108 protein-coding genes and 1 pseudogene (1 of these 109 running past the window's edge) are annotated in these 111,128 nt (G+C 63.2%); 62 read left to right on the forward strand and 47 right to left on the reverse strand.

All coding sequences use genetic code 11. The features are described from left to right. Positions 1-7,650: hemagglutinin repeat-containing protein (locus BLR94_RS21730; RefSeq protein ID WP_090423755.1), on the forward strand; the 7,650-nt coding region annotated here is incomplete at its 5' end. Beyond that, a complete protein-coding gene (locus BLR94_RS21735; RefSeq protein WP_084308002.1) occupies positions 7,650-8,087 on the forward strand; it encodes a WapI family immunity protein in 438 nt (145 codons plus the stop codon). The genes BLR94_RS21730 and BLR94_RS21735, both read left to right, overlap by 1 nt. Positions 8,088-8,502: 415 nt before the next feature. Here the strand turns inward: BLR94_RS21735 and BLR94_RS21740 are convergent, their stop codons facing one another. Next, positions 8,503-8,739, reverse strand: a complete 237-nt coding sequence (locus BLR94_RS21740) for a SymE family type I addiction module toxin (RefSeq protein WP_084308003.1) — start codon at positions 8,737-8,739, stop codon at positions 8,503-8,505. A 199-nt stretch (positions 8,740-8,938) separates the two neighbouring features. Between BLR94_RS21740 and BLR94_RS21745 the strand changes: the two genes are divergently transcribed. Genes BLR94_RS21745 through BLR94_RS27310 form a run of 5 tightly spaced genes read left to right on the forward strand, consistent with a single transcriptional unit; the run spans position 8,939 to position 12,588 of the window. Further along, a complete protein-coding gene (locus BLR94_RS21745) occupies positions 8,939-11,467 on the forward strand; it encodes a DUF637 domain-containing protein (RefSeq protein ID WP_420492704.1) in 2,529 nt (842 codons plus the stop codon). Positions 11,468-11,478: 11 nt separating this feature from the next. Then, positions 11,479-11,721: a CPCC family cysteine-rich protein gene (locus BLR94_RS21750; RefSeq protein WP_084308004.1), complete on the forward strand. Its 243-nt coding sequence runs from the start codon at positions 11,479-11,481 to the stop codon at positions 11,719-11,721. A gap of 49 nt (positions 11,722-11,770) precedes the next feature. Beyond that, complete coding sequence (locus BLR94_RS28240) at positions 11,771-12,001, forward strand: deaminase domain-containing protein (RefSeq protein WP_208601360.1); 231 nt, start codon at positions 11,771-11,773, stop codon at positions 11,999-12,001. 25 nt (positions 12,002-12,026) lie between these two features. Beyond that, positions 12,027-12,215: a deaminase domain-containing protein gene (locus tag BLR94_RS28340; protein ID WP_369690900.1), complete on the forward strand. Its 189-nt coding sequence runs from the start codon at positions 12,027-12,029 to the stop codon at positions 12,213-12,215. Between the two features lies 1 nt (position 12,216). Next, positions 12,217-12,588 carry a hypothetical protein gene (locus BLR94_RS27310; RefSeq protein WP_139207489.1) on the forward strand — a complete coding sequence of 124 codons (372 nt, stop codon included), beginning with the start codon at positions 12,217-12,219 and terminating at the stop codon, positions 12,586-12,588. Between the two features lie 36 nt (positions 12,589-12,624). Here the strand turns inward: BLR94_RS27310 and BLR94_RS21760 are convergent, their stop codons facing one another. Beyond that, positions 12,625-12,846 (reverse strand): SymE family type I addiction module toxin, encoded by a 222-nt coding sequence (locus BLR94_RS21760; RefSeq protein WP_084308005.1) that lies wholly within the window; start codon positions 12,844-12,846, stop codon positions 12,625-12,627. Positions 12,847-13,110: 264 nt separating this feature from the next. Here BLR94_RS21760 and BLR94_RS21765 point away from each other — a divergent pair, with 264 nt between their 5' ends. From BLR94_RS21765 to BLR94_RS28060, 3 genes and pseudogenes are all read left to right on the forward strand, one after another. Further along, complete coding sequence (locus tag BLR94_RS21765; protein WP_244158246.1) at positions 13,111-13,308, forward strand: hypothetical protein; 198 nt, start codon at positions 13,111-13,113, stop codon at positions 13,306-13,308. Between the two features lie 282 nt (positions 13,309-13,590). Beyond that, complete coding sequence (locus BLR94_RS21770) at positions 13,591-14,046, forward strand: DUF7919 family protein (RefSeq protein ID WP_084308007.1); 456 nt, start codon at positions 13,591-13,593, stop codon at positions 14,044-14,046. Positions 14,047-14,284: 238 nt separating this feature from the next. Then, positions 14,285-14,715 (forward strand): annotated as a pseudogene (locus BLR94_RS28060) (transposase); the annotation flags it as partial. A gap of 100 nt (positions 14,716-14,815) precedes the next feature. On the opposite strand, the gene BLR94_RS21775 reads toward BLR94_RS28060, so the two are convergent. The 4 genes from BLR94_RS21775 to BLR94_RS21800 form a co-directional block, all read right to left on the reverse strand. After that, positions 14,816-15,271: a GNAT family N-acetyltransferase gene (locus BLR94_RS21775; protein WP_084308008.1), complete on the reverse strand. Its 456-nt coding sequence runs from the start codon at positions 15,269-15,271 to the stop codon at positions 14,816-14,818. Positions 15,272-15,463: 192 nt separating this feature from the next. Continuing rightward, positions 15,464-16,087 carry a hypothetical protein gene (locus BLR94_RS21780; protein ID WP_084308009.1) on the reverse strand — a complete coding sequence of 208 codons (624 nt, stop codon included), beginning with the start codon at positions 16,085-16,087 and terminating at the stop codon, positions 15,464-15,466. Between the two features lie 189 nt (positions 16,088-16,276). Further along, complete coding sequence (locus tag BLR94_RS21785; RefSeq protein WP_084308010.1) at positions 16,277-16,885, reverse strand: DUF1963 domain-containing protein; 609 nt, start codon at positions 16,883-16,885, stop codon at positions 16,277-16,279. A gap of 993 nt (positions 16,886-17,878) precedes the next feature. Continuing rightward, positions 17,879-18,196: a hypothetical protein gene (locus BLR94_RS21800; RefSeq protein ID WP_084308012.1), complete on the reverse strand. Its 318-nt coding sequence runs from the start codon at positions 18,194-18,196 to the stop codon at positions 17,879-17,881. 138 nt (positions 18,197-18,334) lie between these two features. On the opposite strand from BLR94_RS21800, the gene BLR94_RS21805 reads away from it, so the two are divergent. Both BLR94_RS21805 and BLR94_RS21810 read left to right on the forward strand, forming a co-directional pair. Beyond that, complete coding sequence (locus tag BLR94_RS21805) at positions 18,335-19,462, forward strand: saccharopine dehydrogenase NADP-binding domain-containing protein (protein WP_084308013.1); 1,128 nt, start codon at positions 18,335-18,337, stop codon at positions 19,460-19,462. Positions 19,463-19,464: 2 nt separating this feature from the next. Beyond that, on the forward strand, positions 19,465-19,965 hold the full coding sequence (locus BLR94_RS21810) for a DUF2269 family protein (RefSeq protein ID WP_084308014.1): 501 nt from the start codon (positions 19,465-19,467) through the stop codon (positions 19,963-19,965). On the opposite strand, the gene BLR94_RS21815 is transcribed toward BLR94_RS21810, so the two are convergent. Then, on the reverse strand, positions 19,962-20,318 hold the full coding sequence (locus tag BLR94_RS21815; protein ID WP_139207490.1) for a hypothetical protein: 357 nt from the start codon (positions 20,316-20,318) through the stop codon (positions 19,962-19,964). The genes BLR94_RS21810 and BLR94_RS21815 overlap by 4 nt on opposite strands. Positions 20,319-20,510: 192 nt before the next feature. Further along, on the reverse strand, positions 20,511-21,413 hold the full coding sequence (locus BLR94_RS21820) for an alpha/beta hydrolase (RefSeq protein WP_084308016.1): 903 nt from the start codon (positions 21,411-21,413) through the stop codon (positions 20,511-20,513). A 212-nt stretch (positions 21,414-21,625) separates the two neighbouring features. Here BLR94_RS21820 and BLR94_RS21825 point away from each other — a divergent pair, with 212 nt between their 5' ends. Continuing rightward, complete coding sequence (locus BLR94_RS21825; RefSeq protein WP_084308017.1) at positions 21,626-22,876, forward strand: MFS transporter; 1,251 nt, start codon at positions 21,626-21,628, stop codon at positions 22,874-22,876. Positions 22,877-22,934: 58 nt separating this feature from the next. Here the strand turns inward: BLR94_RS21825 and BLR94_RS21830 are convergent, their stop codons facing one another. The 3 genes from BLR94_RS21830 to betC form a co-directional block, all read right to left on the reverse strand. Next, a complete protein-coding gene (locus BLR94_RS21830; protein ID WP_084308018.1) occupies positions 22,935-24,500 on the reverse strand; it encodes a SulP family inorganic anion transporter in 1,566 nt (521 codons plus the stop codon). Between the two features lie 266 nt (positions 24,501-24,766). After that, positions 24,767-25,657 (reverse strand): choline ABC transporter substrate-binding protein, encoded by an 891-nt coding sequence (choX, locus tag BLR94_RS21835; RefSeq protein ID WP_244158248.1) that lies wholly within the window; start codon positions 25,655-25,657, stop codon positions 24,767-24,769. Between the two features lie 126 nt (positions 25,658-25,783). After that, positions 25,784-27,292, reverse strand: a complete 1,509-nt coding sequence (gene betC / locus BLR94_RS21840) for a choline-sulfatase (RefSeq protein ID WP_084308105.1) — start codon at positions 27,290-27,292, stop codon at positions 25,784-25,786. 113 nt (positions 27,293-27,405) lie between these two features. Here betC and BLR94_RS21845 point away from each other — a divergent pair, with 113 nt between their 5' ends. From BLR94_RS21845 to pbpG, 4 genes are all read left to right on the forward strand, one after another. Then, on the forward strand, positions 27,406-28,359 hold the full coding sequence (locus BLR94_RS21845; protein WP_084308020.1) for a choline sulfate utilization transcriptional regulator: 954 nt from the start codon (positions 27,406-27,408) through the stop codon (positions 28,357-28,359). Further along, the gene (locus BLR94_RS21850; RefSeq protein ID WP_084308021.1) at positions 28,356-28,718 is read left to right on the forward strand and encodes a DOPA 4,5-dioxygenase family protein; all 363 of its coding nucleotides are present in this window, start codon (positions 28,356-28,358) and stop codon (positions 28,716-28,718) included. Before BLR94_RS21845 ends, BLR94_RS21850 begins: the two co-directional genes overlap by 4 nt. 54 nt (positions 28,719-28,772) lie before the next feature. Then, a complete protein-coding gene (locus BLR94_RS21855; RefSeq protein WP_084308022.1) occupies positions 28,773-29,636 on the forward strand; it encodes a carboxylate/amino acid/amine transporter in 864 nt (287 codons plus the stop codon). A 174-nt stretch (positions 29,637-29,810) separates the two neighbouring features. Then, positions 29,811-30,713, forward strand: coding sequence for a D-alanyl-D-alanine endopeptidase (pbpG, locus tag BLR94_RS21860; RefSeq protein WP_084308106.1), 903 nt, complete (start codon positions 29,811-29,813; stop codon positions 30,711-30,713). 320 nt (positions 30,714-31,033) lie between these two features. Here the strand turns inward: pbpG and BLR94_RS21865 are convergent, their stop codons facing one another. The 3 genes from BLR94_RS21865 to BLR94_RS21875 all read right to left on the reverse strand — a co-directional run bounded on the left by BLR94_RS21865 (position 31,034) and on the right by BLR94_RS21875 (position 34,120). Next, entirely contained in the window at positions 31,034-31,537 is a 504-nt protein-coding gene (locus BLR94_RS21865) for an anti-virulence regulator CigR family protein (protein WP_084308023.1), read from the reverse strand. A 108-nt stretch (positions 31,538-31,645) separates the two neighbouring features. Further along, positions 31,646-33,124 carry a DASS family sodium-coupled anion symporter gene (locus BLR94_RS21870; protein WP_084308024.1) on the reverse strand — a complete coding sequence of 493 codons (1,479 nt, stop codon included), beginning with the start codon at positions 33,122-33,124 and terminating at the stop codon, positions 31,646-31,648. 93 nt (positions 33,125-33,217) lie between these two features. After that, positions 33,218-34,120, reverse strand: a complete 903-nt coding sequence (locus BLR94_RS21875) for a LysR family transcriptional regulator (protein WP_084308025.1) — start codon at positions 34,118-34,120, stop codon at positions 33,218-33,220. A 188-nt stretch (positions 34,121-34,308) separates the two neighbouring features. Here BLR94_RS21875 and BLR94_RS21880 point away from each other — a divergent pair, with 188 nt between their 5' ends. After that, on the forward strand, positions 34,309-34,920 hold the full coding sequence (locus BLR94_RS21880) for an NAD(P)-dependent oxidoreductase (protein WP_084308026.1): 612 nt from the start codon (positions 34,309-34,311) through the stop codon (positions 34,918-34,920). 131 nt (positions 34,921-35,051) lie between these two features. Here BLR94_RS21880 and BLR94_RS21885 read toward each other — a convergent pair whose 3' ends face one another. Beyond that, positions 35,052-36,350, reverse strand: a complete 1,299-nt coding sequence (locus BLR94_RS21885; protein ID WP_084308027.1) for an Nramp family divalent metal transporter — start codon at positions 36,348-36,350, stop codon at positions 35,052-35,054. 346 nt (positions 36,351-36,696) lie between these two features. On the opposite strand from BLR94_RS21885, the gene BLR94_RS21890 reads away from it, so the two are divergent. From BLR94_RS21890 to xopAW, 4 genes are all read left to right on the forward strand, one after another. Beyond that, the gene (locus BLR94_RS21890) at positions 36,697-37,647 is read left to right on the forward strand and encodes a 2-hydroxyacid dehydrogenase (protein ID WP_084308028.1); all 951 of its coding nucleotides are present in this window, start codon (positions 36,697-36,699) and stop codon (positions 37,645-37,647) included. A gap of 124 nt (positions 37,648-37,771) precedes the next feature. Further along, complete coding sequence (locus BLR94_RS21895; RefSeq protein WP_084308107.1) at positions 37,772-38,527, forward strand: response regulator; 756 nt, start codon at positions 37,772-37,774, stop codon at positions 38,525-38,527. After that, positions 38,524-39,555, forward strand: a complete 1,032-nt coding sequence (locus BLR94_RS21900; protein WP_090423758.1) for a sensor histidine kinase — start codon at positions 38,524-38,526, stop codon at positions 39,553-39,555. The genes BLR94_RS21895 and BLR94_RS21900 overlap by 4 nt, the downstream gene beginning before the upstream one ends. A 101-nt stretch (positions 39,556-39,656) precedes the next feature. After that, positions 39,657-40,400 (forward strand): XopAW family type III secretion system calcium-binding effector, encoded by a 744-nt coding sequence (gene xopAW, locus BLR94_RS21905; RefSeq protein ID WP_084308030.1) that lies wholly within the window; start codon positions 39,657-39,659, stop codon positions 40,398-40,400. A gap of 93 nt (positions 40,401-40,493) precedes the next feature. On the opposite strand, the gene trpA is transcribed toward xopAW, so the two are convergent. Both trpA and trpB read right to left on the reverse strand, forming a co-directional pair. Then, on the reverse strand, positions 40,494-41,315 hold the full coding sequence (trpA, locus tag BLR94_RS21910) for a tryptophan synthase subunit alpha (protein ID WP_084308031.1): 822 nt from the start codon (positions 41,313-41,315) through the stop codon (positions 40,494-40,496). After that, the gene (trpB, locus tag BLR94_RS21915) at positions 41,312-42,523 is read right to left on the reverse strand and encodes a tryptophan synthase subunit beta (RefSeq protein WP_084308032.1); all 1,212 of its coding nucleotides are present in this window, start codon (positions 42,521-42,523) and stop codon (positions 41,312-41,314) included. The genes trpA and trpB overlap by 4 nt, the downstream gene beginning before the upstream one ends. 365 nt (positions 42,524-42,888) lie before the next feature. Here trpB and BLR94_RS21920 point away from each other — a divergent pair, with 365 nt between their 5' ends. The 10 genes from BLR94_RS21920 to BLR94_RS21965 all read left to right on the forward strand — a co-directional run bounded on the left by BLR94_RS21920 (position 42,889) and on the right by BLR94_RS21965 (position 50,827). After that, positions 42,889-43,734: a transporter substrate-binding domain-containing protein gene (locus tag BLR94_RS21920; protein ID WP_084308033.1), complete on the forward strand. Its 846-nt coding sequence runs from the start codon at positions 42,889-42,891 to the stop codon at positions 43,732-43,734. Positions 43,735-43,744: 10 nt separating this feature from the next. Continuing rightward, the gene (locus BLR94_RS21925; protein WP_084308034.1) at positions 43,745-44,401 is read left to right on the forward strand and encodes an amino acid ABC transporter permease; all 657 of its coding nucleotides are present in this window, start codon (positions 43,745-43,747) and stop codon (positions 44,399-44,401) included. 11 nt (positions 44,402-44,412) lie between these two features. After that, a complete protein-coding gene (locus BLR94_RS21930) occupies positions 44,413-45,048 on the forward strand; it encodes an amino acid ABC transporter permease (protein ID WP_244158247.1) in 636 nt (211 codons plus the stop codon). Positions 45,049-45,052: 4 nt separating this feature from the next. Then, positions 45,053-45,859, forward strand: coding sequence for an amino acid ABC transporter ATP-binding protein (locus BLR94_RS21935; RefSeq protein WP_084308036.1), 807 nt, complete (start codon positions 45,053-45,055; stop codon positions 45,857-45,859). Continuing rightward, on the forward strand, positions 45,856-47,088 hold the full coding sequence (locus BLR94_RS21940; RefSeq protein ID WP_084308037.1) for a M20 family metallo-hydrolase: 1,233 nt from the start codon (positions 45,856-45,858) through the stop codon (positions 47,086-47,088). Before BLR94_RS21935 ends, BLR94_RS21940 begins: the two co-directional genes overlap by 4 nt. 27 nt (positions 47,089-47,115) lie before the next feature. Next, entirely contained in the window at positions 47,116-47,826 is a 711-nt protein-coding gene (locus tag BLR94_RS21945) for a DUF1989 domain-containing protein (RefSeq protein ID WP_084308038.1), read from the forward strand. A gap of 142 nt (positions 47,827-47,968) precedes the next feature. Beyond that, entirely contained in the window at positions 47,969-48,577 is a 609-nt protein-coding gene (locus BLR94_RS21950) for a cupin domain-containing protein (RefSeq protein ID WP_084308039.1), read from the forward strand. Positions 48,578-48,675: 98 nt separating this feature from the next. Next, the gene (locus BLR94_RS21955) at positions 48,676-49,344 is read left to right on the forward strand and encodes a DUF3592 domain-containing protein (RefSeq protein ID WP_084308040.1); all 669 of its coding nucleotides are present in this window, start codon (positions 48,676-48,678) and stop codon (positions 49,342-49,344) included. Between the two features lies 1 nt (position 49,345). Continuing rightward, positions 49,346-50,236, forward strand: coding sequence for a LysR family transcriptional regulator (locus BLR94_RS21960; RefSeq protein ID WP_084308041.1), 891 nt, complete (start codon positions 49,346-49,348; stop codon positions 50,234-50,236). Between the two features lie 96 nt (positions 50,237-50,332). After that, positions 50,333-50,827, forward strand: a complete 495-nt coding sequence (locus BLR94_RS21965) for a DUF3060 domain-containing protein (protein WP_084308042.1) — start codon at positions 50,333-50,335, stop codon at positions 50,825-50,827. Between the two features lie 44 nt (positions 50,828-50,871). Here BLR94_RS21965 and gloA read toward each other — a convergent pair whose 3' ends face one another. The 5 genes from gloA to BLR94_RS21990 form a co-directional block, all read right to left on the reverse strand. After that, on the reverse strand, positions 50,872-51,399 hold the full coding sequence (gene gloA / locus BLR94_RS21970; RefSeq protein ID WP_084308043.1) for a lactoylglutathione lyase: 528 nt from the start codon (positions 51,397-51,399) through the stop codon (positions 50,872-50,874). Positions 51,400-51,618: 219 nt separating this feature from the next. Continuing rightward, entirely contained in the window at positions 51,619-52,077 is a 459-nt protein-coding gene (locus BLR94_RS21975; RefSeq protein WP_084308044.1) for a metallophosphoesterase family protein, read from the reverse strand. 176 nt (positions 52,078-52,253) lie between these two features. Further along, positions 52,254-54,092: a dihydroxy-acid dehydratase gene (ilvD, locus tag BLR94_RS21980; RefSeq protein WP_084308045.1), complete on the reverse strand. Its 1,839-nt coding sequence runs from the start codon at positions 54,090-54,092 to the stop codon at positions 52,254-52,256. A 242-nt stretch (positions 54,093-54,334) separates the two neighbouring features. Next, a complete protein-coding gene (locus BLR94_RS21985; protein ID WP_084308046.1) occupies positions 54,335-55,531 on the reverse strand; it encodes a class I SAM-dependent rRNA methyltransferase in 1,197 nt (398 codons plus the stop codon). Between the two features lie 165 nt (positions 55,532-55,696). Beyond that, positions 55,697-56,236 (reverse strand): type 1 glutamine amidotransferase domain-containing protein, encoded by a 540-nt coding sequence (locus BLR94_RS21990; protein ID WP_084308047.1) that lies wholly within the window; start codon positions 56,234-56,236, stop codon positions 55,697-55,699. 164 nt (positions 56,237-56,400) lie between these two features. Between BLR94_RS21990 and BLR94_RS21995 the strand changes: the two genes are divergently transcribed. The 4 genes from BLR94_RS21995 to BLR94_RS22010 all read left to right on the forward strand — a co-directional run bounded on the left by BLR94_RS21995 (position 56,401) and on the right by BLR94_RS22010 (position 60,515). After that, on the forward strand, positions 56,401-57,267 hold the full coding sequence (locus BLR94_RS21995; protein WP_084308048.1) for an HDOD domain-containing protein: 867 nt from the start codon (positions 56,401-56,403) through the stop codon (positions 57,265-57,267). A 79-nt stretch (positions 57,268-57,346) separates the two neighbouring features. Then, complete coding sequence (gene mutM / locus BLR94_RS22000) at positions 57,347-58,159, forward strand: bifunctional DNA-formamidopyrimidine glycosylase/DNA-(apurinic or apyrimidinic site) lyase (protein ID WP_084308049.1); 813 nt, start codon at positions 57,347-57,349, stop codon at positions 58,157-58,159. A 105-nt stretch (positions 58,160-58,264) separates the two neighbouring features. Then, on the forward strand, positions 58,265-58,606 hold the full coding sequence (locus tag BLR94_RS22005; protein ID WP_084308050.1) for a multidrug transporter: 342 nt from the start codon (positions 58,265-58,267) through the stop codon (positions 58,604-58,606). Positions 58,607-58,700: 94 nt separating this feature from the next. Continuing rightward, complete coding sequence (locus BLR94_RS22010) at positions 58,701-60,515, forward strand: Na/Pi cotransporter family protein (RefSeq protein WP_084308051.1); 1,815 nt, start codon at positions 58,701-58,703, stop codon at positions 60,513-60,515. A 20-nt stretch (positions 60,516-60,535) separates the two neighbouring features. Here BLR94_RS22010 and BLR94_RS22015 read toward each other — a convergent pair whose 3' ends face one another. The 7 genes from BLR94_RS22015 to oxdA form a co-directional block, all read right to left on the reverse strand. Further along, positions 60,536-61,825: a methyl-accepting chemotaxis protein gene (locus BLR94_RS22015; RefSeq protein ID WP_084308052.1), complete on the reverse strand. Its 1,290-nt coding sequence runs from the start codon at positions 61,823-61,825 to the stop codon at positions 60,536-60,538. 67 nt (positions 61,826-61,892) lie between these two features. Next, positions 61,893-63,116: a GTP-binding protein gene (locus BLR94_RS22020; RefSeq protein WP_084308053.1), complete on the reverse strand. Its 1,224-nt coding sequence runs from the start codon at positions 63,114-63,116 to the stop codon at positions 61,893-61,895. Then, positions 63,113-63,811: a nitrile hydratase subunit beta gene (gene nthB, locus BLR94_RS22025; RefSeq protein WP_084308054.1), complete on the reverse strand. Its 699-nt coding sequence runs from the start codon at positions 63,809-63,811 to the stop codon at positions 63,113-63,115. Before nthB ends, BLR94_RS22020 begins: the two co-directional genes overlap by 4 nt. Before the next feature lie 42 nt (positions 63,812-63,853). Next, positions 63,854-64,453 (reverse strand): nitrile hydratase subunit alpha, encoded by a 600-nt coding sequence (nthA, locus tag BLR94_RS22030; RefSeq protein WP_084308055.1) that lies wholly within the window; start codon positions 64,451-64,453, stop codon positions 63,854-63,856. A 52-nt stretch (positions 64,454-64,505) separates the two neighbouring features. Beyond that, the gene (locus BLR94_RS22035) at positions 64,506-66,020 is read right to left on the reverse strand and encodes an amidase (protein WP_084308056.1); all 1,515 of its coding nucleotides are present in this window, start codon (positions 66,018-66,020) and stop codon (positions 64,506-64,508) included. Between the two features lie 217 nt (positions 66,021-66,237). Then, entirely contained in the window at positions 66,238-67,104 is an 867-nt protein-coding gene (locus BLR94_RS22040; RefSeq protein ID WP_084308057.1) for a transporter, read from the reverse strand. Positions 67,105-67,187: 83 nt separating this feature from the next. Continuing rightward, complete coding sequence (oxdA, locus tag BLR94_RS22045) at positions 67,188-68,243, reverse strand: aliphatic aldoxime dehydratase (protein ID WP_084308058.1); 1,056 nt, start codon at positions 68,241-68,243, stop codon at positions 67,188-67,190. A 547-nt stretch (positions 68,244-68,790) separates the two neighbouring features. Between oxdA and BLR94_RS22050 the strand changes: the two genes are divergently transcribed. Beyond that, entirely contained in the window at positions 68,791-69,717 is a 927-nt protein-coding gene (locus BLR94_RS22050) for a helix-turn-helix domain-containing protein (protein WP_084308108.1), read from the forward strand. Between the two features lie 15 nt (positions 69,718-69,732). On the opposite strand, the gene ggt is transcribed toward BLR94_RS22050, so the two are convergent. From ggt to BLR94_RS22095, 9 genes are all read right to left on the reverse strand, one after another. After that, positions 69,733-71,427, reverse strand: coding sequence for a gamma-glutamyltransferase (ggt, locus tag BLR94_RS22055; protein ID WP_084308059.1), 1,695 nt, complete (start codon positions 71,425-71,427; stop codon positions 69,733-69,735). Next, positions 71,428-71,679: a YfhL family 4Fe-4S dicluster ferredoxin gene (locus BLR94_RS22060; RefSeq protein WP_084308060.1), complete on the reverse strand. Its 252-nt coding sequence runs from the start codon at positions 71,677-71,679 to the stop codon at positions 71,428-71,430. Between the two features lie 152 nt (positions 71,680-71,831). Continuing rightward, on the reverse strand, positions 71,832-72,314 hold the full coding sequence (gene coaD / locus BLR94_RS22065; RefSeq protein WP_084308061.1) for a pantetheine-phosphate adenylyltransferase: 483 nt from the start codon (positions 72,312-72,314) through the stop codon (positions 71,832-71,834). Between the two features lie 121 nt (positions 72,315-72,435). Next, complete coding sequence (locus tag BLR94_RS22070; protein WP_084308062.1) at positions 72,436-73,863, reverse strand: coniferyl aldehyde dehydrogenase; 1,428 nt, start codon at positions 73,861-73,863, stop codon at positions 72,436-72,438. Between the two features lie 11 nt (positions 73,864-73,874). Next, entirely contained in the window at positions 73,875-74,903 is a 1,029-nt protein-coding gene (locus BLR94_RS22075; protein ID WP_084308063.1) for a hydrolase, read from the reverse strand. A gap of 22 nt (positions 74,904-74,925) precedes the next feature. Beyond that, positions 74,926-75,492 (reverse strand): hypothetical protein, encoded by a 567-nt coding sequence (locus BLR94_RS22080; RefSeq protein WP_084308064.1) that lies wholly within the window; start codon positions 75,490-75,492, stop codon positions 74,926-74,928. Beyond that, complete coding sequence (rsmD, locus tag BLR94_RS22085; RefSeq protein ID WP_084308065.1) at positions 75,485-76,090, reverse strand: 16S rRNA (guanine(966)-N(2))-methyltransferase RsmD; 606 nt, start codon at positions 76,088-76,090, stop codon at positions 75,485-75,487. The genes BLR94_RS22080 and rsmD overlap by 8 nt, the downstream gene beginning before the upstream one ends. Next, positions 76,090-77,580 (reverse strand): M16 family metallopeptidase, encoded by a 1,491-nt coding sequence (locus BLR94_RS22090; RefSeq protein ID WP_084308066.1) that lies wholly within the window; start codon positions 77,578-77,580, stop codon positions 76,090-76,092. Before BLR94_RS22090 ends, rsmD begins: the two co-directional genes overlap by 1 nt. Further along, positions 77,573-78,928 (reverse strand): M16 family metallopeptidase, encoded by a 1,356-nt coding sequence (locus tag BLR94_RS22095; RefSeq protein ID WP_084308067.1) that lies wholly within the window; start codon positions 78,926-78,928, stop codon positions 77,573-77,575. The genes BLR94_RS22090 and BLR94_RS22095 overlap by 8 nt, the downstream gene beginning before the upstream one ends. A gap of 265 nt (positions 78,929-79,193) precedes the next feature. Here BLR94_RS22095 and ftsY point away from each other — a divergent pair, with 265 nt between their 5' ends. From ftsY to rpoH, 4 genes are all read left to right on the forward strand, one after another. Then, positions 79,194-80,573 carry a signal recognition particle-docking protein FtsY gene (ftsY, locus tag BLR94_RS22100; RefSeq protein ID WP_084308068.1) on the forward strand — a complete coding sequence of 460 codons (1,380 nt, stop codon included), beginning with the start codon at positions 79,194-79,196 and terminating at the stop codon, positions 80,571-80,573. Beyond that, positions 80,573-81,244, forward strand: a complete 672-nt coding sequence (ftsE, locus tag BLR94_RS22105; RefSeq protein WP_042555949.1) for a cell division ATP-binding protein FtsE — start codon at positions 80,573-80,575, stop codon at positions 81,242-81,244. The genes ftsY and ftsE overlap by 1 nt, the downstream gene beginning before the upstream one ends. Further along, the gene (ftsX, locus tag BLR94_RS22110; protein ID WP_084308069.1) at positions 81,241-82,257 is read left to right on the forward strand and encodes a permease-like cell division protein FtsX; all 1,017 of its coding nucleotides are present in this window, start codon (positions 81,241-81,243) and stop codon (positions 82,255-82,257) included. Before ftsE ends, ftsX begins: the two co-directional genes overlap by 4 nt. A 132-nt stretch (positions 82,258-82,389) precedes the next feature. Beyond that, positions 82,390-83,244, forward strand: a complete 855-nt coding sequence (gene rpoH, locus BLR94_RS22115) for an RNA polymerase sigma factor RpoH (protein WP_084308070.1) — start codon at positions 82,390-82,392, stop codon at positions 83,242-83,244. Between the two features lie 197 nt (positions 83,245-83,441). Here rpoH and mtgA read toward each other — a convergent pair whose 3' ends face one another. Then, positions 83,442-84,164, reverse strand: a complete 723-nt coding sequence (gene mtgA / locus BLR94_RS22120) for a monofunctional biosynthetic peptidoglycan transglycosylase (RefSeq protein ID WP_084308071.1) — start codon at positions 84,162-84,164, stop codon at positions 83,442-83,444. A 151-nt stretch (positions 84,165-84,315) separates the two neighbouring features. On the opposite strand from mtgA, the gene BLR94_RS22125 reads away from it, so the two are divergent. The 5 genes from BLR94_RS22125 to BLR94_RS22145 all read left to right on the forward strand — a co-directional run bounded on the left by BLR94_RS22125 (position 84,316) and on the right by BLR94_RS22145 (position 87,033). Continuing rightward, positions 84,316-84,687, forward strand: a complete 372-nt coding sequence (locus BLR94_RS22125) for a DUF423 domain-containing protein (protein ID WP_084308072.1) — start codon at positions 84,316-84,318, stop codon at positions 84,685-84,687. 142 nt (positions 84,688-84,829) lie between these two features. Continuing rightward, positions 84,830-85,030, forward strand: coding sequence for a sulfur carrier protein ThiS (gene thiS / locus BLR94_RS22130; RefSeq protein ID WP_084308073.1), 201 nt, complete (start codon positions 84,830-84,832; stop codon positions 85,028-85,030). A 45-nt stretch (positions 85,031-85,075) separates the two neighbouring features. Beyond that, positions 85,076-85,870 carry a thiazole synthase gene (locus BLR94_RS22135; RefSeq protein ID WP_084308074.1) on the forward strand — a complete coding sequence of 265 codons (795 nt, stop codon included), beginning with the start codon at positions 85,076-85,078 and terminating at the stop codon, positions 85,868-85,870. A gap of 99 nt (positions 85,871-85,969) precedes the next feature. Continuing rightward, positions 85,970-86,686: a tRNA (guanosine(46)-N7)-methyltransferase TrmB gene (gene trmB, locus BLR94_RS22140; RefSeq protein WP_084308075.1), complete on the forward strand. Its 717-nt coding sequence runs from the start codon at positions 85,970-85,972 to the stop codon at positions 86,684-86,686. Positions 86,687-86,799: 113 nt separating this feature from the next. Then, positions 86,800-87,033 carry a hypothetical protein gene (locus BLR94_RS22145; protein WP_084308076.1) on the forward strand — a complete coding sequence of 78 codons (234 nt, stop codon included), beginning with the start codon at positions 86,800-86,802 and terminating at the stop codon, positions 87,031-87,033. Here BLR94_RS22145 and BLR94_RS22150 read toward each other — a convergent pair whose 3' ends face one another. Continuing rightward, on the reverse strand, positions 87,034-87,918 hold the full coding sequence (locus tag BLR94_RS22150) for an EamA family transporter (protein ID WP_084308077.1): 885 nt from the start codon (positions 87,916-87,918) through the stop codon (positions 87,034-87,036). A gap of 153 nt (positions 87,919-88,071) precedes the next feature. Next, a complete protein-coding gene (locus BLR94_RS22155; RefSeq protein WP_084308078.1) occupies positions 88,072-88,851 on the reverse strand; it encodes an exodeoxyribonuclease III in 780 nt (259 codons plus the stop codon). A 93-nt stretch (positions 88,852-88,944) separates the two neighbouring features. Between BLR94_RS22155 and pyrE the strand changes: the two genes are divergently transcribed. Continuing rightward, a complete protein-coding gene (gene pyrE / locus BLR94_RS22160; RefSeq protein WP_084308079.1) occupies positions 88,945-89,586 on the forward strand; it encodes an orotate phosphoribosyltransferase in 642 nt (213 codons plus the stop codon). A gap of 27 nt (positions 89,587-89,613) precedes the next feature. Continuing rightward, positions 89,614-90,213, forward strand: coding sequence for a DUF4124 domain-containing protein (locus tag BLR94_RS22165; protein WP_084308080.1), 600 nt, complete (start codon positions 89,614-89,616; stop codon positions 90,211-90,213). Positions 90,214-90,253: 40 nt separating this feature from the next. On the opposite strand, the gene BLR94_RS22170 is transcribed toward BLR94_RS22165, so the two are convergent. Then, positions 90,254-90,655, reverse strand: coding sequence for an acyl-CoA thioesterase (locus BLR94_RS22170; protein ID WP_084308081.1), 402 nt, complete (start codon positions 90,653-90,655; stop codon positions 90,254-90,256). A gap of 464 nt (positions 90,656-91,119) precedes the next feature. Here BLR94_RS22170 and BLR94_RS22175 point away from each other — a divergent pair, with 464 nt between their 5' ends. The 6 genes from BLR94_RS22175 (at position 91,120) to BLR94_RS22200 (ending at position 99,035) form a co-directional block, all read left to right on the forward strand. Then, positions 91,120-92,088: a phosphate ABC transporter substrate-binding protein PstS family protein gene (locus BLR94_RS22175; RefSeq protein ID WP_084308082.1), complete on the forward strand. Its 969-nt coding sequence runs from the start codon at positions 91,120-91,122 to the stop codon at positions 92,086-92,088. Positions 92,089-92,255: 167 nt separating this feature from the next. Further along, the gene (locus BLR94_RS22180; RefSeq protein ID WP_084308083.1) at positions 92,256-94,541 is read left to right on the forward strand and encodes an ABC transporter permease subunit; all 2,286 of its coding nucleotides are present in this window, start codon (positions 92,256-92,258) and stop codon (positions 94,539-94,541) included. A gap of 34 nt (positions 94,542-94,575) precedes the next feature. After that, positions 94,576-96,231 (forward strand): phosphate ABC transporter permease PstA, encoded by a 1,656-nt coding sequence (gene pstA / locus BLR94_RS22185; protein WP_167359796.1) that lies wholly within the window; start codon positions 94,576-94,578, stop codon positions 96,229-96,231. A 103-nt stretch (positions 96,232-96,334) separates the two neighbouring features. Then, positions 96,335-97,168 (forward strand): phosphate ABC transporter ATP-binding protein PstB, encoded by an 834-nt coding sequence (gene pstB / locus BLR94_RS22190; protein ID WP_084308084.1) that lies wholly within the window; start codon positions 96,335-96,337, stop codon positions 97,166-97,168. A gap of 92 nt (positions 97,169-97,260) precedes the next feature. Further along, positions 97,261-97,989, forward strand: coding sequence for a phosphate signaling complex protein PhoU (gene phoU, locus BLR94_RS22195; protein WP_084308085.1), 729 nt, complete (start codon positions 97,261-97,263; stop codon positions 97,987-97,989). A 143-nt stretch (positions 97,990-98,132) separates the two neighbouring features. Beyond that, entirely contained in the window at positions 98,133-99,035 is a 903-nt protein-coding gene (locus BLR94_RS22200) for a response regulator (protein WP_084308086.1), read from the forward strand. A 64-nt stretch (positions 99,036-99,099) separates the two neighbouring features. Here BLR94_RS22200 and BLR94_RS22205 read toward each other — a convergent pair whose 3' ends face one another. Next, the gene (locus BLR94_RS22205; RefSeq protein WP_084308087.1) at positions 99,100-100,518 is read right to left on the reverse strand and encodes a DASH family cryptochrome; all 1,419 of its coding nucleotides are present in this window, start codon (positions 100,516-100,518) and stop codon (positions 99,100-99,102) included. Between the two features lie 170 nt (positions 100,519-100,688). On the opposite strand from BLR94_RS22205, the gene BLR94_RS22210 reads away from it, so the two are divergent. After that, positions 100,689-101,282, forward strand: a complete 594-nt coding sequence (locus BLR94_RS22210; protein WP_084308088.1) for a MarC family protein — start codon at positions 100,689-100,691, stop codon at positions 101,280-101,282. Beyond that, positions 101,279-102,061 carry an N-acetylmuramoyl-L-alanine amidase gene (locus BLR94_RS22215; RefSeq protein ID WP_084308089.1) on the forward strand — a complete coding sequence of 261 codons (783 nt, stop codon included), beginning with the start codon at positions 101,279-101,281 and terminating at the stop codon, positions 102,059-102,061. Before BLR94_RS22210 ends, BLR94_RS22215 begins: the two co-directional genes overlap by 4 nt. Positions 102,062-102,158: 97 nt before the next feature. Here BLR94_RS22215 and BLR94_RS22220 read toward each other — a convergent pair whose 3' ends face one another. Next, entirely contained in the window at positions 102,159-103,943 is a 1,785-nt protein-coding gene (locus BLR94_RS22220) for a KinB sensor domain-containing domain (RefSeq protein ID WP_084308090.1), read from the reverse strand. Continuing rightward, the gene (algB, locus tag BLR94_RS22225) at positions 103,940-105,283 is read right to left on the reverse strand and encodes a sigma-54-dependent response regulator transcription factor AlgB (RefSeq protein ID WP_084308091.1); all 1,344 of its coding nucleotides are present in this window, start codon (positions 105,281-105,283) and stop codon (positions 103,940-103,942) included. The genes BLR94_RS22220 and algB overlap by 4 nt, the downstream gene beginning before the upstream one ends. 227 nt (positions 105,284-105,510) lie before the next feature. Here algB and BLR94_RS22230 point away from each other — a divergent pair, with 227 nt between their 5' ends. From BLR94_RS22230 to BLR94_RS22255, 6 genes are all read left to right on the forward strand, one after another. Then, complete coding sequence (locus BLR94_RS22230; protein ID WP_084308092.1) at positions 105,511-106,362, forward strand: BON domain-containing protein; 852 nt, start codon at positions 105,511-105,513, stop codon at positions 106,360-106,362. A gap of 84 nt (positions 106,363-106,446) precedes the next feature. Beyond that, the gene (locus tag BLR94_RS22235; RefSeq protein WP_084308093.1) at positions 106,447-106,878 is read left to right on the forward strand and encodes a PA2169 family four-helix-bundle protein; all 432 of its coding nucleotides are present in this window, start codon (positions 106,447-106,449) and stop codon (positions 106,876-106,878) included. A gap of 218 nt (positions 106,879-107,096) precedes the next feature. Then, a complete protein-coding gene (locus BLR94_RS22240) occupies positions 107,097-107,360 on the forward strand; it encodes a hypothetical protein (protein ID WP_084308094.1) in 264 nt (87 codons plus the stop codon). A gap of 60 nt (positions 107,361-107,420) precedes the next feature. Further along, positions 107,421-107,585, forward strand: coding sequence for a DUF1328 domain-containing protein (locus tag BLR94_RS22245; protein ID WP_013789335.1), 165 nt, complete (start codon positions 107,421-107,423; stop codon positions 107,583-107,585). 3 nt (positions 107,586-107,588) lie between these two features. Next, on the forward strand, positions 107,589-108,053 hold the full coding sequence (locus BLR94_RS22250) for an inhibitor of vertebrate lysozyme family protein (RefSeq protein ID WP_420492705.1): 465 nt from the start codon (positions 107,589-107,591) through the stop codon (positions 108,051-108,053). Positions 108,054-108,188: 135 nt separating this feature from the next. Next, positions 108,189-109,418, forward strand: a complete 1,230-nt coding sequence (locus BLR94_RS22255; RefSeq protein WP_084308096.1) for a nucleoside recognition domain-containing protein — start codon at positions 108,189-108,191, stop codon at positions 109,416-109,418. Here BLR94_RS22255 and BLR94_RS22260 read toward each other — a convergent pair. Together BLR94_RS22260 and BLR94_RS22270 are read right to left on the reverse strand one after the other, a co-directional pair. Further along, positions 109,400-110,467 carry a DUF5924 family protein gene (locus tag BLR94_RS22260; RefSeq protein ID WP_084308097.1) on the reverse strand — a complete coding sequence of 356 codons (1,068 nt, stop codon included), beginning with the start codon at positions 110,465-110,467 and terminating at the stop codon, positions 109,400-109,402. The genes BLR94_RS22255 and BLR94_RS22260 overlap by 19 nt on opposite strands. Positions 110,468-110,796: 329 nt before the next feature. Continuing rightward, positions 110,797-111,128, reverse strand: the end of a protein-coding gene (locus BLR94_RS22270) for a LysR family transcriptional regulator (RefSeq protein WP_084308099.1). It continues 571 nt past the right edge of the window; 332 of the gene's 903 nt are visible here — the last part of the coding sequence; its start codon lies off the right edge, out of view; it ends in the stop codon at positions 110,797-110,799.

Raw genomic sequence — 111,128 nt, forward strand, 5'->3', positions numbered from 1 at the left:
ATCAACACGCCGCGGGCGACCCTGAGCACCGGTGCGCCGGTGGTCGAGGACGGCCGCCTGAGCGGCTTCGACGTCGACGGCGGCGATATCGTCGTCGAGGGTGCCGGCCTGAACGCCAGCAATGTCGACCAGTTCGAGCTGATCACCCGCAGCGCCCAGATCAATGCCGAGATCCACGCCAATCGCCTGAGCGTGGTGGCCGGGCGCAACGCGGTGGACGCCGAGACGCTGGAGGCCACGGCCAAGGCCGACGACGGCCGCGACAAGCCGCAGGTGGCCATCGACAGTTCGGCGCTGGGCGGCATGTACGCGGGGGCGATTCGCCTGGTGGGGACCGAGGCCGGGGTGGGGGTGAAGCTGGCGGGCGACCTGGCGGCCAGCGCCGGGGACATCCAGATCGACGCCAGCGGGCAACTGAGCATGAACCGCAGCGCCGCTCAGGGCGATACCCAACTGGTGGCCGAGCGTGTCGAGCTGCAGGGCGATACCTACGCCAGCGGCAATGCGCGGGTCGAAGCGAAGCAGGTGGACGTGCGCGAAAGCCTGGCTGCCGGCGGGCAGGTCGCGGTACAGGCCGGGCACCTGAACAACGCCGGCAGCATCGAGGCCGGCGTGCATGCCGACGGCAGCACCAACGGTGCCGGGCACCTGCAACTGTCCGGAGGCAGCGTGCGCAACGCCGGCCGCCTGGCCAGCCACGGCAGCCTGACCACCGACTTACAGACGCTCGACAACCAGGGCGGCCAGGTGGCTGCCGCGGGGAGCGCCACGTTGAAGGCCGGGCAGCTCGACAATCGCAACGGGCAACTGCTCGCCCAGGGCGAGCTGGGCATCACCACCGAGCGACTCGACAACCGCCAGGGCAGTGCCGTGGCGGGCCAGGCGCTGGCGCTCGAGGCCAGGGCCGTGGACAACCATAGCGGTACCCTGGCGGCCGGGGCCACCATCGAAGCGCGGGTGGCCGGTGACCTGAACAACGACGGTGGCCTGGTGGAAACCGGTAGCCGCCTCGACGTCGAAGCCGATAGCCTGAGCAATGCCGGCGGCCGCCTGCGCGCCCTGGGCAGCACGGGCGACAGCCGCTTCGTCATCGGCAGCCGCCTGAACAACGACGACGGTGTGCTGGAAGTGGGCAACGCCAGCCTCAGCCTCGACACCGCGGCCCTGAGCAACCAGCGTGGCGTGGTGCGCCACCTCGGCACGGGTGGGCTGGGGATCGACATGCAGCTGCTCGGCCAGGCGGGTGGTGAATTCATCACCCGCAGCGCGGTCAGCCTCAGTGCCGAGGAGTGGGTCAACACCAGCCTGCTGCAGGCGGCCTCGCTGAGCCTGAACATCGAGCGCCTGACCCAGACCGTCGGCGCTGGCCTGCTGGCCGCCGGCAGCCTCACGGGCCGCGGTGGCGACTGGCTCAACGCCGGCCGGATCGAAAGCGACGGTGACCTCGACCTGCACCTGAGCGGTGGCTACCACGGCGATGGCAGCCTGCTGACCCTCGGCAACCTCGAGTTGCAGGCCGGCAACCTCAGGCTTGGCCAGGACGCGCAACTGCGCAGTGGCGGTTCCAGCCGCCTGACGGTGCTGGGCGAGCTGGTCAACCAGGGCCGCATGACTGCCAGCAGTTGGCTGAGCCTGGCCGCGCAGACCCTCGACAACCGCGGCACCCTCGGCGCGGGCGGCGACCTGCTGCTGCAGGCCCCCGACGTGCGCAATGACGCTGGGCTGGTGTTCAGCGGTGGCGACCTGTACCTGCTCGCCGATCGCTTCGTCAACCGCCACGCCGCGCTCTACAGCCTGGGCGACCTGAGCATTGCCGGCGACGCCCAGGGCAGCCTCGCCAGCCTGATCGAGAACCGCTCCGGCACCTTCGACAGCGCCGGCGACATGAGCTTGCGCGCGGCGGTCATCGCCAACGTGCGCGACGAGCTGGAAACCGAACAGGGCAAATACGACGCGGTGTTCACCGAGCTGGCCTGCCGCGGCCCCTACAACCCCGCTGGCGACTGCGACCTGGGCAGCAACGGGCGCAAGGTCGGGGTCTGGCAGCTCGAGGAGTTCGATCGCCTGGTCGTCACCGCCGACAGCGGTGCCTCGCACATCACCGCGGGCGGCGCGCTGAACGTGCAGGGTGACAGCCTGACCAACAGCAGCAGCACCATCGCCTCGGCTGGCGACCTGCAGATGGAACTGGGCAGCCTGGACAACATCGGCCTGGAAACCGGCGAAGTGCGCACCACCCGGGTACTGGTCTCGGGGCGCAAACCGACCTATTACCACTACCGCAGCCTGGTCGAGAACTTCAACGCCAAGCATGCCGGTTCGCGCGAGCTCGACAGCCTGGAGGCCGACCTCAACGCCGTGATCGGCAGCATGGAACGCGAGTACCTGCCAGGCAACCGCGTCGAGTACGTGGATTACGACGCTCAGACCTACGCTGCGGTGATCCAGAGCGGCGGCGACGTGCGCGTCAGTACTGCAGACGACTTCGACAGCCGCGTGATCCGCCCCAGCTACGCCTACCTGGGCGGCGGCACGCGGGTCGACACCAGCACCCCGGGCAGCGATATCGCCACGGCCATCACCCTCAACCCGCAACGCCCGGCCGACCTGGCCCAGCAGGCTGTCGACCCCCTCGGCTTGCCAAGTTTCAGCCTGCCCACCGGCGACAACGGCCTGTTCCGCCTCAACGTCAATCCCGATCACCGCTACCTGATCGAGACCAACTCGGCGCTCACCGAGCTGGGCAACTTCCTCAGCTCAGGCTACCTGCTCGATCAGCTCGGTTACGACCCCGACAAGGCGCAGAAACTGCTCGGCGACGGCCTCGTCGAGCAGCGCCTGGTGCGCGACGCGGTGCTGGCGCGCACCGGCCAGCGCTTCATCGCCGGCCTGGACAGCGACGAGGCCCAGTTCCGCTACCTGATGGACAACGCCATCGCCAGCCAGCAAGCCCTGGACCTGAGCGTGGGCGTGGGCTTGTCCGCCGAACAGGTGGCGGCGCTGACCCATGACATCGTGTGGATGGAAGAACGCGAGGTGAATGGGCACAAGGTGCTGGCCCCGGTGCTCTACCTGGCCCAGGCGCAGGGTCGCCTGGCCGCCAACGGCGCCCTGGTGCAGGGCCGCGACCTGCTGCTGGTCAGCGGCGCCGAACTGAACAACGCCGGCACCCTGCGCGCCACCGCCAACCTCGGTATCCAGGCCGAATCCATCGGCAACAGCGGCCTGCTGCTGGCCAGCCAGCGCCTGCAACTGCTGGCCACCGATAGCATCCGCAACGCCCAGGGCGGCATCATCAAAGGCCAGGACGTCAGCCTGCAGGCCGGCAACGACATCCTCAACGAACGCAGCGTGGCCACTCACCAGTCCGGCAGTGGCGCGGCCTACCAACACCAGCGGCAGATGGCCGACAGCGCCGCGCGCATCGAAGCCGAACGCGACCTGAGCCTGGTCGCCGGGCGTGACCTGCTCAACGTCGGCGGCGCCCTGTCCGCCGGCGGCGATGCCGCCCTGCAAACCGGCCAGGACCTGCTGCTCGCCAGCCAGCAGACCGACAACAGCACCTCGCGCTATCACGATGCGCGCAACTACAGCAACCGCCAGCAGATCGACCAGTACGGCAGTGATGTTCAAGCAGGCGGCGATCTGCACATTCAGGCAGGTCAGGATCTATCGGTCGTTGCCAGCCGGCTCAATGCGAGTGACAGCCTGCAAGCGCAGGCGGCACGTGATCTGCGGATCACCAGTGCGGCCAATGAAAGCCATTCTTTCTCACAAGGCAAGAACGCCACCCAGAGTCGCGATCAGGTCACCCAGCAATCTAGCGTGTTGCAAGCCGGTCAGGACGTCCGTCTGGCTGCCGGCAACGACTTGGGGCTGATTGCCAGCCGCGTACAGGCCGGCGAAAACGTTGACATCGATGCCGGGCAGGACATGCAGGTTCTGTCGGCCATGGACGAAAACGCCTCCTACTCCTTCAAGAAGAAAAAAGGCTCCTTCGGCCGCAGCAGCAGTAAACAGCAGGAAAGCTACGACAGCACCAATATCGCCTCGGTGATCGCGGCGGGCAACGACCTGACCCTGAATACCAGCAAGGCGGCTGACGGCGGCCTGAGTCTCGATGGGGGGCGTGATGTCACCGTCATCGGCAGCCAACTCACTGCAGGTAATGACCTATTGGTTGGCGGCACCGGCGATATTGCCGTGCTGTCCGGCGTCGAGGAACACGGCTCCTACTCGAAGAAAAGCAAATCCGGTTTCCTCGGCCTCTCCAAGAGCGGCAAGAGCCAGCTCAAGACCAGTGCAACCCAGGTCGCCAGTGAACTGGAAGCGGGTAACGACGTGGTCATCGCGGCAGGCAACGACATTCGCCTGCGTGCCAGTGGCACCGATGCAGGCAATGACGTCGAACTGCGCTCTGGCTTGCTGAATGAAACAGGCGACATCAACCTGGTGGCGGCCAACGACGAGGCGTACAGCCGCAGCGAGTCGTACAGGAAAAAGTTCGGCCTGTCGGCCAGCGATGCATTCGGATTGGCCATCGGCACGCCGAGCTGGGGCGGTGATATCGCCATTTCCAGCGCGAAGAAGAGCGGCCAGGAAAGCATCCGTTCCACCAACGTCGGCAGCCAGGTCAATGCCGAGCGCGATGCCTCGCTGATCGCCGAACGCGATATCAACGTGGTGGGCAGTGGCGTCAGCGCGGGCCGCAACGTGCTGCTCGATGCCGGGCGTGACGTGAATGTCGTCGCCGGCAGTGGCAGCGAGCAGGTCACGTCGTGGAAGAACACCAAGACCGTGGGCTTGCAGCAAAGCGCGGACGGCAATGGCTTCACCACCTTTGTCGGTGCCGAGTCGCTCAAGGACAAGATCAGCACGGCCGAGCAGACCGCCGCGGCCAGCCAGGTCGAGGCGGGCCTGGACCTGGACGTGCGTGCCGGGCGCGACATCCTGCAGCAGGGCTCGGACCTGCAAGCAGGCTATGACCTGAACCTGCAGGCGGTGCGCGATATTCGCATCGATGCGGCCAGCGAGCAGTCGACCTACGCCAGGGAGCAGAGCCAAAAGCGTACGGGCAGCAGCACCACCGTCAATCACAACTTCCAGCGCACCAAGGATGCCGTCAGCGGCGCGGGCAAGGGTGACAACACGGTCAGCCAGGCCTCGAGCACGCTCAAGGCGGTCGACAGCGTCAGCCAGTTCCTGGCGGGCCCCACATTCGATGCGCACCTGGGCAGTACCAGCCAGAGCCAGAGCGTCAGCCAGACGGTGGTCGGCAACCGGGCTTCGACGCTGCAGGCGGGCAACGAGGTCAATCTGCAGGCAGGCAACGACGTTCAGGTGCAGGGAGGCCAATTCCTGGCGGGCCGTGACATCAGCCTGTCTGGCCGGGACATCGCTATCGATGTGGCGCGTGGCGAACACAGCTACGAGAGCCAGCAGAGCCAGGGCAAAGGCGGGTTCGTCGGGGGAACCAGCGGTGGCTTCAAGGTCGGTATCGGGGGGAGCAAGGGCGTCGCGAGCGAGGAGGCACGCCAGGGCACGGCCAGTGTTGCCGCGCTGGATGCCGGGCGTGACGTCAAGCTCACGGCCAGCAACGACCTGCAACTGATCGGCACACAGGTGCAGGCCGGACGAGATATCGGCCTGGTGGCCGGTAACGACCTCAGCATCCTCGCCGCCCAGAACGCCAGCGACAGTGAGAGCAACCGTCGCAATGGGGGCGGCGAGGTGGGCCTGACTTTCGGCTCCGAAGGCGTCGGCGTGTACGTCAGCGTCAACGTGGGCAAGGGTGACCTGGAGCGCGAAGGCCAGCGTCAGCAGGAAGCCTACCTGTATGCCGGTGACCGCCTGGACTTCAGCAGCGGTCGAGACACCGCCATCACCGGCGCACAGCTCGAAGGTGAAGCGATAACCGGGCGTGTGGGCCGCGACTTGACCGTGGCATCGCTGACGGACACGGGCGAGGTGAAAGGCCGGGAGTTCGATGTCAGCGCCACTGCCACCTTCGGGCCGGGAGCGGGTTTCAGCGGTTCAGTCGGCTATGGAGAAACCACGGGATCGACCGACTGGGTGGAGAACCAGACACGTATCGTTGCACGCGACCGACTGGATATCCGCACCGAAGAACACACGCAGATCGATGGCGCGTTGCTTGCCTCGAACACCGGCAACCTGAAACTGGACTCCGGCACCCTGGGCTTCAGCGATATCGCTGGTCATGACAAGGAGCGCAGCTACTACCTGAACGTCGGCGGCTCGTACGGCAAGAACGACGCGAAAGATACCCAGCAGGACAAGAGCCAGGAAGGCAAGGGCGAAAAAGGCAAGACCGGCTGGAGCGTCGAGGGTTACGAGTACGAGAAGGATCGCCAGCAGATCGTGCGCGCCACGGTGGGCGAGGGCGAACTGATCGTCCGTGGCGATGCGCAGACCGGGCAGGACTCCACGCAAGGCCTTAACCGCGATGTGAGCAAGGCATACGAGATCACACGGGACGATGAAGAGCGTACGGATCTGTATGTGACCAAGTCGTCGGTGGAGGCGGTGGCGAATCCGAGGAAAACGTTGGAAGCGTGGAAGCAAAATGCCGCGGCCTACGGAGAGAGCAGCGAGGAAGCACTAAACGAACTCGCGAAGCTTTTCATTGCGACCAGTGTTATCGCGCAGGGGAACAGTCTTTCCGAGGTGGAGCAGAAGCTTGTTAAGCATGATGTTCTCAGATTCTTAGGCAACCGTAATTCGGAAAAACGGAGGGATGCTGCACGTACATTCGTAGATCAAATACCGGGCCAAGCGACTGATGCCCAAAGGCAGGCAGTCGTTGATTATGTAGCTGCAATGGCTGCACACGATCCTGAGGGTGCTTATACATTCATTTATAACCTCAACAGCGCAGCGCAAGGAAACCCGCTGCAGAGTAATTTTGCTCAAGCAGCCGGCTTAGCACTGGCAGGAGTGGGTGCTGTTCTTCTGGTAGCGGCGACAAACCCTGAGTCGATGGAAAATATGACCCAGTTGGGGAATACCATCATGGATTCTGTGGGGCAGGCGGGGGTGGCTGCGAGCGATCAAGTACGGGTTTCGGCTGAGATATGGAGTCTATTGATCGGCAAAGGAACGGTATTTCCAATACATGAGCTTGATCCCAAATACGGTACATTGATCAACCCGGCTGTTGACCCAGCCACCACTGGAGATGCCTCAAGTGGTGGCTATAATGCCGGTGGTTCTGTGGTCACTGCCCCGCATACAGGCGGGAACCAGCTAGAAGGACAACAGGGTAGTGGTAGCTATACTACGCCGGTGCATCAGTTGAATCCGGGGAATATGTATAGTGAAAGAATAAGTCTTATTGGGTTAGCACAAAATAGGCCTTTACAAGATCTCACTCACCAAGAAATTTTGGATGTGTTTAATGGGTCGGGCTTCGTGTTATCTAATCATGCTGTGGGGCGACTAAAGGACTCTCGTACCAAGAATATTGGCTTTAGTACTCCTAATGATATTGTTAAGATATTTAACGATGGAGTCCGATTTGATGCTGGAAATGGTGAGGTTGGCTATGGGTATAAAGGTTTAGAGGCGATTGTCGATCCTGGAACAAATAGGATTATTACTTTTAGGCCTGAAAGAAATAGGAATAATTGATGATTAAGCTTTTGTGTGAGGAGAGGTCTTTTCTGCTCAGGGTTCTTGCTTATGAATTTCCCGAAGCAAAAGAGTCAGATGATGCCAGTTGGTTAGTCATTGAAATAGAGGTTGAGGATAACGGTGCGTATTGGTGTTCAAGGGGAGCATTTATGCGTGCCCACGAGCTTGTTGCTATTCATCAGTGGCTGGGGGCTATTGTAAGTGGTAATAAGGCTGTCTCGGAGATTTCCTTTACTGAGGGGGAGTTAGCATTTCGTTTTGAGCCAAACAATGGGCTGATTATTTTTCTAGATTTTGCACTTCACCCAAAAGGATGCAGGTACGATTATGCTAATGACGTAGCATTTTCGATGCGTTTTCGGGTTTCTGATATAGAAATTTCCTTGCTAATGAAAAATATTGAGGAGGACATAAAAAAATTCCCGATACGATGACGATTGCAACGAGGTGATGATTTCTTTACATTGCAGCCGACTAACCTCGACAAAAAATTAGGAGCAAAAATTGGTGAGGGTCGCCTACCCTATGAGGCAAGTAGAGCGGGTGTAGAGCAGGCTAAAGCGACGTTTAAAGAAACCTTAAATCGATGGGGTCAGAGTCATTGATTTGGTATGTCAGAAGAATTATTTTGTTCTTGCCTTTAGCTCGCTAAAACGGAATGGCGATCAGAGTACGGCTTAGCGAAGGGTAATCCGTTTCGAGCTAAATTGAACTATCTACTCCAAGGATATCGGGCGACACCTGATCTTTAAAAAGATGCAGAAATAGGCCCATGACGTGCTGACGTCATGGGCCACGTTTTACAGGATGACAGCTCATACTGGTCGGTAGTCGAAGAGCGGGGAGGTGTTAGGCGGGTCTGTCTCTAATGCCATTCGCATCTGCCACCGTAATGATCAAGCGATTTTCCTGGACGCACACATCGAGCGGTGTATCGATCAGGAAGTTGGCGCGCTCCAGCCAATACCCTTTGAGCAGGATAAAGGGCACTTTGGGGTTTGAAATATACGTGGCAGACCGAGCGCGTTCGGTCGTGGCGGGGAGGTCGTAATAACCGAGGCGGACTTTGAGTTTGCGGTTTTTCATGGTTTCACCTGTAGCAATTTTGAAGTTGCGTTTGGAAACAACGGTATGGCGGCCGGGAGGTTCAAAACAGCTACAGGAACTGCCTCGAGCTTTCCCCTTGCGGGTATTTTATGACTCAAGCCTCCCGACCATACGTATCCGGATTTCGAGTGAACCAAGGCTGCAATCCGGTTTGTAGCCTTACCCGCCTGTAGGAGTTTTGAAGCTCCACGGCGAAGGATACGTACAGGGCTTAGGCTGTCAAGGCGGCTATCTGGCCATCGTCGGCAGCCAGGTGGCGGCCCAAGGGGATATGGCCCTGCAGGCTGCTGGCAACCTGACCATCGCCTCGGCCGCCGACGAGTACCACTTCGACGCCAAGCGCCGGGGCGGCGGCAAGAAGGTCGAGGCCGTCGAAGATCGCGTCACCCAGGTGGCCAGCGAACTGAGCGCCGGTGGCGATTTGCGTGTGGTGTCCGGCGCAGACATGAACTTGAGCGCCAGCCGCCTCGACGCGGGTGGTTCTGCCTACCTCTACAGCGGCGGGCAACTGAACCTGCTGGCGGCGCAGAACAGCGACTACTCGCTGTACGACAAGCAGTCGAAGGGCTCCTTCGGCGCCAAGGCCACCCGCCGTGACGAAGTCACCACCATTCGCCACATTGGCACCGAGATCACCACGGGCAACGACCTGACCCTGGCCAGCGCAGGCGACCAGCTGTACCAGCGGGCGCGCCTGGACAGCGGTGCGGGCCTGAGCCTGGACAGCGGCGGTGGCATCACCTTCGAAGCGGTCAAGGACCTGGACCAGGAGAGCCACGAGAAGAGCAAGAGCAGCTCGATGTGGACGTCTGCCAAAGGCAAAGGCAGCACGGATGAGACGCTGCTGCAGAGCCAGATGATCGCCCAGGGGGACATCGTCATCAGCGCGGTCGAAGGGCTGAACATCGACGTCAAGCAGGTCAACCAGCAGACGGTCAGCCAGACCATCGATGCGATGGTGCAGGCCGACCCGAACCTGGCGTGGATCAAGCAGGCCGAGCTGCGTGGCGATGTGGACTGGCGCCAGGTCAAGGAGATCCACGACCGCTTCAAGTACAGCCATTCGGGGTTGGGTGGGGCGGCGATGATCATCATTGCGATCATCGTGACGTACCTGACTGCTGGGGCTGCAAGCGGTTTGATTGGTGGTGCAGCAGGTGCTACGGCTGGTTCAGGCACGGCAATGGCTGCCGGAACGGCAGCGACAGCCACTACCGCAGCGACCTCAGCTGGATGGGCGAACATTGCGCTGACAGCTGTGGCAACTTCAGCGACAAGCAATGCAGCTGTCAGCACCATCAACAATCGTGGCGATCTTGGGGCAGTTGTAAAAGATGTGACCTCGGAAGGAGCAGTTCGTGGTTACGTCACTTCTGGTGTGACCGCCGGTATTACTGCAGGAGTTTATGACGGCTGGATGAAGACCGAAACCGGCGCTGCGGGGGCGATTCCTAATGGCGGGAAAGTTGTCGTAGAGGGTGGCCTGTCAAGTTTTGAGGGGGTCGGCCGCTTTGCCGGTAATCAATTGCTGCAGAATGGTACTTCGACTGTCCTTGATCGTGCGCTAGGCGGTGAGGGCTCACTCAGCGATGCGTTGCGTAGCAGCCTAGCCAATACCTTCGCGGCCGCAGGTTTTAACCTGATTGGCGATAAAACATCGGTAGAACATTGGGATATCAAAGACGGTAGCCCTGCCAAGATCGGTCTGCACGCCGTGATGGGCGGGCTGGCTGCAGAGGCTGCTGGCGGCGACTTCAGAACAGGCGCACTGGCTGCTGGTGTCAACGAAGCCCTGGTCGGTAGCCTGGCGGGCTGGTACGAGGGAATGGAGCCGGACGCCAAGAAAAGCCTCTTGGTCATGAACTCGCAGGTCATCGGTGTGTTGACGGCGGCGGCGCAGGGCGGTGATGAGAAATCGCTGCAAATCGGGGCGCAGGTGGCTGGAACGGCTACGCAGTACAACCATTTAACCGACCATGAGATGCAGAGCCTGACGAAAGAGTTGAGTCAGTGCGAAGCAGCAGGTACTTGTGATCAGATCGCTCAAGCATATTTTGATCGGCACGAGCTCAATGAGCAGGCATTAAATGCTGCATGCAGCGGTAGTACTCCAGCAGCATGTCAGGCTAAGGCGGCGGAAATACATGATGCTGTACTGAAATGGCAAGAAATTGGCTACTACGTTGACCTCGATGGTCAACCCGCTAAGATTTTGCAAGCGTTCCATCAGCTCAACTTGGCGGCTACGGCTGACGTGACCGCGGCAAACGCTTTACCGGCTGGTAAGGCGTTTGTGGAAGCGCTTGGTGTCAACCCGGATAGCGAGGTTGGTGCTGCTCTTGGGGTGACCTTTGCTTCGTTTATTGCAGGCAAGGCTGCAGGAAAAAATTCTGCATCTGGCGGATCCACATCAAATGGGGCAATTTGGTCGTCGACCAAGAATAAATCAGCGGTTGAGAATGCCTATGGTCATTGGAGTAAACATAAAAGTGAGTTCCCTGAGCTCCAGAGTGCGAAGCAGTATGCGGAACAAGCTAAAGCGTTCTTGACTAATCCTCCTCAAGGGACTCTAACGAAAATTAACAGTAGAGGCGATACTCTCAGATATGATCCCAGTACCAATACTTTCGGTGTGCTGGGGCAGGATGGAGCGCCTAGGACTATGTTTCGCCCTACAGATGGAATTAATTACTGGAATCGACAATAGGAAAATTAATAATGAGTTTTGAATGTCCTTGTTGTCAGTATTTGACATTCGGTGAGGAACCACCTGGTACTTTTGAGATTTGTCCCGTTTGTGGGTGGGAGGACGACGAGGTGCAGTTTCGTGATCCAACTTGTGAGGGAGGGGCGAATCCACTCAGTCTTGAGCAAGCTAGAAGAAATTTCAATTCTATCGGTGCCATTAATGAAAATAGCCTGGGGGCCGTGAGGCAGCCATTGCCTGAGGAAATGCGATGATCAAACAATAGGGGCAAAAGGAACTGGGGCTGTAATTGATACGGCCCCGATGGCTCAGAAGATTTCTGATATCCGGGCCACGTTACCTTCTAAGTTGAAAAGTGACGGAAATATGGCTGTGGCCGATGTCAAAATTGACGGCTTGCCTTCTCAGATAGCTGCGCATAGCAGGATTAACAACCCAACGGCGGCACAACAATCTCAAGGCATTGTTGGTGAGGGAGCAGGAATATTCCAGACACAAATTGTTCCCAATAAGTCTGGAGTTCTAATACCGTGAGCCGGCGATTCCAGAAGCTAAAATCCTGGATAATCTTGCCCAGAAGCTTGGCAATAACACTACAGCCAAAGGCTCTGTCACGATATTTACAGAGCGGGTTGCGTGCAGTAGTTGCCTGGGGGTCGTTGAGCAATTTAAAGCCAAGTACCCAAATATTCAGGTTAATGTCTTGGATAATAATGGTGTGATTATGCGGCCGCCTAAAGGTAATTAATATGAATCAAGATCGAGCCTCTTATTTTCAAATTAAGGACTGGGTTCTAGAAAATTATTGGGATGGTTGCCGGGATCATGGGCCATTGCCTTCTAACAAAGGCAAGGAAAGGTGGACTCTAGAGCAGATCGCATCTGATGTTTACGATGGATATGCGGGAGGGGAAGGTAGTTTTAATTCTCCTTTGGAGTACTTGATGCTTGAGGTTGTTAGTTTTGTTTTGTCGTGCTGGTATCCGGCACAAGCCGAGCAACATAAGGATAGAATCTACAGCCTGCTTTCAGAGAATAATCTAGAGAAGATGCTTGAAGAAGTTCCTAATGATGAGCTTGATGAGTTCAGGCATGACCTAAGCATTTTAGGTTTTCTATGAATAAAAATATCCCCGGCTCTCGCCGGGTACTCGTTTTCACTCCGCCGTAATCACCAAGCAGCCCTGCATGACACGAATCCGTATCTTCTCGTTGACCTCGAACCCGGCCTGTTGCAGCCAGAGCCCTCGCAGCTTGATGCCCGGGACGATGCGGTCGTGAGTGTAAGCGGGTTCGCCGAGCGGCGGATAGTAATCGGCGGCGACGGTGGCGAAGCGTTCAGTTCTGGGCGTGACTGCCCTATGATTGGTTTTAGCCATGTTCAGCTCCTGTATAGCTGGTTGTGGTCAGCAGGCCCTGGGTGTTGGTAGCACCTGGGGGCCTGCGTCTTTTGGGTTACTACAAAACCTCCTGACCTTCGCCGCCCGTCCGGGCGGCTTGAGCGATCAGTGCATCAAGCATCTGCACGACCAGGCGCTGCTGCGACTTGGGCAACTGATCAATAGCCTCCAGTTGCTGCTGCCATTTATAGACATTTGTTGGCGCAAATACTGGACGGAAAGTCGCCAATCTTTGTGTTGAACATGATGATGAAGGTCGTTCCTGATTTAGATAAATATGCTTTGGCGGATATTTTTTTGGAAGAATTTGATCGTTTGGATAGCAAAATCCTTCCTGTAATATGGAAATGGAAAAGTGCCAAGTCGATTAGAGGTATATCTGATCATCAATTTGATGAGGCGGTTCTTACACAGATGAGATCTGTGGGTTACTTGGTATAAATAGACCGAAAGGGGGTAGAAGGAGCTGGCTGCTGAGGCGCCAGCTCCTTCTGCAATGAATCAATGGGGTCAGAGTCATTGATTTGGTATGTCCGTAAAAGGGGAAAGATTTATTTTTCGGCTGATGGTGTAAGGCAATAAATAGATCTGTCCCCTTTTTTACTAAATATTCTCCAAAACTCTACTGACGTAAAGTCTGCAACATATTTAGATTTGCTGTTAAAGCGTGATATGGGGTGTGTGCAGTGGGCGGCATGTACATTTTATAAGAGGAGATAGGTAGTGATTTATCCAGACCTGACTAGCTATGGGCATTTTCTTCAAAGGCCACTGAGCAGCGTGAGCAATGTGGGCTGGCTAGGTGCTGAATATGACTTTAGTCAGGGAGAGGTCAACCAGTTTTTTTTGCAAAAATTGCGTGACGCTATTATTGGGAATGATTTCTTCAATGCCCAAGTGAATCGGACGCGCTCTACATCACCTTGTCCGCTCTGCGGGTGTAGTGAAATTGAAGTTAATAATGATCACGGTCGGGAGTTTTTGGGCGCTGCCGAGTTATGGATTCCAGCGATTAAAGAGGGATTCTATTACGCAGCACCAACCCTCATTATGCATTATGTTTCTAAACACCTCTACTTGCCTCCGTTGGAGTTTATTGAGGCCTTGGTAGGATTGGACATGTCCACGCCTTATATCGCCCAGGAACACTATTTGAAGGAAATTGAGGGCTGTTTTTAAAAGTCGATGGGTCAGAGTCATTGATTTCGACGAGGAAGTCGCTCAGCAGACTTTAAATCGAAAATCCTTTTCCAGTCATCGACATGCCGTATAGAACGCAGCTAGATCAATGACTCTGACCCCATTGATTTCCTCTGTAGGAGCGGAAAAGGGGACAGATTTATTTTTCGTCTGATGGCGTGAGTCAATAAATAAATCTGTCCCTTTTCCGTTTTCCGGTCCCCTTTTCCGGCCCAGCAAGCTCAGTCGACAGAACGCTCGCCGTGAACAAGAGCCGTGGTTGCTCGCCAGCAACCTGCCAAAAACCAACTACGGCGCGTCAGATCGTAGGTATCTACCGCAAGCGGATGTAGATCCAGGAAGGGTTCAGGGATTTGAAAAGCCTGCGTTTCGGCTTTGCCTTCGACCTGCACCGGATGCGCTGCCCACGGCGTATCGAGATCCTGCTGCTGATCGCGGCCTTGGCTTGTTAGGCGCTTTACTTGGTCGGCCTTCAGGCCCGGATGACAGGCAGGGCATAACGCTTTCAGAGCAACCGTGCTGTCGCTCTGGCGGGTCGGCCTCGAATACCTGAGGCACTCGCCCAGCGATTTATCGTGCTCGACACTCGTGAAGATGGAGTTATTGCTACGTGATCAGGTACACCGGCAAGCTCAGGTCGTGGAGTAGAGTTGTGGGGGTTCCTCAAAATCTGTCCCCTTTTTCGTTGAACGCAGCGGGCGAGTGAAATCACTGAATGGCTGCAGCATAAGTAGGTGAAGAGCCGGGACTACCCCTCAAGCCGTTTTTCCATAACGATGGTGCGCTCAGCCCCATGAAACTCGTCGCGAATTTTCTGATAACCCAACGCAGCGTAGAACTTCTCCGCCGTAATCGACGACGGCACCCGCAACGCTCCAACACCAGCGCTGGCAGCAATAGCATGAATGACATCCATCAACTGCCGACCGATACCGCCACCTTGGTACGCAGGATCAACGAAAACGCTTCTTACAACATCACGGTCGAGGCTTGCGGTGCCGATAATGATTTCGCCTAGCAAGGCTACGAAAACCTTGCGCTTATCGAGCAGTGCGCTGACGGCTTCAGGAGCAAAGCTCCTTTCCACCTGAGCGATAACGTCAGGTGAGTAATCCTGTGAATTTGACTCATGCAGAGCAGCGGTCACTACACGGCTAATCGCTGCTGCATCTGCGCCTGTTGCGGCGCGAACCTGACATTCCATACTGGGAGCCTCAATCTTCAACGAGCACAGCGTTGCCCATCGCAACGTTCTTTCACCGGACGCTTGCCGGCGTACCCGGAGTGGGCGAAAGTCATCTGCTCAATCGGGATACTTGGCAACAGGCCGTCTGGAGATTTTTGCCAAATCAGGCAGTTTTTTCAGCGTTTCGCTAGCACTCCTGCAGGAATCAACTCATCCCTTTAGCTGGCAGCTATTCAAAAGTGCAAGATCGAAGGTCTTGTTTTTGATGATATATTTATTGGCTCTTATTTTTTCCAGCATGCCGTCTTTCAATATCGACGGGTTGTACGCCAGGGCACAATGAATGAACACGGCGGGATAGGCGTAGTCCGTCGGTGAGTGGACGACATCATCCACGGTTCGCTCGCCAGGTAGTATGCAGCCGATGAGCAATGGGATGTAGTAGTCCTCAAGCACGTGCCGGATATGTCTGCAAATGTCGCTGGCTTTTTCGGGTTGGGGGATGTCTACCCTCCCATCGATGCGGGGGCCGAGTTTCTTGTCCTGCCTGCCGGATGTCGTGAACGAGAAACATGACTCACTGCCCAGGTTGCTTTGGTAGGGTATGTCCATCTTGGACACACCGTCGAAAATGGGCCCGCCAGAAACAAATCCAATCAATGTGAATGCGTGCGATTTTACGAGGTACTGGAAGTGTAGTTCCGCTACCACTTTCTTGTCGAGGCGAAACTTCAATCCCCGTTTGACCGCCCTAACTTCCAGCGCTGCGCACTTGATGTCATTGAGCTCTTTTTGTAACGTCGCTTCGAAATGGATGCGGTCTTCTTTGCTCATGCTTCATCCGTGCTGGCCGATTGGAATGTTGAGCGATACGTCAGGCGACGCTTCTCGGTTCTCAACGTTTTGCTCGATACGCTTTCGTTCTGATCTCGAAGCACTCTTGTATAGTTTTCAGGTGTTTTGTTCTTACCACCGGTATGCTGATGCACGAACTCGGTCGGGTTTGTTATATTCCGCAGCACGTTATGCGGTATGCACAAAGAAGAGCCCATCCCCCGAGCCGTCCTTTTTCAGAAGGAGGCAACCAACCGCATCCGTCAAATAAAACAGGTCGGTGAAGGGATCTGGGAAGTCAGACGAATACAACTGCATCACGAAATCGTATTCTTTTTGCAATGCCAAAGGTAACGCTATCCCATGGGGTGGGGTATCCGTAAGCATGGAGAATACCGGATAGGTACCCGCTTCTACCTCTGTATCTTTGAACGTTACTCGCCTGGCCGGCACCGGCTCACTCGGGCTGACGATGTCCGAATCGGCATTTGCCAGGGTCACGAGTGTATAGCCACTCACGATTGCGTCCAGTTCCGCGGGGTCGCCGCTGTAGGTGAGGTTGTCGAGAAAATAACCAGAACGGCTGTAAGTCGAAAACACATACATCACGCCTGCCCTGGGGATTGCGTTGTATTCGAGAAACTGCCTGAGCGGAGCGCACTCCAGGGTGGCGACCAGCACTAGGGGGGCTCCATCAGGATTGACTGGCCAATCCGTCAGCTTTGCCGAGGCGCCGCCCAGCATGATGCTGGAGTGTTCAAGGTCATCAGCTGGAACGATTTCTTTGACTACAGCCATAGGTGTTCATCCCTATCATAAAGACTGCCATGAGATTTCCTGGCTGTTTATCTTGGTCATTTTATCGGGTCTTGCAGGCTCAGTTCTTTTTCCTGGCACACAGGGTACCCATTCGTCGCGAACACGGCCTTCAGCGGCTTCCTCGCAGCCTGGGGCGAACGAGAAATCCACTCAGCACTGCAACCAAGAGTCTGTCACTTTGCATGAGCCTACAGCGGCATCCCTGCTTATCTTCACCACTGCATGGGTATCCGCCCCAGGTGCCATGCCGGCGGCAGGCAAGCGCTATTGGACCGGAGCTCTGGTGGCGGGGCCGACAGCGTGACCCGTCAGAAGGTGCTCGGTGCCAATGGCCAGGTGGTACACCCCCCATGTCGCGAAGGGCGACGATCCTTGCGCGCGGGTGTCGGTCAATATCGGCATGATGCGCCCATCGGCCGGTGCCGGGGATGTGGCCGAGGACGAGTATCTGGATGCCAAACGTGTGCTGCAGGACAAGTCCAGCGTAGAACTGCGTTTCGTGAAGGGCGATGCGAGCAAGTCGTTTGCGCTCGGCATCCCATGCTCCTTGACGCGAGGGACTGCTTGCCGTCGCTGCCGAGCTGCGTCGGGAAGGGGCAGGGGCCACGTCGCACGTCGGTGACGTGGCCTGTTTTTATCAGCGGCGGGGTTCCGAGAAGCCCGGTCCGCCGCCAGGGCCACCGCCGCCGCCCGGTCCGCCATGGCCACCACCACCACCGGGGCCACCCCCATGACCGCCACCTGGCGGCATGAACAGCCAACATCCGGAAAGTGCGGCAATTGCCGCAACCACTATCAGGGCACGTACAGCTTTAAGCATGTCAAACCTCACTCTGTTGAAGACGCAGCGTTCGACATCACGAGTGCCACAGGCGTTACCAGGCTGGAGGTAAAGCAAAGGTAAATAAGTCGATACATTCAGCCCGCTACCCGCCAGGTGCTCTACCAGGGCAGGGGCTGGCAGCTCGGCGCTCACGTCTGCGCAGCCCAGTCCGCGATGGCCTGTCTGACCGCCAAGTGATACGCCGAAGACAGGTTTCGGGCCTTGTAGGGCGAGGTGCTGGCAGTCAGGATCGGCGCGCTGTAGTGAATGCGCTCGGCCAGGCGATGCAGGTAGCTGCGGCCGCAGCGTTGGTAGTCGGCGAGTTCCTCGGCATCCAGGCGCACCAGCACGCTGCAACTGAAGAAGCTGTGGTGGCAGTTGACGTCGAGAAACAGCCGGGCGTGATCGTCCAGCAGAAACCAGCAGTGTGGCTCGTGATCGATGACGTGCATGGCAATACCGTTCATGGCTCGGGATCGATTTTACGGCCAGTCTGCCTCGCTGGCAGCGGTGCGCTAGCGTACCAGCGCTGGCTTGCTTCGTTCTGCCCGATCGGTGAAGCTCTTGCCGGCCCACGCTCAACGACTGGCGATAAGGATGACGCGATGACACAGCGGATCATGGTGATTGGCGCCTATGGCAACTTCGGCAGCATCATCGCTCGCCACCTGAGCCTGATGCCAGGCGTGGTGATGGTCATCGCAGGCCGTGATGCAGGCAAGCTGTCGGTACAGCGCGCGCTGTTGCAGGCGCAAGCGACCTCGCCCTGCGAAAGCTGGTGCGGCGATGTCATGGCTGCCGGCTTCGCGGCGGTACTGGTGGAGCGCGGCATCGACTGGGTGATCCATACCGGCGGGCCTTTCCAGGGGCAGCCTTATGCCGTCGCCAGGGCGTGCATCAAGGCGCGCTGCCACTATTGCGACCTGGCCGACTGCCGCACCTTCGTCAATGGCATCGGCGCCCTGGATGAGCAGGCCCGGGCCGCGGGGGTGACGCTGCTCAGTGGCTGCAGCTCGGTGCCGAGCCTGTCGTCGGCGATCATCGATGCGCACCGCGCGCGCTTCGCCCGTATCGAGGTGATCGAGCATGGTATCTCCTCGTCGGCGAAGATGCCGGGCCTGTCCACGGTGGAGGGCGTGCTGGCCTATGCCGGTCGGCCCATTCGCCAGCTCAGGGACGGCCGGGTCCATCCGGTGATCGGCTGGCAGGGGTTGACGCTGCGGCGCATGCCCCAGTTGGGGACGCGTCTGCTAGCCAACGTGGACGTGCCGGACATGGACATCTTCGCCCAGCGCTACGGTGCCCATACGCTGTCGTTCAAGGCCGGTCTGGGACTCAAGCTCGGCGGTCTGGCCAACGCGGCGCTGGCCCTCGCGGTGAAGAGCGGCCTGGTCAAGGATCCGTTGCCCTGGGCTCGTCGCCTGCACCGCTGGGGCCTCTGGTTCGAGCGTTTCGGTGATGGCAAGAGCGCCCTGTACATCGATGTGCACGGCGTCGATCCCCAGGGCCGGCCCCTGAGCATGACCGCCCAGCTCACCGCTTGCCACGACAAGGGGCCGGAAATTCCCAGCTGTGCGGCGGTCGCCCTGATGGCCAAGGTCACCAGCGGCTACACTGCTGCTCCAGGTGCGCGGCCCTGCGTCGGGGAAATCACCGTCGCCGAGTACCTGGCGGCTATCGGCGAACCGGACAACGTACAGTTGGCGGTCCACTTTTCTCCGTCAGCGGCCTGATGATGGATTATTTGCTGCTCAAGTACCTGCACGTGATCGCCGCGGTATTCCTGTTCGGATTCGGCATGGGCTCTTACTTGTACATGATCGCCGCCAGCCGCACCGGGGATGCACGGGTGATCGCCCAGGTGGTGAGAATGGTGGTGCGCTTCGATACCTGGATCACCACCCCGGCCGGCGTGCTGCAAGTGCTCACCGGCTACGCCATGACCCGGGTGGCGGGGCTGCCACTGACCAGCGACTGGCTGCTGAGCTCGGTGGTCATCTTCGTTTGCGTGGGCGCGCTGTGGTTGCCGGTGCTGGTGCTGCAGCATCGCCTGCAGCGCCTGGCGGCCAGCGCCGCCGAGCAGGGCGAAACGCTGGATGCACACTATCGCAGGTTGTACCGGGCCTGGTTCTGGATGGGCGTGCTGGGCTTTCTGGGGATGTTCGTGATCGTCTGGATCATGGTGACCAAGAGTACGCCCTGGCAATGGCTGGCCATGGCGCTGGCCAGCCCCTAGGTGTGCGCATTGCTCATGTCCCTGGCCTTCTTGCGAACCGCTTTGGCGAACAGCCAGTAAAGCACGATGAGTAACGGCACTGGCATCAACGCCAGCAGTGTGGCGCGCCAGATATCCGACAAGCCACGGTGATCGACTTCCCCGAAGAGCACCGCCAGCAGCACGGCAGTGAGCAACCAGGAAAACAGGTTGCACATGAACAGGGTCATGACGCGGTAGAAGATACGCCAGGGTCTGGAAGGGTGGTCGATGTTCTTGGTGGCCGGTGCCACGGAGTGGGGATAGGGCACCACGATGCAGGTGCTGACGATGCCGACGATGAACTGGACGGCGAACACATACATAGTCAGCATCGTGAAGGGCCACCGGACGACCCGCGCCTTCGGCTGAAGGGCAGCAGGCGCTGTAATTGGCTATCGATCAATGGCGTGCCCCTTCTTTTCGATGATGTCCTGTGGCCGCTCGCCGCCCGCTCACTGCGTCGCTTGCCCGGCAGTGTAATCGACAGGCCGCATCGCGGTGTACCCGGGTCGGTGGCGAGCCCGTCAGCCACGGCCTACCACCTTGGGCGTGAACAGTGTGCGGATCGCCTCGCGATACTGGCGGCTGCCGGTGCGCAGGCTGTTGTTGTGGTTGCCGCCGTCGATCAGCAGCAAGCGCTTGGGTTCGCTGGCAGCCTGGTAGAGGCGCTCGCTGAACCGGGCGGGAACGTAACGATCGCCAGTGCCGTGGGCGATCAGCACCGGCACCTTGATGTCGCCGATCTTGCTCAGGGAGTCGAATTTCTGCGACAGCAGCCAGCGTACCGGCAGCGAGGTGTACTCGCTGGCCACCTCGGTGGCGGCATCGGCCAGGTTGGTGAAGGTCGACTCGATGATCAGGCCGGCCAGGGGCGGGGCATGACGCTCCTTGCCCAGGGAATCGACCAGATTGACCGCCACGGCGCCGCCCAGGGAGTGGCCGTACACGAAGCGTTTGGCCGGGTCGGGTTGCAGTTCGGTGAGGCGCTGCCAGGCGATCTCGGCGTCTTCGTAGAGGGTGCGCTCGGAGGGTAGCTCGCCGAGGCTTTCCCCGAAGCCCCGGTAGTCGATGGCCAGCACCGAGAAGCCCATGGCGTGCAATTGTTCGATACGGAACAGCTGGCCAGTCAGGTTCCAGCGCGAGCCATGTAGGTACAGCAGCGTCGGTGCATCGGCCCGGGAAGCCGGCCACCACCAGGCATGGATGTTCTGGCTATCGCCGAATGCGGGAACGCTCAGGGTCATGTCCTGGACGCCAGCGGGCAGGCCGCTGAACCAGCTGGCGGTGCCGGGCTCGATACGGAACACCAGTTCGCGTTCCTTTTCTTCGAGTTTGGCGCAGCCGACCGGCAGGCCGACCACCAGGCATAGCAGCAGGCCCAGGCTGAACCAGCGGCGGCGCAGGGTGTGGATAAGTGATCTGGCCATGGCACTCCGGGGGAGAGGGGCGGGAACGGGACACCGTGCCCGTGGTGTGCGGGCGTCTGGCGTAGGGGCGATAAGCCAATAGACCGAAGGGAGGCGGCCGGGTTCGTGCGCATCGCCAGCGTGCGGTATCGAGTTGTTACCGGTTGGTGGCCGGCACTGCGGGGGCGTGCCGCTGGGTTATGCTACAACGCCCATCGTCCGCGGACTCGCGCATGTCGCACACGCCTTTCGATTCGCGCCGCCCGGCCACCGCCACGCTGGTTCTGCTGGCTTCGCTGTATTGCGCCCAGGGCCTGCCTTCCGGGCTGATCGCCCACGCCCTGCCGGTGCTGTTGCGCCAGCACGGCGTGGACCTGGCGCTGATCGGTCTGCTCAAGCTGCTGGCGCTGCCCTGGTTGCTCAAGGCGCTGTGGGCGCCCTGGGTGGACCGTTTGACATGGCCGCGTCTGGGCCACCACCGCGGCTGGATCCTGCCGCTGCAGGGTGGCGTGTTGCTGATGCTCCTGGTGCTGGCGATGCTCTCGCCCACGGCCTTGTTCGGCGCCCACCTGCCGCTGCTGCTGGGCCTGCTGGCGCTGATCAACCTGGCGGCGGCGACTCAGGATATCGCCACCGATGGCCTGACCGTGCGGCTGCTCCCGGAACGCTGGCGTGGCCTGGGCAACAGCCTGCAGGTCGGCGGCTACAAAGTGGGGATGATCGTCAGTGGCAGCGGCCTGTTGCTGGTGATCGACCGTGCCGGCTGGCACCTGTCGCTGCTGGCGCTGGCCTTCCTGGTGGGGCTGATGCTGGTGCCGATCGGGCGCTTCGTCGAGGCCCGTCACCTATCGCCAGCGCCCGCCCTGGCCGAATCCTGGGGCCCTGGCCTGCTGCTGCGCCATTACCGGGGACTGCTGGCGCTGCCGGGCATGGGTCTGTGGCTGGTGGTGGTGCTGACCTTCAAGCTCGGCGACGCCCTGGGCTCGCCGATGATCAAGCCGATGCTGGTGGACCAGGGCTGGGGCAACGCCGAGCTGGGGCAACTGACCCTGGCCAGCAGCCTGGTCGGCATCGGCGGCGCGCTGCTGGGCGGTCTGCTCTATGCGCGGCTGGGCGTGCTGCGCGCACTGCTGCTGTTCGGCGTGTTGCAGGCAATGGGTATCGCGGCCCTGGCGCTGCTGGCCACCCGAGGCGGCGACCTGGCGCTGGTGTATGGACTGACGCTGTTCGAGCAGGCCGCGGATGGGCTGTCCACCGTGGCGCTGTTCGCCGCCATGATGCGCCAGTGCCGCGCCGGCCACGAGGGCGCCGATTTCACCCTGCAGGCCTCGACGCAGATCCTTCTCGGCGGCTTCGTCGGTGCCGCCAGCGGCGTGCTGGCCAAGGCGTTGGGCTATGACGGTCTGTTCATCTGTGCCGGGGCCCTGGGGCTGGCGGCGTTGCTGCTGGTATGGCGTTATTTTCGTCGCCCGGTTCGAGCGTAGCGACGCCTGGGCGACAGTGGTTCCTGGGTATCGCTGCGTTCAACGCCAGGCTACGGACTCAATCTTCGAACTGCACGGGGCAGGTGGTACCTTCGAGCTTGTGGATTTCCTCGATCACGTGGGGGCGGGCGTGGCGCAGCACCAGCTGGCGGTTCTGGGCCTGCAGGCGGCGGGCTTCCAGGTGCAGCATCTCCACCCCGGCGTAATCGATGAAGTTGATATGCCGAGCGTCGACCACCACCCGCTCGCCGCGGCTGAGTTGCAGCACCTGTTGTACGTAATGGCAGGCACCGAAGAAGATCGAGCCTTCCAGGCGCAGCATTTCGTCGTCGCCGTCGCGGGTGTACTTGAAGCGCGGCTGAGAGGTGCGTTTTAGGTAGAAGAACAGCGAGGCCAGCACGCCAGCGTAGATCGCTGTCTGCAGATCCAGCAGCAGGGTGGCCAGCAGGGTCAGCAGCATCACCACGAACTCCGCGCGGCTGACCCGCAACAGGGCGCGGACGCCGGCAGTATCCACCAGGCCCCAGCAGATCAGCAGGATGGCCGCGGCCATGCTGGGCAGGGCGATATGGGCGATCAGCGGGGAACAGAACAGGGCGAAGGCCGCCACCAGCACGGCGGAAAACACACCGGCCAGGGGGGAAGTGGCGCCTGCCTGCAGGTTCAGCGCCGAGCGGGTGAAGGAGCCGGCCGACAGCGAGCCCGAGAACCAGGGGCCGATCAGGTTGGACAGGCCCTGGGCACGCACTTCCTGATTGGCGTCCAGCACCTGCTGGGATTTGCCCGCCAGGGAGCGGGCGATGGACAAGCTGGTGACCAGGCCTAGCATGCCGCAGGCGATGGCGGCGGGCAGCAATTGCAGCAGGCTGTTGACCTCGACGTGCAAGGTGGTGAGCGGCGGCAGTTTGCCTGCGAAGGCATCGACCCGGGTGATGCTGGCGAAGAACCCCGGCAGGGCAGCGACCAGCAGGCTGCCGGCGACCACGCCGATCAGCAGCGCCGGCAAGCGCGGCCACAGGCGCCGACACAGCAGGCACACCGTCAGGGTGAAGATTGCCACCAGCACGGCGTGCCAGTCGGCCTGGTCGAGGTGCTGGAAGAGGTTGAGCAGCGTCGCCACGGCAGTGCGCTGGCTGTCGACCTGCAGGCCCAGCAGGTTGGGTAGTTGGCCGAGCGCGATCACCACGGCGGCGCCCAGGGTGAAGCCAAGCACCACCGAGGGCGAGACGAAGTTGACCAGGTTGCCGAAACGCAACAGCCCCAGCAGCCACTGGAACAGCCCGGCGAGAAAGGTCAGTACCAGCACCAGGGCGACGAATTCGTCGCTGCCCGGCCTGGCCATGGGGCTGACGCTGGTGAACAGGACGATGGAGATGGCCGCCGTCGGCCCGCCGATCAGGTGCCACGACGAGCCCCACAGGCAGGCGATGATCACCGGCACGATGGCCGCGTACAGCCCGTACTCGGCGGGCAGCCCGGCGATCAGCGCGTAGGCGATCGATTGCGGCAAGGCCAGAATGGCCCCGCTCAGGCCGACCAGCAAGTCCGTCCCCAGGGTGCGCCGGGTGACACCCGGCCACCAGAGCAGGAACGGGAACAGGCTGTAACGGCTGGGTAAGCGCATGGGGTCGCTCGGCGGCGGATGATCAGGTGGCGAGCAGGGTAACAGAGGTGTTCGCCATGATTCCCAGGAGTGTTCGAGGGCAAGGCCTGTATTGCTTTGTCGGTGCATGCGCGGCACGTGGGAGCGCGCCATGCGCGCGAAATCGCGGGCGTGGCCCGCTCCTACAGGGATCTAGGGTGGACAACGCTCTTTTTGTCCAGGATTGCAGAGCGGTGGACGGATAAAGCGTCGTCCACCCGACAGGCTGCTTACGCCTTTTAACTGTCCTACAGCCTGGCCTTCACCGCCGCAACCGCATCGCCGCCATCGCGGGTGGTGACGCCCTGCAGCCAGCCGTCGATCACCTCGGCGTTGGCCTTGAGCCAGTCCTTCACCGCTTGGTCGTTGCTGGCCTGTTTGCTCAGCACCTTGTCCATGATGGCGTTCTCCATCTCCTGGGTGAACGTCAGGTTGCTCAGCAGTTTGCCCACGTTCGGGCACTGCGCCGTGTAACCCTTGCGGGCCAGGGTGTTGACGCTGCCGCTCTCGCCAAAGTACTTCTCGCCGCCCTTGAGGTACTGCATGTCGTACTGCACGTTCATCGGGTGCGGTGTCCAGCCCAGGAAGGCGACGAACTCGTCACGTCGCACCGCGCGGCCGACCTGTACCAGCATGGCCTGTTCGCTGGACTCGACCAGGGTCCAGTCCTTGAGGCCGAATTCGTTGGCGGCGATGATTTGCTTGATCGACTCGTTGGCCGGTGCGCCGGAGGCGATGCCGTAGATCTTGCGGCCGAACTGGTCGGCGTGCTTTTCCAGGTCGGCGAAGGTTTTCACCCCGACGTCATAGGCGTAGGTCGGCACGGCCAGGGTGTACTCGGTGCCGCTGAGGTTTTCGGCGACCTTGTCGACCTTGCCGTTGGCGACGAACTTGTCGTAGTTGGCCTGCTGCGCGGGCATCCAGTTGCCGAGGAACACGTCGACCTGACCCTTTTGCAGGCCGGCGAAGATGATCGGCACGCCGAGGGTCTGGGTCTGCACCTTGTACCCCAGCCCTTCGAGTACCAGGCTGGCGATGCCGTTGGTTACGGCGATGTCGCTCCAGCCCGGATCGCCGAGTTTCACCGTGGCACAGCTGGCGTCCTCGGCGTAGGCCTGGGAGGCGAAGGTGGCGGCCATGAACAGGCTGCCAGTGACTGCCTTCTTGAATGTCTTCATGTCTATTTCCTGATATGCAGTCGCATGCGACGCGGTCGAGCGGGCCGGGTTGCCGCGGTTTTCGGTTGGGTCACCCAGGGCCCTGCGTCACGGTTGGGGGAAGCGAGCGCGGCGCTCCAGGTCGTCGAGGTCGATGTGGTTGCGCATGTACTGCTCGCTGGCGTCGACCATCGGCTGGTGGTCCCAGCTTTTCAGCGTGCCTTGGGTAAGGGCTTCGGCGACCAGGCGCCGCCGCCGCTGGCTGGCCAGGGTCGCCCGGTGGATGGCGGGCATGTCCCAGCGGTTGCGCGCTTCCTCGAGGAAGGAGTCGAGCTGTGCGCGATGGGCCGGCGACCGGGCCAGGTTCTCGCGCTCCTGCGGATCGTTCGCCACGTTGAACAGCAGCAATGGGTCCTCTTCGGAGTAGATGAATTTCCACTCGCCGCGGCGAATCATCATCAGCGGGCTGGTGGTGCCTTCGGCCATGTACTCGCCGAACACGTCGTCATGCCCGCCGGTGCCCTGCAGGTGCGGCAGCAGCGAGCGGCCGTCGAGCGCCAGGCCTGGTTCAACCTGGCCGCCCGCCAGCTCCACCAGGGTCGGCAGCAGGTCGACGGTGGACACCGACTGGCTCACCCGGTGCGCCGCGAAGCGCGCCGGGGCGTGGACCAGCAGCGGTACCCGGGCGGCCATCTCGAACCAGTGCATCTTGTACCAGAGGCCGCGGTCGCCCAGCATATCGCCGTGGTCGCCGGAGAACACGATGATGGTGTCGTCGGCCAGTTTGCAGTCCTTGAGGGTCTTCAGCAGTTTGCCGATGTTGTCGTCGATGTAGCTGCAGGCGCCGAAGTAGGCACGCCGCGCATCGCGGATCTTGTGCTCGGGCAGCGGCTTGTCCCACAGGTCGATGACCTTGAGCAGGCGCTGGGAATGCGGATCCTGTTCGGCCTGATCGATCACCTGGCGGGGCAGGGGGATGTCGTCATCGCTATAGCGATCCCAGTATTCCTTGGGAATGGTGTACGGGTCGTGCGGGTGGGTCATGGACACGGTCAGGCAGAACGGTTGGTCCGGCGTCCCCCGCACGTGGTCGTAGAGGTATTGCTGAGCCTTGAACACCACCTCTTCGTCGAAATCGAGCTGGTTGGTGCGCACGCAAGGGCCGGCCTGCAGCACCGACGACATATTGTGATACCAGCTGGCGCGCACCTCGGGCTCGTCCCAATTCACGGCCCAGCCGTAGTCGGCGGGGTAGATGTCGCTGGTCAGGCGTTCCTCATAACCGTGCAGTTGATCGGGGCCACAGAAGTGCATCTTGCCGGACAGCGCCGTGCGGTAGCCGAGGCGGCGCAGGTAGTGGGCATAGGTGGGGATGTCGGCGGGAAAATCGGCGGCGTTGTCGTAGGCGCCGATCTGGCTGGGCAACTGGCCGCTGACCAGGGTAAAGCGCGAGGGTGCGCACAACGGGCTGTTGCAGTAGGCGGAATCGAACAACACGCCCTCGGCGGCCAGACGCTGCAGGTTGGGCACCTTGATCGGCGAGGCCGGGTCGTGCAGCGGCAACAGTGGCGCTGCCATCTGATCGGCCATGATGAAAAGGATGTTAGGGCGTTTCATGGCGTTGGTGTGTTCCATATCTTTGTTTTATGCGAAAGTGCTGATTCGATCATCCAGCCTATGCAGGCACGGGTAAACCCGGATGAAGAACATGACTAGGATAAGCAGGGCTTATGCTTGGCACGCGTGAGGGCGTCTCTCTGGACGTGTTGCGGGTATTCGAGTCGGCGGCACGCCACCTGAGCTTCACCGCTGCGGCTGCCGAGCTTGGCAGCAGTCAGCCGGCGATCAGCCAACAGATCAAGCGCCTGGAACACCAACTGGCGACCCGCCTGTTCGACCGTGTGCACCGGGGCATCGTGCTGACCGAAGCCGGGGAGACCCTGCTTGGCCCGGTGCAGGAGGGCCTCGCCACACTGGATGCCGGCCTGGAGGCGGTGGTCGGACGGCACCAGCACGAGGTGCTGCAGGTGGCCACCGATTTCGCCTTCGCGGCCTACTGGCTGATGCCACGGCTGCAGCGCTTTCACCAGCTTTACCCTGAGGTCGATGTCAGCCTGGTCACCAGCGCACGCGACATGACCAGCCTGCCGGCGGAAATCGACGTTGCCATTTCCTTTGGCGACGGGCGCCTGAAGCACGGTCAGGCGCACCTGCTATTCAAGGAAGAAGTGTTCGCGGTGTGCAGCCCGCACTTGCTCGGCGGCCAGGGCGCCTCCGCCAATCAGATGCTGGCGCGTCTGCCGCTGCTGCACCTGCGCCCGGAAAGCCGCTCGCGCTGGTTCGACTGGAGCAGCCTTTTCCGCGCCCTAGGGCTTGCCGAAACACCCAGCCTCGGGAGCCTGCGCTTCGATAACTACACCCTGTTGATCCAGGCCGCCATCGCCGGCCAGGGTGTCGCCATCGGCTGGCGGCATCTGGTCGACGAGCTGCTTGCCCAGGGGTTGCTCAGCCGCGTCGACGGGCGAACGGTAACCTCCGAGTTCGGTTATTACGTGGTGCTGCCCGAGCGCAAGCGGCGGGTGCGCCTGGTGCAGAACTTCGTCGACTGGCTGCGAGACGAACTGCTGCGCGAGACGCTACCGCCACTGCAGGGCCCTATCGATACTCGGGGAATCGCCATATGACCGATGTTCGTATCCACAGCTATCACGCCCATGTGTATTTCGACGCCAGTAGCCTCGAGCGGGCGCGAGCGTTGTGCGAGTCGGCGGCGGCACGCTTTGCCTTGAAAATGGGGCGTATGCATCAGCAGGCGGTCGGGCCGCATCCTGACTGGAGCTGCCAGCTGGCCTTTGGTGCCGAACTGTTCGGTGAGGTGATTCCCTGGCTGATGCTCAATCGTGGCGCTTTGGTGATCTTCATCCATCCGATCACCGGCAACGATCTGCTCGACCACCGCGACCGCGGCATGTGGATGGGCGCGCTGCGGCCGCTGGATCTTTCCGTGCTGGCGGATGGCAGGCTGCTGCCCTTCGAGCTCTGACGTGGGGCTTGCGGCGCGGTATGATCCGCGGCTGATTTTCCAAGAGCCCGCGCCATGCCTTACCTGCTCGCCGTCACCGTCCTCTGGGCGTTTTCCTTCAGTTTGATCGGCGAATACCTGGCGGGCCGGGTGGACAGCGATTTCGCCGTGCTGGCGCGGGTGGCGGTGGCGGCGCTGGTGTTCCTGCCGTTCACCCTCTGGCGCGGGCTGCCGCAGCGCCTGTTGGCCGGCTTCTGGCTGGCCGGTGCGCTGCAGTTCGGGGTCACCTACCTGTGCCTGTATCGCAGTTTCCAGGTGCTCACGGTGCCCGAGGTGCTGCTGTTCACCGTACTCACGCCGATCTACGTGACCCTGCTCGACGATATGCTGGCACGTCGTTTCAACCCCTGGGCGCTGATTGCCGCGCTGGTTGCCGTGGGGGGGGGCGTGGTGATCCGTTTCGAGCGTCTGGAAGGCGAGTACCTGATCGGTTTCCTGCTCCTGCAACTGGCCAACCTCACCTTCGCGGCCGGACAGGTGCTGTGTCGCCAGTTGCTGATGCGCTACCCCACCGAGCAGCCGCTGCACCGCTTCTTCGGCCACTTCTTCCTGGGCGCGATGGTGCTGGTACTGCCGTCGTTCCTGCTCTTCGGCGATCCGCACAAGCTGCCGCATACTGCGTTGCAGTGGGGCATCCTGCTGTGGATGGGGCTGTTCGCCACGGCACTGGGGCTGTTCTGGTGGGTCAAGGGTAGCGTCAAGGTGGATGCCGGCACCCTGGCGGTAATGAACGAACTGCATGTGCCTGCTGGTTTGGTGGTGAACCTGCTGATCTGGAATCGTGATGCGGATATTCCGCGCTTGGCGCTGGGCGGCGCGATCATCCTCGCTTCGCTGTGGCTGAATCGCCTCGGCCGTCGGCGCACTATCGCTACCTGATCCATTTATCGGAGAATGGGAACCCGGCTTGACGGGTGCTAACATCGCACCTTCAATTGCATACGCAATCAGCTGTTTTTCAAACCCTATTTATTTTTGAGTGGGGTCACGGATGATGTTCTATCACCGGCAGGGAGCGCCTTTTCAGCCATCTCTTGCCCAGTGAATGCCATCGTGAATATTCGTCGCCCCTTTGCCAGCCTCGCCCTGGCTTGCCTGTTCGTCATCGCCCCCCTGCAGGGCGAAGCCGCTCCTGCCAGACAGGAACTCGCCTCCGGCAGCGCCCTGTTGGTCGACCTGAACACCAACAAGGTGCTGTACTCCAGCAATCCCGACATGGTGGTGCCGATCGCTTCGGTGACCAAGTTGATGACCGCCATGGTCACCCTGGACGCCAAGCTGCCGCTCAACCAGCAATTGCCGGTGATCATCCGTGACGTGTCAGACATGCGCGGGGTGTATTCCCGGGTGCGCATCGGCAGTGAGATCAGCCGCCGCGAAATGCTCCTGCTGACCCTGATGTCGTCGGAGAACCGCGCCGCCTCCAGCCTGGCGCATCATTACCCGGGCGGCGTGACGGCCTTCGTCGCGGCCATGAATGCCAAGGCCCGTGCCCTGGGCATGACCCAGACCCGCTACGTCGAGCCGACCGGCCTGTCCGAGCACAACGTCTCCAGCGCCAACGACCTGGTGAAGCTGCTCAAGGCGACGCGCAGCTACCCGATGATCGGTGAACTCAGTTCGACCCCGGAAAAAACCGTGGCTTTCCACAAGCCCAATTACACCCTGGGTTTCCGCAACACCAATGCGCTGACGCGCAAGGCCGGCTGGGACGTGCAACTGACCAAGACCGGCTTCACCAACCGTGCCGGTCATTGCCTGGTGATGCGCACCACCATGGGCGGCAAGCCGGTGGCCTTCGTGGTGCTCGATGCCTTTGGCAAGTACACCCACATGGCCGATGCCAGCCGCCTGCGCAAGTGGGTGGAAACCGGCAAGGTCACGCCGGTGGCGCCCGCTGCTCTGGCCTACAAGCAGCAGCGCGCGTCGCAGAGGCAACTGCAGGCGGCGCAATAGCCGCTGGCGACCCGTGCTGATTGACTGACGCTAGCCCGCTCGGCCCGTTCTGCGGTCACAAGGTGGATGAAAAGAGCGTGACCCACTCATTCGACGCGGGGCGCGCCTCCTACCGGGGATCGCGGCACATTCTTCAGGAAGTTCGGCCGTTGCCCACGCGCCCCGCGAGGTGCTCGTCGAGGGGGCTGCCGATGCTCGGCGACAGGCCGCTCGGGGAGCCCCGTGTCAGGGGCCGGGTGGGCTGGTAGGAGCGCCGCTGGCAGTACCTAAGTCTCGGCGCTGCCCTGCGGTCGTCCTTCGAATTCCAGGGGGACAGGGGATCAGTCGAGCACGCCACTGAGGATGGCGTGCACGATGCCTGTGGCCAGGGTCACCAAGACCACATCGCTGCCTACCCGGCGCCACTCGTAGCCCTGGTAGTGCGGCAGCCCGCGCAGCGCGCGGTCATCCAGGCGCTTGCCATAACCGGGGGGCAGCGGCTTGCCCTTGACGATGCGTACGTCGGGGGGAACCGCCGGGCCACGGCCGATCTGGTCACGTCGTTGTTGAAACGCTTGGCGCACCGGGGTGAAATCCTGGGGCGGCTGGCCATGGGCTTGCCTGCCTGCCGCTGCTGGACCTGCAGCGCTGCCCTGGCGGGCACCCGGTTGGCCGTTCTGCGCTTGTGGCTGCTGCTGTTGCTTCTGCTGTTGCGGCTTGCCGCCGGGCTGCTGATGGCCAGGCTGCTCCTGGCGCGGTTCGCCGCCGGGAGCGGCCTGGGCAAGGCCGGCAGCCAGGCTGGCGAACAGGGCGAAGGCGAGGGCGGACGGGGTTCTGGTTGGCATGGTGCATCCTCGTGTGGGGCAATGGTTAGCTCAAGATTAGGCACCATCGCCCGGAGAAAACTCCTTTGTAAGCCTATATTTACCCAGGCTTTACTCACACCACTGACTTCAGATCCAACCCAGCCAGCGCCACCAGGTAGCGGCGAACACCAGCATCAGCAGGTAACCGACCAGCGTCAGCCACAGGCCGGTGCGCAGGAATTGCCGTGAGGTGAAGGTCTCGGTGGCGATGCACACCATGTTCTGCGGGGCGTTGATCGGCAGCAGGAAACCGAAGCTCATCACGAAACCCAGCAGCATGCTGATGCCCAGTGCGTTGACCTCGCCGCCGAGCTGCATCAGCAAGGCGATCATGATAGGCAGCATGGCCGAGGTCAGCGCCGTGGCGCTGGCGAAACCGATGTGGATGAGGACCAGGAACAGGCCGAGCACGGCGAATACCCAGAACGGCGACATGCCCTCCATGCCCAGGTGGGTGACCATCAGCTTGGCCAGCCAGGTGCCGGCACCCGTGGACAGCACCGCGGTGCCCAGGCTGATGCCGACCCCGAAGACGATCACCGTGCCCCAGGGAATGCGCGCCTGGGCATCCTTCCAGCCCATCACGCCGATGCCCGGCAGCATCAGCACGGCCAGGCCGACCAGGGTGGTCGAGGCGGTGTCGAAGCTGTGCAGCTTGCCTTCGGTGGCCCAGAAGGCCAGCAGCGTCAGGGAGGTGATCAGCAGGCGGCGCTCGCAGCCGGTCATCGGGCCGAGTTCGGCCAGCGCCTTGCGCACAGTTTCCTTGCCACCCTCGATGCGCTCGGTCTCCGGTGGCATGACCCGCAGGATCACCCAGTAGAGGATCGCCGACATCGCCAGGCTCCACGGTGCCCCGGCGATCAGCCAGTCCATCCAACTCACCGACTCGCCCAGCAGGCGCTGCATGAAGCCGACGCTGAGCAGGTTCTGCGCGGCGGAGGTCTGGATGCCGACGTTCCAGATGCTGGTGGCCTGGGCCACCAGGATCATGATGCCGCCGGCGAAGGCCGAGCGCTTGTCGACGCCGAAGGCAGCGATCACGCCCATCATGATCGGCACCACGCACGCCACCCGCGCGGTCGCGCTGGGCACGATGAAGCTGAGCAGGATGGTGACCACGATGGCGCCGAGCAGCACGCGGTGGGTGCTGGCGCCGACCCGCGACAGGGTGAGCAGGGCGATGCGCTTGTCCAGCCCGGTATGGGTCATGGCCGCGGCGATGAACAGGGCCGAGGCCACCAGCGCCAGGGCCGAGTTGGCGAAGCCGGCCAGGCCCATGGTCAGGGCATCCTTGGTGCCGATCAGCTTGCCGGGGTCGGCGAGGCTCGGCGCGCTGCCGAGCAGAAAGGCCATCAGTGCGAGGATCATGATGGCACTGACCTCGTAGCTCACCGATTCGCTGATCCACAGGATCACCGCGAAGGCGAGGATCGCCAGCATGCGCTGGCCGGCCACGGGCAGGTCGGCCTGGGCCGGTAACAGTAAAATCGCGATGCCGGCGAGCAGGGCCAGCAACAGCCCCCATGGTGGATGAAAGGCGTGGGGCGATGCTTGGGTACTGTTCATGACGGGCCTCGAAATGGAGCGGACAATCCGGATTCGGCGAATCGTGCGCACAGCTTAACCCGCTGCAGCCGCCCGGCTGTTGAGACAGATCAGCTAGAGCGCCTGCCAGCGCGGATCGGCCCTCAGCCGCTCGGCGATGAAGTCGAGCAGGGCGCGCAGTGCCGGCAGCATTTGCCGGCGTGAAGCATAGATGGCGTGAATACCCAGCGCCTGCGGCTGCCAGTCCGGCAGCAGGCGCACCAGGCGGCCGTCTTCGAGCATGGCTGCGGTGGCGTAGAGCGGTTGCATGCAGATGCCGCCATCGTTGAGGGCAGCCTCCAGCAGCACGCCGGTATCGTTGCTGCTGAAATTGCCTTCCACCACCGCGTCCTGCCCGGCGTCGGCCTGCTCGAAGCGCCAGACGCTGCGCCCGAAATAGCTGTAGGTCAGGCAGTTGTGAGCGCTCAAATCCCGCGGCAGGAGCGGCGTCCCGGCGCGTGCCAGATAAGCGGGTGTCGCGCACACCACCGAATGGCAGGTGCCCAGGTGGCGAGCGACCTGATTGGGTTCCAGCTGGTTGGTGATGCGCAGTGCGAGGTCGATGCGCTCCTCCACCAGATTCACCGCGTGGCTGTTGACCAGCAGTTCGACGGAGGTGTTGGGATAGCGCGCCAGGTATTGCACCAGTATCGGGCTCAACCAGGCCTGGGCGAAGGACTGGCTGCTGGCGATGCGCAGGTTGCCGCTGGGGCCGTCGGTGGCCTTGATGCCGGTGGCACGCATCATCTCTGCGGTGTGCAGCATCTCCCGGCAGTGAGGCAACAGTTCGTTGCCCACCTGGGTCAGGCTCAACTTGCGCGTGGTGCGGTGCAGCAGGCGCGCGCCGACCCAACCCTCCAGCGCGGCCAGGTAGCGCGACACCATGGCCCGGGAGAGGTCCAGGTGGTCGGCGGCGGCGGTCTGGCTGCCGCGGTCCACCACCTCGACGAAAACGCGGGTCGCCGTGAGTCTGTCCATGATTCGCTCGATTCATGCAACTGAGTTGGGGCAATTATGCGGCTTTTCGTGAGTTTTGCAGCGAGTAAGCTCGTGACTCACCCACCGGCGGTGCTTGCCACCGCATAGGCCCGCTCGCTGTGGACACCGCGCAATCCGTGGCGGGCTGCGCGCCGATCATCCACCACTCGTCACATTCGGAGAATTCCATGAAGGTCGTCGTACTCGGTGCCAGCGGACGCGCAGGTTCGCGTCTGTGTCATGAACTGTTGCAGCGTGGCCATCAGGTCACCGGCATCGCCCGCGATGTCAGTGGGGTGCCCACGCAGGCTGGGCTGAGCCTGGCCAGTGCCGACGTGGCCGATGGCGCGCGTCTGCTGCCGTTGCTCAACGGCCATGAAGCGGTCATCAGTGCCACCCGGTTCATCGGCAGCGACGCTGCCGCGCTGATCGAGGTGGTCAAGGCCGCCGGCGTGGCGCGTCTGCTCGTCGTTGGCGGTGCTGGAAGCCTTTACGTGGCGCCGGGTGTCGCGCTGATCGACACCGCGGAATTTCCAGTGGCGTACAAGGAGGAAGCGGCTGCCGGGCGTGGTTTCCTCGAGGTGCTGCGTGGCGAGAAAGAGCTCGACTGGACCTTCCTGTCGCCGTCGGCGCTCTTCGAGCCCGGTCAGCGCACAGGCAAATTCCGTATCGGCAAGGACAGCCTGCTGGTCGATGCACAAGGCAACAGCTCGATCTCCATGGAAGACTTCGCCATCGCGCTGGTCGATGAACTGGAGAGGCCCAGGCACTCGCGTCAGCGCTTCACCGTCGGCTACTGAGGCCGTTTCGAACAGCAGGCCGAGTAAAAAAACGCGGCTCAAGCACGTCCACGTTCGGCAATGGTGGAGGTGACTTGGCCGCGTTGCAGGGCCTTGGCTTCATTCAAGGCAAGTTGCCAGGGAGTCCTGTATCAGGCCAGCAGTTGCATACCCAGCTGGATGGCCACCCAGACTGCCAGGATGGTGGCAGCGCCGAGCGCGACGTTCTCGAACCAGTTGTTGCAATACTTGCCGAGCAGCTTCTTCTGGTTGGACATGATCAGCAGGCCCAGGGAGATCACTGGCAGGCCGACGATGTTCAAGGCATTGACCGCAATGGTCAGGGTCACGAAGTCCGGCATGCCCGGCAACGACCAGACGAGCGGGGTAATCAGTACGAACAGCAGGAACCACTTGTGCAGCGGGTCTTTGTGGAACGTGCTGCCATATTTCTCGCGACGCTTGGGCACGATGTGGTGCAGGGCATCGGTGATCAGCATCGGGAATGCGGTTGTCTTGCCGGCGACGCTGGCGAACAACGTGGCGAACGCACCGACGAAGAACAGGTACCAGCCGGTCGGTCCGAAGAACATCTGCAAGGCCGCGCCCAGGTCGGCCAACGTCTCGACCTGCAGGCCGTTCGGACGCAGGATTTCCGCACCCACCACCCAGATCGCCAGGTTGATGATGATGCCTACGCAGACCGCGAACAGCAGATCGTTGCGCTGGATGCGCTTGTGCTCCGGCCCCGTCCAGCCTTTTTCCTTCATCACGTAGGGCAGCACGAAGTTGGCGATGGAGCCGGCTACCGCGCCGATCACCGAGACGGCGACGATCAGGGCGCCGTGGACGCCCTCGTCCGGGGGAATGCTGAAACCGATGGTGCCGGCGGCGATGCCGCCCCAGTCCGGGCCCGACATGATCGCCAGCGCAATGAAGGCCAGTGTCATCAGGCACAGCAGGCCCTTCATCACACCCTCGATCAGTGCGTAGATGCTGCGACCGACCAGCAGCCATACTGCGATGGCGACGGCGAGCGAGCACAGCAACGGTGCATTCCAGCCGATCAGTGTGGCCAGTGCCTCGCCGGCGCCCTTGAGCATGTAGGCATTGGTCAGGTGGCCCATCAACAGGGCGTAGCCGAACATGAACCAGGCGAAGCTCGGGTGCAGCTGTGCATAGCCGCCGAGAATGCTCATGCCCTGGTTATTGCACAGCTGGAAGCGCGCCATGATGTTGACGATGAGAAAGCGCAGGAGCAGGGAGACTGCCAGCACCCACATCATGGCGTAGCCGTAGTTGGCACCTGCCACCGAGGAGGTGATCAGGTCGCCGGCGCCTAGCCAGGAGAGGACGGCGATGATGCCGGGGCCGAGCATCCTGACCAGTTTGCCAACGGTAGAGCCGGAACCGCTCGCAGCGGTCTTGTCGATGACATCAGTGCGGGCCATGCGTGGGCCTCCGATTATTGTTGTTGGAATGACACTAGCCAAGTATTACGACATCACACAACTTGATTGAATTCAATAGCTCGGAAAATGGCTGGTGGGCAGTGACCGATAGTGCTATGTATTTTTTATTCCTTAATTATCAGTTGTTTAATTTATAAAAATGGACATGTTGCTAAATATGTTTGGTGATGAATGGTCTTTCTGTCATTGCCATCATGGCCATGTCGTAATACAACTTAGTTGAATTGATCCATCCGGTAATGCCGGCAGGGTCGCGAAATGCAGGTACTCAACCGTTGCATCACGGGCTCGATCAACACGCCCTGTACGTCTGGAGGAAATGCCGATGACTGCTTCAAACACGCGGCCACAACTGCTGATGATCGGCCCGCTGCTGCCCAGCCTGGTCGAGCGAATCGCCGAGCGTTGTGACATTCACCGCTACTGGCAGCTGGCGGACGCCGATGGCTGGGTTCGCGAGCATGCTCAGCGTATCGACGGCATCGCGACCAGCGGAGTGTTTGGTGCAGAGGCCGGCTTGATCGAGGCCCTGCCGAACCTCAAGGCCATCGTCAGTTTTGGCGTGGGATATGACTCGATTGCCGTCGAAACCGCGAAGCAGCGTGGGGTAACGGTCACCAATACGCCGGGTGTACTGGACAATTGCGTGGCCGATACTGCCGTGTCGATCATGCTCGCCCTGGGCCGCCGTATCTGCCAGGCGGATCGCTTCGTGCGCAGCGGCGCGTGGCACAAGGATCGCTTTGCGCTCACCGGCAGCATCGGCGGCAAGGTGTGTGGCATCGTCGGCATGGGCAATATCGGGCGTGCCATCGCACGCCGGGTGGAGGCCTTTGGCATGACCGTCGTCTATCACAACCGCCGGCGCCGCGATGACGTCGACTACACCTATCACGAAACCCTCGAGGGGCTGCTCGAGGCCGCCGACTACGCCGTGCTGGTGGTGCCGGGCGGCAGTTCCACCGACAAGCTGATCGGCGCCGAACAGCTCAAGGCACTGGGTCCGAACGGTTACCTGGTCAACATTGCCCGCGGCTCGGTAGTGGATGAGCCTGCGCTGGTCGAGGCGCTGCAGAACGGCACCATCGCCGGCGCCGCGCTCGACGTGTTTGCCGACGAGCCCAGGGTGCCGGCGCCGCTTTTGGCCCTGGATAACGTGGTGCTCACGCCGCATATCGGCAGCGGCACCCACGAGACCCGCCAGGCCATGGCCGACCTGTTCCTGGCCAACCTCGACGGCGTGTTCACCACGGGCAAGGCGGTGACTCCCGTATGACGACAAGCGTTTGTGCTGCCTGGCGGGCGATACTCCCCGGGCAGCGTGGCTTGCGCTGGAGCGCCAACAGCCCCTAGGATCGTGTCCTCTGCGACCATTTCCTGGTGTGCCCAGCCTCGACATCATGCCGCATACCGATCCGCTACAGCCCGATCCGCCGGTGTGCCGGCAGGCGGTGCACGCCCTGATCGTCGATGACGATCTGGATATCCGCGAACTGCTCGTCGACTACCTGGCGCGCTATGGCATCAGCAGCCGTGGCGTCGGTGAGGGCAAGGCGATGCGGGAGGCCTTGCAGGCCGATGACTACGACATCGTGGTGCTCGACCTGATGCTGCCCGGCGAAGACGGGCTGGCCCTGTGCCGCGGGTTGCGCCGCGAGTCGAACATCCCGATCCTCATGCTCACCGCGCGCTGTGAACCGGCGGATCGGGTGATCGGCCTGGAGCTGGGGGCCGATGACTACATGGCCAAACCCTTCGAACCCCGGGAGCTGGTCGCACGCATCCAGTCCATCCTGCGCCGGGTGCGCGATGTTGGCGACAGTGGGGCCGCCGAGCGCGCCGGCCCGAGCCGTTTCGATGGCTGGCAGCTGGACGCCAACCTGCGGCAGTTGCAGAGTCCTGACGGCCTGCTGGTGCCGCTGTCCAACGCCGAATTCCGCCTGCTGCTGGCCTTTCTGCAACGGCCGCGGCGCGTGCTCAGCCGCGAACAGCTGCTCGACGCGGCGCGGGGGCGCTCCATCGAGGCCTTCGATCGCAGCATCGATCTGCTGGTCTCGCGGCTGCGCCAGAAACTCGGCGACGATCCGCGCGCACCGCGCCTGATCAAGACGGTGAGGGGCGCCGGCTATCTGCTCGATGCGCGGCAGGTGCACTGATGCGCCGCTTCGATACGCTGTTCGCCCGGCTCTTCGTGGTGTTTCTCGCCACCATCGTCTTGGCTCACGTCCTGGCCTTCGCCTGGTTCAGCCAGTACGGCCACCCGCCGCCACCGCCGCCCATGGACCTGACCGGTGAACTGCCTCCCGGGCCGCCGCCCCATGATTCCTGGCTGCCGCCATTTCTCGGTGCGCCCTTTGTCTTCCAGCTGCTGGCGCTTATCAGTGCCGCCTGGTTGGGAGCCCGTCTGCTGGCGCGCCCGGTCAGCCGCCTCGGTGATGCCGCCCGTCAGCTCAGCGAGGATCTCGACAGCCCCCTGATGGCGGAAACCGGGCCGCTCGAGGCACGCCAGGCCGCTGCCGCCTTCAATCGCATGCACGGGCGCATTCGCGAACAGCTGCAGCAGCGTGGGCGCATGCTGGTGGCCGTGTCCCACGACCTGCGCACACCGGTCGCGCGGTTGAAACTGCGCGTCGAGGATATCGAGCCGGGGCCGCTGCGCGACAAGTTCTCCCAGGATCTTGCCGAGATGATGACCTTGCTGGATTCCACCCTCGGTTACCTGCATCAGGAAAGCGCTCGTGAAGCCGCGCAGCGTCTCGACCTGCAGGCGCTGGTGGAGGCCATGGCCGAGGATGCGCAGGAGCGAGGCGATGCGGTGCGCGTCGAGGGCCAGTGCGCGCCCATCGACATTGCACCGCTGGCCTTGCGTAGCTGCCTGAGCAACCTGTTGGATAACGCCCTGCGCTATGCGGGCGAGGCATGCATCCAGCTGTGCGATGAAGGCGCACGTGTGGTGGTGCGCGTCATCGACAACGGGCCGGGCATCCCGGCGGAACTGCGCGAGCGGGTGTTCGAGCCGTATTTTCGCCTCGAGTCGTCGCGCAACCGCAACTCCGGCGGCGTCGGCCTCGGCCTGTCCATCGTCCGTGGGGCCGCGCGCCAGTTGGGGGCGCCACTGACCCTGTACGAGACGCCGGGCGGCGGACTGACCGCCGAGATGATTCTCTACCGGGCGCCTGTGTAAGCACCTCGATACAAAGCCGGCATCGTCTCGACACACCATCCCGAGAGGCTGCATGAACCGGGAAACTCGGTTTCCGGCCAGCCAATTTCAGGGGGCATACCATGAGCATCAGCGGTGTGGGTAGCAGCTATTCCAGCTACTCCAGCGGTCTCAATGCATTGAGATCGCTGACGAGCAGCAGCAAGACATCGTCCAGCGAGGACAATCCGCTCAAGGCGCTGTTCAGCCAGCTGGATAGCGATTCCAGCGGCAGTATCAGCAGCAGCGAGTTGAAAGTGTCACTGTCTTCGGCCAGCAGCGACAGTGACGACAGCCAGGACACCTACGACGTCGACTCGCTGTTGAGCATGCTCGACGCCAACAGCGACGGCAGTATCGGTCTCGACGAACTGGGCGACGCCATGGCCGCCGGTGGTGCTGGGCAGATGCCGCCACCGCCGCCGCCCTCGGGCTCTTCCTCCAGCGATGCAGACGAGTTGCTCAGTGCCCTCGACACCAATGGTGACGGTGTGGTCAGCAGTGACGAACTGTCCAGCGCCGCCAGTGCCGCCGGCGTGGACGGTAGCAGTGACCTGTTCGCCCTGCTCGACAGCGACGGCGATGGCTCGATCAACAGCGACGAGTTGAGCGGCGCCCTGCAGGCCAGCGCAGCGCCTCCACCTCCACCGCCGCAGTTCGCCATGAGCAGCGACGACAGCAGCACCAGCAGCGCCAGCGCTATCAGTAGCAGTAGCAGTAGCAGTAGCGACGCCTACAACCAGCTGGTCCAGGCCGTTCTCAAGCAGTACCAGAACTTCAGCGGCTATCAGCCGAGTACCGGTAACCTGCTCGACACGGCAGCCTGAACGGCCGGGCCGACGCGCGGGCCTTGAGGTTGGCGCGGTGATGCACGCGAAGACGAGGCCGGCGATTGCCGGCCTCGTCCTGTCCGGCAGTTGTCAGCGGCGTGCGCCGCGTACCCCTTCGGCCAGTTGGCTGCACAGATCGAGCACACCGTCGATGGCCTGCTGGTCGTCGTCGGCCTTGGCGATCTGGTCGATCAGTGCCGAGCCGACCACCACGCCGTCGGCCAGACGGGCGATGGTCGCCGCGTGTTCCGGGGTGCGGATGCCGAAGCCGATGCTGATCGGCAGGTCGGTGTGGCGGCGCAGGCGGGTGACCGCTTCCTGCACGTGCTCCAGGGTCGCCGAACCCGCACCGGTGACGCCGGCCACGGAGACGTAGTAGACGAAACCCGAGCTGCCGTTGAGTACGGTGGGCAGGCGCCTGTCGTCGGTGGTCGGAGTGGTCAGTCGAATGAAATCGATACCTGCAGCCTGGGCCGGGTCGCACAGGTCAGCGTTATGTTCCGGTGGCAGATCGACCACGATCAGGCCATCGACGCCGGCTTCCTTGGCATCGGCGATGAAGCGCTCAACGCCGTACTTGTGGATCGGGTTGAAGTAGCCCATCAGCACCAGCGGCGTGGCCTGTTCGGTTTCGCGGAATTGACGAACCATCTGCAGGGTCTTGGCCAGGTTCTGCCTGGCTTCCAGGGCGCGGATGTTGGCGAGCTGGATTGCCGGGCCGTCGGCCATCGGATCGGTGAACGGCATGCCCAGCTCTATCACGTCGGCGCCGGCTTTCGGCAAGCCCTTGAGAATCGCCAGGGAAGCATCGTAGTTCGGGTCGCCGGCGGTAACGAAGGTCACCAGGGCGGCTCGGTTCTGTTGTTTCAGCTCGGCGAAGCGCGTCTGCAGGCGGGAGTTTTCCGAGCTCATATGTGTTCTTCCTGTTCGTCGAAGTGGTGCATGACGGTCTGCATGTCTTTGTCGCCGCGGCCCGAGAGGTTGACCACCATCAGGTGATCCTTGGGCAGCGTTGGCGCGCGTTTGAATACTTCAGCCAGGGCGTGGGACGACTCCAGGGCCGGGATGATGCCCTCCAGGCGGCAGCACTGGTGGAAGGCGGCAAGCGCCTCCTTGTCGGTGATCGAGGTGTACTCGACGCGGCCGATGTCGAACAACCAGGCGTGTTCCGGGCCGATACCCGGATAGTCGAGGCCTGCGGAAATCGAGTGGGCGTCGATGATCTGACCATCGTCGTCCTGCAGCAGGAAGGTGCGGTTGCCATGCAGCACGCCGGGTACGCCGCCATTCAGGCTGGCGGCGTGCTTGCCGGTTTCCACACCATGGCCGGCCGCTTCGACGCCGATGATCTGTACCGACTGGTCATCGAGGAAGGGGTGGAACAGGCCCATGGCGTTGGAGCCGCCACCGATGCAGGCGACCAGGCTGTCCGGCAGGCGGCCTTCCTGGGCTTGCAACTGGTCACGGGTTTCCTTGCCGATGACGGCCTGGAAGTCGCGCACCATCGCCGGGTAAGGGTGTGGGCCGGCCACGGTGCCGATGATGTAGAAGGTGCTGTCGACGTTGGTCACCCAGTCGCGCAGGGCTTCGTTCATCGCATCCTTCAGGGTGCCGGTGCCGGCGGTGACCGGAATCACTTCGGCGCCGAGCAGCTTCATGCGGAAGACGTTGGCCTGCTGGCGGTCGATGTCGGTGGTGCCCATGTAGATCACGCACTGCAGGCCGAAGCGCGCAGCCACGGTGGCGGTGGCCACGCCATGCATGCCGGCGCCGGTCTCGGCGATGATGCGCTGCTTGCCCATGCGCTTGGCCAGGAGGATCTGGCCGATGCAGTTGTTGATCTTGTGGGCGCCGGTGTGATTGAGCTCTTCGCGCTTGAGGTAGATCTTCGCGCCGCCGCAGTGCTCGGTCAGGCGCTCGGCGTAGTACAGCGGGCTCGGGCGGCCGACGTAGTCGCGCTGGAAATAGGCCAGCTGCTTGGCGAACTCGGGATCTTCCTTGGCCTTGTCGTACTCGGCGGCCAGGTCGTGGATCAGCGGCATCAGCGTCTCGGCGACGTACTGACCGCCGAACGCGCCGAACAGGCCGGTGGCGTCTGGGCCGTTGCGTAATGAAGTCATGGGATTCTCCTGTGAATTCGCGGGCCGGGGGGCTTGCCGCGAGCAGCACGGGCGCTGCCCGTGAGCGGTGTGATGAGAAGCAGACTAACGCTCCAGGAGCGCCGGGAAAAGCGAGCAGTTCGATTTCATATGTGAGTGAAACTCACATATCCAGTGTTCTTCTCTGCCCTTTTCCATTCTGCTTTGGTTTGCACTGTCTCGGAACGTATGCCCTGCATCTGCTCGCAAACGGTGCGAAGGAGCAGATGCGCACAGGCTGAATGGCACCGTTTTGCCATTCAGGGATCGGTGGCATACATCATGCTTGTGTACTTTTATTCAAGTAGCTTGAATAAATATCCATAGCTTCAAGAAGAGGCCTCGCCATGAACCGTCGTGCCGTGAAAAACCTGTCACTCGCTTTGGCCACATTGCTCGTCAGCTCGCTGGCTCAGGCTGACGATCTGCTGCAACGCATCCAGCAGGAAAAACAGATCACCATCGCTACCGAAGCACGCTTCGCCCCGTTCGAGTCGGTAGAGAACGGCAAGATAGTCGGCTATGGCGTGGACCTGATGAATTACGTGTTGGCTGATCTGCCGGGCGTCAAGGTCAAGCAGCTGGATTTGCCGTTCCAGGGCATTCTGCCGGGCCTGGATACCGGCAAGTTCGACTTCGTGGTGACCTCGGTGACCGTCAACAAGGCGCGTTTCGAACAGTTCGCCTTCACCGTGCCGATCGCCGAGTCCACCGTGGCGCTGCTCAAGCGGGGCAACGACGATTCGATCGGCAGCCTGAGCGATCTCAACGGCAAGGTGGTCGGCTCGCAGAGCGGATCCGGTCAGTTGCAGATTCTTCAGGCCTATGACCAGAAACTCAAGAGTGCCGGCCAGCCAGGCCTCAAGGCCATTCGTCAGTACGTCAGCTTCGACGAGGCGTACGCCGATCTCGCCCTGGGGCGCCTGGATGGCGTTGCCCAGTCGCTGTCCAACCTCGGCCCACTGATCAAGTCGCGTCCCGGTGTGTTCACCACGCTCGGCGATATGCTGGGCCCGCAGACCTACTACGGTTGGGTAGGCCGCAAGGATGCCGACAGCGCCAGCCTGGTCAAACTGTTCAGCGACGGCATCGCCCGCGCCAACCGTGACGGCACCATGAAGACGCTGCAGGAAAAATGGTTCGGCTTCAGCATGGATGTGCCGGCCGACGCCATGCCCGAGCCGAGCATCTGAGTCGCTGACCATGGATGACTTTGGCGTTCGCTTCGCACTCTACTGGCCCGCTCTGCTCGACGGCGCGCTCAGCACATTGTGGCTGTGCCTGGCCGGTATGCTGCTGGGCTTCGTTCTCGGCGTGCTGATCTATCTGCTGGGCAGCAGTCACAGCCGAGGTTGCGTGGCGTTCGCCAGGGTCTACGTGAGCTTCTTCCGTGGCACACCGATGCTGGCGCAATTGCTGCTGCTCTTCTATTTGCCCGCCGGGCTGGGCATGGACGTGCCGGCGCTGGTCGCTGCCGGTCTGGCATTGGCCCTGAATACGGCGGCCTACCAGTCGCAGATCCTGCGCAGCGGCTTCGCTGCCATCCCGCCAGGGCAGCTGGAGGCCGCCGCGGTGTTCAGCATCGGTCGCTGGCGCACGCTGCTGCACATCCAGTTGCCGCAAGTGGTACGCCTGACCCTGCCGGCGCTGATTTCCGAGCTGATCGATGTCATCAAGGTGTCGGCGGTGGTCTCGGTGATCTCCATCACCGACCTGATGCGGGTCAGCCAGCAACTGGTTTCGCAGACTTACCGTCCGCTGGAGGTCTATCTGGTCGCCGCACTGTTCTACCTGGCACTGACCAGCCTGTTGGCGCTGCTCGGGCGCCAGCTGGAGCGTCGCTGGCAGGCGCGCAGCTGATGGAGAGCTGGATGAATTACCTTCCCGATTTCGGTCAGGCGCTGCTGGTCACCCTGGGCATCAGTTTTGCCGGCGCGGCGCTGGGCCTGCTGCTGGGCTTTGCCCTCAATGCCCTGCGCCTGGCGGTACCGGGCTTCATTGCTGTGTATCGACTGTATGTCTGGCTAATACGCGGCACACCGTTTCTTGCGCAATTGTTGTTGATCTACTTCGGTCTGCCGGTGCTTGGCCTGACCCTGGACGCCACCGAGGCGAGCATTCTCGCCCTGTGCCTGTACAGCGCCGCCTATTTTGCCGAGCTGCTGCGCTCGGCCTGGGCCAGCGTGCCGATCGGCCAGTTGGAGGCCGCGCAGGTACATGGTTTGAGCGGCATGCAGACTTTCTGGCACATCCAGACGCCCCAGGCGCTGGCGTTCGCGCTGCCGCTCTTGGGCAATCAGGTGATTCTGACCATCAAGGAAAGCGCGGTGACATCGATCATCACCGTGCCGGAGCTGACCATGACCGCCGGCCAGATCGTCTCCAACACCTTTTCCTATGTCGTGCCCTACGTGCTGCTGGTGCTCTCGTACTGGCTGCTGACGCTGCTGGTCGGTTTCGCCGCCGCTGCGCTCGGCCGTCGCGCAACGCGCTACCTGCGAGGATGACCCGATGAGCAACCTGCCCCTTCTTGAACTGCGCGGCGTGGGCAAGTCCTACGGCGCCAATACCGTACTGCAGCGCTTCGACCTGAGTGTGCGAGCCGGCGAGATCGTCTCGCTGATCGGTCCCTCCGGCTCCGGCAAGACCACAGCCCTGCGCTGCATGAACTTCCTCGAAGCCTATGACCAGGGCGAGGTGTGGATCGATGGCCAACTGCTCGGTTACAGCGGCCCTGGACGGCGCCCAGCCGACCAGGACAGCGCCGCCAGCATCGCCGAGGTACGCCGGCCACTGGCCATGGTGTTTCAGCAATTCAATCTGTGGCCGCACATGACCGTGCTGGAAAACGTCATGGCGCCCCTGCTGCTGGGCAAACGCCTGAGCCGAGCCGACGCCCGCACGCTGGCCGAGGTGGCGCTGCAACGGGTTGGCCTGGCAGCCAAGACCGGCGCCTATCCGGCACGCCTGTCCGGTGGTCAGCAACAGCGCGTCGGTATCGCCCGGGCGCTGGCGGTGAAACCACGCCTGATGCTGCTCGACGAGCCGACTTCGGCGCTCGATCCGGAACTGGTGGAAGAGGTGCTGCAGGTGATCCGCAGCCTGGCCAACGACGGCATGACCATGGTCATGGTGACCCACGAGATGAGTTTCGCCGCACAGATATCCAGCCAGGTGGTGTTCATGGAAGCCGGGCAGATCGTCGAGACCGGTGCGCCGGCGGCGATGTTCCAGGCGCCGGCCACCGACCGCCTGCGGCAGTTTCTCAAACCCTGGTTCAACCGCAGCCTGACGCCACGCCAGGAGGTCTGCCAATGAATGCCGAGCGAGTGATGGCGGCGGTGCGTGCCGAACGGTTGCATGGCCTGCTCGATACCCTGGCCGGGTTCGGCGCGCTGCCGGACGGCGGGATGAATCGCCAGGCGCTTTCTGCAGAGGATTTCGCTGCGCGTGCCTGGCTGATCGGCGAGGCACAACGTATCGGCTGCCGGGTGTGGACGGATGCCTGCGCCAACCTGTTCATCCGCCGCGACGGCCTGGAGGATCTGCCGCCGGTGATGACCGGCAGCCACATCGATACCCAGCCCAGCGGTGGCCATCTGGATGGCTGTTACGGTGTGATGGCCGGCCTGGAATGCCTGCTGGCGCTGCACGATCAGGGCCTGCGCACGCGCCGCCCGATCGAGCTGGTGGTGTGGACGAACGAGGAGGGCAGTCGTTTCAGCCCCGGCGCCATGGGCTCCAGCGCCTTCGTCGAACCCACCCGCATGGCTGCCTATCGAGACAGCCTGGATGCTTCGGGCGTCAGTGTCGGTGAGGCGCTGGACGCCCATGGCCGACGATTCGCCGGGCTCCCGCTGCGTGAACGGATCGCTGCGCATGCCTTCGTCGAACTGCACATCGAACAGGGGCCGGTGCTGGAGCGCGCGGGTGTGCCGCTCGGCGTGGTCTCCGGCATCCAGGGTGTGCGCTGGTATCAGGTGCGCTGCCGCGGTGCTTCCGCCCATGCCGGCACCACGCCCATGGACATGCGCCAGGATGCGCTGCTGCTGGCCACCGGCTGCCTGCCAGCAATAGATGCCCTGGCCGAACGCCTGGCTGGCGCCGACAAGCGATTGACCTTCGGGCGCTGGCAGGTGTTGCCGAACTCGATCAATACGGTGGCCGGGGAGGTGACCTTCAGCATCGACTTCCGGCACGCCGACAGTGCCGTGCTGGACGCCTTCGATACGGCGCTGGCCGATTGCCTGCCCGCAGAGGCCGAGCTGCAGATGCTCTTCAGTCATCCGCCAGTGGCCTTCGATGCAGCCGTCGTCGACGTGCTGCAGCAGGCGGTCGATGCCACTGGCGAAGCCTCCCTGAGCCTGCGCTCGGGCGCCTTCCACGACGCCATGTACCTGGCGACGCATTGCCCGACCGGCATGCTGTTCGTGCCGAGCCGCGACGGCATCAGCCACAACCCGCTGGAATACACCGAACCTTCCCAGCTCGAAGCCGGCGCTCGTGCGCTGGCCTGGAGCCTCGTCCAACTGGCCGAACAAGCCTGACCTGTCCTTGCCCACCTAGGAGCGACCATGAGCCATTCGAACCACGCCCACGATTACCCAGCCTGCTGCCAGCCCGACAATGGCGCCTCGCTGGGCACTAACGCCACCCTCAACGAGCCGCTGTCGTCCGACGGCACGCCGGAACCCGGCAAGACCTACACCGTGCCGGCACGCTGCGGCCGTGCAGTGCGCCTGAAGGCGGGTGAGGTCATCAAGATCATCAACACCCACGGCACCCAGGTGTGCGACACCTGGCTGTTCAATGCCGAGGACCTGAGCGAATTCCTCTCCATGGAGCATGCGCGCGCGCACATCGACCGCATCATCCCCAAGGCGGGTGACGAGCTGTTCAGCAACCGCCGCCGTACCATCGGCACCTTGCTGACCGATACCTCGCCGGGCGTACACGACACCCTGATCGCGGCCTGCGATCTGCATCGCTACACCAACCTCGGTGTCGAGGGTTACCACGACAGTTGCGCCGACAACATGCGCCTGGCCCTGCAGGCCATCGGTCTGCGCGCCCGCGAAGTGCCCCAGCCGTTCAACCTGTGGATGAACATCCCGGTCAAGCCGGACTACAGCATCGAGTGGCTGCCACCGGTCTCCAAGGCGGGCGACTACGTGGAAATCCAGGCAGCCATGGATTGCGTGGTGGTGATGTCGGCCTGCCCACAGGACATCGTGCCGATCAACGACCTGAATCCGGTGGAAGTGCACTTCTCGGTCAGTGTCTGAGGTCACCCTGGACGCAAGAGTGGTTTGGTTGGTGACAGGGGATTAATTACCCGTGTGCCTTCGGCGATACTGTGCGGCCAGCGGGAGAGTTCGCTGCCGCACAGTTGCCTTCAATACGGGTTATCCATTCATCGAGAAACGCATGCGCAAACCTAGCCATACACCGCCGTCGAAGGCCAATCACACGGATGGCCTGCCTAGTCTGGGAGTGCGTCTGCGCCATGCCCGCAAGGTCGCTGGCCTGACCCTCAAGCAGGTGGCTGGCGTCGCTGGGTGTTCGGAAAGCCTGATTTCCAAACTGGAGAACGACGCCGCTTCTCCATCACTGGCCATGCTCCACCGTTTGGCAGGTGCCTTGGGCAGTAACGTATCCACCCTGACGTCAGAGGAGTGGGTATCCGATGAGCCGGTGCTGCGTGCGGGTGAACGCCCGGTGAAGCGCTTCGTCAAGCGCAACAAGGATGGCGACATCGGCCTGGAGCGCATCACCCACCTGCAAAAGGGCGGGCTGCTGCAGGGCAATATCCATATCGTCGCGCCGGGTGTGGCCAGTGATGGCCTGATCGAGCACCCGGGGGAAGAAATGGGCTACGTGCTATCGGGCAGCATCGAGCTGACCATCGCTGGGCAGTGCTACAGCCTGACGACGGGAGACGCCTTTCACTTCCCGAGCAACCTGCCCCATGGCTATCGCAACAGCGGCCGCACCGAAGCACGGATTCTCTGGGTGAATACGCCCGTGACCTTCTGAGGAATTCCCGCGATCCGTTGGATTCGACTGGACTGTGTCGTTCGATACCGGATAATCCTCGCCCTTGATGGGATGTTCGTACAACGCTCGGAGGCGAGATGAAAACAGGATGGTTATGGATATTCCCGGGCATCGGGGCATTGCTGCTGGTGATCGCCATCGGCATTCAGCTCGCTCGGATCGGCGCTGAGGCGCAGATGAGCCTGACCCAGGGCTCTATCGTGGATATCGAGGGAGGCTGCCCGACCGCCTCCTTCGTCACCCAGGACGGCACCCTGGGGGAATACCACAGCAGCACCTGCACCAACCCGCCTGCCTTCGATATCGGTGAACGGGTGGCGCTGTATTACGACCCGCAGAATCCCGAGCGTGCGCATATCGATAGCTTCGCCCAGAACTGGGTCGGTAGCCTGATCGTCGGCGGCATTGGTGTCGTGTTCCTGCTGATCGGCCTGGCCATCGTGTTGCCGCCGCTGTTCGGCAAGCGCCGCGCCGCCGGGCTGTTGGCCACCGGCACGCCGGTGCAGGCGGAAGTGGTCGATGTCGAACTCAACCAGTCGCTGAGCGCCAATGGCCGCAACCCCTACCGTATCGTTGCCCAGTGGCTGAACCCGCAGACCAACAAACTGCACGTGTTCCGCAGCGCCAACCTGTGGTTCGACCCGGGCCCCTACATCAGCGATTCCCGGGTCACGGTGATGATCGACCCGGCCCGGCCCAAGCGTTACAGCATGGACACCCGCTTTCTGCCCGAGCTGGCTGATTGATATGGCCCAGCTGCCGTCGCTCAACGCCCTGTATGCCTTCGAGGCCGCCGCGCGGTTGGGCAGCGTCAGCCGTGCGGCGGTTGAGCTGCACGTCACTCATGGCGCGGTGAGCCGGCAGATCCGCACCCTGGAAGAACAGCTTGGCGTGGCGCTGTTCACCAAGGACGGGCGTGGCCTGAAGCTGACCGACGCAGGCATACGCCTGCGTGATGTCAGCGGCGATACGTTCACCCGCCTGCGGCAGGTGTATGGCGAGCTGCGCCAGCGGGAAGTCGATACACCTTTCGTGCTCGGCTGCCCGGGCAGCCTGCTGGCGCGCTGGTTCATTCCGCGCTTGGACCGCCTTAACCAGGCCTTGCCCGAGCTGCGGCTGCAGCTGTCCACCAGCCAGGGCGAGCTGGATCCGCGCAGCCCTCAGGTGGACGCCACCCTGCTCTATGCCGAGCCGCCCTGGCCTGCGGACATGCGCGTATTCGAGCTGGCGCGCGAATCCATCGGGCCGGTGATAAGTCCGCGCCACCCACGATTCTCGGAACTGAGCCAGGCTGCTCCCGAGGCGTTGTTGCGGGAGGCGTTGCTGCATACCACCTCGCGGCCCCAAGCTTGGCCGCAGTGGCTGGTGGCGATGAACCTGCAGCCTGCGGACATGCGCCTGGGGCAGGGCTTCGAGCACCTGTATTACCTGCTCGAGGCTGCGTCGGCAGGCCTTGGCGTGGCCATCGCGCCGCTGCAGCTGGTGGCGGACGATCTCGTTGCAGGGCGGCTGGTCGCGCCCTGGGGCTTCGTGCAAACCGAGGCGCAGTTGTCGCTCTGGGTACCGGAACGGCGTAGCGGTCAGCGCGCCGAGAGGTTTGCCGATTGGTTGAGAGCAGCGTTGCAAACCGCGAATTGAGTCGCATGCAGCGGAGAACCTTCTTTCCTGGGCATCTGTCATAGCATCGGCCCTCATACGTCTTCCGGGCCATCACTGACAGAGAGCGGTGTGCCCATGAACAAGACGCTGATGGCAGGTTTGCTGCTGGCCGGTACGGCTACGCTGGCCCAGGCGGAGCCGCTGAATATCGAGGGGATCGGCCTGTCGCGAGACATATCCTGCAAAGGCCAGGACGTGAACATTTCCGGCAATGCCAACGTCATTCACCTGACCGGTGAGTGCGGCGCCGTGCTGGTCTACGGCTCGGAGCACAAGGTCACGCTGGATACGGCCAAGTCGCTTACGGTATCGGGTGCCGAACACAAGGTGGTCGCCGAGCGCGTCAATGCATTGAGCGTCGACACCAGCAACAACCAGGTTCGCACGGCGATCATCGCGGGCGAGCAACCGGCAGTGGTCACGGTAGAAGGTGCCGAGCACGAACTGGATCTGCAGTTCGAAGGCCAGGCCAAGCTGAACGTTACTGGCGTTAGTCAGCAGGTGCGCTGGAGCGGTGATGAGCCGGAGGTGCAGTTGGGAGGCATCGACAACAAGGTCGAGCGCAAGTAAGCGGGGCGGCCGCCCCGCCGGTCAACAGCGGGGCGGCGCGTTTTCTAGTCCACTTCGGTGAACTGGATGATTTCCACCCAGTAACCGTCCGGGTCCTTGATGAAGGCGATGTTGCTCATGCGCCCGTCGCTCAGGCGTTTCTGGAAGTCCACGCTCAGGTCTTCGAAACGCTGGCAAGCCGCCTTGATATCCGGTACTGCCACGCACAGGTGGCCAAAACCGCGCGGGTCGGCGTTGCCGCTGTGGTAGGAAAATTCCGGATCCTTCTCGGTGCCGTAGTTGTAGGTCAGCTCCAGGACGCCGGGGATGGACTTGCGCCATTGATGACGTGCTGCCGGGTCGGCCGGGATCTGCGACTTGTCGGCGATCAACGCGAGGAAGTACAGGCTGAACTCGGCATCCGGGAAGTCCTTTTTCTCCAGCAGGGTGAAACCCAGCACGCGGGTATAGAAATCCAGGGACTTTTCCAGATCCTTCACGCGGATCATGGTGTGGTTGTAGACGAAATCCGCCGTGGCTACGTCAGGCTTGCCGGTTACGCCGGGCAGGGTGTTGAGTTCATCGAGGGTCATGGGGACTCCATCAGGCGGTGATTGGACGAGTGGAAAAGTCGGTAATCCGTTTAGATGGCTTCGATACGCGCGTTTTTCAAGGTTGTTGCCTCGGCAGGACGTCTTTAAGGCGTTAGCGGTCATTTGTAGGGTGGACGACGCTTCATCCGTCCACCGCTCTGCGAGCGCGATGGTGGATGAAAAGAGTATCATCCACCCTACGGCTGCTTACGCCTTGCATCAAACCTCCAGCGTAATCAGTTCAGCCCGCACTTCATCGCCATCGATATGCAGAATGGCCACACCAATCGGCAGCTTGAAGCGCCGCGGGCCGGCGCTGCCAGGGTTGAGATAAAGCACGCCGTCGCGCTGCTCATGCAGCGGTTTGTGCGAGTGCCCGGCGATCACCACGTCGATACCTTCGGCCTTGGGGTCGATAGCCAGCTTCTTGAGATCATGCAGCACATACAGACTGATCGCGCCGAAGCGCAGGGTCAGGCTTTCCGGGATGGCATCGGCCCAGGCATCACCGTCGTTGTTGCCGCGCACCACCGACAGCGGCGCGATGCATTCGAGTTCAGCAAGGATCTGCGGCCCGCCGATATCGCCAGCGTGGATCAGGTGGTCGACGCCTTGCAGCGCTGCCAGTGCCTGGGGTCGCAACAGGCCGTGGGTGTCGGCGATCAGGCCAATCTTCATGCTTCCTCCAGGCTATAACTGTAGGAGCCGGCGTGCCGGCGATCCGTTCCGTGCAAAAACGCCGCCTTGGGGCGAGTGAAGCAACAGCCGGGACGGCACGTGAAGTGTCGCTGCCTGCACCGCCAAAAACGGAAAACCCGGCACAGGGCCGGGTTTCCATGTAGTGCGCGGTGGGATCAGCCGTCCAGCAACGCCTTGTTGCGCACCGCTCCCTTGTCGGCGCTGGTGGCGAGCAGGGCGTAGGCCTTCAGTGCGGTAGTCACCTTGCGGGGACGCTGTTCGACCGGTTTCCAGCCTTTCTTGTCCTGCTCGTGGCGGCGGTGAGCGATTTCCTCGTCGCTGACCAGCAGGTTGATCGAGCGGTTGGGAATGTCGATCAGCACCTTGTCGCCATCGCGTACCAGGCCGATGGCGCCGCCGGCAGCCGCTTCCGGCGAGGCGTGGCCAATGGACAGGCCGGACGTGCCGCCGGAGAAGCGGCCATCGGTGAGCAGCGCACAGGCTTTGCCGAGGCCCTTGGATTTCAGGTAGGAGGTCGGGTAGAGCATTTCCTGCATGCCCGGGCCGCCTTTCGGACCCTCGTAGCGGATGATCACGATGTCACCGGCCTTCACTTCGTCGGCGAGGATGCCGCGCACGGCGCTGTCCTGGCTTTCGAAGATCTTCGCGTTGCCTTCGAAGACGTGGATCGACTCGTCCACACCGGCGGTTTTCACCACGCAGCCGTCCAGGGCGATGTTGCCATACAGCACGGCCAGGCCGCCTTCTTGCGAGTAGGCGTGTTCAACACTGCGGATGCAGCCGTTCTCGCGGTCGTCATCCAGGGTTTCCCAGCGGGTCGACTGGCTGAATGCAGTCTGGGTCGGAATACCGGCCGGGCCGGCCTTGAAGAAGTGGTGCACCGCTTCGTCGTCGGTCTGGGTGATATCCCACTTGGCGATGGCTTCTTCCATGCTGCGGCTGTGCACGGTCGGCAGGTCGGTGTGCAGCAGGCCGCCACGGGCCAGCGAACCGAGGATCGAGAAGATCCCGCCAGCGCGGTGCACGTCTTCCATGTGGTACTTCTGGATGTTCGGCGCCACCTTGCACAGCTGCGGCACGCTGCGCGACAGGCGATCGATATCGCGCAGGTCGAAGTCGATCTCGGCTTCCTGGGCGGCGGCCAGCAGGTGCAGGATGGTGTTGGTCGAGCCGCCCATGGCGATGTCCAGCATCATGGCGTTCTCGAAGGCCTTGAAGTTGGCGATATTGCGCGGCAGCACCGAGTCGTCGTTCTCGCCGTAGTAGCGCTTGCACAGCTCGACGATGGTGCGCCCGGCCTGCAGGAACAGCTGTTCGCGGTCGCTGTGGGTGGCCAGGGTCGAACCGTTGCCCGGCAGGGCCAGGCCCAGGGCTTCGGTCAGGCAGTTCATCGAGTTGGCGGTGAACATGCCGGAGCACGAACCGCAAGTCGGGCAGGCGCTGCGCTCGTATTCGGCGACCTTCTCGTCGCTGGCCGAACTGTCGGCGGCGATGACCATGGCGTCGACCAGGTCCAGGCCGTGGCTGGCCAGCTTAGTCTTGCCGGCTTCCATTGGCCCGCCGGAAACGAAGATCACCGGGACGTTGAGGCGCAGGGAAGCCATCAGCATGCCGGGGGTGATCTTGTCGCAGTTGGAGATGCAGACGATGGCATCGGCGCAGTGGGCGTTGACCATGTACTCCACGGAGTCGGCGATGATCTCGCGGCTCGGCAGCGAATAGAGCATGCCGTCGTGGCCCATGGCGATGCCATCGTCGACGGCGATGGTGTTGAATTCCTTGGCCACACCGCCGACCCGTTCGATCTCGCGGGCGACCAGTTGGCCGAGGTCCTTCAGGTGCACGTGGCCGGGCACGAACTGGGTGAAGGAGTTGGCGATGGCGATGATCGGTTTCTTGAAGTCTTCGTCCTTCATCCCGGTGGCGCGCCACAGGGCTCGGGCGCCGGCCATGTTGCGGCCGTGGGTGGAGGTCTTCGAGCGGTAATCGGGCATGACGGTTTCCTGCGGCTAATCAGGTGTCTGGTTATGTGCGTTGCGTGAGCGTGTGGGACCGCAAGCGAACGGCAGATGGCCGTGTTTGCGGAGAGCCGCGGTGCGCAACGGGTTTGCCGTTCACGCGGCCATCTCACTGGCCCGCCGAAGGATGGTTGGCGAGGAATGCAACGATTCTACGCCGCTCGAGGCGCCAGGGGAAAGGGCGCCCGCCGATTGGTGGCAGGCGCGGGCCGTATCGCTCAGCCGTTGGGCAGCAGGCGCACGGTCAGGCTCTTGATATAGCGGGTTTCGCCGATGGCCGGGTGCACCGGGTGATCCGGGCCCTGGCCGCCGCGCTCGAGCAACTGAATGTTGCGGTCCAGGTGGCGGGCGCTGGTCAGCAGGATGTTCTGCAGGTTGTCCTCTTCCAGGTGCATGGAGCAACTGGCGCTGACCAGAATGCCGTCCTTGCCCAGCAGGCGCATGGCGGTTTCGTTGAGGCGGCGATAGGCGGCCTCGCCGTTCTTGATGTCCTTCTTGCGCTTGATGAAGGCGGGTGGGTCGGCGATCACCACGTCGAAGCGCTCCTCGGCCGATTTCAGTTCTCGCAGGGCGGCGAACACGTCACCTTCCACGCAGGTCATCTTCTCGGCGAAGCCGTTGAGCGTGGCGTTGCGCTCGACACCGTCGAGGGCGAAGGCCGAGGCGTCTACGCAGAACACTTCGCTGGCGCCGAACGCGGCGGCCTGCACGCCCCAGCCACCGATATAGCTGAACAGGTCGAGCACACGCTTGCCTTGCACGTAGGGCGCCAGGCGGGCGCGATTCATGCGGTGATCAAAGAACCAGCCGGTCTTCTGACCCGCGATCACCGGGGCCTCGAATTTCACGCCGTTCTCTTCCAGGGCGACCCATTCCGGCACCACGCCGAAGGCGGTGTCCACGTAACGCTCCAGGCCTTCGGCATCACGCGCGGCGGAGTCGTTCTTGAGCAGGATGCCGCTGGGCTTGATCACCTGGATCAACGCCGCGAGCACGTCGTCCTTGTGACGCTCCATGGTCGCGGAGGCCAGTTGCACCACCAGGATGTCGAAGAAGCGGTCGACCACCAGGCCCGGCAGCAGGTCGGAGTCGCCGTACACCAGGCGATAGCAGGGTTTGTCGAACAGCCGCTCGCGCAGGCTCAGGGCCACGTTGATGCGGTGCACCAGCAGGGATTTGTCCAGCACGTGCCTGACGTCGCGGGACAGCAGGCGGGCGCAGATCAGGTTGTTCGGGCTGAGGGCGACGATGCCCAGTGGCTTGCCGCCGGCGGCTTCGAGAATCGCCTGCTCGCCAGGCTGGAAGGCGTTGAGGGGGGTAGCGGCGACATCGATCTCGTTGCTGTAGACCCACAGGTGGCCGGCGCGCAGGCGTCGATCGGCGTTGGCTTTCAGGCGCAGGCTGGGCAGGGACATGGGGGGCTCCGTCGAGAAAAACGCGCATTCTAAACGAGCCGCCCGCCGGGCGCTTGGTGGCGGTCGAAAAAGCAACCGCCGTCTCTGCGCCGACAGCGGTCGCCAGCTGGCTGGCAGGTGGGCAGGCTGCATGCCCTGGTCCAGCCAGGGCCAGCTTTCAAAGGGCTAGGCGGTGAGCGCTTCGATCAGCTTCTTGTTGAAGGCCGGAATGTCATCCGGGTTGCGGCTGCTGATCAGCGAACCGTCGACCACCACCTCCTTGTCCACCCAGGTGGCGCCGGCATTTTTCAGGTCGTCGGTCAGTGACGGCCAACTGGTGAGGGTCTTGCCCTTGACCAGGTCGGCGCTGGCCAGAATCCAGGCGCCGTGGCAGATCACCGCGATGGGCTTGTTGGCGCGTGCCGCATCCTTGACCAGTTGCACGGCGCTTTCGTCGAGACGGATGGTGTCCGAGTTGACCACTCCGCCGGGTAGCACGATGGCGTCGTAGTCCTCGATCCTCGCCGTGTCGAAGGTCTTGTCGACGGTGAAGGCGTCAGCTGGCGTGGTATGGTTCCAGCCGATGACCTCGCCGCGCTTGCTGGAGAGGATCTCGGCGCTGGCGCCAACTGCCTCCAGCGCCTGCTTGGGGCCGGTCAACTCGACCTGTTCGAAGCCGTCGGTAACCAGCAGGGCGACACGTTTGCCTGTCAGGGACTTGCTCATGGAACGTTCTCCGAGTGGGGTGACTGTGCAGGTTTCGGGTCGCCATGGCAGCGTAAGTTCAGGTAAATCGATGGCCAGCACATTTACTCGGTAACCAGTGGGCAAAAGTCATCGGCTGCAGGGTAGACTGTGCGCACCCCCACCTTTCATGTCCCGCCGCCCCCATGGAAAAAGAACTCTCCGCCGAGCAGATCCAGACGTTTCTGCAGGGCATCAGCGTGCCGCCCCAGCCACAGATCATGGTCGACCTGCAGTTCGAGCAGGTCATGCCCAACCCGGATCTCAAGGCCATCGCGCGCTTGATCAGTCAGGATCCGGGGCTCTCCGGGGCCTTGCTGAAGATCGTCAATTCGCCGTACTTCGGCCTGGCAAACCGCATCGGCTCGATCCAGCGTGCGGTCAATCTGCTGGGCAGCCGCTCGGTGATCAACATGGTCAACGCGCTGTCGATCCGTGGCGAGATGACCGACGACACCATCGTCACCCTCAACCGCTTCTGGGACACCGCCCAGGACGTGGCCATGACCTGCCTGACCCTGGCCAAGCGCATCGGTTACGAAGCCGTGGACGAGGCCTACACCCTCGGCCTGTTCCACAACTGCGGCATTCCGTTGATGCTCAAGCGGTTTCCCGATTACATGAGGGTGCTCGAAGAGTCCTACGCCAGCGCCAGTGCCGAGAAGCGCGTGGTCGATACCGAGAACCGTCTGCTCAACACCAACCACGCGGTGGTGGGCTACTACATGGCCAAATCGTGGAACCTGCCGCTGCACCTGTGCGAGGCCATTGCCAATCACCACAACGCCTTGGTCATCTTCGCCGATGAGAACGGTCGTGATGCGCAGCTCAAGAACCTGCTGGCCATCCTCAAGATGGCCGAGCATATCTGCCGCAGTTATCAGGTGCTGGGCAACCAGAGCGAAGATCACGAATGGCAGAGCATCGAGCCACTGATCCTCGATTACGTGGGGCTTTCGGGGTACGACTTCGAGAACCTGCGCGAGAGTATTCGCGACCTCGGCGCCGCTTGAGCCGGTCCGCCGCCGACGGTTGACGTCATGACCTGGCAGCGCCTAGGGTGCTGCCTGCCACTTTGTCGAAGTACTCCCCATGCCTGAATTGCCCGAAGTCGAAACCACCCGGCGTGGTATTGCGCCGCACCTCATTGGTCAGCGCGTCAGCCAGGTGATCGTCCGTGAGCGGCGCCTGCGCTGGCCGATTCCCGAGGACCTCGACGTGCGCCTGTCCGGCCAGCGCATCGAGGCCGTGGAACGGCGTGCCAAGTACCTGCTGATCAAGGCCGAGGCGGGCAGCCTGATCAGCCACCTGGGAATGTCCGGCAGCCTGCGCCTGGTCGAGGCCGGGCTTGCCGTCGCCAAGCACGATCACGTGGACATCGAGCTGGAGTCGGGGCTGGCGCTGCGCTACACCGACCCGCGGCGCTTCGGTGCCCTGCTGTGGAGCCAGGCGCCGCTGGAGCACGAGCTGCTGGTACGCCTGGGACCGGAGCCGCTGACCGACCTGTTCGATGGCGAGCGGTTGTACCAGTTGTCCCGCGGCAAGGCGGTGGCGGTCAAGCCGTTCATCATGGACAATGCCGTGGTGGTCGGCGTGGGCAACATTTACGCGACCGAGGCGCTGTTCGCCGCCGGTATCGATCCGCGCCGCGCCGCCGGTACGCTGTCGCGGGCGCGTTACGTGCGTCTTGCCGACGAGATCAAACGTGTACTGGCCCATGCCATCGAACGCGGCGGCACCACCCTGCGGGATTTCGTCGGCGGGGACGGCCAGCCCGGCTACTTCCAGCAGGAGTTGTTCGCCTATGGCCGCGGCGGCCAGTTCTGCAAGGTCTGCGGCAGCACCCTGCGCGAGGTCAAGCTGGGGCAACGGGCCAGCGTCTATTGCCCGAAATGCCAGCGTTAAGCGCTCGCGCCCGGTTGCCAGGCGATTGACGGCCATCACGCTGACAATCGCCAGCTCGCTGTTATAGTTATCCGCATCGTCCGCCTACCTCTGAAGGATCGCCCCATGAAACTGTTTCGCTCTTGCGCTGCTGTTCTGGCGCTGACTGCTGCCTCGCTGGCACTCGCTGCCAACGCGCAAGAGGTGCCGCAGAATGTCAGCGGAGACCCGCTCTATACCGTTCAGGCCCCGGATGGTTTCGCCATGATCGGTGACCTGCTGATCGCCCGTCCGCTGTTGATCGGTGCCACGGTCATCGGTGCAGCGGCCTTCGTGGTGGCGCTGCCGTTCTCGGCGATGGGCGGCGGCATCGGTGCCACCGGCCGAGCGCTGGTGGTCGAGCCAGGCAAGGCGGCTTTCGTCCGCTGCCTGGGCTGCACCGGGGATGGTTACAACCAGCGGCAATGATCGCCGGGTTGCCAGACGGCCCCTGACGCTCGCAGAGTCGGGGGCCGTTTTCGTTTGGATACAGGCAAAGGAGGTGCCGGTGGGCAATAGATCGATGCTGTTCATCCTGCCATTGGTGGTGCTCGGGCTGGGGCTGTCCTTCTGGTTCAGTGCGCCCTGGACGCAGCTCTGTGCCGGCCTGGCGCTATTCCTGTTCGGCATGCAATGCCTGGAAGAGGGCTTGCGGCAGTTGGCGGGCAGCAAGCTGGAGCAGTTGCTCGGGCGCAGCACGTCAACGCCATTCAGGAGCCTGCTGTTCGGTGTCGGCGGTACCTTCCTGCTGCAGTCCAGTACCCTGGTTTCGCTGCTGACCATCGCCTTCATCAGCACCGGGCTGATTCAACTGGCCGGCGGCATCGCCATCCTGTTCGGCGCCAACCTGGGCGCCACCAGCGGTATCTGGTTGCTGGCCATGGCCGGGCAGAACCTCAGCCTTTCGCCGTTGGCGCTGCCCTTGCTGGTATTCGGCGTGCTGGCGAGTTTCCTGGGGCCGCGCAGCAAGGCGGCCGGGCGCATCGTGCTGGGCATCGCTTTCATCTTTCTCGGCATCGACCAGATCAAGGAGGGTTTCGCGAGTTTCGGCGATGGCCTGGACATGACGGCCTATCAGGTACAGGGGATTCTCGGCAGCCTGCTGTTCGCCGCTATCGGCCTGCTGGTGACGGTGGTGCTGCAGTCCAGCCATGCCACCCTGATGCTGACCCTGGCGGCGCTCGCCAGTGGTCAACTGGAGCTGGGCCAGAGCCTGGCCATCGCCATCGGCTCGAATATCGGCAGCAGCGTGACCACCGCGTTCGTCGGTTCGCTCGGCGGCAACCGCAGCGGCCAGCGCCTGGCACTGGCCCATGTGCTGTTCAACGTACTGACCGGCGTACTGGCGTTCATGCTGCTCGACCCGCTGGCGTGGCTGGTGCAGGCCGGCGCCGCGCTGGTCGGTCTGGGCGACAACCCGATGATCCAGCTGGCCATGTTCCATACCCTGTTCAATGCCATGGGGGTGGCCCTGTTCTGGCCCTGGCAGCGCCAGTTGGCGCAGCGCCTGACCCATTGGCTGCCGGATCGCCAGGAGCCCCGGGTACTGATCACCGAGCTGGATCCGGCCCAGCCGGAGCGCACAACGGCGCGTTACCTGAACGAGCGAGCCCTGGACTCAGCCGACGCGGCGGCCGGCGCCGTGGTTCAGGAACTCGGCCACCTCGGGCGCCTGAGCCTGGAGGTGATCTGCCATGCCCTGTATCTGCCGGTGGACCAGTTGACCAGAGCGCGCATCGAGCCGGCCGTGTTGCAGGCGCCGCCAGAGCGTTTCCACTTGGATGCCGAGACGCTGTACCAGCAGCATATCAAGGGGGTCTATGGGGACCTGCTAAGTTTCATGGGTCGTCTGGAGCAACCGCTGGACGAGCAGCACCAGCAGTTCTGGGTCGCCTGCCAGGTGGCGGCGTTGCAGCTGGTGGACGCGGTCAAGGACGCCAAGCACCTGCAAAAGAATCTCGGCCACTACCTCGGCGCTGATCCGTCGGCGGCCCGCGATGCTTATGTGGAGCTGCGTGGCCATCTGCTGGCGGTATTGCACGAAGTCCATGACCTGGCGCGCTCTACCCTGGATGAAACGCCCTGGCGCGCGAATTTGCAGGCACTGGACAGAAAGGCGGCACGCTTCGACGGTGATTTTCGGCAGCGCCTGTTCGCCCAGGTGCGCAGCGGAAGACTGGATGGCCTGCAGACCAGCTCGCTGATGAACGACCTGGGCTACGCCAGCCGCATCATCCAGAGCCTGCGCAACGTCCTGCTGATCGGCGAGGAACAGCCGCTGTTCCATGAACTGCGACGGCTGGGGGGCAGCGACGAGCGGCTGATCGTCCTCGACTGAGCGCAGGGCTGCCGGCGGACTCAGCGGCCTTCGATCATGCCGGTGGCCTGCTGGGTCGCCTCGCTGGTGCGGGTGGCCAGCTTGCGCACCTCGTCGGCGACCACGGCAAAGCCACGGCCCGCCTCGCCCGCCCGTGCCGCCTCGATGGCCGCATTGAGGGCCAGCAGGTTGGTCTGGTTGGCGATGCCCTGAATGGCGCCGACGATCTGCGTCAGCTTGACGAGGTTTTCCTGTATTGCCTGGTGCTGCCGTTCCTGGGCCTGGCGCAGCTGGCTCTCTTCGTGACTGGCATGCACGTCGCTGATCGCGCCCACGGTGCGCAGCGGCGTGCCGTCGGCGCTGCGCCGGGTCTGCCCGCGGCCGCGAAACCAGCGGTACTCGCCATTACTGTGCCTGAGCCGGTAGACGACATCGAAGGGGGTTCGCCCGGAGCGGTCGCCGACATGGTCGACGAAAGCCTGTACGGCGCGCTGGCTGTCTTCGGGATGCAGGCGGGACAACCAGCTGTCGAACACGTCGGGAAATTCCTCGAGGGTCTGGTGGCCGAGCAGGCGGCGCATCTGCGACGAGAACCAGATGACGTTGTCCGGATTGGCCGGGTCGCCGGCAAGGATGTCGATATCCCAGAGCGCATCCTGGATGCACTCGCGGGAAATCTCGAAGCGGGTCGATAGCAGGGCGAACTGCTGGTCACGCAGGCGCTGCTCGTGGATATCGTGCAGGCTGCCGACGCAGCGCCGTGGCAGTCCGCGTTCGTCACGCTGGGTCTCGCCACGCACATGCACCCAGCGGTAATCGCCGGTATCGGTGGCCAGGCGTACTTCGATCCGATAGCGGGTCTGGCCACCACGATCGGCCAGATGTCGTGCCAGCGCGTCCCGGCTGTCCTGACGGTCGTCCGGGTGCAGACGCTCGTGCAACAGGCTCAGGCGTGTGGGCGGTTGCGCCATTGCCGCCAGGCTACCGCTCCACTGCAGCGCTGCATCACCGGCTGGCAGCAGGTCGCCGTCGAGCTGCAGTTCCCAGAACAGCCCGTTGGCCGTGTGCGCCGCCAGTTGCCAGTGCGCCTGCCGATCTCGCAGGCAGGCCTCGCATTCGCCGAGCCGGTTCGCCAGTTGCTGCCGCTCTGCTTCCAGCGCGGCCACCTGTGCCCGCAGCGCCGTGTGGTCGGCGAGCAGGCGTTCGCCACTGGCGACGATGCGTTGCAGAATGGGATCGCGGCTGCCGAGCTGCAGGTTGGCGTGCGGCCTCTCCAGCCAGTCGGCCAGCCGAGCCAGTGCCTTGTGGGTGCCGCTGGCGAAAAACGCCATCAAAGACCTCCCGTTCTTGCGTCCTGCAGTGATTGTTGCTGCCCGCCAGTGGTCCGAAACGACCCGCTCATGCCGGCAAGGCCAGGTGGTCGAAAGCGGCTGCGCCGGGCAGCATGGGCCAGCTCGCCGGACCGCCGAGGATCTCCTCGGGGGTCAGCAGGCAGGCGTCCAGCGCTGCTTTCAGCGCCTGCAGGTCGATACCCTGGCCGATGAACACGATTTCCTGCCGGCAATCGCCGACGATCTCGTCCCATTTGCCCAGGATCGCCTGGCAGCGATAGCTATCGCGAGGCCATTCGCTGCGCTCGATGAAACGCCACCAGCGCCCGACGTATTGCCAGCCGAAGCGTCCGGCGGTCTGGGCCAGCAGGCCGGTGTCCAGGTGTCGGCTGGCGACCCAGAGGTAGCCCTTGCTACGCAGCAGCCTGCCGTTGTTCCAGGGGCGCTGGAGCAGATCCAGCAAGCGCTGTGGGTGGAAGGGCGTGCGCTCTCGGTAGACCCAGGAGGCGATGCCGTAGGTGTCCGCTTCCGTAGCAGGCTGGTCGCTGTCTTCCAGGCGTTGCATCCAGCCGGGCGACTGCATCAGGCTCGGCAGGTCGAAGCGGCCGGTGTCGAGGATCGTCGACAGGTCGATGGCGCCGTGGGCCATGGGCAGGATGTGCGCATCCGGGTTGAGCCCGCTGAGCACAGCGCGCAAGGCCTGGAAACCGGGTTCGCCGATCAGGTCCAGGCGGCTGACGAGGATCACGTTGGCGTACTCCACCTGCTCGACCAGCAGGTCGGACAGCGCGCGCAGCGGCGTGCCCGCCTGCGTCTCGCCTACCACCGTCTCCCGCGAGTCGAGCAGTTCCAGGAAGTGGCTGCCGTCGACCACGGTGACCAGGGTGTCCAGGCGCGCCAGTTCGCTGAGGCTGAAACCGGCCTGGTCGAGGAAGGCGAAGGTCTCGGCCACGGGCATGGGCTCGGCGATCCCGGTGGACTCGACGAGCAGGTAGTCGAAGCGGTTCTGGCGCGCCAACGCGCTGACCTGCTCCAGCAGGTCGGCGCGCAGCGTGCAGCAGATGCAGCCGTTGCTCATCTCCACCAGTTCGTCGCGGCCGTGGTGCAGCTCGACGCTGCGTTGCACGTCCTCGGCGTCGATATTGACCTCGCTCATGTCGTTTACGATCACCGCCACCCGCCTGCCTGCGCGGTTGCGCAGGATGTGGTTGAGCAGCGTCGTCTTGCCGGAACCGAGAAAGCCCGAAAGGACGGTCACCGGCAGCCGCTGCGACACGGCGCCGTCCCTCATGCCGGCACCGCTTGGGCCACGGGTGTCTTGGCGGTGGAGGCCCTGTCCGGCGTGACGGTGACCTTATCCAGGTAGCTCTCGAACAGGTCGACCACCACCAGGCCGTCGTCGCAGGCGTCGCCCCAGAGATCCTTCGCCTTGAACTCCACGTGATAGCTCGGCTGGTGCGCCGCGCGGGTGTCGCCATGGCCGATGGCATCGGGGAAGGGCCAGGTTTCCGTGGTGCGGTGCAGCACCACGCCCTGCTTGCCGCGTACGTAGCCGGGCACGCGGATGTGCCCGGTGACGTGCTCGTCGCGCACCAGCACCCGGTCGCCCACCTCGAAGGGCTGGCGGCCGGTGATCGCCGGACGGCCAGTGGACTGCGGCGCATTGGCCAGCTTGAAGTGCGAACCCAGCGCGCGGTCGAGCTCTTCCTGGGTCAGCACCCCGGTCTCGACCAGCAGCGAGGCCGTGGCGATGACGTAGCGTTCGTAGTAACGGGTGCCGGCATGCTGGCGCACATCGATGCGCTCGACGGCATGGCGCACCTCGTCGACGCTGAATTTCTGCAGATGACCCACACCGACGAACATCAGGCCGTAGGCCAGGTGTTCCCAGTCTTCCTTGAATACCGGTTTGTAGCTCAGGCTGTTGATCGTGTGGGGGATGCGGCCGAAGCCCTGGAAACCGCCGAGATCGTGAAAGCCATTCATGCTGATTACCTCCGAAAGCTGGAAAATGATGAGCGGTTTGTCTCAGGGCTTGCCGGGCAGCGCGACGCCGATCAGCACATCCTTGGTGACCAGTGCCTGCAGGTCTTGCTCACTCAGGTGCTCGGTGCCTTCAGGGCGCATGGGCAGGACCAGGTAGCGGCTTTCCGCGCTGGTGTCCCAGACCTTGATGGTCATGCCTTCGGGTAGCTCCGTACCCAGCTCGCGCAGCACGGTGCGTCCTTCGCGCACCAGCCGGGCGCGGAATTCGAAGCTCTTGTACCACTCCGGCGGCAGCCCGAGCACCGGCCAGTTGGTGCAGGAGCACAGGCTGCAGACGATGACGTTCTTGAGGGTGGGCGTGTCCTCCAGGGCCACGATGTATTCGCCCTGCGGGCCGGTGTAGCCGAACTCGGCGCAGGCGGCGGTACCGTCGCGCAGCAGCAGCGCGCGGTACGCCGGGTCGACCCAGGCCTTGGCTACCACGCGGGCGCCGTTGGCCGGGTCGAACTGGTTGGCCATCAGGTCGGTCAGGCTTTCGAGGTAGCCCTCGGGGATCAGGTTCTTGTCCTGCATGACCTGGAACAGGGCCCAGGCCCGTTCGCCGGGCGTGGAGGTGGATGCCTGGGATACGGCTTTGCTCATCGCGTCGATCCTCATCGGTTTGTCTGCACGGGTTAGAAGCATTTGTCGGGGTTTACAGCGTCTGCCAGTCGGCGCTGGCTTCGAAGGCGGCAGCCGCCTGGTAGATGGTGCTTTCGGCGTAGTGGCGAGCGACCAGCATCAGGCCCACCGGCAGGCCATCGACCTGCCCGCAGGGGATGGACATGGCCGGGTGCCCGGTGATGTCCAGCGGCGCGGTGTTGCCGATCATCTCGAATGCGCGGGTGACATACTCGGCCAGCGATGCGCCCGACTGCGGCAGGGGCTGGGCGATGATCGGCACGGTGGGCATCAGCAGCAGGTCGTAGCGCTCCAGCGCCTGGTCGTAGCCGGCCCGGGCACGCCGCGCGATGTTCTGCGCCTTGGCGTAGTAGCGGCCGTTGTAGCGCTCCAGGCCGTACTGGCCGACGAACATGCACAGCTTGAGGGTGGCCGACAGCGTGTCGGCGCTGTCGCGCCAGGCGGCATGCCGGTCCAGCAGCGCTACGTCATAGAGGCCCTTCCAACTGAAGCCCATGCCGTTGCCGTGCATCATCTGCGCGGTCAGCCCTTCGCAGCCGATCGGCTGCCAGAGCGCGGCGGCCAAGGTGTGCGCCGGTACCGATACGTCGCTGACCTCGGCGCCCAGGCTTTCCAGGCGGGCGATGGCCTCGCGCACCTTGTCGGCCACCCGCGGATCCAGGTTGGCCAGTTGGAAGCCTTCGCCGAGGATGCCGATCTTCAACCCCTGCACGCCACGTCCCAGTGCCTGGCTGTAGGCGTCGACCGGCGGTGCGTACTGGCGGGGGTCGAGGCCGTCGGCGCCGGCGATGACTTCCAGCATCAGCGCGTTGTCACGCACGTTGGCGGTGATCGGCCCGGCGTGGTCCACCGTGGCCTCGATCGGCATGATGCCGGTGTAGGGCACCAGCCCATGGGTCGGCTTCATCCCGTAGGTGCCGCAGAAGGCCGAGGGAATGCGGATCGATCCCCCCTGGTCGCCGCCGATGGCCATGTCCACGTCGCCGGCGGCCACCAGGGCAGCGCTGCCGGACGATGAGCCGCCGGAGATGTAGCCGCGCCGGCGCGGGTTGTGCACCGGCGCGGGGTCGGAGGTATGGCTGCCGCCGGACAGGCAGAAGTGTTCGCAGGTGGCCTTGCCGAGGATCGTCGCGCCGGCATCCAGCAGGCGGGTGACCACGGTGGCGTCGTAGGACGGCACGAAGCCTTCCAGGGTCGAACTGCCGTTCATCATCGGCACGCCGGCCAGGGCGACGTTGTCCTTGAGCGCCACGCTGCGGCCGGCCAGCTTGCCTTCACCCGCGCCCTGGATCTCGGTGCGGTAGTACCAGGCGTTATGCGGGTTCTCGCTTGCGGCGGGACGGTGGCCGCCGGCGCGTGGATAACGCACCGGCGGCACTTCGTCGGACAACTCGTCGATCAGGTCGTAGGCGTCGAAGCTGCCTTGCATGAGTGCCAGGTATTCGTTGGCCTGCTCGGGCGTCAGGCGCATGTGCAGGCGGCTGGCGAGGTCTTGCAGTTGTTCGGCGGTGGGGCGGACGATGGCCATGTGGGTTCCTGTGTACCGTGCCGGCTCGTCGCAGCCGGCAGCTGTCTGGATAGTCGAGAGTCCGTCCAAGGGGACGCCTCTGTGGCTCTTGCTTGCGGCGATCCCGCTTGGGCGCCTGGTTCCACGCTATGCCTGGCGACTCGTCGGTGCTTGGTTGAAACGGACAGTCGCTTGGTCGAGAAGGACAGCCCTGCCAGCACCCGGACGCGAGCCGGCGTCAGAAGATGTGCAGGTAGCGAAGGTTCACGCGGAAATCCTCGCGAGACCCGTTTTCCACGGCGAGATCCCTGCCCAGTTGCACCTGCAGCTGATCCTTGGGGGTGACGAAGGTAGCGGCGGTAACGCGAAAATTGGTGGTCTGCATGGCGTCGTCCTGCCTGATACCGGCGACCTCGTTCTCACCCCCCCAACTGTGGCCGAAGCCGATGGCGAACGAGGTGCCGGCAGTGGGCATGTAGCGGCCCATCACCTGGGCGGCGTAGGAGACGTCCTGCTCGCGGCGTACGGAGGCGGCGCCGACGTCGTCGTTGTCGCCGTACCAGATGGCATCCCCGACCAGGTCGAGGGCCCATTTCTCCGAGAAATGCTTCACGTAGGCGGCCTGCAGATCCAGTTTCCAGCGGTTCTCGCCGAGGTTGAGCGTATTCTCGTTGTCGTAGCGGCCGGTCGGTACGTAGAGGTAGGGCGTCAGGGCGATGACGTCACGGGCCTGGTTGAGCCGCAGCCTGATCGGTGCCGCCAGGATAAGATCGGCCGTGCCACTGGCATCGCCCAGTGCCGAGGCGTCGCCGCTGCCGTCGACCTGGCCGAAGGGCAGCAGCACCTGGGGATCGACGGTGACGCTGTCGCTCAGGCCGATGACATGGATCAGGCGCAGGATGCCGACGTCGGAGGTCAGCCTGAAGTCCGAGCTGGACTTGTCCCCGCCGGCATACAGGGCATCGGTGGTCGAGTGCTGGTAGTAGACCAGACCTAGGGTGGTACCGGCCGGAAGCTGTTCGTAATCGCCGGGGGTCACTTCGATGGCCTGGGCGCAGACGGCTGGCAACAGGGCGGCGAGCGACAGGTAGTGGTTCTTTTGCATGATCGAAATCCTTTCTGCGGGAAATGGTCACCCACACCCCTGCGCGGTGGGCGCGCCGGGGTGGGGAGTGCGGGGCTTCTCGGTCAGCTCGGCAGGGGCTGTGCGTCGCGCATCATTCCTGTCTGCGGGTGGCAATTGATGTACTCGAACAACTGCTGGGTGGCGTCCGATACCGACACCTCGTGGTACAGCCGCAGCTTCTGCAGGCCGGCGGCCACGCGGAAGAAGGTGGTGAAGATGCGCAGGTGGGTGGGATGGGACTCGGCCCAGCGCTCCAGCCGGTCGAGCGAGCGCCAGTGGCCTATGTCGTAGGCGATGTCGAGCAGGTTGCCGTCCAGGTCGATATTGCGCACGAAGCGGTTGCTGTAACAGCCCAGTGGCTGGCCCTGGTCGCGCAGGAAGTCCATGCCGTCCTGCAACGGCGGCAACAGGTCATTGAAGTACAGTTCGCGCTCTTCCTGACCGGCCTCGGCCCAGTCCTGCCCGGAGCGGATCAACGTCAGGTTGTCGTGGCCGCGCACCGTCACCCGGCCACCCTTGGCCGGGTCGCCGAGGACCACCTGAAGCGCATCACCCGCCTGCAGCCAGTCGGTCTGCGAGACGGGCAAACGGTCGCGCGCCGAGCCCCAGTAGCCATGTTCCTGAATCTCGTCGCTGATGCCGTCCAGGATGGCGCCGACGCCGGGCAGGTCGTCCTTGAAGGCGTACAGGGTCTCGAACTGGCTGGCGCGCGGGGCGAACACTTCGCGGAAGTAGCCCAGTCCCTCGTGCAGGCGCTGGTCGGCGCTCCACCAGCCCTCCACGCCCGGCGAACGCAGCCAGCGGCAGTAGGCGGCCGGGTCGCGCCAGTAGCCGACCACGATGAAGTTGCCATGGCCCTGGTTGTCGAGGTGGTAGCTGAGGTCATGATGGCCCGGGCCATCGGCTGCATCGAGGCTGGCGACGATTTCGCGCATCGCCTGCAGGGCATCGGCGCGGCGCTCCTCGCGGAACTGCACGCCCAGGTAGGCCATCACCACCTGCTCCAGGTTCCGCTGCGCGCGACCGACGAACATCGGAAAGGGTGGCTGGTAGTCGTCGTGTACGCGGCGCGATAGCGTACGGGGACATTTCAGGTGCTTGTCGATAGCGGATTCCATGGTTGCTCCAGTTCTAGTTGTTGTTCAGGCGGAGTGCGGGTGTTCGCACCGGGGGCGGCGTTGCCGCCCGCGAAGAATCACCAGGACACTCGTTTCCAGCGCAAAGCAGGCGGGCCACCGTGTCAGGCGCAAGTCTGCGGCCAGGGATGTCTGTCGTTGTGGGGGCATGGCCTTTCCTCGTCGATCAGGCTGATTGAGAACATCGACGCGACAGACGTTAGGGGCGATGCCGCCGCCACGCTTGCTTGAAAAGGACAGCCGCTTGGTTGAAAAGGACAAGGGGGCACGGTACTAATGGCGATGTTCCGTAAGGGTGCGAAGCGCACCGCTCTGGGTCATTGGCTGCTTCGCAACATGGCCCGGACGGTCCATGCGTCGCTATGCACCGGGGCCGCTCGAGGCGGCGTGCGAGGCATTGCGCCACGCCCGGGCGGAATCATCTCGGGTGGCGATTGAAGGGTATTCGGATCATGGCCTGTCGATTGCATCGTACGGCGACCGATTCCGTTCACCACTGCAGTGGATCTACCGATACGAGGTGTTCGCCATGGGCAACTCCCACTACTCGACTGTGGCCATCGATCCTTCACAACGCTTCGAATACTGGAAGGAGGTGGTGTTGCGCCACTGCATTCCGGCCGCGAGCAAGCCCCTCACCGCGGGCTTCGAGGGTTCTCTGGATGTTCGCGAACTGGGGGTGCTGGACATCTGCACGCTGTCTTCCCCCGAGCACTACTGGGAGCGTACGGCGCGGCACCTGCGCAGCGGGCCGGATGACGACCTGTGGCTCGGTTTCAGCCGCCATGGCTTCGGGCAACTGGAGCAGGGGGGACGGGCAGCCAGGCTGGCATCCGACCAGCTGTTCCTGTATGACGCCTCGCAGACGTTTCGTTTCAGCCTCGGTGGCACCAACCACCTGGTGCGTATCCCCCGTCACTTGCTGAGCTCACGCCTTCCGGACGTCGAGCACCTGACCGCCATGGTGCTCGACGAGCGCCGTCCCGGCGTGGTGCCCTTGCGCGAGATGCTGCGCCAGGCCACCGAGGCCCCGGAGAGCCTGCTGGATACCGACATCGCCGTGCGCTTTTCCCAGACGCTGCTGGACCTGCTGGTGCTGAGCCTGGAATTGCAGGACCTGGAAAAAACCAGCTCGGAGCGGGATCTCTACGCCAGGGCCATGAACTACATCAACCGCCACCTCACCGAGGCGGACCTGGGCATAGAACGTATCGCCCAGGCCCATCATGTCTCCACACGCACCGTCACCCGGGCCTTCGCACGCCACCAGAAGACGCCGGTGTCGGTGATCTGGCAGGCGCGCCTGCAAGCCAGCCGCGACGCCATCGAGCGGGGGCACGTGCGCAGCGTGTCCCAGGCGGCGCTGGACTTCGGTTTCTCGGACTTTTCCCATTTCAGCCACGCCTTTCGCAAGGCCTTCGGCATCGCGCCGCAGAGCCTGCTGCGCCGTCACTGACCGTCCTGGGGCGTTTCAGCGGGGCGCTGGCACATCGCTGCTGCCGATACCCCGCGGGTCGCTGGCCGCCTCCACTTCGCCGCTGGCCTTGTTCCAACGCAGCACCTGCTGGTTGCCATATTCCCGATCCAGTTTCAGCAGGCGATGGCCGCGTGCCTGCAGGTCGGCGATCTGCGCGGCGCTGAAGGCCTGTGGCTCGTGCTCGATGACGTCCGGCAGGTACTGGTGGTGATAGCGCGGCACTGCTGGCCAGTGGGCGATCGGCTGGCCGTCCAGGTAGTCGAGGATCGACAGCAGCACCATGCTCGGAATGCGGCTGCCGCCTGGCGTGCCGAAGCTGGTGAGCTCGCTGGGGCTTTCCACGAAGGTCGGGCTCATGCTCGACAGCGGCCGCTTGCCGCCAGCGATGGCATTGGCGCGGCTGCCGGCCAGGCCGTAGGCGTTGGCCCCTGCAGGGTCGGCGGCGAAGTCGTCCATTTCATCGTTGAGCAGCACGCCAGTACCGGGCACGGTGAAGGCGGCGCCGAACGGCAGGTTGATCGACAGGGTGGCGCTCACCGCGTTGCCGTTGGCGTCCAGGACGGTGAAGTGGGTGGTGTGGTCGCCTTCCTTCCAGCGACCGGCGGGCGGCAGCTGGTTGCTGGGTGTGGCGCGCTGCGGATCGATGCCGTCACTCAGGCGTTGCAGGTAATCCGGGTTGAGCAGGCGGGCGGTCGGGCTGTCGACGAAATCCGGGTCGCCCAACAGCCCTCGATCCCGATAGGCCCGGCGCAAGGTCTCCACCACCAGATGGCTACGCTGCAGCGGATCGGCCTCGCGCCAGTGCAGGCGCTGCAGCATCAGTAGGCTCTGCGCCAGGGCCAGGCCGCCGGCTGAAGGCGGTGGCGCGCTGATCAGCTCACGGCCTTCGCTCAGCGGCACCCGCAGGGGTTGGCGGTGCACGACGCGGTAGTCGGTCAGATCCTGGTGCGTCCAGATGCCGCCCGCGGCGCGCACGCCTGCCACCAGACGCTCGGCCAGCGGTCCCGCATAGAAGCCCTGGCGACCTTCGCGTGCGAGCGCCAGCAGGGTTTCGGCCAGCTCCGGCTGGCGCAGCAGCGTACCCTCCGCGGGCACCGCCGCGCCGCGCAGAAACAGCCGGGCGGTTTCCGCATCGTCGCGCATGGCTGCCAGGCGCATTTCGGCGCGCTCGCGGTACACGCGGTCGACCGGGAAACCTTCGCGGGCCAGGCGGATGGCCGGGGCCAGGCTGTCGCGCAACGGCAGGCGACCGTGTTGCTCAGCCAGTTCGACCAGCGCCGCAGGCAGGCCCGGAATGGCTGCGGCGAGCGCGCCATCGCGTGACAGCGCCGTCTGTACCTGTCCATCGCGTCGATAGAGGTCGGCATGCGCAGCGCCAGGCGCGCGTTCGCGGGCGTCGAGAAAATCGTAGTGGCCGTCGGCGTTGCGCAGCAGGAAGAAACCGCCGCCGCCGAGCCCTGAACCGTAGGGTTCCACCACCGCCAGGGCGGCACTGATGGCGACGCTGGCGTCGAAGGCGTTACCGCCCAGCGCCAAGGTTTCCCGGCCGGCGACGGTGGCGGCCGGGTGCGCTGTGGCGATCGCGCTGCGAGCGGGTTGTTCGCTGGCCTGCAGGGCGAGGCTGCACAGCAGCAACAGCGCGTTGAAGAGTACCGACGTGGCGTATCGACCGCGGGGAGAGCGACTCACTCAGGCCTTGCCGGTAAGGATCTGGTATTTCTCCATCAGTTGCTCCTTGCTCTCGACGTTGTTCTCGTCGAGGGGAATGCAGTCCACCGGGCAGACCTGCTGGCACTGTGGCTCGTCGTAATGGCCTACGCACTCGGTGCACAGGCTGGGGTCGATCACGTAGATCTCCTCACCCTGGGAGATCGCCGCGTTCGGGCACTCGGGTTCGCAGACGTCGCAGTTGATGCAATCGTCGGTGATGATCAGGGACATGAAGGGCGCGCTCCTGCCGGGCCATTGGCCGCGACACATTCAAACAGGAATGCAGGATTGTGCCGGATTGTCACCGCCAGCGCACGCTCGGGCGCCGTACGGAACGACGCCCCTGCACTGCGTGTGGGATTGCCGGCGTGCTGCCGCCGGGATCACTGTGCCTTGAAGCGTTCGCTCAGGGCTTGGGCCACGGCAGGATGGACGAACTTGGTGATGTCGCCGCCGAGATTGGCGATTTCCCGTACCAGGGTGGAGGAGATGAACGAGTACTTCTCCGACGGGGTGAGAAACAGGCTTTCCACGTCCGGTGCCAATTGGCGGTTCATGTTGGCCAGCTGGAACTCGTATTCGAAGTCCGACACCGCACGCAGGCCGCGCAGCAGCACGTTGGCACCCTGCTCCTTGGCGAACGAGGCGAGCAGCGTGGAAAAGCCGATCACTTCGACGTTGGGCAGGTGCCGGGTGACTTCACGGGCCAGTTCCACACGTTGTTCGAGCGAGAACAGCGGGTTCTTCCTCGGGCTGGCGGCGACCGCGATGACCACACTGTCGAACAGGCGCGAGGCGCGCTCGACCAGATCGCCGTGCCCCTTGGTAATGGGGTCGAAGGTGCCTGGGTATAACACTCGATTCATCGTGACGTCCTGGCGGGAGCGTTGGGGACTCGGATGGTAGCGCAGCACGCCGGGGCGGGCCAAGTCGATGGCCTGCCCGGCGCTGCGGATGTGGGCGTTAATCGCGCTGGCGCAGCGCTCGTCAACGGATGAACAACCGGTAGACCAGGCGCTGCAGCGCCTTGCCGTATGGCGGGTAGATCAGCCGTGCGGAGTTGAAGCGTGGCTTGACCAGCACACCCTTGGCCTTGCTGAAGGTCAGAAAGCCCTCGTGACCGTGGTAGTGGCCCATGCCCGAGGCGCCGACGCCGCCGAAGGGCATGTCGTCCTGAGCGGCGTGCAGCAGGGTGTCGTTCAGGCACACGCCACCGGAGTGACTATGGTGGAGCACGTGGTGCTGCTCGCGGCGGTTGTAGCCGAAATAGTACAGCGCCAGAGGCCGCGGGCGTGCGGCGATGTAGGCCAGTGCATCGTCGAGCCGGTCGTAGGGCACGACCGGCAGCAGCGGGCCGAAGATTTCGTCCTGCATCACAAGCATGCTGTCGTCGACGTTCAGCAGCAGGCTAGGCGGCATGCGCCGGTCCGCGCATTCGGCGGCCAGTGGAATCACCATCGCGCCCTTGTCACGGGCGTCGTTCAGGTAACCGAGCAGGCGCTGCTGCTGGCGTGCATTGATGATGCTGGTGTAGTCCGGGTTGCCCTCGACCTGTGGATAGAAACGCTGCACCGCACGGCGATAGGCATCGACGAAGCCCTCCAGTCGCTGGCGCGGCACCAGCACGTAGTCGGGGGCCACGCAGGTCTGCCCGGCGTTCAGGGTCTTGCCGAAGGCGATGCGTTCGGCGGCGTGTTCCAGCGGCACGTCGGCGGAGACCAGGGCGGGGGATTTGCCGCCCAGCTCCAGGGTCACCGGGGTCAGGTTCTCGGCGGCGGCACGCATCACCTGGCGGCCGATATGGGTGGCGCCGGTGAACAGCAGATGATCGAACGGCAGCTTCGCGAAGGCCATGCCGACATCGGCCTCGCCGAGCACCACGCTGACCAGGTCGTCCGGGAAGATACCCGCCAGCATGTCCTTGAGGCGCTGCGACGTCTGCGGGGTGGCTTCGCTGAGCTTGAGCATCACCCGGTTGCCGGCGGCCAGTGCGCCGACCAGTGGGGCGATGGCGAGAAGCAGCGGGTAGTTCCACGGCACGATGATGCCGATCACACCCAGCGGCTGATAGATCACCCGAGCCGAGGCGGGCATGAAGGGCAGGCCGACACACCGTCGCGAGGGCTTCATCCAGCGGCGCAGGCGTTTGCGTGTGTAGCGGATGCCGTGCACGGCGGGCAGCATTTCGGCGAGCCGGGTTTCATCGACGCTGCGATTGCCGAAGTCCTCGCTGATGCAGCGAACCAGTTGGTCCTGATCGCTGAGCAGGCGCGCCTTGAGGCTGTCGAGCCAGGCGATGCGCTGTTCGGCCGAGGGCATCGGGTTGGCCATGAAGGCCTCGCGCTGTGCCTGAAAGCGCTGTTGCAGGGCATCGATTTGCTGCTCGCTCTGCACGAAACCGGGGTTGTCGACCATGCCTGGCTCCTCTACGAACCGATCGGGGTGGAGGCGCTGGGTTGGAGGCGCTGATCCATCGCCAGCAGCCAGGCAGGGATGCGCCGCTCCAGGTAGTAACCGGGCTGGCGCGCGGTGCCGTCGATGAAGCCCACATGGCCGCCCCTGGCGTGCAGTTCGAAGGTGATGCAGGGCGCCAGCTCATCGGCCTCGGGCAGGCTGTGGGGGTATACGAACGGGTCGTCGCTGGACTGGATCAGCAGCGTTGGCGTCCGGATGCGCCCCAGGTAATAGCGGCTCGAGGAACGGCGATAGTAGTCTTCGGCGTTTTCGAAACCGTGCAGCGGCGCGGTGATGCGGCCGTCGAAATCCCAGAAGGTACGCATGCCGTCCAGCGGGCCGAGCTTTTCCAGGATCGACAGGCGGTCTGCCTGGCCCTGGTGGGCGAACAGGCGCTGCTTGTCCTTCACGTAGGCGACCATGGCGCGCATGAAGTGGGCCTGGTACACCCGTGAGAACCCTACGCCGATACGGTCCGCGCACTGATCGAGGCGAAACGGTACCGACACCGCAGTGGCACCCTGCAGGCCGCTTTCGGCGCCGCTCTCGCCGAGGTACTTGAGCAACACGTTGCCGCCCAGCGAGTAGCCCACTGCATAGAGCGGCGCCATGGGGCGTTTGGCGCGCAGGTGACGCACGGTTTCGGCAAGGTCTTCGCTGGCCCCGGAGTGATAGCCGCGCGGCAGCAGGTTGGGCTCGCCCGAGCAGCCACGCCAGTTGAGCGCCACGCTGGCCCAGCCCTGGATTGCCAGTTGCCGCTGCAGGCCGAGCACGTAATGGGAGCTCGATGAACCGGTCAGGCCATGCAGCACCAGCACCAGCGGGGCATGGGCGTCGTGGGGGCCGTGCCAGTCGAGGTCGAGGAAGTCACCGTCCTCCAGCCACAGGCGCTCGCGTTGCCGCTCGAGAACCGGTGGGCGACGGCATAGCGAGCCCCACAGCGTTTGCAGATGCGGCCCCGACAGCCACCAGGCGGGGGCGAAGCGCGGTGTGCTGGTCATCGGCAGACGCCTGGCACGCTCATTACCAGTCGAACTCTTCAGCCAGCGCCTGTGCTGCCGAGCGTTCGCCCAGCAGAGGTTGCAGGGCATCGATCAGGCGTTCGCGATGCGCCGGGTTGACGCTGTCGTCGTCGAGAAAGATGTCGTCGCCGGCGCTGGCCCACACCGCATCGAAGCAGGCCAGGCAGGCAATCATCTGTTCCAGCCCGCTGAACACCGGCGAGGGCTGCCAGCCGCCCGCCCCGTGGCGGTCGTGCAGTACCTTGCCGCTGCTTATCTCGAAAATGAACGGATCGCCGCCCTGGTCGGCCACCACCAGCCAGTCATCGTGCCAGTCCATCAGGCGTTCGCCGCTCACACCGTGCCAGCGGTAGCCGGCCTGCAGTTTCCACAGGCGGCTCAACGAGGGAATGAAAAAGGGATTGCCTGCTGTTTCCAGGGTGCAGTCGTGGGGGCCGATCTTGCGGTAGAAGCGCGCGAGATCGGCAGGCAGGGGAATTTCGCCCTGCCACTCGTCAGCGGCCTGCTCACGCAGATCCAGGCCCTGATCGACAAGGGCCTGGCGCAGTACCCGAGTGGACTCATGCATGGCTGCGCTGCCACAGTGCGTAGTGCACCTGGCCGGCTTTCTGTTCACGGTGCAGGCGCCAGTTGCCGGGCATGCCCAGGCTCGACGGCGGCTGCTCGCTCTCGGTATAGACCCAGGCATCGTCGGCCAGCCAGCCGCGCCGTTCGAGCAGTTCACAGGCTGGCAGGAGCAGGTCCTGGCCGAACGGTGGGTCGAGAAACACCAGATCGAAGGGTGCAGGGAGCTGGCTCTGCAGGTAAGCGAGCGCATCGCTCTGCAGCACCTGGCCGTTATCGCAGCGCAGGGTCGCCAGATGACCGCGCAGGCTGTTCACCGCTGCCGGGTTGATATCCAGTGCCAGGGCGCTGCCCGCTCCACGTGACAGGGCCTCGAGAAACAGCGCGCCGCTGCCGGCGAACGGATCGAGGACCTTGGCCGCTTCGACGTAGGGGGCCAGCCAGTTGAACAGGGTTTCCCGCACGCGGTTGGGCGTCGGGCGCAAGCCGTGGGCCATGGGAAAGCCGAACTGCCGGCTGCGCCATTGACCAGCGATGATGCGCAACTGCCCGTCGCCACCATGGGCGACGGGTGGCTTGGCGGGAGTGGGTCGTCTGGCCATCAGTGCTCCGGAACGCCGGTCGGCAATTCGACTGGCTTGTCGGTGGGCGGCGGCAGCTCCTTCTGTTCGACCTTTGGTCCGGCCGTGACGATCACCAGCGCTTCGGGGTCGAGGTGCTTGGCCATGGCGGTTTTCACCTGCTCGACGCTGAGCGCCTGCACCTGGGCCATGAAGTCTTCCAGATAGGTCAGCGGCAGGTCGTAGAAGCCGATGGCGCCGAGCTGGCCGACGATGGCGGCGTTACTCGCGGTGGACAGTGGGAAGCTGCCGGCCGTCTCGCGCTTGGCCGCGTCCAGCTCCTCCTGGGTCGGGCCGTTGGCGATGAACTCGCCGAGCAGGTCCTTGACCAGCTGCAGGGTGCCATCGCTGAGCTCGGCACGGGTTTGCAGGTTGATCATGAACGGGCCGCGAGCCTGCATGGCGCTGAAGCCGGAGTAGACACCGTAGGTCAGGCCGCGCTTCTCGCGCACCTCGGTCATCAGCCGGGTACCGAAACCACCGCCGCCGAACACCTGATTGCCCAGGTACAGCGCGGCGTAATCCGGGTCCAGGCGGTCGATACCGAGCTGGGCGATCAGCAGGTGGGTCTGGTTGGACGGAAAATCGATGTGGGTCAGGCCGGCTTTCGGCTCCTCGGGAGCGATGGTCTTGGCCAGCGCCGGGCCCTTGGGCAGTGCAGCGGAGACCTCCGCGGCCATGGCCTCGGCTTCTTCCCGAGACAGATCGCCGACCAGCGCGATCACCGCATTGCCGGCGGCATAGGCCTTGGCATGGAAGGCCTGCAGCTGTTCGCGGCTGATGCCGGGAACCGAAGTGGGGGTGCCTTCGCTGGGATGACCATACGGGTGGTTGCCGTAGAGGCGCTCGAACAGCTCGAGGCTGGCCAGCTTGCCGGGGTTCTGCTTCTGGAACTCGAAGCCAGCGAGTACCTGATTCTTGATACGCGCCAGGGAATCGGCGGGGAAGGTCGGCTGACCGATCACCTGCTCGAACAGCTGCAGAGCCGGCTGGCGCTGCTCTGCCGCGCTGAGGCTACGCAGGCTGGTCACGGCCATGTCGCGGTAGGCACCATTGCCGAATTCGGCGCCGAGGCTTTCGAAGCCCGCTGCGATGGCGCCGACGTCCTTGCCGGGTACGCCTTCGTTGAGCATGGCGTTGGTCAGCATGGCCAGGCCCTGCACGTCACCATCCTGGCTGCTGCCAGCGGCATAGGTCAGGCGCAGGTCGAACATCGGCAGCTCGCGGGCTTCCACGAACAGCACCTTGGCGCCTTCGGCGGTCTGCCAGCTCTGGATGTCGAGCTTGCGCCGCTCGGGCGCCTTGCCGTCCAGCTCGGCCAGGGATTGCAACTGGGTGTCATCGCTCTTCGGCGCGTCGGCAGTGGCCGGTGCGGCGTCAGGGGAGCGCTGCACGGTGAAGGTCAGGGCCACCAGCAGGGCGATCAGGACCAGCCCCAGCAGGGCGTAGCGCGGGCCGTTACGCTTACTCATCGCGCTTCTCCTCGGGCAGTACGTGGGCGACGCTGAGGCGGTCGCGGGTGAAATAGGTCTTGGCGGCATTCTGGATATCGGCCGGGGTCACGGCTTCCAGTTCGGCCAGTTCCTGGTCGATCAGTTGCCAGGACAGGCCAACGGTTTCCAGCTGGCCGATGGCGGTGGCCTGGCTGGTGATCGAGTCGCGGTCGTAGACCAGCCCGGCGATCAGCTGGGCGCGCACGCGGGCCAGCTCTTCGGCCGACGGCGGGTTCTTCTGCAGGTCTTGCAGCTCGCGCCAGATACCCGCTTCGGTCTGCTCCAGGGTCTTGCCGGTTTGCACGTTGGGTGTGGCGGAGACCATGAACAGGCTGTCGCCGCGGGTGTAGCCGTTGTACCAGGCGCCTGCCCCGGAAACCAGTTCCTGGCCGCGCTCCAGGCGGGTTGCCAGGCGCGCGCTGTAGCCGCCGTCGAGCAGGGCGGCGATCAGGCGCAGGGCATGCACCTCGCGCGGCGCCTTGGCGGTGGGCAGCCCGGGTACGTTGAAGCCCATCATCAGGCTCGGCAACTGGGTCTTGAGGTGCAGGGTGATGCGTCGTTCGCCCGGCGCCGGCAGTTCCAGCGGAATCTTGGCAGCCGGTACTTCACGCTTGGGGATCGCGCCGAAGTAGCGCTGGGCGAGGGCCTTGACCGCATCCGGGGTCACGTCGCCGACCACCACCAGGGTGGCGTTGTTGGGCACGTACCAGGTCTGATACCAGTGGCGCAGTTCATCCACGCTCATGCGGTCGAGGTCGGCCATCCAGCCGATGGTCGGGATGCTGTAGCCGCTGGCCGGGTAGGCCATGGCCTTGAAGCGTTCGAAGGCCAGGCCCGAGGGCTTGTCGTCGGTGCGCAGACGGCGCTCTTCCTTGATCACCTCGATCTCGCGGGAGAACTCGTCGGCCGGCAGGCGCAGGCTGGCCAGGCGGTCCGCTTCCAGTTCGAAGGCGACGCCCAGGCGATCGCTGGCCAGCACCTGGTAATAGGCGGTGTAGTCATCGCTGGTGAAGGCGTTCTCTTCGGCGCCCAGGTCGCGCAGCACCCGTGAAGCTTCGCCCGGGCCGAGCTTGCGGCTGCCCTTGAACATCATGTGTTCCAGGGCGTGGGACAGCCCGGTCTGGCCGGCGGTCTCGTAGCTCGAACCCACCTTGTACCAGAGCTGGGACACCACCACCGGGGCGCGATGATCCTCGCGGACGACGACCTTGAGGCCGTTGTCGAGGGTGAATTCATGGGTCGGTTGCGGCGCCGCGGCCTGGACTGCCAGGGGCAGGGCGCAGGCTAACAGCAGGCCGGCGAGATGGCGGGCAAGTGAACTGGACAAACCTCTCTCCTCGTTGAACCACGGCGGGCGTGGCGATTGCGGCACGGGTGGGCCGCGTTGATGCAGGATGCTCGCGCATCGCCAGACGGCGCGCTTGGCTTCGCCCTGAGCGGTGCGGAGGTGCTAGGATACGCATCCGTTTTACCGGCGACCACGTCTGTGCTGCGATGGTGTGCGAATCCCCCGCGCGCCTGCCGCCAAGCACTGCCCTCAGCCCGACCGTGCGAGGGCCATGGCGTTCGCCCCTCTGAGATAGCCGTCCTCCATGTTTGGTTCAAAAGACGACAACAAGACCCCGGCCCCTGATGCCAGCGCCGAGCAGGGCGCAGAGAAAACTACCGAGAAGCGCGGCCTGTTTGGCTGGCTGCGCAAAAAGCCCGTCGAGCCTGCACCCGCAGCGCCTCAGGCAGAGCCCGCGCTCGAGACACCTGAGCTGGTCGTGGCCGAGGTGACTGCACCTGTCGAGCCGGTGATCATCGCCGAGCCAGAGCCAGAGCCAGAGCCAGTGGCCAGTGATCCGCTGCCGACCCGCCATGGCCCCGAGGCGCAGAACGAGCCGGTCACCGAGCAACCTGCCGCCGCGCTCGAACACCCTGTCGAACTGGCCACCGGCAGCGACGTTCTCCATCCCGTGCCGACCACTCCGGCTGCCGTGCTGGCCGCACCGGTCGAAGTGCCCGCGCCGGTCGCCGAGCAGAACAAACCGTCGGACAACAAGGGTGGCTGGTTTTCCCGCCTGCGCCAGGGCTTGTCGAAGACCAGCGCCAGCCTGGGCGAGGGCATGGCCAGCCTGTTCCTGGGCAAGAAGGCCATCGACGACGATCTGCTCGACGAGATCGAGACCCGTCTGCTCACCGCCGATGTTGGCGTCGAGGCCACCACGGCGATCATCCAGAGCCTCACCCAGAAAGTCGCGCGCAAGCAGTTGACCGACAGCGAGGCGCTGTACAAATCCCTGCAGGAGGAGCTCGCCGCGCTGCTGCGCCCGGTCGAACAACCCTTGCGCATCGATACCGGCAAGCAGCCCTTCGTGATTCTGGTGGTCGGTGTGAACGGCGCCGGCAAGACCACCACCATCGGCAAGCTGGCCAGGAAACTCCAGGGCGAGGGCAAGAAGGTCATGCTCGCCGCCGGCGATACCTTCCGCGCCGCTGCCGTCGAGCAGTTGCAGGTGTGGGGTGAGCGCAACAAGATCGCGGTGATCGCCCAGCACACCGGTGCCGACTCGGCCTCGGTGATCTTCGATGCCGTGCAGGCCGCGAAGGCCCGTGGCATGGACGTGCTGATCGCCGACACCGCCGGGCGCCTGCACACCAAGGACAACCTGATGGAAGAGCTGAAGAAGGTGCGCCGGGTGATCGGCAAGCTCGACGACAGCGCGCCCCACGAAGTGCTGCTGGTACTGGATGCCGGTACCGGTCAGAACGCGATCAGCCAGGCCAAACAATTCAACCAGACGGTGAACTTGACCGGCCTGGCCCTGACCAAGCTGGATGGTACGGCCAAGGGCGGTGTGATTTTCGCCCTGGCCAAGCAGTTCGGCCTGCCGATTCGCTATATCGGCGTTGGCGAAGGCATCGACGATCTGCGCACCTTCGAGGCCGAACCCTTCGTTCAGGCGCTTTTCCAGCAACGGGAGCAGTGATGATCCGATTCGAGCAGGTCGGCAAGCGTTACCCCAACGGTCATGTCGGGTTGCATGAATTGAGTTTCCGCGTCCGTCGCGGCGAGTTCCTGTTCGTCACCGGCCACTCCGGCGCCGGCAAGAGCACACTGCTGCGGTTGCTGCTGGCCATGGAGCGTCCGACCTCGGGCAAGCTGTTGCTCGCCGGCCAGGACCTTTCGCAGATCACCAACGCGCAGATCCCCTTTCTGCGTCGGCAGATCGGTGTGGTGTTCCAGAACCACCAGTTGCTGTTCGACCGCAGCGTGTTCGACAACGTGGCCCTGCCGCTGCAGATTCTCGGCCTCTCCAAGAGCGATATCGGCCGCCGTGTCGGGGCTGCACTGGAGCGGGTTTCCCTCAGCGACAAGGCCGAGCTGTACCCGGGCGACCTGTCCACCGGGCAGCAACAGCGCGTCGGCATCGCCCGAGCCATCGTCCATCGTCCGGCACTGCTGCTGGCCGACGAACCCACCGGCAACCTCGACCCGCGTCTGGCGGCGGAAATCATGGGCGTATTCGAAGACATCAACCGCCTTGGCACCAGCGTACTGATCGCCAGCCATGACCTGGCACTGATCGCGCGCATGCGCCATCGCATGCTCACCCTGCAACGTGGCCGCCTGATCGGCGACGGGGAGGCCGCAGAATGAGTGCCTCCCGCGTACCACCACCCCAGCCGGCCCAGCGTGTCGGCGCTGCGCCGAAGAACGCCGAGCCCCAGGGGCCGAACGACGAACCGGATTTCCGTACCCTGGCCCACGCCTGGGTGGAAAGCCACCGAGCCAGCCTGGTCGATAGCCTGCGCCGTCTCGGTAAGCATCCGATCGGCAGCTTCTTCACCTGCCTGGTGATGGCCGTGGCGCTGAGCCTACCCATGGGCCTGTCGCTGCTGCTTGGCAATGTCGAGCGTCTTGGCGGCACTTGGGAGCGTGCCGCGCAGATTTCGGTGTTCCTCACTATCGACGCCAGCGATAGTCAGGGCCAGGCCCTGCGCGAAGAAATTGCCGGCATGGACGCCGTCGCCGAAGCCGAATGGATCAGCCGCGACAAGGCCCTGGAAGAGTTCCAGCAGCAGTCCGGGTTGGGCGAAGCCCTCAAGGAGTTGCCGAACAACCCGTTGCCCGGCGCTGTGCTGGTAACGCCCAGGGAAGTCGACAAAGCCACTCTTGAGGCCTTGCGTTTGCGGTTGGCAGAGCTGCCCAACGTGCAGCAGGCCCAGCTGGACTTGGTCTGGGTCGAGCGTTTGAGCGCGATCCTCAAGTTGGGCGACCGTTTCGTTTTTGGTCTCACGGTTTTGCTGATCATGGCGCTGCTGCTGGTGATCGGTAACACCATTCGCCTGCATATCGAGAACCGTCGTACCGAGATCGAAGTGATCAAGCTGGTCGGTGGTACCGACAGCTACGTACGTCGGCCCTTCCTTTATATGGGCGCGCTGTACGGCCTGGGCGCCGGTGTGCTGTCCTGGCTGGTGCTGGCCTTCGGGTTGAACTGGTTGAACGATGCCGTGGTGCGCCTGTCCGGTTTGTATGGCAGCGACTTCGCACTGGCCGGCGTGCCACCGGGAGACGGCCTGTCCCTCTTGCTGGGAGCGGTGCTGTTGGGGTATATCGGTGCGTGGCTGGCGGTGGCGCGGCACCTGAGGGAGCTGGCACCTCGCTAGGGCATTGCTCTGGCGCCTTGCCAAGTTATTGATTTGGCTGATATTGACTATTGACCGGGGAACCAGGATGGTGGCTTCCGGTCACAATGCGCAGTGCTAAACTGCGTACGTTACGTGAATCGGAGGATTCAAATGTCCACTTCCTTGCAACCTGTTCATGCTCTGGTTCCAGGCGCAAACCTGGAAGCATACGTGCATGCCGTCAACAGCATTCCGCTGCTGACGCCCGAGCAGGAGCGCGAACTGGCCGGCAATCTCTTCTACCGCCAGGATCTCGAGGCCGCCCGCCAGATGGTGTTGGCCCACCTGCGGTTCGTCGTGCATATCGCGCGCAGTTATTCCGGCTATGGCCTGGCTCAGGCTGACCTGATTCAGGAAGGCAACGTTGGCCTGATGAAGGCGGTCAAGCGCTTCAACCCGGAAATGGGTGTGCGCCTGGTGTCCTTTGCCGTGCACTGGATTCGTGCCGAAATCCACGAGTTCATCCTGCGCAACTGGCGCATCGTCAAGGTTGCGACCACCAAGGCTCAGCGCAAGTTGTTCTTCAACCTGCGCAGCCAGAAGAAGCGTCTGGCCTGGTTGAACAACGACGAAGTCAATGCCGTGGCCGAAAGCCTGGGCGTCGAGGCCCGTGAAGTCCGCGAAATGGAAAGCCGCCTGACTGGCCACGACATGGCCTTCGATCCGGCTGCCGATGCCGACGACGACAGCGCCTTCCAGTCGCCAGCCCAGTACCTGGAAGACCACCGTTACGACCCTGCCAGGCAGATGGAAGACGAGGACTGGAGCGACACCTCCAGTGCCAACCTGCATGAGGCCCTGGAGGCGCTCGACGAGCGCAGCCGCGATATCCTCCAGCAGCGTTGGCTGGCCGAGGAAAAGGCCACGCTGCACGAGCTGGCGGCCAAGTACAACGTCTCGGCGGAGCGTATCCGTCAGTTGGAGAAGAACGCGATGAACAAGCTCAAGGGCTCCATCGCCGCCTGATTCCGGCACGCTGAAGCCAAAACGCCCCGACATCGTTCGGGGCGTTTTGTATCTGCAGTATTTCCTGGGTGTAGGGTGGACGACGCTTCACCTACGCGGCCCGACCCGTCCACCACCCTGTGCTCACTGAAGCTACCTATACCTGGTGCCCATGCCGCCCATTGATCGCATCACACCCGTTATGTGCACGATCTTGCCTACTTCTCCCACCAGCCTGGCCCTGGTGCCTGCAGCTGGTTCAGGTAGTGGCTGCCACCGAGCTGGCGCATCTGTCGGCGGATCCAGCCGGCGCGCTGGTTGACGTAGCCGCTGGGGCGACCCGCATCGAGCAGCCGCGGGTTGGGCAGCACGGCTGCCAGCAGGCTGGCCTGGCGTGCCGAGAGATAGGAGGCGCCGGTATCGAAGTGGTGCTGTGCCGCCGCCTCGGCGCCGAATACGCCATCTGCCCATTCAGCGCTGTTCAGGTAAACCTCGAGGATGCGTTGCTTGGGCCACAGCAGTTCGATCAGTCCGGTGAACCAGACTTCGAAGCCCTTGCGCAGCCAGCTGCGACCGGACCAGAGAAAAAGGTTCTTCGCTACCTGCTGGCTCAGGGTGCTGGCGCCCCTTACCGAACCGCCCTGTTGGTTGTGCGACACTGCGGCCTTGATTGCATCGACGTCGAAACCCCAGTGCTGAGCGAATTTCTGGTCTTCGCTGGCGATCACTGCCAGCTTCAGGCCATCGGGCAACTGCTCCCAGGATCGCCAGCTACGCTGCAGGTCGATGGGCTGGCCGTCGATCCAGGATTCGACCTTGCGCTCGACCATCAGCGCCGTGCCCGGCGGCGGAACCCAGCGAAAGGCGAGCACCAGCAGGACCGAGCCAGCGATGAACCAGAACAGCAGCTTCAGCAGGAGGCGGCGAACGGATCGGAGCATGCGTGGGGCGCCAGGCGTTATGGGCCGGCCATTATACGGTTCCCAGCGCCGCTGCGGGCAAGCGTGCCTACCACTGCGGCAATCGCGAGCGCGCGCAGGAACGGCCGAGGGCGTAAACTGCCTTATCGTTTGATGATCCGTGGAGAACGCGATGGTTCGTCTGTGGTTGCTGCTGTCGGCCTTCGCCGGCTTCTCCGGTGTCGCCCTGGGGGCATTCGCTGCCCATGGCCTGAAGAACAGGCTGAGCCCCGAATACCTGGCGGTATTCCAGACCGGCACCCATTACCAGTTGATCCACGCCCTGGCATTGCTTGGCGTAGCCACTCTCGCCCTGCTGGTGCCGGGTCGCCTGGTGAACCTGGCAGGCAGTTTCTTCGCCATGGGGATCGTGCTGTTTTCCGGCAGCCTTTATCTGCTGACTCTCAGTGGTGTCAGCAAGCTCGGTATCGTCACCCCTTTCGGTGGGCTGGCGTTTCTGGCCGGCTGGGCCTGCCTGGGGTTGCTCGCCTGGCGCATGACTTGATGGGAAGGCCATTGCAGGGCGAAAAGGCGAGCCTTGCAGCTTCTCCAAGCTGAGTCAGAGGATGAATGGGCGGCCAGTACCTTGGTCATCGTCGGTGATCGGGCTAGAATGCCGGCCCTTTCTCCTGTTGCGACGTGTCGCCATGCATATCCAGTTGAACGGTGAAACTCTCGAGCTGCCCGAAGGTGCCAGTGTCGCCGACCTGATCGAGCACCTGCAGCTGGCAGGCCGCCGCGTTGCAGTCGAGCGCAACCTCGATATCGTTCCGCGCAGCCAGTACGCCAATACCCCGTTGGCCGAGGGCGATAGCCTCGAAGTGGTGCATGCCATCGGCGGCGGTTGAACGCCGCGTCGCGCCCTTCCCACTCTTCCGTGCAGAGGAATTCCCATGAGCCATGCTGTCAGCGACAAGCCCTTCATCCTGGCCGGCCGTACCTACCAGTCGCGCCTGCTGGTCGGTACCGGTAAATACAAGGACCTCGACGAAACCCGTGCGGCCATCGAAGCCTCGGGTGCGGAAATCGTTACCGTGGCGGTGCGCCGTACCAACATCGGCCAGAACCCGGGCGAGCCCAACCTGCTCGAGGTGATTTCGCCGGATCGCTACACCATCCTGCCGAACACCGCTGGCTGCTACGACGCCGTCGAAGCGGTGCGTACCTGCCGCCTGGCCCGTGAGCTGCTCGACGGCCACGCACTGGTCAAGCTGGAAGTGCTGGCCGACCAGAAGACCCTGTTCCCCAACGTGATCGAAACCCTCAAGGCCGCCGACGTGCTGGTCAAGGAAGGTTTCCAGGTGATGGTGTACACCAGCGACGACCCGATCATCGCCCGGCAACTGGCGGAAATGGGCTGCATCGCGGTGATGCCGCTGGCCGGTCTGATCGGCACCGGGCTGGGTATCTGCAACCCTTACAACCTGCGCATCATTCTCGAAGAAGCGAGCGTTCCGGTGCTGGTGGATGCCGGGGTGGGTACCGCCTCCGACGCCACCATCGCCATGGAGCTAGGCTGCGAGGCGGTGTTGATGAACAGCGCCATCGCCCATGCCCGGCAGCCGGTGCTGATGGCTCAGGCCATGAAATACGCCATCGAGGCCGGCCGCCTGGCCTACCTGGCCGGGCGTATGCCGAAAAAACTCTATGCCAGTGCTTCATCGCCCCTGGACGGCATGATCCGCTAGATCCTACAGCTCTGGATTCAGCCTGCCGCGCAGGTGTCGAATGGGGACAGGCAGCCCCGTTCGCGCTTTCTCTTCCCTATTCCGTGTCCCGAGTACTCCATGAGCGATATCGAACAAACCCCAGCCGAAGAAATCCCACGGCACATGCGTGCCATCAAGAGCTTCGTGATGCGTGCAGGACGCATGACCGAAGGCCAGCAGCGCGGCTTCGATCAGGGTCTGGCGAAGTTCGGTCTGGCGTTGAGCGATGGCCTACAGGATTTCGACGCGGTATTCGGGCGTCAGGCGCCGCGCACCTTCGAAATCGGCTTCGGGATGGGCCACTCCACCCTGGAAATGGCTGCCGCAGCCCCTGAGCAGGATTTCATTGGTGTGGAAGTGCACCGACCGGGTGTTGGTGCATTGCTCAACGGGGTGATGACCCAGAACCTCAGCAACCTGCGGGTGTACAGCTGCGATGCCCTGGACGTGCTGCGTCAGTGCATCGCCGACGCCAGCCTCGATCGTGTGCTGCTGTTCTTCCCGGACCCCTGGCACAAGGCACGGCATAACAAGCGGCGTATCGTTCAGCCGGCGTTCGCCGAACTGGTACGTCAGAAGCTCAAGGTCGGCGGTGTGCTGCACATGGCCACCGACTGGGAGCCCTACGCCGAATACATGCTGGACGTGATGAACGTCGCTCCGGGCTATCGCAACCAGGCTGTCGATGGCCGCTGCGTGGAACGCCCGGCCGAACGCCCGGTGACCAAGTTCGAACGCCGTGGCGAGCGCCTGGGTCATGGTGTGTGGGACCTGAAGTTCGAGCGCGTCGACTGACGATGGTGCATCCCTCGCGGCGGCAGGTCCGGAAGGCGAGCCACGCTCGCAATCGACCGCAATTGCAGGCGTCTGACCCTGCCGTGCGGGAAGCTGGGCGTGGGCGCTGGCTGATGTACCTGGTGGCCGTGGTTACGCTGATCTGTGCCAGCTGCATGCTGTTTCTGATCGCGCAAGCCGTGCACAGCGGGGTTGCGGTATCGATGCCACGAGGTGGGCCGAGCGTGGTATATCCTCTGGTTACTCGGCCCTTGGGGTTCTATCTGCACCTGCTCCTGTACTCGGGCAGTGCTGCATTGTTTCTTGGCTTCGCCTGGCTGTGCCTGAGGGTGTCGCGTATCGGCTGATCACGCTGCTGCACGACGCACTCGCTGCAACAGCTGGGTACCGAACACGTTGATCAGCAGGCCGAGCATGACCACGGCCGCACCGACCCACTGGAGCCGGCTCAACCCTTCGCCGAGCAGCAACCAGGCCGAGCTGAGGCCGACCACCGGTACCAGCAGCGAGAAGGGCGCCACCTTGCTGGCCGGATAACGTGACAGCAGGCGGCTCCACAGGCCGTAGCCGAGCAGGGTGGCGATGAACGCCAGGTAAGCGATGGCCAGCAGCGAGTTGAGGGAGATGTGGCGCAGCGCCGTTTCGATCTGCGCAGGCCCTTCGAGCATCAGCGACAGCGCCAGGAATGGCAGTGGCGGAATCAGGCTGCCCCATACCACCAGGCTGACCAGGTTCACCTTGCCGATGCGTTTGGTGACGATATTGCCCAAGCCCCACATCGCTGCCGCGCACAGGGTCAGCACGAAACCGGCCAGGGTGAAGCTGCGCCCGCTTTCACTGCCGATCAGCAACAGTCCGGCGGCTGCCACGACCAGCCCGATCAGGCTGCTGCGACGTACCGTTTCACCGATGAACAGTGCGGCGAAACCCAGGGTGAAGAAGGCCTGGGCCTGTAGTACGAGCGATGCCAGGCCTGCGGGCATGCCGGCGTACATGGCCGAGAATAGAAAGGCGAATTGCCCCAGGGAGATGGTCAGGCCATAAGCGAGCAACCAGCGCAGCGGCATGTCCGGGCGGCGTATGAAGAGGATCGCGGGGAACGCTGCCAGTGCGAAACGCAGGGCACCGAGCAACATCGGCGGTACGCCTTCGAGGCCGACCTTGATGATCACGAAGTTGACGCCCCAGGCGATGATCACCACGGCAGCCAGCAGTATGTCCTTGGGTGTCATGGGCGCGGCCTCGTGTGGTGGTATGCGGAGGCGCAGGCTAGCGCGGATGGCTCGCGCTGACACGCCACAGTTGGCGGCGTTTTTCCCAATACAGAGCAGCGCAAATGAAAACGCCCCGACCAGGTCGGGGCGTTTTCGTGTCAGCGACAGCGATCAGACGGTCAGCGTCCAGTCGTAGTCGACGATCAGCGGCGCATGCTGAGAGAAGCGCGGCTGACGCGGCAGGCGTGCGGTGCGCACACTGCGGCGCATGCCTGGAGTGAGCAACTGGTAATCGAAGCGATAGCCCAGGTTGAGCATCTGGGCCTGTTCGTTGTCCGGCCACCAGCTGAACTGGTCAGCTTCACGATTGACCTCGCGCACGGCATCGACATAACCCATGGTGCCAGTGATCTCGTCCATCCAGGCGCGCTCGGGCGCCATGAAACCGGGTGATTGCTGGCAGTCGCGCCAGTTCTTCACGTCCAGTTTCTGATGGGCGACATACAGCGAGCCGCAATAGATGTAGTCGCGGCGCTTGCGGCGCTGCTTGTCCAGGTACTTGGAGAAATCGTCCATGAACTTGAATTTCTGATTCAGGCTCTCGTCGCCGCCCATGCCCGAAGGCAGCAGCAGCGTGGCAATACTCACTTTGTCGAAATCTGCCTGCAGGTAGCGCCCGTAGCGATCGGCCGTTTCAAAGCCGAGCCCGCTGATTACCGCCTTGGGTTGCAACCGCGAGTAGAGCGCCACGCCACCTTGGCTTGGTACTTCTGCATCGCAGGCATAGAGGAAATAGCCATCCAGTTGGAGGGCTTGGTCGTCCAGCTCAAAGGCGGAGGCACGGGTGTCCTGCAGGCAGATCACGTCGGCATTCTGTGCTTGCAGCCAACTGAGCAAACCGCGCTCGACTGCAGCATGAATACCATTCACGTTCACACTGATGATCCGCATAAATGGCCCCCAAAAACACGTGCGTGTATGATACCTGAGCTAGACGCCATTTAGTAATTCCAAGCCACATCCAGCACCGCCTCAGGGTCATTCATGCAAACGTACCAGCGCGATTTCATTCGTTTTGCCATCGAGCGGGGCGTTCTTCGCTTCGGCCAGTTCACCCTCAAGTCAGGACGCGTCAGCCCCTACTTCTTCAATGCAGGGCTATTCTCCAGTGGTCTGGCGCTGGCCCGGCTCGGGCGTTTCTACGCGGCTGCCGTGGTCGACAGCGGCATCGAGTTCGACGTGCTGTTCGGCCCGGCCTACAAGGGCATTCCGCTGGCCGCCAGCACCGGCATCGCCTTGGCTGAGCATCATGCTCTCGACCTGCCCTGGTGCTTCAACCGCAAGGAAGCCAAGGATCACGGCGAAGGCGGCAGCCTGGTCGGCGCGCCGCTCGATGGCCGTGTGCTGATCATCGATGACGTGATCACCGCTGGTACCGCGATCCGTGAAGTGATGCAGATCATCCAGGCGCAGAACGCCCAGGCCGCCGGTGTGTTGATTGCGCTGGATCGTCAGGAGCGGGGGAGTGGTGAGCTTTCGGCGATCCAGGAAGTGCGGCGCGACTTCGCTATTCCGGTGGTGAGCATCGTTTCTCTGCAACAGGTGCTGGAATATCTGGCCGATGATGCTGAACTGAAACACTACCTGCCTGCCGTCCAGGCTTATCGGGACGAGTACGGCATCTGATCCTGGCAAGCCGAGGGAACGCGTTCCATGTCCAAGTCGCCCATCATGCGTCGCACCCTCTGGCTTGGGCTGTTGCTGCCGCTGTGGGCGAGCGCCAGTGAGATGTACCGCTACACCAATGCCCAGGGCATCACGGTGATCGACCGCCAGGGGGTGCCCAGCGAATTCATCGCCCAGGGCTACGAGGTGCTCAACGAGCAGGGCCGCGTGGTGCGGGTGGTGCCACCGGCGCCGACTCCGGAGGAAATGAAGAAGCTGCTGGCCGACCGCGAGCGGGCGAAGTCAGACGCCCAGTTGCTGCGCCTGTACAGCAGTCTCGAAGACGTCGACCGCGCGCGATCCCGCAAGTTGGCAGAGTTGGACGGGTTGATCGGCGTAGCCAACGGAAACTTGCAGTCTGTGCGCCTACAGCAGGCCAATCTGCAGCAACAGGCGGCGGATCAGGAGCGTGCCGGTCGCCAGGTACCCGAGCAACTGCTCGGCCAGATCAACAGCCAGCGTGATGAGCAGGTTCGCCTGAAGAAGGAAATCGAACGCCACCAGGCCGCCCGCATGCAGGCGGACAGCAGTTTCGCGGCGGATCGCTCACGGCTGAGCGAGTTGATCGGCCAGGGTCGCCAGAACTAGAAGGCGCTGCTGCCGCCGGCAAAGGCGGGAGTGTCCGCGTTCAGCGGCGCGGTGGCACCGAGCGGGTACGCCCGCTGCCGTCGATGGCGACGAACACGAAAACCGCTTCGGTGACCTTGCGCCACTCGCTGGACAGCGGGTCGTCACTCCATACCTCTACCAGCATCTGGATCGAGCTGCGGCCGATCTCCAGCGCTTGCGTGTAGAAGGACAGCTGGGCGCCAACCGCCACCGGAACCAGGAAGGCCATGCGATCGACCGCCACGGTCGCGACGCGACCTGCAGCGATCTTGCTGGCCATGGCCGTTCCGGCCAAGTCCATCTGCGAGACCAGCCAGCCGCCAAAGATGTCGCCGAAACCGTTGGTTTCGCGTGGCAGTGCGGTGATCTGCAGTGCCAGATCGCCCTGAGGTATCGGGTCTTCCTGTTCGAAGTCTTTCATCGGTTCACGGCTCGCGGCGCGGTGGTGGGCCCTGTGGGAAGCATCTCTGAAAGGCAGCTGCGTCGTCATCGCTGCGTCAAAAACAGCCATGCTCAGGCTGGACGCGTCATCAGAATACTCATTCGCAGTGTTCTGACTCACTCCACAGGCTTCAACCTGCCGCTGACTGCCTCGCCTGCATTTCCAGAGCTGCTCTGAGAGTGGGCCGGGAAAGTATACCGACTGGGTACTCGCCCTGCGACCTTAGCGCGTTGCGCGTGCCCATGCATCAGGATTCGCATCGGCGATGCCCTGCGGGCATCGTCACCCAACTGTCACATTGTTTACATAGAGTGGTCACAACGGCTGACGATACTGAGCCCCGTTCCAACCAACACGACCCCATCGTGAGAAGCCGGTAGACCGGGCGCTACGACCACGGCACGCCGGCCTTCCACTGATTACCACTCTGCTAGGAGCAAGGCATGAAACTGAAGCGTTTGATGGCGGCCATGACATTTGTCGCAGCTGGCATCGCCACTGCCAATGCGGTTGCCGCTGTCGATCCGGCTCTGCCGACCTATGAGAAGACGTCCGGTGTATCGGGCAACCTGTCCAGCGTCGGTTCCGACTCCCTGGCCAACCTGATGACCCTGTGGGCCGAGAATTACAAGCAGTCCTACCCGAACGTGAACATCCAGATCCAGGCTGCCGGTTCTTCCACCGCGCCGCCTGCGCTGACCGAAGGCACTGCCAACCTCGGGCCGATGTCGCGCGCCATGAAAGACAGCGAGATCCAGGCGTTCGAGCAGAAGTATGGCTACAAGCCGACTGCCGTTCCGGTCGCCATCGATGCCCTGGCCGTGTTCGTCCACAAGGACAACCCGATCAAGCAACTGACCATGCAGCAGGTCGATGCCATCTTCTCCAGCACCCGCCTGTGCGGTGAAGCCAAGGATGTGAAAACCTGGGGTGAGCTGGGCCTGAGCGGCGAGTGGGCGGCCAAGCCGATCCAGCTGTTCGGCCGCAACTCGGTATCCGGCACCTATGGCTACTTCAAGGAAGAGGCCCTGTGCAAGGGTGACTTCAAGTCCAACGTCAACGAGCAGCCGGGTTCGGCTTCCGTGGTGCAGTCGATCTCCAGCACTGTCAACGCAATCGGTTACTCGGGCATTGGCTACCGTACCGCCAGCGTTCGTGCCGTTCCCCTGGTGAACAAGAAGGGTGAAGTCGAGGAGGCCAACGAGAACAACGCACTGTCGGGTAAGTACCCACTGGCTCGCTTCTTCTACATCTACGTGAACAAGGCGCCTAACAAGCCGCTGAGCCCGCTGGACGCTGAGTTCCTCAAGCTGATCCTGTCCAAGCAAGGCCAGGACGTCGTGGTCAAGGATGGCTACATCCCGCTGCCGCTCAAGGTCGTCGAGAAGACCCGCAAGGAGCTGGGGCTGTAAGCCTCTAGCAACCTGCAATTCGCGAAGCCCGCCTCTCTCCGAGAGGCGGGCTTCGCTACGTCACCGCGCTGTAACTTTTCTGTCACACGAACGCGCTAGATTGGCCGGGCTCGTGAAATGGACGAAAAATACCGCGCGCTCATGGCCGCGCAGAGACGCTCTCCACTATGAATGACCTGGCAAGTGAACCCATGACCGCCTCTTCGAATTCCCTCGGGCTGGACTTCAATACGCCAGCCCTGAAACGCAAGCGCCGCATACGTGCTTTCAAGGATCGTCTGGCACGCTGGTGCGTGTCGATCGGTGGCCTGGCGGTGCTTGGCGCCATCACCCTGATCTTCTTCTACCTTGCCTATGTCGTGCTGCCGATGTTCCAGGGCGCCGATATCGAGAAGCGTGAGGCCGTACAGCCGGCCTGGCTGGCCGATGCCGGTGCGCCGCTGCTGATGGCCCTGGAAGAACAGAACCAGGTCGGCATGCGCCTGGCGCGTGATGGCACGATCCAGTTCTTCGACGCCGAGAGCATGGCGGCATTGACTCGCATCGATCTGCCACTGCCTGCTGGCACCGAGGTGGTCTCGGTCGGTGAAGACCAGCCGGGCAGCCACCGCATCGCCCTCGGGCTTTCCAACGGCCAGGCCTTGGTATTCGAGCACACTTACCGTATCTCCTACCCGAACGACGTGAAGACCATCACGCCGTCCATCGTCTACCCGTTCGGCGAGGCGCCGCTGACCATCGACCCCGAAGGTCGCCCGCTGGAGCACATGGGCATCAGCGTGAACAGCGGTACGCTGCTGATCGCCGGTTCGGTGGGTAGCGAGCTGCAGGTGCTGAGCCTGAGCCGCGACGAGAACATGATGACCGGTGAGGTCGAGGTTAGCGAAGAGCGCCTGTCGCTGCCGCAGATCGCAGAGCCGATCAAGGAACTGACCATCGACCCACGTCAGCACTGGCTGTTCGTGATCAACGGTCGCGCCACTGCCGATGTATTCGATCTGCGCAGCAAGGCTCTCAATGGTCGCTACAAACTGCTCAACGATGGCAACCGCGAAATCACCTACGCGACCTCCCTGCTGGGCGGCATCTCGCTGCTGACCGGTGATAGCGCCGGCGGCATCCAGCAATGGTTCATGGTACGTGACGAGGATGGCAATTCTTCGCTCAAGCCGGTTCGTGAGTTCAAGCTCGCTGACAGCCCGATCACCCAGATCATTTCCGAAGAACGCCGCAAGGGCTTCATCGCCCTGGACGACAAGGGCAATCTGGGTATTTTCCACAGTACCGCTCACCGCACCCTGCTGGTCGAGCCGGTCGCTGAAGGTCACAACATCGCCGCGCTGTCGCCGCGCGCCAACCGTGCTCTGGTCGAAGCCAATGGCAAGCTCGAGCGCGTGTTGATCGACAACCCGCACCCGGAGATTTCCTGGAGCTCGCTGTGGGGCAAGGTCTGGTACGAGAACTACGACAAGCCGGCCTATGTCTGGCAGTCGACCTCGGCCAACACCGACGCCGAACCGAAGATGAGCCTAGCACCGCTGGCATTCGGTACCCTCAAGGCCGCCTTCTACGCCATGTTGCTGGCCGCTCCGCTGGCCATCGCCGCGGCGATCTACACCGCGTACTTCATGGCTCCGGCCATGCGTGGCAAGGTCAAGCCGGTGATCGAACTGATGGAAGCGCTGCCGACGGTGATCCTCGGCTTCTTCGCCGGGCTGTTCCTCGCCCCTTATGTGGAGGGACACCTGCCGGGTATCTTCAGCCTGCTGATATTCACGCCGATCGGCATCCTGCTGGCGGGCTTCCTGTGGAGCCGCTTGCCTGAGTCGGTGCGTCTGCGTGTGCCGGATGGCTGGGAAGCGGCGCTGCTGATTCCGGTGATCCTGCTGGTCGGTATCGTCTCGCTGAGCATGAGCGGCTACCTGGAGAACTGGCTGTTCGACGGCAACATGCGTGCCTGGCTGAGCGATGACCTGGGTATTCCGTTCGATCAGCGCAACGCACTGGTAGTCGGCCTGGCCATGGGCTTCGCGGTGATCCCGAACATCTATTCGATCGCCGAAGACGCCGTGTTCAGCGTGCCCAAGAGCCTCACGTTCGGTTCCCTGGCCCTGGGTGCCACACCGTGGCAGACCCTGACCCGCGTGGTGATCCTGACCGCCAGCCCGGGCATCTTCTCGGCGGTGATGATCGGCATGGGCCGTGCCGTCGGCGAGACCATGATCGTGCTGATGGCCACCGGCAACACGCCGATCATGGACATGAACATCTTCGAAGGCCTGCGCACCCTGGCAGCCAACGTGGCGGTGGAAATGCCCGAGTCGGAAGTCGGCGGTACCCATTACCGGGTGCTGTTCCTCTCCGCCCTGGTGCTGCTGTCGTTCACCTTCGTCATGAACACGCTGGCCGAGCTGGTGCGTCAGCGCCTGCGCGTCAAGTACGCTTCGCTCTGAGGACTGCAAGACTATGTCCGTGAAACAGCACAACATGAAATCCTGGTTCAAGAGCGGTTCGCCCTGGATCTGGATGAACGCCGGCGCGGTGTCCATCGCCATCATCATGACCCTGGGTCTGTTGGCGGTGATCGCTACCCGTGGCCTGGCCCATTTCTGGCCGTCCGACATCATCGAGGCCCGCTACCAGATCCCGGGCCAGGAAGCCAAGATCATGGCGGGCGAGGTGGTGCAGAAGGAAGAGATTCCTCGCGCCCGCCTGGCCTCGGCAGGTCTGCCGGTGAACGTCGACGGCGGTGAGTTCATGACCCGCGAGTTGCTCAAGGTCGGTAACCGTGATCTGTACGGCGCGGACTTCTCCTGGGTGGTCGGCGAATGGCTTGGCGAACAACGCAAGCCCGCGAACCTGACGGCTTTCGAGCGCCGCGAGTGGGGCAACTTCTACGGCTACCTGCTCAACGTCAAGGAAGACGGCAAGCTGGTTGCCGAAGGCGATGCCGCCTGGGCCGAACTGCAGAAGCGCCTGCTGCGCGTGGAAAACCTGCACGGCGAGATCGTGAAGCTGGAGAAGCGCGACATCGGTCGCATCAACGCCGGCCTCGAGCGTGTGCGCCTGCAGACCCGCAAGCTGGAGCTCGGGGGTGAGCTGACCGATGCCGCGCAGGCTGACCTGGCTGCCGAGCGCGCTCGCTGGGATGCCGAGTACAAAGTACTGGAAGCCGAGCTGAATGCCCGTCACCAGCAGTTCAACCGCGATAGCATGACCGTTCGCTCGGCCGATGGCCGCGAGCAGGAAATCAGCCTTGGCAAAGTGGTTCGTGCCTTCCGTCCCAATGCCATGTCGAACCTCGACAAACTGAGTTTCTATGGCAGCAAGCTGTGGGAGTTCGTCAGTGACGACCCCCGTGAGGCGAATACCGAGGGCGGTATCTTCCCGGCGATCTTCGGCACCATCATGATGACCCTGATCATGGCGGTCATCGTCACTCCGTTCGGGGTGGTCGCGGCGATCTACCTGCGCGAGTACGCCAAGCAGGGGCCGCTGACCCGGGTCATCCGTATTGCCGTGAACAACCTGGCCGGCGTTCCGGCGATCGTCTATGGCGTGTTCGGTCTGGGCTTCTTCGTCTACGTGCTCGGTGGTTCGATCGACCGGTTGTTCTTCCCCGAGGCCGCGCCGGCACCGACCTTCGGTACCCCGGGCCTGCTGTGGGCCTCGCTGACCCTGGCGCTGCTCGCCGTGCCGGTGGTGATCGTCGCCACCGAGGAGGGCCTGGCGCGAATCCCGCGGGCGTTGCGTGAAGGCTCCCTGGCGCTGGGCGCCACCAAGGTGGAAACGCTGTGGCGCGTGGTGCTGCCGATGGCCAGTCCGGCGATGATGACCGGTCTGATCCTCGCCGTGGCCCGTGCTGCGGGTGAAGTGGCGCCACTGATGCTGGTTGGTGTGGTCAAGCTGGCCCCGAGCCTGCCGGTGGATGGCAACTACCCTTACCTGCACCTCGACCAGAAGATCATGCACCTGGGCTTCCATATCTATGACGTCGGCTTCCAGAGCCCCAACGTCGAAGCGGCGCGGCCGCTGGTCTACGCCACTGCGTTGCTGCTGGTCATGGTCATCGCGATTCTCAACCTGACGGCCGTCTACCTGCGCAACCGCCTGCGCGAGAAGTACAAGGCCCTGGACCACTAAATCCGAGCCGCAAGCCCCAAGCCGCAAGCTTCAAGCAGAAGCGCGGCGGACGGGCTTGCAGCTTGCAGCTTGCAGCCTGGCGCTGCGAACGGAGTGAGCACTTATGCAACACGAAACCGCTTCCCATGGCATCGACATCTCGGCCCTTGGCCGTGACAAGCAGAGCCTGAACCTGGCCAACGAAACCGTGGCCATCGAAGTACCCGGCCTGAACCTGTTCTACGCCGACAAACAGGCGCTGTACGACGTCAAGATGAACATTCCCAAGCAGCGCGTGACGGCCTTCATCGGCCCCTCCGGCTGCGGCAAGTCGACCCTGTTGCGCACGTTCAACCGGATGAACGATCTGGTCGACGGTTGCCGCGTGGAGGGCGAAATCAACATCGATGGCCGCAACATCTATCGCAAAGGTGAAGATGTTGCCGAGCTGCGCCGTCGCGTCGGCATGGTGTTCCAGAAGCCCAACCCGTTCCCCAAGAGCATCTACGAGAACGTGGTCTATGGCCTGCGCATCCAGGGCATCAACCAGAAACGCGTGCTCGACGAGGCGGTGGAATGGGGCCTGAAGAGCGCCGCGCTGTGGGATGAGGTCAAGGATCGTCTGCATGATTCGGCCCTCGGTCTGTCCGGTGGCCAGCAGCAGCGGCTGGTGATCGCCCGGACCGTGGCGGTGCAGCCGGAAGTCCTGCTGCTCGATGAGCCGTGCTCGGCCCTCGACCCGATCTCCACGCTGAAGGTCGAGGAGCTGATCTACGAACTGAAGTCCAAGTACACCATCGTCATCGTCACCCACAACATGCAGCAGGCTGCGCGGGTTTCCGATTACACGGCGTTCATGTACATGGGTAAGCTGATCGAATTCGGCGACACCGATGCACTGTTCACCAACCCGGCCAAGAAGCAGACCGAGGACTACATCACCGGTCGTTATGGCTGACAGCAGATGCAAGCAAGCGGCAAGTAAACGAGATGATGACCAACTGACTGGTGGCTTGAAGCGTGTAGCTTGAAGCTCGCGGAGCGACAAAGATGATCAACAAAGACAGCCTGACCCATCATATTTCCCAGCAGTTCAACGCCGAGCTGGAGGAGGTGCGCAGCCACCTCCTGGCCATGGGTGGCCTGGTCGAGAAGCAGGTCAACGATGCCGTCACCTCGCTGATCGAGGCCGACTCCGGCCTGGCTCAGCAGGTGCGCGAGATCGACGACCAGATCAACCAGATGGAGCGCAACATCGACGAAGAGTGCGTACGCATTCTCGCCCGTCGCCAGCCAGCGGCTTCGGATCTGCGTCTGATCATCAGCATCTCCAAGTCGGTGATCGACCTGGAGCGCATTGGTGACGAAGCCACCAAGATCGCCAAGCGCGCGATCCTGCTGACCGAGGAAGGCGAGTCGCCACGGGGTTACGTGGAGGTTCGCCACATCGGTGATCAGGTGCGCAAGATGGTGCAGGAGGCGCTGGATGCCTTCGCCCGTTTCGACGCCGACCTGGCGCTCTCGGTGGCCCAGTACGACAAGACCGTCGACCGCGAATACAAGACAGCGCTGCGTGAGCTGGTCACCTACATGATGGAAGATCCGCGTTCGATCTCCCGCGTGCTCAATGTGATCTGGGCGCTACGATCGCTGGAGCGTATCGGTGACCACGCGCGCAACATCGCCGAGCTGGTGATCTATCTGGTGCGCGGCACCGACGTGAAACACATCGGCCTGACCCGCATGCAGGAAGAAGTGCAGGGCAGCGCCAAGGAGTAATTCCGGCTACGCTTTCGCGCTGCAGGTATATGCAGGCCTGGCACGCCCTGGCTGCCCGTGCGTGTGCCCGCAGCATCGCGCTTTAGTGTTGGCATTAGGCCAGTGCTCGCGTCTATGCTAATGGCCATTCGAGGGAGTGGTCGATGAGCAAAGTCAGTGTACTGGTGGTGGACGATGCCACCTTTATCCGCGATCTGGTGAAGAAGGGCCTTCGTGACCATCTTCCCGGTATCCAGATCGAGGAGGCCGTCAACGGGCGCAAGGCCCAGCAGGTGCTCGACCGTAATCCGATCGACCTGATCCTCTGTGATTGGGAAATGCCGGAGATGTCCGGTCTCGAGCTGCTGCAATGGTGCCGTGAACAGGAGGCGTTGAAAGGCGTGCCGTTCATCATGGTCACCAGCCGGGGTGACAAGGAGAACGTCGTGCAGGCCATTCAGGCCGGGGTATCGGATTTCATCGGCAAGCCGTTCTCCAACGAGCAACTGATCACCAAGGTCAAGAAAGCCCTGCAGCGCAGTGGCAAGCTGGCTGCGCTGATGTCGGCCGCTCCGCCGAAAATGCTCGGTAGCGGCGCCTTCGCCAACGATTCGCTGGCGGCGTTGACCGCTGGCAAGGCCGAGGTCGTACGTCCGACCGCTTCGGCCCAGCCTGCGGCTGCGTTCAGCGCCAGCCCGGCGCCTGCCAAGGCGGCGTCGAGCACCCCCATGGGCCGTAGTCAGGGGCAACTGCGCCTGCCCGGTGGCACCATGGCGTGTATCGTCAAGGCACTCAGCCTCAAGGAAGCCTTGCTGGTGGTCAAACGTGGTGAGCTGATCCCACAAGTGCTGGAGAGCGTGGTAATCGACCTGGAGCAGGGCGAATCGTCCGAAGTGGCGCGCCTCAACGGCTATCTGCACAGCGTCGCCGCGTTCGAGCCGAAGCCCGATAGCGAGTGGCTGCAAGTGGTCTTGCGTTTCGTCGACCGTGATCCGCAGAAGCTGGACTACCTGTCCCGGTTGATCGCTCGCGGCACCACCCAGAAGCACTTCACGCCAGGCGGCTGAGCGCGCCTGGATCGTCCTCGATGGCGGCTGCCCGGCCGCTCGTCAGGTCTGCTCCCTTGCTGTGTTATGCCACGTCATGGAGATGCTGCTGCCAGGATTGTGGAATCCGCTCCAGCCTCGGGTAGTTGATCGCCTCCAACTGCGCTGGCGACAGCAGGAAGGGCGTGTGGCGAAACTGTTCGGGCAGGCTGCGCAGTTCCGGGATCCACAGGCTCACGTACTCACCGTGCGGATCGTACTGGCGGGCCTGCTTGAGCGCGTTGAACAGGCGTTTGAGCCGTGGGTCGCTACCGACTCCGGCCAGGTAGGCCCAGTTGCCCCAATTGCTGGCCGGATCGTAATCGATCAGGTGTTCCTCGAACCAGGCCGCACCGTGGCGCCAGTCCTGCTGCAGGTCACTGACCAGATAGCTGGCCACCACCTGGCGGCCGCGATTGGACATGAAGCCGGTGGCGATCAGCTCGCGCATGTTGGCGTCGACCAGTGGCATGCCGGTGCGGCCGTGGGTCCAGCGCTCGAAACGCTCGTCTATCTGGTGGGGCGCGCGTTCCGTGGCTTTCAGCCCGCCTGCTTCGAACAGCGCCTGGCCATGACGCTGCAGCGTACAGCGGAAGAACTCGCGCCACAGCAGTTCCAGCCACAGCCAGTAAGTGGACTCGTTGGCGCCATGCAGCGCTTCATGTCGACGCAGTTCGGCAGCGACACGGCGCGGCGACAGGCTGCCGTTGGCCAGCCAGGGTGAGAACTTCGATGAATATTCGCTGCCGATCATGCCGTTGCGTGTGTCCTTGTAACGCCGCACGCCCTGGCTGTCCCACAGATAATCACGCAGGCGTGCCTGTGCCGCTGCCTCGCCGCCGGAGAAAGGGAATGCGCTCGGCGCGACGCTCAGGGCATCACCTAGCCCTAGCTGGGATTGGGTCGGCAGTGCAAAGGCGTGAGGATCGATGCCCTCGGGTAGTGGCGGTAGTTTGTCGGGCGCGGCCTGGGGCTGGAAGACGTACTGGCGGGTATCGATCAGCGCGCGGAACTGGCTGTAGACCTGCGGCATTCGCGATAGAGGGCAAGGCAGTTCGGCTTCGCTGAGCAAGCCGTTGCTCTGCGCCGTATGCAGGGGGATGTCACCCAGGCTATCGACAACACGAGCGAGCAGGGCGAGTTCCTGAGGGGCAATTTCATCGAGGGTCAGCACACTTTGCAGGTCGAACTGCGCGACCAGTTGCCCGATCACCTCTTCCGGCCTGCCGGTTATCACCAGCAGCTTCGAGCCGCGCTGGCGCAGGGCGCTGTCGAGAGCGGTCAGGCTTTCCAGCAGAAAGCGTGCCCGGTGTACGCCGATGCGCCGGCTGCCGAATTCATCGAATTGCAGCAATGCCGGATCGAGAACATACAAGGGCAGCAACCGGTCTGCTCCCAAGGCTGCCTGCAGTGCGGGATGATCGTCGAGGCGTAAATCCTGTTTGAACCAGAGCAGCGCACGCATGGCGTATTTCCTCGCAATATACCCAGTATGGATCGCCAGGAGGCTCGGCAAGTTCAGCACCGTCCGGCGCCGACCGGCGGCAGCCGTGGCCTGGCAACGCACAGGCGCATTGCTGACTGACGCCGGCGTTGGCAGCCAGTAGACTGTCCGGCTGTTTCCGGGAGCCCTGCATGGACATCGTCAGCATCGCCGTTCTGATCTTTCTGGTCACCGACCCGTTCGGCAATATCGCCATCTACATCGCTGCGTTGAAGAATGTCGCACCCGAGCGCCGTTTCCGCGTGGCCGCCCGTGAGCTACTCTTCGCCCTGGCTCTGTTGATGCTGTTCCTGAGCTTTGGCGACAAGGTGCTCAGCGGCCTGGGGTTGTCGCGCGAGGCGACGGCGATCGCCGGGGGTATCATCCTGTTCGTCATCGCCATGCGCCTGATTTTCCCCAGCCCCCAGGGCCTGCTGGGCGAGGTACCGGACGGCGAGCCGATGCTCGTTCCCTTGGCTACGCCAGCGGTGGCCGGGCCTTCTGCATTGGCGGTGCTGATGACCCTGCGCAACACCCACGAGGGTCAACTCTGGGAGCTTTATCTGGCGGTGTTGCTGGCCTGGGCCGCGACCGCCTTCATCCTGCTGCAGGCTTCCACGCTGCAGCGTTTCCTCGGCCCTCGCGGGCTGACGGCAGTGGAGCGGCTGATGGGCATGCTGTTGATCATGCTCAGCGTCGATATGCTGCTGGACAATCTACAAAGCGTATTGCATATCCAGCCATGAAATTCTTCAGTCTTGTCCTGTCCGCCCTGCTGCTCGTCGGTTGTGCCAGCGGCCCGCGCATCGATCATCGTTACACCTCCACTGGTCAGAGCAGCCGGGTGCAGTACATCGTGCTGCACTACACCTCGGCCGACCTGCCACGCTCCCTTGAATTGCTCACCAAGCAGGAGGTCAGCGCGCATTACCTGATCGACGCGGTGCCGCCGACCATCTACCAACTGGTGGATGAGGATCGTCGCGCCTGGCATGCAGGTGTCAGCGAATGGCAGGGGCGTACCTGGCTCAACGGCACCACCATCGGCATCGAACTGATCAACCAGGGGTACTTCGACACGCCCAAGGGGCGTTACTGGCAGCCCTATGCCCAGCAGCAGATCGATGCGCTGATCGTGTTGCTCAAGGACATCATGCAGCGCCATCAACTGCCGCCCGGCAGCATCATCGGTCACAGCGATATCGCGCCGCAGCGCAAGGTCGATCCGGGCCCGCTGTTCCCCTGGAAGCAACTGGCCGATGCCGGCCTCGTGCCGTGGCCGGATGCCGCCGCAGTCGCCCGTGAGCAGGCTGCCTACACCCTCAGCCTGCCGGACGTCGCGTGGTTCCAGCAGCAGTTGGCCTTGCAGGGCTATGAGGTGCCGGACAATGGCGTACTCGACGAAGCGACGCGCAATGTGATCCGCGCGTTCCAGATGAAGTACCGACAAACGCTCTACGATGGCCAGCCGGATGCGGAAACCGCGGCACTGCTGCTCGTACTCAATCGCATGGCCAAGGCCTAGAGTCTGTTGACGTTTCAGCGCGGTGGTGCGTGAAACGTCAACAGACCCTGGAGCCGGCGGCAGTCGTCAGGGCGCCCTGACGTTCAGGAAACGCCGCTCACAACGGCAGTGCCATATGGAAGCGTGCGCCCTGACCCGGCTGGGATTCGGCGCCGATCCGTCCGCCATGCAACTGGACGATTTCCTTGCACAGCGCCAGGCCGAGCCCGGCCCCGCCCTTCTTGCGCCCGATCTGCACGAAAGGTTCGAACAGCCTGGCCTGCTGGCCGTAGGCGATACCTTCGCCCTGGTCTTGCACGCTGATCAGCAGCCGGTCGTCCAGGCGTTGTGCCTGCAGGCGGATGGTTCCCGATTCGGGGCTGTGGCGCAGGGCATTGTCGATCAGGTGATCGAGTACGCGGTCTATCTGCGTCCGATCGAGGTGAATGCGGGGCAGCGCCTCGGCCATGTCCAGCACCAGGCTGAGCCTTCGCGCCTGAGCCTTGCCGGCATGCCGTGTGCTGGCTTGCGCGAGCAGGTCGGGTATGTCGCAGGGCGCCAATTCGAGCTTCTGCACACCGCCCTGGTAGCGGGAGAAATTGAGCAAATCCTCGATCAGGTGCACCAAACGCTCCATTTCCTCGTCGACGATGCTGACCAGATCCGCTTCGCGGGATCCCTCGGCGAATTTGCTGCGCTCGCGCAACAGGCCGAATGCCATGTGCATGCCAGTCACCGGCGTGCGCAGCTCGTGGGACGCGCGCAGCACGAACTCGTTCCGGGCGCGCTCGAAGGCGCGCTGTTCGGTGACGTCATGCAGCACCATCACGGCGCCGAGGATGTGCCCCTGGCTGTGACTGACCGGGGTCAGGCTGTAGTTGAGCAGGCGGGTCTCGCCGTTCGCCTCGACCTGTAGATCCGTCAGGCGTTGCTCCAGGCTATGGCCCTGCAGCACGTGCTGCAGTTGGTCATCCAGTTCGACGCGTGCCAGGGCCTGGCTCGGGCTTTGGCCAAGTGGCTGATCCTGCCAGCCCAGCTGGCGCTGGGCGACCGGATTGAAGTGTTCCAGCAGGCCGTCGCGCCCGAAGATCAGCAGGCCATCGTCGATGCTGTCCAGCACCGCCTGCAGGCGGTGCTGTTCGGCCATCAGCGCTTCCACGTTGCTGTTCTTGAACTGTCGCAGACTCTCCGCCATGAGACCGAAGCGGCGGCTCAGCGCGGACAGTTCGGCGACCGGGGTAATCGGCAGGGTGACCTGGAAATCGCCCCGGCCGATCTGGTCGGCCGCACGGGCCAGCGCGTCGATCGGTTGGCCAACGCGGCGGGCGATGGTGTGGGCGGTGATGAAGCCGATCACCAGTACCGCGAGGCCGACCAGCCCCAGCAGGCCGGCGATCAGCCAGGCGCGGTCGTGGGCTTCGGCTTCCGACTGCCGTACGGTCGCCACGTAGCTGACCTGCAAGGAATTGAGGCGGTCACGAACGGTTTCGATGGTTTTTGCGAAGTCGCCATTGCGCAGCAGCTCATGCCGTACGGTCAGCGGATCTTCGAGCAGGTGGCTGAAGTTCTGGTAGGCGCTCTGGATCTCGATGATCGCCTCGCGGTCGCTGTCCGTCGTGTTCGCCTTCAAGCCGTCATCGATCCATTTGCGAATGCGCCGATCGGACTCCTGCAGGCTCTGCACCGTCTGTTGGTCGAAGTCCTCGCCGAGCATCAGAAACAGCTGCTTGCCCAACTCCTGACGCAGATCCAGGCTGTCACTGATGACCTCCAGGTTGTGCGCCAATGTGCGGCTTTGCGACTGGGTAAGCTGCAGCACGCTGAAAATGCCCAGCATCAGGCCCAGCAAGGCGACGGTGAGCAGGGCGCTGGTGCTGAGAAACAGCTTGCTGCGAAGCTTCATAGGCCCAGTTGCTTACGTTTGCGGTACAAGGTGGAGGCGTCTATCCCGAGGGTCTTGGCAGCCTGGTCGAGTGTGTCGCTGTTGGCCAGCACTGCCGAGATATGCGCCTTCTCGAGTTCTTCGAGGCTGAGATCCGCCCCTACCCGCGGAGCGCTGTTGGTGGTCGGTGCACTCATCCCCAGGTGGGCGACATCCACCCATTCGCCTGGACAGATGATGCTGGCACGCTCGATCACGTTGCGCAGCTCGCGGATGTTGCCCGGCCACTGGTAGTCGAGCAGTGCCTTCAACGCTTCCTCGCTGAAACCGCGGGCAGGGCGCGCGTAGTCCTTGACGAAGCGCGCCAGGAAACGATCTGCCAGGGTGAGGATGTCATCGGCACGCTCACGCAGTGGCGGCAGGTTCAGGGTGATGACATTCAGGCGATACAGCAGGTCTTCACGGAAATGCCCGTCCTTGACCATCTCGCCGAGGTCTCGGTTGGTCGCGGCGAGGATGCGCACGTCGGCATGGCGGGTCACCGGATCGCCGACGCGTTCGTATTCCTTGTCCTGGATGAAGCGCAGCAGCTTGGGCTGCAGGGTCAGCGGGAAGTCGCCGATCTCGTCGAGGAACAAGGTACCGCCGTCCGCCTGGTTGACCCGGCCGAGGGTACTTTCGCTGGCGCCGGTGAAGGCGCCGCGACTGTGACCGAACAGCTCGCTTTCCATCAATTCGGCGGTCAGTGATGGGCAATTGATGGTCACGCAGGATTTCCGCGCCCGGCGGCTCCAGCCGTGAATGGCCCGTGCCAGTTCGCCTTTACCGGTGCCCGATTCGCCGAGAATCAGGATGTTGGCGTCGGTCGCCGCCACCTGCCGGGCAGTTTCCAGGATCGCCATCATCGCCGGGCTGTGCGAATCGATGCCGTCGCTGGGCTTGCGCACTTCACCTTCCAGGGCTTCCAGGCGTGCGGAAAGTTGCCGCACTTCCAGTTGCTTGGCGGCGGCCAGGCGCAGTTGATCCGGGCTGCACGGCTTGACCAGGTAATCGGCGGCGCCAGCCTGCATCGCATCCACGGCACTGTCGATGGCCGAGTGTGCGGTGACGATTACAACGCGCATCCAGGGCGCGAGAATGCGCATTTGCGCCAGCACGTCGAGGCCATTTTCATCGCCCAGACGCAGGTCGAGAAAGCACATGTCGAACACCTGCCGTTGCAGCAGCGACTCGGTCTGCGCAGCGCTGTTGGCAGTGGTGACCTGATAGCCCTCGTCCTCCAGGCAATAGCGGAAGGTACGCAGAATAGCCGCTTCGTCGTCGACCAATAGGATGCGCCCGCTCTGACCCGTTGCTTCCATTTACATGCTCCATGGGTTGGATGGCAGAGATTAGTCTGGAGATCTTCGTGCAAGTTGCACGGCCAGTATGACGTGATCTTGCATCGTGCAAGCGGCCAGCTGCCATGGCTTGGATTTAAACAACTGATTTTAGTTGGTTTTTATTTTTTATGCGGCTGGCATAGCGCTTGCGACGTATGCCGGGCCGCTTCGTTGTGGCGTTTTTGAATCACAGGAGGACGCGTTACATGTTGTCGAGACAATTCGCGCAGGCCGTCGCCATCACCGGTTTCATCGCCCTGGCCCCGCTCGCCCAGGCAGCTGACCAGGCGCTAGCGCGGCAAGTGAGCGACGCCCGGCAGCAGGGTGCCATCGTCACGGCGTTCGCGCTCAACCCTCACCTCAACCCCTTCGACATCCAGGTATCCGTCGAGGATGGCACGGCCACCCTGGCAGGGGCGGTGGAAAACGCCGCCGAGCGCGAGCTGGCCGCCGAGCTGGCGCAAAGCATCGGTGGCGTGCAAGGGGTGAGTAACCACATAAAGGTCGACCCTGCCATCGAGGTTGAGTCGACCGACGAGCAGGCACGAGTCACTCCCGACAAGACCCTCGCTCAGCGCTTCGATGACGCCACCCTCGCGGCAACGGTGAAGTCCAAACTGTTGTGGAACAGCAATACCGAGGGCCTGGACATTCAGGTGCGCGCCGAGAACGGCGTGCTCAGTCTCAGCGGCACTGCCGGAACGCCGGTGGCCAAGGAACTGGCCGGTGAGCTCGCCACCCATACCGAAGGTGTACGTGAGGTGCACAACCACCTCAGCATCAATACGGCCGACAGCGCTGCGGCCGAGGCGCAGAACGCCGCCAATGACGCTGCTGCTTCGATCAGCGACACCTGGATCACCCGCAAGGTGACGTCCAGCTTTCTTTACAGCCGCAACCTCGACAGCCTGAACATCAAGGTCGATACCCGCGAGGGTTTCGTGAGCCTCAGTGGCACCGTGCTGAGCAACGCCGAGAAACGCCTTGCCGTGGAGACGGCGCGCAATATCCGCGGCGTGCGCGGCGTCGATGCCGATGCCTTGCGCATTGCCAGTTGAAGAGCAGCAAGGGGGCGGTCGCTTGCGACCGCCATTCTATGCAGCGCCGCTGACGGCACTGCCTATAAAGACAGGAATATCGCCATGAGCAACAAGACCGAACAACTGAACGAACTGATCGCCATCGTCCGTGACGGCCAGCGTTTCTACGAGCATGCCCATGATGAGGTCAAGGACGTGCGCCTGCAGGCGCTGTTCCGCGACATGTCGCAAACCAAGCACCAGGTGATCCAGGCCCTGGCGGTCAAGGTCGCTGCCAATCAGGAAGAGCCGACCTCCAGTGGCACCCTCGTCGGCAAGCTGCGTCAGGCCTATGCCGATGCCCGGGCCACGCTGTCCAGTGACGAGGACGCCACCTACGTGGGCCAGCTCGAAGAGGCTGAAGACCGCATCCTGCATGCCTTCGAGGATGCATTGGAGGATGCCGAACCAGACGTACGCGCACTGCTTGCCGTGGAAATGCCCAAGGTACGCGCCTGCCACGACCGCATGCGTGACCTGAAGCATGCCATGTAAAACGGCGGGCACAGGGATGTGCCGCCTTTGGCGTCGTGCAGAACGCCCGAGATTTGTAACGTGATCGTGCAGGATGCCAATGATGGCATTTGGTTTTCTTTTTTAAGATATTGATTTTTAACAGTTTTATTTTTTTATGTAGCTGGCACGCAGGCTGCAATTACTCAGTCATGAACAGAACGCCGCGCCGTTCGGTAACGACTTCGAGGAACCCTCACATGAACATTCACCGCGCCCACACCGAGATCCTGATCCTTGCGGTCGCTTCTGTGCTGGTTTTGTTGGTGAGTGTGTCGTTCAAGGCTCCTCAGGCGAAGCTCGCAGAACCGCAGGCAACCAGCCAGACACGTTTCCAGCCAGCGGCTGCGGCAGCCGTCACCCAGGCGTCACTGCAGATCGTCAGTGCGCAGCAGGCTACGGGTGACTGGGTGCGCGCCGAGGCTGTCGATGCACCCGTCAGGCAGACCCGTTGGGTGTTCTGAACGGCGATCCGTTTTTAACCGCTACACCCGCAATATCTCAAAAAACCAAGGAGAAACGCCATGCTGAGTTGGGCCATTACCTTTCTGATCATCGCCATTGTCGCTGCCGTTCTGGGCTTCGGTGGTATCGCAGGCACTGCCACAGGTATCGCGAAAATCCTTTTCGTGGTGTTCCTGGTCATGTTCATCGTTTCGTTCATCATGGGCCGCCGCCCTCGGGGCTAGGCCATGGCAATGACTCGATTCAAGACCCTCGTTGCCGCCCTGATGTTGGGTGGTAGCGCGGCGGCCTTGGCCGCCAACGATGGTGAATTCCACCTGAACGACCTGCTCGGGAGCAATCCCGACTACCGTGAAGCCTGGAAGGAACTCATTCAGGACGAGGAGCGTTTACCCGAGTGGGTAATCAATCTCAGCGGCGTAGCCACGCCCATGAGAACGCTGGAAGAAGACGGTGACCACTATCTGGTCGGGCAATTGTGCGAAACATCCAATTGTTTCAATCAGCGCCTTTACGTTGCCTTCACCCCGGACAAGGATGACGCTTATGCGCTTTGGGTACAGCTGCCCGAAGGCTTGCCCAAGGATAAGGCGCCCAGTGAGCATGCCGATTTGCGTTGGCTCGGTGAGCCGGACGACGGCATCAAGCAATTGCTGCAGGAACAGTTGAAGAAAGACCCCAACTGGTACTGATGCTGCTGACGGCGCCTTCTGGCGCCGTTGCTCCATCTGCGGTCGGTAAAATCTCAAGCGCTCCCTCACCTCCCGCTTCCACTTCTCCTCCCTGGCCGCGTTATCATCAGCCGCTATGTTCTAGGGGGGTGACCTATGCTCAACGGCCTGTGGCTGAGCTTTTTCGTAACAGCGGCGGTGGCAGGACTGAGCCGCTGGCTGTTGGCCGACGACCCGGCGGTGTTCGCTGCGATGGTGGAAAGCCTGTTCGCCATGGCCAAGTTGTCGGTCGAAGTGATGGTACTGCTGTTCGGTACGCTGACCCTGTGGCTCGGCTTGTTGCGCATCGCTGAAAAGGCCGGGCTGGTGGATGCTCTGGCACGGCTGCTCGGGCCACTGTTCGCCCGCTTGATGCCTGATGTACCGCGGGGCCATCCGGCACTGGGTTTGATCACCATGAACTTCGCCGCCAACGGCCTGGGGCTGGACAACGCAGCCACGCCCATCGGCCTCAAGGCCATGCGCTCCCTGCAGGAGCTCAACCCCAGCAGCACCACGGCGAGCAACGCGCAAATCCTCTTTCTGGTGCTCAACGCCTCGTCGCTGACCCTGCTGCCCGTCACCATCTTCATGTACCGTGCCCAGCAAGGTGCGCCCGATCCGACGCTGGTGTTCCTGCCGATCCTGCTGGCGACCAGCGTTTCCACTCTGGTTGGCCTGTTTTCCGTGGCCATCATGCAGCGCCTGCGTTTGTGGGATCCGGTCGTGCTGGCCTACATGATTCCCGGCGCACTGCTGCTCGGCGGTTTCATGGCGATGCTCGCCGGCATGTCCGCCACCGCCCTTGCAGCCTTGTCATCGCTACTCGGCAACCTGACGCTGTTCGGCATCATCATCGCCTTCGTGGTGATCGGCGCGCTGCGCAAGGTGCAGGTCTACGAGCAGTTCATCGAGGGTGCCAAGGAAGGCTTCGATGTGGCCAAGAGCCTGTTGCCGTATCTGGTGGCGATGCTCTGTGCGGTGGGCGTGTTGCGCGCGTCCGGTGCCCTGGAGCTGGCGCTGGATGGTATCCGCTGGATCGTCGCCTGGGGCGGCTGGGATACTCGTTTCGTCGACGCCCTGCCGACTGCGATGGTCAAGCCGTTCTCCGGCAGCGCGGCACGGGCCATGCTGATCGAAACCATGCAGAGCCAGGGTGTCGACAGCTTCCCGGCCCTTGCGGCAGCGATCATTCAGGGCAGTACGGAAACCACCTTCTACGTGCTGGCCGTGTACTTCGGCGCCGTGGGTATTCAGCGTGCCCGGCATGCCGTGGGCTGTGCGCTGCTGGCCGAGTTCTCCGGGGTGGTCGCGGCGATCGCCGTGTGCTACTGGTTCTTCGGCTGAGGGGGTGTCGGTTCGCTGGTGCCGGTTTGCGTCGGCCGATCAGGCGGCGATTCACTCGCAGCAGGCTGCGGCGCGGCACCCGGGGTCACCTCGAAGCGCAGCACGCCGATCATCTGGCCTGCCTCCGTCAACACCTGAATCTGCCAGCTACCTTCCACGTCCTGCGGGAAGTTCTGCTTGTGGGTCCAGGCCCGGTAGCCTTTTTCGCGCCCGCCATGAATGTTCAGGGCGATGCGTTCCAGCTCCCGGCCGTTGTGTTTCCAGACGTGGTAGATGCGTTCATCGAGCCCGCGGGGCGCATTGATCGCCGTGTAGGCATACAGGCCGGTGCTGCGTAGCTGACTGGCACTCAATTCTTCGAGGCCTGTTCCAGGGGAGCGATTCTGATTGTCGAACTCCGTGGTGATCGCCACCTCGGTGAGCCACAGGGTGGCAGGTGGCACCCAGACCCGAGCCAGCCAGCCGAAGGCGCCGATGGCCAGGGTCAGGCCGATCAACAGCAGGCCCCGCCACCATTTGCGCACGGTGATGATGCTGAACAGGCTGGGAAACGACAGCAGCACGGCGGCCGCCAGCGAATACTGATAGCTCTCGGTGGTGTTGAGCTTGAAGATGATCGGCAGCGCCGTGAGCATCACCGCGAACAGCGCCAGGGTGTGATAGGCGAGGAAGATCCAGCGCCGTGGTGCCAGCCACTTGTAGTAGAGCGGGTCGGTGATCGACACCAGCGCCGCTGCGGCCAACAGCCCGCTGAACAGGGCCTGGCTGCTGTTCCAGGTGGTGGTGATGAAGAAGAACGGCAGGACGAAGAACAGGCTTTCCTGGTGGATCATCTGCGTGGCATAGCGCAGCAAAGGTCGCGGCAGCTCGAAACCGAAGCGGGCCGCGATGCGCTCGCGCAGCATGTTTTCCAGGATCAGCCAGAGCCAGCTGACCAGCATCACCAGCGCCACCACCTTGGCCAGCCCGGCCTGGCGGTCGACCAGTACGAAGCTCGCCACCCCGGATAGGAAACCGAATATGGCGATGGCGCCGGGATGCCGTTGCATCAGCGCGATGATCCGGAAAACGAGGCTTTTGCTGGAGGCTATAAAAGACAAGGTGGTTCTGGCAGTGGTCAAGAACGACCCGCAGGATACTGCATTTGCCCACGTTTGCGGCCTCCACCGATCAGGCGTGGCAGACGCACTGCCTCGCGGGCGGGTCGGTTGAGCGCAACGAGGCGAAAGCGACGTTGGGTGGACAACGCTCTTTTTGTCCACCATTACGGTCATCAAGGGTAGGCAGGGCTAGCCGCGTGGGCAAAGCGTCAGCCAGGCACACCTATATCTACAGCCAAAAAGTCCGCTGCTGCCCTCTGTCCGCCATGCATCGTTGCTCAGCCTATCGCCCCCCGATACTGCTGTGCCTCACCCAACAGCCAGTCACGAAAGGCCCTGAGCGCCGCGGACTCGACCTTGCGCTCCGGTACGGTCAGGTAATAGGCGCGGCCGTTGTCCGGAACTGGATGGTCGAGGGCGACCACCAGGCTGCCGTCGGCCAGTTCGCGCTGGATCAGGAAGGGCGGAATCAGCGCCACGCCCATCTCCTGGCAGGCCGCCTGGGCGAGCATGGAGAACAGCTCCAGGCGCGGGCCGGTCATGTCGCGGCCGACATTCAGCCCCTGCGCCGCGAACCACTGGCGCCAGGCGTAGGGCCGGGTGCTCTGCT

Origin of the sequence: Phytopseudomonas flavescens (assembly GCF_900100535.1) — a bacterium.
Classification (GTDB): Bacteria; Pseudomonadota; Gammaproteobacteria; order Pseudomonadales; family Pseudomonadaceae; genus Aquipseudomonas; species Aquipseudomonas flavescens.

What these genes read in the sequence shown, in the direction of transcription:
- BLR94_RS21735 (WP_084308002.1), top strand. Translation starts at nt 7,650, where the DNA reads ATGATTAAGCTTTTGTGTGAGGAGAGGTCTTTTCTGCTCAGGGTTCTT.
- BLR94_RS21740 (WP_084308003.1), bottom strand. Translation starts at nt 8,739, where the DNA reads ATGAAAAACCGCAAACTCAAAGTCCGCCTCGGTTATTACGACCTCCCC.
- BLR94_RS21750 (WP_084308004.1), top strand. Translation starts at nt 11,479, where the DNA reads ATGAGTTTTGAATGTCCTTGTTGTCAGTATTTGACATTCGGTGAGGAA.
- BLR94_RS28240 (WP_208601360.1), top strand. Translation starts at nt 11,771, where the DNA reads ATGGCTCAGAAGATTTCTGATATCCGGGCCACGTTACCTTCTAAGTTG.
- BLR94_RS27310 (WP_139207489.1), top strand. Translation starts at nt 12,217, where the DNA reads ATGAATCAAGATCGAGCCTCTTATTTTCAAATTAAGGACTGGGTTCTA.
- BLR94_RS21760 (WP_084308005.1), bottom strand. Translation starts at nt 12,846, where the DNA reads ATGGCTAAAACCAATCATAGGGCAGTCACGCCCAGAACTGAACGCTTC.
- BLR94_RS21765 (WP_244158246.1), top strand. Translation starts at nt 13,111, where the DNA reads ATGATGATGAAGGTCGTTCCTGATTTAGATAAATATGCTTTGGCGGAT.
- BLR94_RS21775 (WP_084308008.1), bottom strand. Translation starts at nt 15,271, where the DNA reads ATGGAATGTCAGGTTCGCGCCGCAACAGGCGCAGATGCAGCAGCGATT.
- BLR94_RS21780 (WP_084308009.1), bottom strand. Translation starts at nt 16,087, where the DNA reads ATGAGCAAAGAAGACCGCATCCATTTCGAAGCGACGTTACAAAAAGAG.
- BLR94_RS21785 (WP_084308010.1), bottom strand. Translation starts at nt 16,885, where the DNA reads ATGGCTGTAGTCAAAGAAATCGTTCCAGCTGATGACCTTGAACACTCC.
- BLR94_RS21800 (WP_084308012.1), bottom strand. Translation starts at nt 18,196, where the DNA reads ATGAACGGTATTGCCATGCACGTCATCGATCACGAGCCACACTGCTGG.
- BLR94_RS21805 (WP_084308013.1), top strand. Translation starts at nt 18,335, where the DNA reads ATGACACAGCGGATCATGGTGATTGGCGCCTATGGCAACTTCGGCAGC.
- BLR94_RS21810 (WP_084308014.1), top strand. Translation starts at nt 19,465, where the DNA reads ATGGATTATTTGCTGCTCAAGTACCTGCACGTGATCGCCGCGGTATTC.
- BLR94_RS21815 (WP_139207490.1), bottom strand. Translation starts at nt 20,318, where the DNA reads ATGCTGACTATGTATGTGTTCGCCGTCCAGTTCATCGTCGGCATCGTC.
- BLR94_RS21820 (WP_084308016.1), bottom strand. Translation starts at nt 21,413, where the DNA reads ATGGCCAGATCACTTATCCACACCCTGCGCCGCCGCTGGTTCAGCCTG.
- BLR94_RS21825 (WP_084308017.1), top strand. Translation starts at nt 21,626, where the DNA reads ATGTCGCACACGCCTTTCGATTCGCGCCGCCCGGCCACCGCCACGCTG.
- BLR94_RS21830 (WP_084308018.1), bottom strand. Translation starts at nt 24,500, where the DNA reads ATGCGCTTACCCAGCCGTTACAGCCTGTTCCCGTTCCTGCTCTGGTGG.
- choX (WP_244158248.1), bottom strand. Translation starts at nt 25,657, where the DNA reads ATGGCCGCCACCTTCGCCTCCCAGGCCTACGCCGAGGACGCCAGCTGT.
- betC (WP_084308105.1), bottom strand. Translation starts at nt 27,292, where the DNA reads ATGAAACGCCCTAACATCCTTTTCATCATGGCCGATCAGATGGCAGCG.
- BLR94_RS21845 (WP_084308020.1), top strand. Translation starts at nt 27,406, where the DNA reads ATGCTTGGCACGCGTGAGGGCGTCTCTCTGGACGTGTTGCGGGTATTC.
- BLR94_RS21850 (WP_084308021.1), top strand. Translation starts at nt 28,356, where the DNA reads ATGACCGATGTTCGTATCCACAGCTATCACGCCCATGTGTATTTCGAC.
- BLR94_RS21855 (WP_084308022.1), top strand. Translation starts at nt 28,773, where the DNA reads ATGCCTTACCTGCTCGCCGTCACCGTCCTCTGGGCGTTTTCCTTCAGT.
- BLR94_RS21865 (WP_084308023.1), bottom strand. Translation starts at nt 31,537, where the DNA reads ATGCCAACCAGAACCCCGTCCGCCCTCGCCTTCGCCCTGTTCGCCAGC.
- BLR94_RS21870 (WP_084308024.1), bottom strand. Translation starts at nt 33,124, where the DNA reads ATGAACAGTACCCAAGCATCGCCCCACGCCTTTCATCCACCATGGGGG.
- BLR94_RS21875 (WP_084308025.1), bottom strand. Translation starts at nt 34,120, where the DNA reads ATGGACAGACTCACGGCGACCCGCGTTTTCGTCGAGGTGGTGGACCGC.
- BLR94_RS21880 (WP_084308026.1), top strand. Translation starts at nt 34,309, where the DNA reads ATGAAGGTCGTCGTACTCGGTGCCAGCGGACGCGCAGGTTCGCGTCTG.
- BLR94_RS21885 (WP_084308027.1), bottom strand. Translation starts at nt 36,350, where the DNA reads ATGGCCCGCACTGATGTCATCGACAAGACCGCTGCGAGCGGTTCCGGC.
- BLR94_RS21890 (WP_084308028.1), top strand. Translation starts at nt 36,697, where the DNA reads ATGACTGCTTCAAACACGCGGCCACAACTGCTGATGATCGGCCCGCTG.
- BLR94_RS21895 (WP_084308107.1), top strand. Translation starts at nt 37,772, where the DNA reads ATGCCGCATACCGATCCGCTACAGCCCGATCCGCCGGTGTGCCGGCAG.
- xopAW (WP_084308030.1), top strand. Translation starts at nt 39,657, where the DNA reads ATGAGCATCAGCGGTGTGGGTAGCAGCTATTCCAGCTACTCCAGCGGT.
- trpA (WP_084308031.1), bottom strand. Translation starts at nt 41,315, where the DNA reads ATGAGCTCGGAAAACTCCCGCCTGCAGACGCGCTTCGCCGAGCTGAAA.
- trpB (WP_084308032.1), bottom strand. Translation starts at nt 42,523, where the DNA reads ATGACTTCATTACGCAACGGCCCAGACGCCACCGGCCTGTTCGGCGCG.
- BLR94_RS21920 (WP_084308033.1), top strand. Translation starts at nt 42,889, where the DNA reads ATGAACCGTCGTGCCGTGAAAAACCTGTCACTCGCTTTGGCCACATTG.
- BLR94_RS21925 (WP_084308034.1), top strand. Translation starts at nt 43,745, where the DNA reads ATGGATGACTTTGGCGTTCGCTTCGCACTCTACTGGCCCGCTCTGCTC.
- BLR94_RS21930 (WP_244158247.1), top strand. Translation starts at nt 44,413, where the DNA reads ATGAATTACCTTCCCGATTTCGGTCAGGCGCTGCTGGTCACCCTGGGC.
- BLR94_RS21935 (WP_084308036.1), top strand. Translation starts at nt 45,053, where the DNA reads ATGAGCAACCTGCCCCTTCTTGAACTGCGCGGCGTGGGCAAGTCCTAC.
- BLR94_RS21940 (WP_084308037.1), top strand. Translation starts at nt 45,856, where the DNA reads ATGAATGCCGAGCGAGTGATGGCGGCGGTGCGTGCCGAACGGTTGCAT.
- BLR94_RS21945 (WP_084308038.1), top strand. Translation starts at nt 47,116, where the DNA reads ATGAGCCATTCGAACCACGCCCACGATTACCCAGCCTGCTGCCAGCCC.
- BLR94_RS21950 (WP_084308039.1), top strand. Translation starts at nt 47,969, where the DNA reads ATGCGCAAACCTAGCCATACACCGCCGTCGAAGGCCAATCACACGGAT.
- BLR94_RS21955 (WP_084308040.1), top strand. Translation starts at nt 48,676, where the DNA reads ATGAAAACAGGATGGTTATGGATATTCCCGGGCATCGGGGCATTGCTG.
- BLR94_RS21960 (WP_084308041.1), top strand. Translation starts at nt 49,346, where the DNA reads ATGGCCCAGCTGCCGTCGCTCAACGCCCTGTATGCCTTCGAGGCCGCC.
- BLR94_RS21965 (WP_084308042.1), top strand. Translation starts at nt 50,333, where the DNA reads ATGAACAAGACGCTGATGGCAGGTTTGCTGCTGGCCGGTACGGCTACG.
- gloA (WP_084308043.1), bottom strand. Translation starts at nt 51,399, where the DNA reads ATGACCCTCGATGAACTCAACACCCTGCCCGGCGTAACCGGCAAGCCT.
- BLR94_RS21975 (WP_084308044.1), bottom strand. Translation starts at nt 52,077, where the DNA reads ATGAAGATTGGCCTGATCGCCGACACCCACGGCCTGTTGCGACCCCAG.
- ilvD (WP_084308045.1), bottom strand. Translation starts at nt 54,092, where the DNA reads ATGCCCGATTACCGCTCGAAGACCTCCACCCACGGCCGCAACATGGCC.
- BLR94_RS21985 (WP_084308046.1), bottom strand. Translation starts at nt 55,531, where the DNA reads ATGTCCCTGCCCAGCCTGCGCCTGAAAGCCAACGCCGATCGACGCCTG.
- BLR94_RS21990 (WP_084308047.1), bottom strand. Translation starts at nt 56,236, where the DNA reads ATGAGCAAGTCCCTGACAGGCAAACGTGTCGCCCTGCTGGTTACCGAC.
- BLR94_RS21995 (WP_084308048.1), top strand. Translation starts at nt 56,401, where the DNA reads ATGGAAAAAGAACTCTCCGCCGAGCAGATCCAGACGTTTCTGCAGGGC.
- mutM (WP_084308049.1), top strand. Translation starts at nt 57,347, where the DNA reads ATGCCTGAATTGCCCGAAGTCGAAACCACCCGGCGTGGTATTGCGCCG.
- BLR94_RS22005 (WP_084308050.1), top strand. Translation starts at nt 58,265, where the DNA reads ATGAAACTGTTTCGCTCTTGCGCTGCTGTTCTGGCGCTGACTGCTGCC.
- BLR94_RS22010 (WP_084308051.1), top strand. Translation starts at nt 58,701, where the DNA reads ATGCTGTTCATCCTGCCATTGGTGGTGCTCGGGCTGGGGCTGTCCTTC.
- BLR94_RS22015 (WP_084308052.1), bottom strand. Translation starts at nt 61,825, where the DNA reads ATGGCGTTTTTCGCCAGCGGCACCCACAAGGCACTGGCTCGGCTGGCC.
- BLR94_RS22020 (WP_084308053.1), bottom strand. Translation starts at nt 63,116, where the DNA reads ATGAGGGACGGCGCCGTGTCGCAGCGGCTGCCGGTGACCGTCCTTTCG.
- nthB (WP_084308054.1), bottom strand. Translation starts at nt 63,811, where the DNA reads ATGAATGGCTTTCACGATCTCGGCGGTTTCCAGGGCTTCGGCCGCATC.
- nthA (WP_084308055.1), bottom strand. Translation starts at nt 64,453, where the DNA reads ATGAGCAAAGCCGTATCCCAGGCATCCACCTCCACGCCCGGCGAACGG.
- BLR94_RS22035 (WP_084308056.1), bottom strand. Translation starts at nt 66,020, where the DNA reads ATGGCCATCGTCCGCCCCACCGCCGAACAACTGCAAGACCTCGCCAGC.
- BLR94_RS22040 (WP_084308057.1), bottom strand. Translation starts at nt 67,104, where the DNA reads ATGCAAAAGAACCACTACCTGTCGCTCGCCGCCCTGTTGCCAGCCGTC.
- oxdA (WP_084308058.1), bottom strand. Translation starts at nt 68,243, where the DNA reads ATGGAATCCGCTATCGACAAGCACCTGAAATGTCCCCGTACGCTATCG.
- BLR94_RS22050 (WP_084308108.1), top strand. Translation starts at nt 68,791, where the DNA reads ATGGGCAACTCCCACTACTCGACTGTGGCCATCGATCCTTCACAACGC.
- BLR94_RS22060 (WP_084308060.1), bottom strand. Translation starts at nt 71,679, where the DNA reads ATGTCCCTGATCATCACCGACGATTGCATCAACTGCGACGTCTGCGAA.
- coaD (WP_084308061.1), bottom strand. Translation starts at nt 72,314, where the DNA reads ATGAATCGAGTGTTATACCCAGGCACCTTCGACCCCATTACCAAGGGG.
- BLR94_RS22070 (WP_084308062.1), bottom strand. Translation starts at nt 73,863, where the DNA reads ATGGTCGACAACCCCGGTTTCGTGCAGAGCGAGCAGCAAATCGATGCC.
- BLR94_RS22075 (WP_084308063.1), bottom strand. Translation starts at nt 74,903, where the DNA reads ATGACCAGCACACCGCGCTTCGCCCCCGCCTGGTGGCTGTCGGGGCCG.
- BLR94_RS22080 (WP_084308064.1), bottom strand. Translation starts at nt 75,492, where the DNA reads ATGCATGAGTCCACTCGGGTACTGCGCCAGGCCCTTGTCGATCAGGGC.
- rsmD (WP_084308065.1), bottom strand. Translation starts at nt 76,090, where the DNA reads ATGGCCAGACGACCCACTCCCGCCAAGCCACCCGTCGCCCATGGTGGC.
- BLR94_RS22090 (WP_084308066.1), bottom strand. Translation starts at nt 77,580, where the DNA reads ATGAGTAAGCGTAACGGCCCGCGCTACGCCCTGCTGGGGCTGGTCCTG.
- ftsY (WP_084308068.1), top strand. Translation starts at nt 79,194, where the DNA reads ATGTTTGGTTCAAAAGACGACAACAAGACCCCGGCCCCTGATGCCAGC.
- ftsE (WP_042555949.1), top strand. Translation starts at nt 80,573, where the DNA reads ATGATCCGATTCGAGCAGGTCGGCAAGCGTTACCCCAACGGTCATGTC.
- ftsX (WP_084308069.1), top strand. Translation starts at nt 81,241, where the DNA reads ATGAGTGCCTCCCGCGTACCACCACCCCAGCCGGCCCAGCGTGTCGGC.
- rpoH (WP_084308070.1), top strand. Translation starts at nt 82,390, where the DNA reads ATGTCCACTTCCTTGCAACCTGTTCATGCTCTGGTTCCAGGCGCAAAC.
- mtgA (WP_084308071.1), bottom strand. Translation starts at nt 84,164, where the DNA reads ATGCTCCGATCCGTTCGCCGCCTCCTGCTGAAGCTGCTGTTCTGGTTC.
- BLR94_RS22125 (WP_084308072.1), top strand. Translation starts at nt 84,316, where the DNA reads ATGGTTCGTCTGTGGTTGCTGCTGTCGGCCTTCGCCGGCTTCTCCGGT.
- thiS (WP_084308073.1), top strand. Translation starts at nt 84,830, where the DNA reads ATGCATATCCAGTTGAACGGTGAAACTCTCGAGCTGCCCGAAGGTGCC.
- BLR94_RS22135 (WP_084308074.1), top strand. Translation starts at nt 85,076, where the DNA reads ATGAGCCATGCTGTCAGCGACAAGCCCTTCATCCTGGCCGGCCGTACC.
- trmB (WP_084308075.1), top strand. Translation starts at nt 85,970, where the DNA reads ATGAGCGATATCGAACAAACCCCAGCCGAAGAAATCCCACGGCACATG.
- BLR94_RS22145 (WP_084308076.1), top strand. Translation starts at nt 86,800, where the DNA reads ATGTACCTGGTGGCCGTGGTTACGCTGATCTGTGCCAGCTGCATGCTG.
- BLR94_RS22150 (WP_084308077.1), bottom strand. Translation starts at nt 87,918, where the DNA reads ATGACACCCAAGGACATACTGCTGGCTGCCGTGGTGATCATCGCCTGG.
- BLR94_RS22155 (WP_084308078.1), bottom strand. Translation starts at nt 88,851, where the DNA reads ATGCGGATCATCAGTGTGAACGTGAATGGTATTCATGCTGCAGTCGAG.
- pyrE (WP_084308079.1), top strand. Translation starts at nt 88,945, where the DNA reads ATGCAAACGTACCAGCGCGATTTCATTCGTTTTGCCATCGAGCGGGGC.
- BLR94_RS22165 (WP_084308080.1), top strand. Translation starts at nt 89,614, where the DNA reads ATGTCCAAGTCGCCCATCATGCGTCGCACCCTCTGGCTTGGGCTGTTG.
- BLR94_RS22170 (WP_084308081.1), bottom strand. Translation starts at nt 90,655, where the DNA reads ATGAAAGACTTCGAACAGGAAGACCCGATACCTCAGGGCGATCTGGCA.
- BLR94_RS22175 (WP_084308082.1), top strand. Translation starts at nt 91,120, where the DNA reads ATGAAACTGAAGCGTTTGATGGCGGCCATGACATTTGTCGCAGCTGGC.
- BLR94_RS22180 (WP_084308083.1), top strand. Translation starts at nt 92,256, where the DNA reads ATGAATGACCTGGCAAGTGAACCCATGACCGCCTCTTCGAATTCCCTC.
- pstA (WP_167359796.1), top strand. Translation starts at nt 94,576, where the DNA reads ATGAAATCCTGGTTCAAGAGCGGTTCGCCCTGGATCTGGATGAACGCC.
- pstB (WP_084308084.1), top strand. Translation starts at nt 96,335, where the DNA reads ATGCAACACGAAACCGCTTCCCATGGCATCGACATCTCGGCCCTTGGC.
- phoU (WP_084308085.1), top strand. Translation starts at nt 97,261, where the DNA reads ATGATCAACAAAGACAGCCTGACCCATCATATTTCCCAGCAGTTCAAC.
- BLR94_RS22200 (WP_084308086.1), top strand. Translation starts at nt 98,133, where the DNA reads ATGAGCAAAGTCAGTGTACTGGTGGTGGACGATGCCACCTTTATCCGC.
- BLR94_RS22205 (WP_084308087.1), bottom strand. Translation starts at nt 100,518, where the DNA reads ATGCGTGCGCTGCTCTGGTTCAAACAGGATTTACGCCTCGACGATCAT.
- BLR94_RS22210 (WP_084308088.1), top strand. Translation starts at nt 100,689, where the DNA reads ATGGACATCGTCAGCATCGCCGTTCTGATCTTTCTGGTCACCGACCCG.
- BLR94_RS22215 (WP_084308089.1), top strand. Translation starts at nt 101,279, where the DNA reads ATGAAATTCTTCAGTCTTGTCCTGTCCGCCCTGCTGCTCGTCGGTTGT.
- BLR94_RS22220 (WP_084308090.1), bottom strand. Translation starts at nt 103,943, where the DNA reads ATGAAGCTTCGCAGCAAGCTGTTTCTCAGCACCAGCGCCCTGCTCACC.
- algB (WP_084308091.1), bottom strand. Translation starts at nt 105,283, where the DNA reads ATGGAAGCAACGGGTCAGAGCGGGCGCATCCTATTGGTCGACGACGAA.
- BLR94_RS22230 (WP_084308092.1), top strand. Translation starts at nt 105,511, where the DNA reads ATGTTGTCGAGACAATTCGCGCAGGCCGTCGCCATCACCGGTTTCATC.
- BLR94_RS22235 (WP_084308093.1), top strand. Translation starts at nt 106,447, where the DNA reads ATGAGCAACAAGACCGAACAACTGAACGAACTGATCGCCATCGTCCGT.
- BLR94_RS22240 (WP_084308094.1), top strand. Translation starts at nt 107,097, where the DNA reads ATGAACATTCACCGCGCCCACACCGAGATCCTGATCCTTGCGGTCGCT.
- BLR94_RS22245 (WP_013789335.1), top strand. Translation starts at nt 107,421, where the DNA reads ATGCTGAGTTGGGCCATTACCTTTCTGATCATCGCCATTGTCGCTGCC.
- BLR94_RS22250 (WP_420492705.1), top strand. Translation starts at nt 107,589, where the DNA reads ATGGCAATGACTCGATTCAAGACCCTCGTTGCCGCCCTGATGTTGGGT.
- BLR94_RS22255 (WP_084308096.1), top strand. Translation starts at nt 108,189, where the DNA reads ATGCTCAACGGCCTGTGGCTGAGCTTTTTCGTAACAGCGGCGGTGGCA.
- BLR94_RS22260 (WP_084308097.1), bottom strand. Translation starts at nt 110,467, where the DNA reads ATGCAACGGCATCCCGGCGCCATCGCCATATTCGGTTTCCTATCCGGG.